The sequence below is a fragment of the Brevibacterium sp. 91QC2O2 genome, assembly GCF_024580695.1.
GTDB lineage: Bacteria > Actinomycetota > Actinomycetes > Actinomycetales > Brevibacteriaceae > Brevibacterium > Brevibacterium moorei.
This window is the reverse complement of the sequence record NZ_JANIJY010000011.1, coordinates 1-89,059: the sequence shown is the minus strand read 5'-3', so window position 1 is coordinate 89,059 and position 89,059 is coordinate 1. Positions and strand designations below refer to the sequence as shown.

Genomic DNA, 89,059 nt, shown 5'->3' with positions numbered 1-89,059 from the left:
CTCGTCCGGTCGGGACACTCGATGATTCCCTGGTGGGTGGACAGATCACGGCAAAGGCACACACTGTGGTGGCCAGTCAGTGCCTGGGTCACACCCTGGATGGAAACCATCCCTACAAGTATCAACGACAGTGCCTCGGGTTAGTGTTGTCTGGGACAAGCACGGGCCGCGCACCCAGCGGCCGGGATGGAGGAATCACCATGGTCGAACGGATATCGGGCACACCCGGGACCGTCGGTGCACCGCAGACTCCCGCCCTGGCGCCCACCGCAGCCCAGACGTCGCCGGACAATCCCTGGCCCCTGGCCCTGCTGAGCTCCAATATGAAGCGCTACATCGACAAGATGTCGGCGGTGTGGATCGAGGGACAGGTCATCGAGTTCAATCGGCGCGGCAAGGTCTCGTATCTGACCCTGCGCGATTTGAACGATGAGATGTCTCTGCCCGTCCAGGTCTTCAACAACGTCCTCGACAGGATGCCGACGCAGCCGCAGGAAGGCGCCCATGTCATCGTCAACGTCAAGGCGGACTTCTGGCTGCGTGCCGGACGCCTGTCGATGCGGGCCAATGACATCCGCGCCGTGGGATTGGGCGACCTGCTCGCACGCCTGGAACGCCTACGGGGACAACTGCGCAACGAGGGCCTGTTCGCGCCCGAGCACAAGCGCCGCCTGCCCTTCCTCCCCTCCCGCATCGGACTGATCACCGGACGGGATTCCGACGCCCAGAAAGACGTCGTGCGCAATGCCACGCTGCGCTGGCCGGCCGTGGAATTCGAGATCCGCAACGTGGCGGTACAGGGCAATGGCGCGGTGCCCCAGGTGATTGCGGCCATGCAGGAGCTCGACGCCGACGAGGCGGTGGACGTCATCGTCATCGCCCGTGGCGGTGGCAGTTTGGAGGACCTGCTGCCCTTCTCCAATGAGGCGATGATCCGTGCGGTGTACCAGGCCACCACGCCGGTGGTATCGGCTATCGGGCACGAGGCGGACAACCCGATCCTCGACGAGGTCGCCGATCTGCGCGCCTCGACGCCCACGGACGCCGCCAAGCGGATCGTGCCGGACTACAACGAGGAACAGCTGGGCATCCTGCAGATGCGGGCGAACCTCGACGGTGCACTGGCCAGGCTGCTCGACCGCGAGGCCCAGGGACTCGCATCGGTGCTGAGCCGTCCGGTGTTCGCCCAGCCCTCCAGGTTGATCGACGACCGTGCCGCTGACGTGCTCACCTGGCGCGACCGGTCCACGCGCGCCATGTCGGGCCTGGTGGACGGCGCCCGGCTGACGATCGACGGCCTGCGCACCCAGGTCCGATCCCTCTCCCCACTCAACACCCTGGCACGCGGCTATGCCGTGGTTCTGGACCCCAGCGGTGGTGCGGTGCGCGACGCGGCGCACGTCTCCCCGGGTGACGCCCTGTCGATCACCGTGGCCAGGGGCAAGATCTCCGCGGACGTCACGGCGACCAGCCTGCCGGACCCCACTGAACCACCCACCGCCCACTGACATCGTCGAACCAACGCGAAAGGCACTCATCATGAGCGAACCCTCACAGCAGACCACCCCGCAGCCCGTACCGCCCGTGGAAGACGTGGCTTCGTTGAGCTACGAACAGGCGCGCGAACAGCTGGTCAACACCGCTCAGCGATTGGAGGCGGGCAATCTGACCCTGGAGGAATCACTGTCCCTGTGGGAGCGGGGGGAGGCATTGGCCGACCGCTGCCAGGCATGGCTTGACGGCGCCAGGGACCGGCTGGAGAGCGCCCAGGCCGCTCGCCGCTCATCCATGGATTCGCCCGAATAACACCGGGACCGCAGCCGGCCCGGCGGCTACTTCTTCGTCTGTTCCACGGCCTGCTGGGCGAAATCGGTGAAGCTCGTCCAATCGGCGGTACCGAGGAACACCAGGGTGGACTTGGCGACGGTACCCGTGAGGATCTGCTTCTGATTCGGGGTCTCGTACCGGGTGAAGGTCACACCGCCGATCCTGTCCTCGCCGATGGGTGCCATGTTCTCCGCCTGTGACTTCACCCATCGCTCATCGCCCTTGGCCTGCCTGATCGACACCCACTGGTCATCGGGGCCCAGCATCGAGACGTACCAGGTATCCAGGGTGGGCGAACCCATCTGGCTGACCCCCGCATCATTGGCATGCCAGCCACTCGGAAGTTCGGGGACGAACAGCTTGAAGGGCAGTCCGCTGGACTGCTGGGCCGCCTGCCCGACGTCGACGGTGCGCTCACTGGCGGTGTCCGGTTTGGGCGCCATCATGACCGCGAACAGCACAACGATCATGCACGCTGCCAAGGCGATGACCATGTTCACCCAGTTGTAGGTCCGGCGGATCTCCCGCATTTCGGCCCTGGAACCGGGCTTGGGCTTCTTCTGCTGCTGTGTCGACACCCCTCTATTGTGCCAAGTTCCGCTGGGAACCTACAGCCGACGGCCGGTCATATGTGCCACTCCGGCGGGAAATGAATCATATGGAGGTGGCACAATTGGAATCATGAGCGAATCTCACGCACAGCACACCCCCACGGAGAAGGCCCACCACAACGGAGGTCGCGCAACGGAGGAACCCGTTGCCGTGACCGACGAATGGACCCAGCGCCTGCAGGTGTCCGAAGGCCAACCCGACCGCAACCTGGCACTCGAACTCGTCCGAGTGACCGAAGCCGCCGCCATCGCCGCCTCCCCCTGGGTGGGCCGTGGCAACAAGCTGGCCGCCGATGGCGCCGCCGTCGCCGCGATGCGCAACGTTATCTCCACCGTCCACATGAATGGCACTGTGGTCATCGGAGAGGGCGAAAAGGACGAGGCCCCCATGTTGTTCAACGGCGAGACCGTGGGCGACGGACAGGGTGCCAACTGCGACGTCGCAGTCGACCCGATCGACGGAACCACCCTGACTGCCAAGGGCATGCCCAACGCGGTGTCCGTTATGGCGGTCTCCGACGGCGGATCGATGTACGATCCGTCCGCCGTGTTCTACATGGACAAGCTGGTCGCAGGGCCCCAGGCGCGCGACTACGTCGATCTGCGCCTGCCGGTGGCCGAGAACATCCGGCGCGTCGCCAAGGCCAAGGGATCACCCGACGACATGTCCTCGGTCACCGTCGTGGTGCTGGACCGCCCGCGTCACGACACTCTGATCGAAGAGATCCGCGCTGCCGGGGCCCGGATCAAGCTCATCTCCGACGGCGATGTGGCCGGCGCCATCGCCGCCTGCCGCCCCAATACCGGTATCGACCTGCTGATGGGCACCGGCGGCACCCCCGAGGGCATCATCACCGCCTGTGCCGTCAAGGCCCTCGGCGGTGTGATCCAGGGACGTCTGCACCCCCAGTCCAAGGAGGAGCGCCAGGCCGCCATCGACGCCGGACTCGACGTCGACGCGGTCCTGACCACCGACGACCTGGTGACCGGCGACAACACCTACTTCGTCGCCACCGGCATCACAGACGGCGACCTGCTCGACGGCCTGCGCTACGAAGACGGCCGGGTGCTCACGCACTCGCTGGTGATGCGCTCGAAGTCGGGGACCGTGCGCAGCGTCTACGCCGAACACCGCCTGGACAAGACCCATTCCTACGTCGAAGCGGCCAGGGAAGCGGCACGCCGCGGCCTGGTCTGAGGAAACAGCCGTGTCGACCATCCCCCCTCTCAAGTCCGACCACAATACGCCGCGCAAGGTCCTGGAGCGCCTGCTCCAGGGCAATGAGCGCTTCGTCAACAACACCCCGGAGCACCCCAATCAGGACGCCGCCCGCAAGCACGCCCTGACCGGGGGGCAGCACCCCTTCGCGACCCTGTTCGGTTGCGCCGATTCACGGGTCGCGGCGGAGATGATCTTCGACGTGGGCCTGGGCGATATGTTCGTTGTGCGAACCGCCGGCCAGGTCACCGACGCGGTCACCCTGGGCAGCCTGGAATACGGCGCGGTCAGCGTGGGGACCCCGCTGTTGATCGTGCTCGGTCACGACTCCTGTGGAGCCGTGACCGCGGCGATCGAATCTTACGATTCAGGTACCACACCCGAGGGCTTCGTCGCAGACATCGTCGCCCGGCTCCTGCCCACCGTCGTCGAATCCCGCAAGGCCGGCCACCAGGACGTCAACTCGACCGTGGCGTTGAACACGATCAACACTGCCCGAATGCTCTACAGCCGGTCCCCCGTCCTGGCCCGCCAGGTCGACGCCGGCAAGCTCATCATCCTGGGCATGACGTACAGTCTCGACGACGGCCACGTGCACATCGTCGAACGCATCGGCGCTACGGCCCCCACGGACTGAACCCAGACCACCCTCGATCAGTAGTTTCCACCGACCACATCAAAAGGAGTAACACGTGAGCGAAGAGTACCGCATCGAACACGACACCATGGGTGAAGTGAAGGTCCCGATCAACGCCCTGTACCGTGCGCAGACCCAGCGCGCGGTGGAGAACTTCCCGATCTCCGGCAAGACCCTGGAGCGCCAGCACATCGCGGCGCTGGGCCAGGTCAAGAAGGCCGCCGCCCGTGCCAACGAAGAACTGGGCGTGCTCGACGCACAGCGGTCCAAGGCGATCCAGGACGCCGCCGACGTCGTCATCGCAGGCGATGTCGACGGCGACTTCCCCATCGACGTGTTCCAGACCGGTTCCGGCACCAGCTCGAATATGAACACCAACGAGGTCATCGCGACCCTGGCCAGCCGGGCCCTGGAATCCGCCGGCGTCGAGGTCCACCCGAACGACCACGTCAACGCCTCCCAGTCCTCCAACGACGTCTTCCCCACCTCCGTGCACGTGGCCGTCACCGGCGCCCTGGTGGGCGACCTGGTCCCCGCCTTCGAGCACCTGGCGACCTCGCTGGAGGCCAAGGCCGTGGAGTTCAAGGACATCGTCAAGTCCGGCCGCACGCACCTGATGGACGCCACCCCCGTCACCCTGGGCCAGGAATTCTCCGGTTATGCCGCGCAGGTCCGCTACGGCATCGAGCGGGTCCATGCCAGCCTGCCGCGCGTCGCCGAGGTCCCCCTGGGCGGCACCGCCACCGGCACCGGCATCAACACGCCCGCCGGCTTCTCGGCCCGCGTCATCGAGCTGCTGGGCGAACAGACCGGCCTGCCGATCACCGAGGCCCGCAACCACTTCGAAGCACAGGCCAACCGCGACGGTCTGGTCGAGGCCTCCGGCCAGCTGCGCAACATCGCCTACAGCCTGATGAAGATCTGCAACGACATCCGCTGGATGGGATCGGGCCCCAACACGGGCCTGGGCGAGCTGCACATTCCCGATCTGCAGCCCGGTTCCTCGATCATGCCCGGCAAGGTCAACCCGGTCATCTGCGAGGCCACGATCCAGGTCGCTGCACAGGTCATCGGCAACGACACCACTGTGGCATTGTCGAGCACGAACGGCGCCTTCGAACTCAACGTGGGCATCCCCGTGATGGCAGCGAACCTGCTCGAGTCGATCCGTCTGCTGGCCAACGCCGCGAGCGTGATGGCGGACAAGATGGTCGACGGGCTGATCGCCAATGAGGAGCGCGCCCGCTTCCTGGCAGAGGCCTCACCGTCGATCGTGACGCCATTGAACAAGGTCATCGGCTACGAGGCGGCGGCCAAGATCGCCAAGCACGCCGTGGCCAACAAGCTCACGGTCAAGGAGGCGACGATCGATCTGGGCTATGTCGCCAATGGGACCGTCACCGAGGCGCAGCTGGATCAGGCATTGGACGTGATGACGATGGTCGGCGACTACAACCGCTGATCGCCCACCGGCTCATCCGCTGACGAGACGCGGCCGCCGAGGTTCTTAGAACCTCGGCGGCCGTGTCGCGTCAGTATGCTCCCGGCAGCCGGGCTACTTCCCGTAGCGCCTGCCCCGGGAGGAGAAGTCGCGCACCGCGCGCAGGAAATCGGTCCGGCGGAAATCCGGCCAGTAGACCTCGCAGAAGTAGAACTCGGAGTACGCGCTCTGCCACATCATGAAACCCGACAGCCGCTGTTCCCCCGACGTCCTGATGATGAGGTCGGGATCCGGCTGGCCCTTGGTGTAGAGGTGTTCGGAAATCCTCTCGGGGGTCAGATCGTCGATCATCTGCTGCATGCTCAGGCCCGCCGCCTGCGATGAGCGCATCCAGGACTTCACCGCGTCGACGATCTCCTCACGCCCTCCGTAGCCCACTGCCACGTTCACGGTCAGCCGGGCCCTGCCGGTCGCAGGAGTGCGCTGCTGGGCGGCGGCCAGTTCGCGACGCAGGTCGTCGGGCAGCAGTCGCAGGTCACCGACCAGTTTGACGGCATAGGACTCCGTGTCGGCGATCTGATCGACCAGATTGGAGATGATCCGCTTGAGCGGACCCAGTTCCGACTCGTCCCTGGTCAGGTTCTCCTTGCTGAGCACATAGAGTGTGACGACGGAGATCCCCAGTTCCGAACACCATCCGAGGAACTCGATGATCTTATTGGCGCCCGCCTGATGTCCGTGCGCCGTCGTCGTGCCGAATTCCCGGGCCCAGCGGCGATTGCCGTCGGTGATCACCCCGACATGGTGAGGGATGGCATCGGTGCGGGCCAGCTGCCGAAGCACCTTGCGTTCGTACATCCGATACAGCCACGCGGGCCGGTACATATGAGTCCTCTCCATGCCGACCACACGGCCGACGATCCTGCACAAGCCTACCGAATGTCCCGCGGTACCCGTGACGGTACCGTGCTTTCGGATCGGGTATTCCCAGACTCCGCTGCTACGCTTGGTTCATGACAGGAATCCCCCAGGCACCGGCTCCCACCCCCGATCGGCACACGGGGCACGCCCGACTCGCCGAACCAGTCCCCGCCGCCGGACGCCGCCATCGCGCCCTCATGCACGAGGTGCGCAAGCTCATGGGTCAGGCCAAGCCCAGTTGGCGCGGATGGATCCATGCAGGGGCCTTTCCCGTGTCGGTGCTCGGCGGCCTGGCCCTGGTCATCCTCTCGCCCACGATCGCCTCCCGGCTGGCCGCCGCGGTGTTCGCGCTGACCGGCATGATGCTCTTCGGCACCTCGGCGGCCTACCACCGAGGGAAGTGGCGGATGCGCATCCGGCTGCTGCTGCGCCGGATGGACCATGCGAACATCTTCCTCATCATCGCCGGGACCTACACCCCGTTGGCCGTCCTGCTGTTGCCCCTGAAGAGCTGCATCATCCTGCTGTCCATCATGTGGGCGGGCGCGATCGCCGGGGTGGTCTTCCGACTCGTCTGGACGGCGGCCCCGCGCTGGCTGTTCGTGCCGGTCTACGTGGGCATCGGAGTCGCGGGCGTCGGCTATGTGCCCGCCATGTGGGCCGCACACACCGCGGTGGGCATCCTCATCGTCACAGGCGGCGCCCTCTACATCGCAGGCGCCGTGGTCTACGGGGTCAAGCACCCCGACCCCGTGCCCACGGTCTTCGGCTTCCACGAGGTCTTCCACACGTGCACGGTGCTGGGCTACGGCTGCCATCTGGCAGCGGTGCTGGTCGCGGCCGTGGCCGCCGACCTCCAGCTGCTCTAGCCGGCCGTTCTAGCCCCGGTTCCCGTCCTCCGGGTCCTCGGCCCCGGCTGCACCCTCGGTCTCGTCTCCGACCGTCCGCTCGTCGGCCGGCGGCAGATCGCTGCGGTTGGGCACGGCGTGCGGGCTGCGCAACGGGATCGAGTACTCGGTCTCCGCATCGTCGCGTGCCCGCACCCGGCGGACCCGGCGCATCGCATCGCGCATCAGGAAGATCGCGGCGATGACGATCAGGATCGTCACGACGAACCCGATGGTCCCCGGGGTGACTTTCGCCGCATCGGGATAGGACACGCCGCCCGTCGTGGGAGTCGGAGTGGCGGCGGCCAGCGCCAGATACAGATCGCTCACTGCAGACCCTCCGGTTCACGCCAGCCGTTGGCGTCGACGATCGCATCGAGCCGGTCCTCGGGGACCCGGTGTCCCGCATCGTCGGTGACGCCGGCGAACAGATCCGATTCCACATAGTCCCGGTGTTCCAGGGGACCGCGGCCCGTCGTGTCCACGACGAGTTCGAAGTCCTCGGTGGGCAGCACGCGCTTGGCGGCCCGTCTGGTCGCGGAGAAGAACCCGCCCTGCGGGTCGATCTGGGTCCGGTGCGCCAGCAGTGCCTGTTCGGCGGTGTCGACGAAGGGCCCGCAGGTGATGACCGTGGACAGCCAGGAATCCCGCTCCAGCCGGCCGGCCCAGTGTTCGAGGATCTCGGTGAAGGGCGATTCCAGACCGCGAGCGCGCACGGTCTCGTCCAGCAGGCGCCACTTCTTCGGTGACAGGTCCTGGTTGTAGTACACCTTCTGGACCTGCCAGGCCGCGCCGAGCTCCGGATGGTAGTCCGGCTGTGCCGCCGCCTCGACCGCCGCCATCGTCACAATGTGCGCCTTGATGTGATCGGGGTGCGGGTAGCCGCCCTGTTCGTCGTAGGTCGTCACAACCTGCGGCCGGAACTGCCGGATCAGGCCGACCAGGGGTCGGGCGGCTACATCGGTGGGCACCTTGTAGAAGCAACCATGCGGGGTCTGGGTTTCGAAGTCGCCTTCGGGCAGCCCCGAGTCGACGAAACCGATCCAGCGCTGCTCGGCGCCCAGGATCGCGGCCGCATTGGCCATTTCCTCGCGCCGCAGTCCGGCGATGTCCCGGATGGCCGCCGGTGACTGCGCTACAGCTGGGTTGAGGATGTCACCGGCCTCGCCGCCGGTGAAGGTGGCGATGAGCACCTGAGCGCCCAAGGAGGAGTACAGGGCGGTGGTACCGGCTCCCTTGGAGGATTCATCATCGGGATGGGCGTGCGCCGCCAGCAGGCGCAGTCCCTCATACGGCCGTTCGTCCAATCGGTTCACACTCACATCCAGGTCCGTGCAGGGGCGTAAAAGTTCCTCCCCTAGACTAGTACGCGAGTGCCGCGCGGGATACAGTAGCGTACCCTTTGCAGCTCTAGACATCGGTCCCAGCATTCGGAGAATACGACGAATTCCTCACTCGAGGCCAGGTACGGCCGCACCACGCACGCACAGGCGGCACCCACCGCTGCCACCGCCACCCGACGCCGCCGCATGGTCGTCATCACGGCCGTGCTGCTGGTGCTGTTGACCGCCGCGGTCGCCTGGCTCTCCTTCTGTCCCAAGGGCAGCCCCCAGACGGCGACGAACGTCGGGTACTCGGTCCCCGACGACTCCCGCACCGAGGTGACCATCGCCCTGGTCCCCGATGCGCATAGGACCACCAGATGCGGAGTACAGGCCAAGAGCGTCCAGGAAGCGGTGGTCGGTTACCGGGAGGTTGACATCGCGCCCGACCCACAGGCGGACAAAGCGAATCCCGTGCATGTCACCGCCCATCTGCGCACGACTCAGAAGGCCGTGCAGGGCATGTTGGACCGCTGCTGGTACGTGGTAGAATAAAAGTTCAATGTTTATCCCGGGTGACCCTGTTCACCCGGGATAAACCATTGCTGGGGGCCTGCACATTCGATCGGGCCCGACACTGTCCATCTACAAGGAGCGATCATGACCGAGCAGTCCGCTGAGACCACATGGCTGAGCCAGGCGGCATACGACCGTCTGTCCAAGGAGCTCGAAGAGTTGTCCGGCCCCGGTCGCCAGGCTGTCGCGGAACGCATTGAGGCCGCCCGCGACGAAGGCGACCTGAAGGAGAACGGCGGTTATCACGCAGCGCGTGACGAGCAGGGCCAGCTGGAGGCCCGCATCCGCCAGCTGGAGGTGCTGCTGCGCAACGCCGAAGTCGGCGAGGCCGATTCGGACACCAGCATCGTCACCCCGGGCAAGGTCGTCGTCGTGACCCTGGGCAAGAAGGACCGCCGGTTCGTTCTGGGCTCGCGTGAGCTGGCTGGCGGGGGCGAGGACGTCGAGGTCTTCTCCGAGAAGTCTCCGCTGGGCACAGCCGTCAACGGTGCCAAGGTCGGTTCTACGGTGTCTTATGAGGCACCCAATGGACGTACGATCGAGGTCACCATCAAGTCGGCCGAGGCCTTCTAAGCACAGAACGCCGAAGAGACGGGGCGGGCCGGGACACAAGTCCCGGCCCGCACCGTCTCTTCTGTGCAGTCTGCCCGCCTAACCGCGCGCCGCCCGCTTGGCTTCCTTCTTCCGCCGCTTCTCCTCCTTGGCGGCAGCGGCTTTCGCCTGGTTCTCCGCGATCGGATCACGACCGGCCAGCGACTGCACCACCGTGTTCCCGCACGCCACCAGGGGCACCGCGAACAGGGCACCCAGAATTCCGAACATGAAACCGCCGGCCGAGACCGCCAGGACGACGGCCAGCGGGTGCACGGAAACGGCCTTGCCCATCACGAAGGGCTGCAGGACATGGCCCTCGATCTGCTGCACCGCCAGGACAACGATGAGCATGATGACGGCCGAGACGATCCCCTTGGACACCAGGGCGACGACGACGGCGACGAAGCCGGTGACCACGGCACCGACGATCGGGATGAACGATCCCAGGAACACCAGCACCATGAGTGGGATGACCAATGGGATCTGCAGGCAGATCGCACCGATCCCGATACCCACGGAATCCACCGCCGCGACCAGGATCTGCACCCGCACGTACTGCACCAACGACCACCAGCCGGTCACCCCGGCCTTGTCCACGCGGTCCCTGGCCCGTGCAGGCAGCAGGCCGACCAGCCAGGGGAAGATCTTGTGTCCGTCATAGACGAAGAAGAACGTGGTGAACAAGGTCAATACCAGGCCCGTCATGAAGGTGCCGACGCTGCTGGCAGCGCCCAGGGCCCCACTGGCGATCTCCCCGCTCTGTGATTCGAGTACGCTCGTGACCTTCTCCAGGCCCATGTTGACGTATTCGGACAGGCGACCCGAATCCAAGCCCCAGGGATTCGAGCCCAGCCAGGTGGAAATCGCCTCGACGCCCTCTTTGACCTGATCCCACAGGCTGGAGAACCCCGCATAGATCTGCTGGCCCACCAGGGTCAACAGGCCCAGCACCACGACGATCATGCCGACGAACACAGTAGCGGCGGCCAGGCCACGCGGCCACCCGTGGCGCCCCAGCAAGGCCGCCATGGGCGTGAGCAGGGCCGACAACAGCAGGGCGATGAGCACCGGCATGACGATGATGTCGACCTTGGACAGCAGATACAGGGCGACGAAGGCCGCCGCCACGATGACCAGGCCCCGCCACGACCAGGCAGCGGCCAGGCGGACTCCGGAGGATACATAGGGACCCTCGCCCTTTGGCGAGGTCGACTCCGAGGAGAACTCAGTGTGCTGTTCACTCATGGACCCAGCATACGGAGATCGGCCTATCCGCGCACGCTAGACTTGAGATCCCGGTAAGGAGGAGCCCGAATGAAACGCAGCGCGCGCACGGCACTGGCGGTGGCCGCGGCCGGACCCATCGTCCTGGGTGCCGTCAGCGGACTGTTCTACCGGCAGTCCCAGCGACTGCGCCGGGCCCTGGCCGTCGATTCCGAACGCCTGGTGCCCGTCCTGCATGAACTCCACAGCGCGCACGGCCCCGCGCGCCCGATCACCGACGACGACGGCGACACACCTGCCCTCGCACTCCTCGGCGACACCTGGCTGGCCGGAAACGAAGCGGTCCGCCCCGGCCGACTCATCGCCAGTGGCCTGAGCCGGATGCTCGAATCACCTGTCCGCCTGTCCGATCAGGCCTCCCCCTCCGCCAGGGCCGAGGACGTGGCCGCACAGGTCGCGGATCTGCTGCGCCATCACGGTATGCGACGCTCCAAGACGGGTCCGTCGGCTCCCCGCTACGCCGTCGTGTCCATGGGTATGAACGATGTCATCCACCCGGTAACGGGGTCACTGAGTCTGCCGGTGCTCACCAGCGCGATCTCCCGGTTGCAGCGCGAGGGCGGCTACCGCATCATCGTCCTGACCTGCCCGGATCTGGGCGGACTACCGCAGGTCAAACGGCCCCTGCAGGGCGTGCTGCGCCGGTCCTCCCGCGTGCTCTCGGGTTCCCAATGGGTCACCACCGCGGCCGCCGGGGGCCTACCGGTGTCCATCCACCAAAGCCTCGCCGGCACCACCAGGGTCGGCCTGCTCAGCCATTCCGGCTTGGCCCCCAGCACCCTGGGCTTCCAGCAGATCGCGGCGACCGTGCTCAGCCGGATCGCCCACGACCGGGGTCTGGTCGTCGTCTCGACCCCGCCACAGTCCTGTGAAGGAGAAGAATGAACCGCGTCGTCCTCGCATCCTCGTCCCCGACCAGGCAGGCCATTCTGCGCGCCGCCGGCATCGCCCCTCTCATCCTCGTCCCGGATGTGGACGAGGACGCGGTGACTGCGGCCGAGTCCCCCGGCTCGGTCGCCGAACAAGTTCAGATCCTGGCCGATGCGAAGTCGGCGGCGGTCCTCGAGCGGCTCACTGCGGACCCCCGCCCCGTTTCCACCGCCCCCGGTGACGTCCTGGCCGTCATCGCGGCGGACTCCCTGCTCGAACTCGACGGGCGGCCGATCGGCAAGCCACACACCGCCCAACGTGCCAGAGAGGTGTGGCATGCCATGGCCGGCCGGACCGCCCACCTGCACACCGGCCATGTGCTCACCCGGCTCGAATCCGGGCCCATGGGTCTGCAGCGGATCGGCACACAGCGGGCGACCAGCACGACCACCGTGCACATCGGCCGGATCACCGATGCCGAGCTGGAGGCCTATATCGCCACCGGCGAGCCCCTGGAAGTCGCAGGGGCGCTGACGATCGACGGCTATGGCGGTGCGTTCGTCGACTCCCTCGAGGGTGATCACCTGGGTGTCCTCGGCTTGAGCCTGCCCACCCTGCGACGCATGTCGGCGGCTCTCGGCCTGGCCTGGACCAGCCTCTGGGACACGCCCGGGAGCTGAGTTCGGCGGGAAAGTTTTACGACCGACCTTTTGTCGGGTGGCGACAAGGCCTTGGACCGAGGAACTACATTGTGGTCGTTCCCACTCATCGGTTCAGGAGTTTTGATGGTCGACTTACAGGACTACTCGACGGACGTCATCCGACGCCCCTTCACCAGGGTGCTCATCGCCAACCGCGGCGAGATCGCACTGCGCGTGATTCGCGCCTGCCACGATCTGGGCCTCAAGGCGATCGCCCTCTACACCTCCGCCGACGCCGCCGCCGATTACGTCGAGCTGGCCGATGATGCCTGGTTGCTGCCCGGCACCACAGCCGCCGAAACCTACCTCGACATCCCCACCCTGGTCGATCTGGCCCAGCGCGCGGGCGCCGAGGCCGTCCATCCCGGCTACGGCTATCTCTCCGAAAGCCCCGACTTCGCCCAGGCCGTCATCGACGCCGACCTCGTGTGGGTCGGTCCGCCGCCGGCTGCCATCGCCCGCCTCGGCGACAAGTCCGGCGCCAGGGCCGTGGCCCAGCGGGTGGGAGCGCCCATCACACGGGGCTCCGACGGTCCCGTCGCATCGGCCGCCGAAGCGCTCTCCATCGCCGAGCGGATCGGTTATCCGGTCGCGGTCAAAGCCGTCTACGGCGGAGGTGGCAGAGGTTTCCGCACGGCGGCCTCGGCCGCCGAACTGCCCGAGGCGCTGGCCAGCGCAGCCCGCGAGGCCAAATCCGCCTTCGGGCGCTCCGAATGCCTCATCGAGCAGCAAATCGTCAAGCCCCGCCACGTCGAAACCCAGTGCATGGCCGATGGGACCGGCCGGGTGCTCGTCGCCTCGACCCGTGACTGCACCCTGCAGCGACGCAACCAGAAGGTGCTCGAGGAGGCCCCGGCCCCGCACCTGAGTTCCGAACAGCTGGACACGATCACGCGGGCCTCTCAGAGGATCCTCGCGGAGGTCGGATATGCGGGCGCCGCCACCTGCGAATTCCTCTTGGGCTCCGACGGCCGCCTGACCTTCATGGAGGCCAACGCCCGGATCCAGGTCGAGCACACCGTAACCGAGGAGGTCACCGGCGTCGACCTCGTGACCTGGCAGCTGCGAATCGCCGCCGGCCAGACCCTGCCGGAAACCTTCCCAACGCCCCGCGGACACGCGATCCAATTCCGCATCAACGCCGAGAACCCCGCCCAGAACTTCTTCCCGGCCACCGGCACCATCTCCCGCCTGCGCGAGCCTGCCGGGCCCGGGGTACGGATGGATTCCGGGGTGCGCCAGGGCACCGTCGTCGGCACCGACTTCGATCCCATGCTCGCCAAGCTCATCGTCACCGGGCCCGACCGGGCGACCGCCCTGGCCAGGGCCCGCCGGGCCCTGGCCGAGTACGCACTCGACGGGGTGGCCACGCTCCTGCCCCTGCACCGGGCTCTGCTCGAGGCGCCGGCCTTCACCACCGACTTCACGGTTGACACGAAATGGCTGGAGACCGACTTCATGCCCGGCTTCACCGCCGACAAGGTCGCACCGGGCACCGCGGCGCCGGCCGACGAGACTACCGACGTGGTCGTCGAGGTCGACGGGCACCGGCTGACCGTCAAGGTCCCCAGTGCTCTGCTGACATCTGTGTCCGGCACTACGGTTCCCGCCCGCCCCACCGGACTGGGTGGCTCCCGGCTGCGCCGACGCGGCTCGAACCGGACCGACGATGCGAGCGCCCTCACCGCTCCGATGCAGGGCACGATCGTCTCCGTCAACGTCACCGACGGCGATACCGTGTCCGCGGGAGACACCCTGGCGGTGATCGAGGCCATGAAGATGGAACAGCCGCTGAAGGCCACGCACGACGCCGTCGTGGCCAGCGTCGGAGTCTCCTCCGGAGACACCGTGAAAGCAGGCACCCCCATCGTCACCTTCGCCTGAGCAGAACACACAAAGCGGCCGGGGCCGGGGATGATCGTTCATCCCCGGCCCCGGCCGCGTTCTACGCCTTTGTTCTCCTGCTCAGCCGCGGTGGTGCAGTTTGCGCGCGGCCTCGGTCAGGGAACCCGACAGCGAGGGGTACACGGCGAACGAGGAGGCCAGCCGGTCGACGTTGATCCGGTTCTCCACCGCCAGGGTCAGGGGCATGATGAGCTCACTGGCCTTGGGACCCACCACGACGCCGCCGACGATCGTGCCTGATCCACGGTTCGCGTAGATCTTGACGAAGCCCTCGTCGATTCCCTGCATCTTCGCCCTGGCGTTCGTGGCAAGCGGCTGCATGACCACCTCGACCGAGTGCCCGTTGTCGCGCAGATCCGCCTGGGTGAACCCGACGGTCGCGATCTCCGGGGCGGTGAACACATTCGAGGTGACATTGCGCAGTTTCAACGGGGCCACGGCATCCCCGAGCGCGTGCCACATCGCAATGCGCCCCTGCATCGCGGCCACCGATGCCAGGGGGAATACCGGCGTACAGTCGCCGGCGGCGTAGATCCCCTGCCGCGAGGTCCGGGAAACCCCGTCGACGACCACATGGCCGGAGGGTTCGACACTCACACCTGCGCGCTCCAGACCCAGGTCCGCGGTATTGGGGATCGAACCGACCGCCATCAGGCAGTGAGAACCGCGCACCTTGCGCCCATCGGCCAATTCGACCAGGACCCCATCGCCGTCGCGCACGACGGACTGGGCCCGCGAACGGGAGAGCACGTGCATGCCGCGCCGGCGGAAGGCCTGTTCCAGGACCTCGGCCGCGTCCTCGTCCGTGCCGGGCAACACCCTGTCACGGCTGGACACCAGTGTGACCTCGGCGCCCAGGGCGTTGTAGGCGGAGGCGAATTCCGCACCCGTGACGCCGGAGCCGACCACGATGAGGTGTTCGGGCAGTTCGTCGAGGTCGTACAGCTGCTTCCACGTCAGGATCCGTTCGCCATCTGGCTTCGCGGAGTCCAGTTCGCGGGGGCTGGCCCCCACCGCCAACAGGATGGTGTCGGCCCGCAGGGTGTATTCCGTGCCGGTGTCCTCGACGACGCCCACCTCGTCACGACCGGTCAGGGTACCGGTGCCGTGGATGATCTTGACGCCCGCATTGATCAGCCCCTCCTGGATGTCGGCGGCCTGCGCTGCGGCCAGGTGTTTGATCCTGGCATTCATCACGGCGATGTCCGGGCGCACGTTCATGCTAGGACTGACCGGGGCGTCCGCCTCGGTGGGGCCCGAGGAGGTCAGTCCCAGGGTCGCGGATTCGCTGATCTCCACCATGCGCTCGGCGGTGGCGATGAGCGACTTCGAGGGAACCACATCCGTGAGCACCGCCGCACCGCCGGTCTGTCGCCGTTCGACGAGCATGACGTCGGCACCCAGCTGAGCGGCGACGAGCGCGGCCTCATAACCACCGGGCCCGCCACCGATGATGACAACACGATTCTGCGAAGGATCAAGAACGTTATTCACGAATCCATTGTCCTACAGGCGTGCGCATCGGCGCAGTTCAGGTGGTGATAATCTCGCCGTGCTCGCGATGCAGGACGCGGATCTTCTCGTAGTTCTTCGCATTGCCCAGAACCCTGGCGATGTCCTTCTCCCCCATGGCACGGCGGACCTTGGCGGGGACCCCTGCGACTAGCGACTCCGGCGGGATCACCGCGTCCTCGAGCACCACCGCGCCGGCTGCGATGAGGGATCGGGAACCGATGTGTGCCCTATTGAGCACCGTCGCGCTCATCCCGATCAGGACGTCGTCGTCGACCGTGCACCCGTGGACCAGGGCGCGGTGACCGATCGATACCCTGGCCCCGACCGTCACCGGCTTTCCGGGGTCCGAGTGCATGACCGTGTTGTCTTGGACATTCGAGCCCTCGCCGATACTGATCGTCGACCCTTCGGCCCGCAGCACGCACCCATAGTAGACAGCTGCTCCCGCCGCCAACCGGACGTCTCCGATCAGGGTGACTCCGGGAGCCACGAAGGCTTCGGGGTGAATCGTCGGGGCCACGCCGTCGATCGCTATCAGGGTCACATCGGCCAAGTCGCCCGGCCGTCTTTTCGCTCCATTGCTCATAGGGGATACATAAGCAGGGAATGACGTGGAGCACAAGCTTCGAAGTGGATGCGGAGTTTGTCAGAAAGTTCACACAGCCCACCTCTTGTGTGCGTCCGCGCACATGTGTGAACCTTAGGGGGTACGAGATCTGCGGATCATCCCGCAGGTCTCCTGTTTTTGTGGGCGCTAGGGCGCACACAGTCGTTTGATGAAAGGACACCATGGACTGGCGTCATCGTGCCGAATGCCTGAACGAGGACCCCGAACTGTTCTTCCCCATCGGGAACACGGGGCCGGCGCTTCTGCAGATCGAAGAGGCCAAGAGTGTCTGCCGCCGCTGCGAGGTCGCCGAGACCTGCCTGCAGTGGGCTCTGGAGACCGGCCAGGACGCCGGCGTCTGGGGTGGCCTGTCCGAGGACGAGCGCCGCGCCCTCAAGCGCCGCGCTGCGCGCGCCCGCCGCGCGGGCTGAGCGCACTCGGCTGGCTACCCGGCGTCTGAGCGCCGAATATATGACTGGGCCCCGTCCATCCGGACGGGGCCCAGTCATATGTTCGGCGGGACCGCTGCCGGCCCGCACGCTCAGACGCCGTCGCGCAGCGGCACCTCGATGACCGCCTCGGTCCCCCCGCCGGGGCCCGGCCGCCAGGTGATGTCCCCGGACAGATCGGTCTTGATCAGTGTCTTGACAATCTGCGTGCCCAGGCCGTTGCCGGGCCCCCCACCGGGAGGCAGCCCCACCCCGTCGTCGGAGACCGTGACGGTCAGCTGCTCACCGTGGCGCACCGGCCTGACCACGACCTCGCCGGTGATCGTGTCATCGGGTCCCAGCCCGTCCACCGGAAAGCCGTGTTCGACGGCATTGGCCACCAGTTCGTTGAGCGCCAGAGCCAGAGAGGTGGCATCGGCCGAGGAGATCGAACCGAACGATCCCTCCCTGCGCACGTGCACGCTCGCCTGTGCCGTAGCCAGTTCGGGAGCCATCTGCATGCCCTTGTCGATGATCTCGTCGAAGTCCACGGATGATTCGATGCCCTTGCTCAGCACATCGTGCACCGTGGCGATCATCTGCACCCGGCGCATCGCCTCACCCACCGCGGCCTTGGCCTCGGGGGACTTCAGGCGCCGTTCCTGCAGACGGAGCAGCGCGGAGACGGTCTGCAGGTTGTTCTTCACCCGATGGTGCATCTCGCGGATCATCGCATCGCGACTGAGCAGTTCGCGTTCCCGGCGCCTGACTTCGGAGACGTCGCGGACGAGCAGGATCGCCCCGGTGCGCACTCCGCCGCGTTTGAGTGGAATGGACCGCAGGGACACACTGATCCGGCCCTCTTCGATCTCCGCGCGCCACGGCGCCCGGCCCGTGAGCACCATCGGCAATGCCTCATCGACCTGGCGAACCTGGTCGATCAGCGAATCCACGACCTCGTTGAGGTAGCGACCCTCGATTTCACCGTCGTGGCCCAGCCGGTGCAGCACCGACATCCCGTTCGGCGAGGCATAGCGAACCCTGCCCTCGCGGTTGAGTACGAGCAGGCCATCGCCCACCCGGGGCTCCCCGCGACGCACCCCCGACGGCACATTCTGCTGGGGGAACTCGCCCTCGGCGATCATCGACAACAGCATCATCGCCGAGGACCGGTAGTTGCGTTCCAACCGTGAGGCGCCGATCCGGCGCCCCTCCTCTGTATGTCGGGTCAGCAGGGCGATCACCTGCCCTGCCCGCACCACCGGGATCGCCTCGGCACCGGCCAGGGCCGGTACCGTGTCGCCCGCAGCGACTATCGCCTTGGCGTCGACCGCCCGCTGCAGGAATCCACGTTCCTCCTCATTGGCCAGCGTGCCGACCTCGTCGTGCGGGTAGACCGTCGAGCCGGTGGTCGGCCGACAGTGGGCCACCACCCGGAACGCCCCGGCTCGATCGCCTTCCAACAGGGTGGGAACCCACAGCACCAAATCGGCGAATGAGAGATCGGCGATCAGCTGCCAGTCCCCCACCAGGAGGTGGAGCCATTCGACGTCCTCGGGGTCCGTCACCCCCTCCGCTGCCAGTTGATCGGTCAACAGGCTCATTCGCCGGCTCCACTGTTGAACCGGGTCGAGCGGACCAGCGAGCGCATCATCCGCAGCAGGACGGACAGCGGTGCCTGTCCGGCCTGTTCGAGGCCGAGCACTTCATCGGTGGTCGAGCGCACCGCGTCCAGGGCCGTCTGATTCTCCACCTGCCACTGGGCGATCCGCTCATCCGCCCGCTCCTCCGGGGTCGGGTTGGCCGATGTGGTGGTGCCCAGCACCACCAGGGCGATGGAGTGAACGGCCTGGTAGAAGTCATCGCGCAGCGCGCCGCGGGCCAGTGCCGACCAGCGGCTGGACCGGTCCAGCGCGCCGATGCTCACCAGCAGGTCCTGCCCGCGCAACAGGTCCGTCACACCGTAGTAGACCTCGGCCACGTCCCGCGCCTCCAGTCCCGTGCGCTCGGCGACGGTGGCGACATCCAGGAGGGCGAACTCGTCGAGCAGCGAGCCAGTGCGCCAGGCCAGGTCGGCTGGCACACCCGCGGCGATATAGGCCGCCGCCTGCTCTTCGACCGCCGCCCGGTCCGCACCGCGCAGCATCCCCTGCAGCTGGGGCCGCAGGCTGCGGACCACCGGCTGGAGACGCGCGATCTGGGCCGGCACGTCAATGGCCTCCGGAGAGAGGTTGAGCAACCAACGCGAGGCCCGGTCGAGCAGGCGCACGTATTCGTGCACGAGCTTGATCTGCACCTGGCTGGGAACGATATTGTCCAGGGCCGAGATCGTATCAAAGTGTTCGTCGAGGTCGAAGATCTCACTGACCGCTGCGAAGGTCCGCGCGATCTGCGGGATCTTGGCCCCCGTCTCCTCGATGATCCGGAAGATGTAGGTCAGGCCCGAGCGGTCGACCATCCGATTGACCAGGTGGGCCGTGGCGATCTCGCGGCGCAGCGGGTGTCCTGCCAGATCGGCCGCGTCGACGTCGAGGCCACTGGGGAAGTACGCTGCCAGGTCACCGGCCATGAACGACTCATCGGGCACCGTCGATTCCAGCAGGCTGGAGGCCGCGTGCATCTTCACATATGCCAGCAGTACCGCAAGCTCCGGCGAGACGTAACCGCCGCCGGATTCCCTGCGCCGGCTCATCGTCTTGGCGTCGGGGAGGAACTCCACTGCCGAGTCCAGGCCGGCGTGTTCCTCCAGGAACCGCTGCAATCGGATCAGCGCCCCGGTCATCGTGCGAGCCTCGTCGCGCCCTTCGCCCAACACCGCGTTCTGACTGTAGTTGTTCGCCAGCACCAGATCGGCGACTTCTCCGGTCTGGTCCAGCAACAGGGCCTCGCGCTGCTCCGGCCGGTACTTCCCGGCCCTGATCAGCCCGTCGATGAGCAGCTTGATGTTGACCTCGTGGTCGGAGGTATCGACACCCGCCGAGTTGTCCACGGCGTCGGTGTTGATCCGCACGCCGTGCAGTGCGGCCTCGATCCGGCCCAACTGGGTCGCCCCGAGATTGCCTCCCTCGCCCACCACGCGGGCCCGCAGCTGCGCTCCGGTGACCCGGATGTCCTCATTCGCCTTATCGCCGACCGCAGCATCGGATTCCCCCGTGGCCTTGATATAGGTCCCGATGCCACCGTTGTACAGCAGATCGACCGGCGCCTTGAGGATCCCGGAGATCAATTCCCCTGGGGTATAGCGGCCGGGGGCCAGGCCCAGGGCCGCGGCCGCCTCCGTACTCAACAGCACCGACTTGGCCGTGCGGGAGTAGACGCCACCGCCGGCCGACAGCAGGGACTTGTCGTAGTCCTGCCAGCTGGAGCGCGGCAGTTCGAACAACCGTTTGCGCTCGTCGAAGGCCGCCAGGGGCTCCGGGTCCGGATCGATGAAGATATCGCGATGGTCGAAGGCCGCGATCAGCCTGGTGTGCCGACTGCGCAGCATGCCGTTGCCGAACACATCGCCGCTCATATCGCCTATGCCCACCGCGGTGAAGTCCTCGCGGGATGTGTCCACGCCCAATTCGCGGAAGTGCCGCTCCACCGACTTCCACGCGCCGCGCGAGGTGATTCCCATGGCCTTGTGGTCGTAGCCGACCGAACCGCCCGAGGCGAAGGCGTCGCCCAGCCAGAAGCCGCGGGAGATCGCCAGTCCGTTGGCGATATCGCTGAAGCGCGCAGTGCCCTTGTCAGCGGCCACCACCAGATAGGTGTCGTCACCGTCATAGCGCACAACCGAGTCCGGGTGCTCCACGGTCTGCCCCGCCGGCCCCTGCACCAGGTTGTCAGTCAGGTCCAGCAGCGCCCCGATGAATTTCTCATAGGCGTGCTGCCCGGCCGCCGCCCAGGCGCTGCGGTCCACCGTCGGGTCCGGCAGGTATTTGGGCACGAAACCGCCCTTGGCACCGGTGGGCACGATCAGGGCGTTCTTGACCATCTGCGCCTTGACCAGGCCCAAGATCTCCGTGCGGAAATCGTCTGGCCGGTCCGACCAGCGCAGGCCGCCGCGTGCTACCTTGCCGAAGCGCAGATGCACGCCCTCGACCTCCGGCGAGTACACCCAGACCTCGATCGCCGGACGCGGCTTCGGCGCGAACGACAGCTCGGTCGGATGAAGTTTGAAGGCCAGTGTCTGTGGCAGGGTGTCGGGCCCGGCTGTGAAGGCATTGGTCCTGACCAGGGCGCGGATGAGCATGCGCATGGCCCTGACCAGGCGATCTGCGTCGAGCGTGGCGACCTGTGCCAGGCTCGCCTCGATGCGCTCTTCGGCCTCCGCCACCAGGCGCTCGCGCTCGGCGGAGTCGATCGCGGGATCGAACCGGCGGGTGAACAACGTGACGAGCAGGCCGGCCAGTTCCGGATGGGCGGTGAAAATGCCGGCCATGGTGCGTTCGCGCAGGGCCAGCCCGGCCTGGCGTAGATAGGCGCCCAGCGCCTGCAGTACCGTCAGTTCCGTCCAGCTCAGGCCCGCGATGATGAGGCTGTCGAGTGAACTCGTCTCCCGCAGCCCCCTCCACCCTGCGGCGAAGGCGCTCTCGATCCGAGCGAAGTCCTCGCGATCGACCGGTCGTGAGAACTCCAGGCCGAAGTCGTAGATGTAACGCTGAGTGCCGTCGGCCAGATCGATCCGATACGGCCTCTCGTCGAGGATCTGCGCGCCCAGATTCGACAGGTGCGGCACGATTGCCGACAGGCCGGCCGGGGCCAGACGGTACAGGGCAAGGCGCAGATGGTGCTCATCGGTACCCGGTTCCCGGTGCAGCATCACCCGCGGGGCCAGGTCCGTCACCAGGGTGTCGAACCGATCCACATCGGCCAGGGCCTGTTCCGGCGTCTGGTGCTCCCGGTAATCCGCAGGGAAGGCGTGTGCCCACAGCCTGGCACGCTCCGAGGCCGCTTGGGACAGCTTCTCGTCCGATGGCGCCAGCAGTTCCTCCAGGTCCTCGGACCAGGATCTCACGGCCGATTTGATGCGTTCGGCCACCACCTCCGGCGAGATGTCCGGCAGCATCTCATCGCGGCCGACCCGGGCGACGAAGTGCAGACGCGCCAGAATCGAGTCCGACAGCAGCACGTCGAAGTCGACGCTGTCCGCCCGGTACAGATCGCGCAGGACCGCCTCGACCCGCAGGCGCGAGGCCGTGTCATAGAGGTCGCGGGGGACGTAGACCAGGACGGAGACATAGCGTTCATAGGTATCGCGGCGAATGAAGACCGAGGACTCGCGCTTCTCCTGCAAGTCGATGACGGTCAAGACGATGTCGAGCACGTCCTGCGGTTCGGCTTGGAGCATATCGTCACGGGGGAACGATTCGAGGGCGCCCAGCAGTTCGGTCCCGGAATGGGAATCGCGCAGCAGCCCCGAGTGCTGCATGATCCAGGAGACCTTGGCGCGCAGCACCGGTACGTCCAGCACCGAGGCGTTGTACATGGGCGCGGTGTACAGGCCGACGAAACGACGCTCCCCGACGATCTCCCCTGCTTCGTCGAAGACCTTCACGCCCAGGTAGTCCATGAACCCGCGGCGAATGATCTGCGAACGGGAATTCGCCTTCGTCAGGACCAGCACGTGTGGGTCCCTGGCATGGGAGGAGACCGACTTCGACAGAGGCGAGACGGTGGTGTCGCGCAGGGCGCTGATGCCCAGTGCAGTGCCCTCGACGGGCTCCAGCCGGGTACTGCCCCCGGCTTCGACCAGGCGGTACTCGCGGTAGCCCATGAAGGCGAAGCGGCCGTCGATCCAGTCGAGGAAGTCGGCGGATTCGATGGCCTCGGCCGCCAGCTCGGGACGCGGGGCGCGCTCGCGCAGGTCAGCGGCCTGGGTATGGGCGCGCTCCGCCATCGCGGCCTCATCGGCCGCCGCTGCGCGGATCACCGCGATGATGTGCTCGAGCGCGCCGGCCAGCCCGTCGAAGGATTCCGGTGCGATTCTGTCGATGTCGATCAGCAGCCATGACTCGCGCCGCGGGATGCGGGCCTCTGGACTGTCCACCTCGGCCAGGGTCGGCAGGGCCTGCGTATCGGTGTGCAACAGACCCTTGCGGGCGACCGTGAATTGCTCGGGCGAAGCGGAGTCGCGCAGGGTGATGAGGGTGGGATGGTGCACCCGGCGGATCACATATCCGGTGGAGCTCAGCGCCGCGGTGACTGACGAGACGAGGTAGCGCACATCGGTGACCACGATCGCGATCCTGGTGTGGTTTCCCGTGTAGTCCGCATCGCCCGGTTCCGGATTGTGCAGTGACACAACCGGTGCGGTGCCGGTGAAACGCCGGGCCGTGCGCAGGTGATCCCAGGCGCAGCCGGCCATGGCCTTGGCGCCCAGGGCCTCGAATTCGTACCTGTCGATGCGGGGATAGTATTCGCGCAGGAAATCCTCCGGGGGTTCCTCCCCTGTGATCTCCTGCCATGCGGTCGCGAGCTGGGCCTGGTAGACCTCTGCCACTTCTTCTCCTCTATGGATCGGATTGTTCATCGTCGTTGATGTCCTCTCACTCTATCCCCGCGCAGGCCGCGGCGGGCCCCTGGGACGATGAGTCGATGAGCAGGGGGATCTCCGCGGCGTCATACCACAGCAGATCCGCGGACAACAACGTCTGAGCCGCCGTTTGAGCGTCCTGGCCGGCCACCGCGTCGATGGTCGCGGCCTCGTCCATATGGGCCGAGACGATCCGCGCGGATTCGATTCCGGGCAGGGCGTACGTCACGACGCCGGGATAGACACCCAGGGGCCGGTCCGCCGGCCGCACGCCCGCGTCCAGGGCGAGGATCACCCGCGGCTCTCCGGTGGTCAGTGCCGGATCCACGGCCTGGGCCGCCGCGACCTCGAAGGCGGTCCATTCCGCCTCCTCCCGCGCCTCGCCGCGCAGGCCGGTGTCCGCCGGCGCGAAGACCGTCACGGATGTGGTGGGCAGGGTTTCCCAGGCGGCTGCGAGGGCGCCGAGCGTGGTGGGAAGATAGCAGCGAATCGCTTCGGTCACGGGCATGCCCCCATTGTGTCAGAGGGATGTCACAAACGTGCTACGCGGCGCCGTCGGCCCCTGCCCTTTCGCACACCCCGCAGGCTGCGCCGCCGGGTGGCCGGGCGCGGCAGGCCGGGCATTTCGGTCAGCAGCGCGTCGATCGCCTCGACGAATGCGCTGTGCGGCGCCGCTTCGCCGATGCTGCGCCCGGCCAGCAGCGCCCGGTCCAGGTCCTCCCCCGCGGCAGGGAGGAAGCAGTATTGTCGAACACCGACGAACCGACTCAGGGTTGCGGATACGACGGACTGCGGATCGGGGCCGACGGCGGACTCCCTGACCTTGTTGACCACGATGGTCGCCCTGTCCGTCAGCTGTGCGAAGTCATCGGAGGTGACGAGATTGACCAGCCGGAGCAGCCCCAGCGGGTCGGCATTGCCGAGCACGAGGACGTGGTCGGCCGCGGCCAACACCGCCCGGGTGGCACCGTGGCGGTCGGAGTGCGGGTCGAACTCCTCCCCGTCGAGCCGGTCGGAGACGTCCACGACGGTCACCGCGGCGTGCGCGCGCAGTTCCTCGAGTACTTCTCCCAGCACGCCCGGTCCGACCTCCTGCCATCTGTCCGCCCGGCTCATCCCGGTGATCAGGCGCAGCCCGGGGGCCACACTGCTCAGCTGGGCGGAGACGGCCTCGGGAGCTGGTCGCCCGGAGCGCATCAACCGGCACAGTGCCGCGATCTGCGGAGCCTCGTCGAGCACCCCGAACAGGACCGCCTGGCTGGCCGCCACCGTGTCCGCATCGCACAGCACTGTCTCCCCGACCAAGGACAGGCGCTGCGCCAGAGCGGCGGCCACGGTCGACCGCCCCGGCGCCCCGGCAGTACCCCAGACCGCGATGATCGTACCCGTGCGCCGCGCCTCGGCCGGCTTTTGCGCCGGCCGCGGCGGAGCCACCACGCTGGCGGCGCTCGAACGGATCCGCGCCGCCAGGTCTGCGACGGGCAGGTCGAGCCCGGCCACCGGCAGGTCCCACCCCCGGAAATCGGCCTCCTGACCCATGGCCAGGATGTGCACCCCCGTGTGTTTGAGCCCGCGCACGACATCGGCGTCGAGACCGGGGAAATAACGTCCCAACAGCACGACTTGGCCCTCGCCGGCCGCTGCCAGGGCCAGGAGCTCGGCCTCATCTGCGGGACGAGCGATGACGGTCAGATCGGGCACCTCGCCCAGGCGTGCGACGACCCCCGCCTCGAACTCGGCATCGAGGGCGACGATGAGCCCGATCATGGCATCGCCTCTGTGGTGGCGGCCGGCACCGAGACCGCAGAGATCCGGTGGCCGGACGCCTGGGCGGCCAGGATCTGGGATAGTTTGTCCGTGGGCACGAAAACCTCCAGCCTGGCACCGGAGGCCTGCGCGAAGCCACCGGCCGAATGGTCTGCGTTGACCACGTCGATGCCGGAGAGAATCTCCTTCGGCTCGACCGTCTCCGCATCGGAATCGGCTGCCCAGATGTCCACTCTGCTGCCGGCCGTCACCGCCTGCGGCAGACTTTCGGACAGGTCGAGGCTCAACAGCCGGCCCTGCAACTGCTCCTGTGAGCCGAGCTGGCCCGCGGGAACCAGCTCGCCCGCTCCCACCGATCTCAGGACCGTGGAGCCGATGGGTGCGGCATCGTGCGCCGACAGATAGGCCCCGGCGTTGCCCGGCAGGCTGACCTCTGTAGCGGTCAGATCGCCTTCGGCGAGCACAGCGCCGGGGACCAGAACGTGTGCGGCGGCCCAGACCCGCGTCGTCTGCGCCGCCTGTCTGACGATGAACCAGGTGCCCAGCACGCTGGCCAGGACCAGGACCACGCCAATCAGCACACGGGGATCGCGGAGTCGGGGTCGAGAAAAACGGGGAGTTCCATGGGAAGCCACGATCTTTCCTTTCATCTTACTGTGGATAGTGGTTAAATGTAACAAACAGCGTTATTCGATAATGTCAGTCGGCAAAGGAACTTTCATTGCGAGTTGCGCGTATCCTAGTGAATGGAGGGGTCCCCCATGGTGGTTGAAACACGCTTCCTGCCGCTGACCGATGTCGCGGAGGTACTCAACGTCTCCGCCGCCCAGGCCAGGGCACTGGTCCGATCCGGAGAACTGCGGGCCATCAAAGTCGGCGGCCGCGGACAGTGGCGGGTGGAGAAGACGGAGCTCGAGGACTACATCCAGCGGATGTACCGGGAGACCCGCTCCGCAATCGAATCGGGGGCAGCGGACCTGTAGGCTCACAGCAGTTCCTGGACGAAATCAACTGCGGGCAGCGGGATCACCTGATGGTGATCCGCTGCCCGCAGTTGCATATAGTCCCCGCCCACCGCAGCGATCCTCCCCTCGACCACCAGTCCGCCGACCAGGGCGATGCGCACCGGAACACGGCGTCGGCTCAATTCCCGCAACGGTGAGGCAAGGGACAACGCACTCAACAGATCCGCCGGTACCCGACCCCGGACCGGCACCCGCAACAGCTGCACCGCGCGCAGCGCGACGAGCAGGCGTGCGGGCGTCTCCAGCGCCAGCCACCCCTCCCCCTGATCGACGAGTGAGCCTGTGAACACATGGCCCTGCACGGTGACTTCGATCCGGGTGCCCAGCAGTCCGGCCACTCGCTCGACCAGACCATGATCCGCATACGACTCGTGCATCAGGTCCGGCACCTGGGCCAGACGGTCGGAACGCTCTTCAGCGTCGATACGGGCCTCGAGATCCGCGAAAACGCGCTCGAAGCGGTTCAACTCGTCCATGTGTTCATCTTGCTATACCGAACGTGTGATGACAAGCACATGACTTCCAAAAAATCTATTGACACTGTTTGATGCTGTTTGCAATAGTTATGGCAATTGAAAACCCCTTGCTAGGAGTAGCCATGCGACGACTGCTGACATGCTCGATCGTTCTGCTTCCGCTCGTTCCACAGGCGATTCTGTTTAACCTTGCGCCCGGGCTGATAGACGAGTTGCGGTCCGGCGATATCGCCGCAGGCCTCGTGCTCGTCCTCTCCGGCCTGGGCTGCCTCTACGTCCTCACCATCCAGCTGGCCCTGTGCCTAGCCGGCCTGGCCCGGCTGACCGACGTCCTGCACCTGCCCGGTGCGCCGACGCTGCGCAGGGCCGCCTGCACCCTGAGTCCCAGAATCGCCCGCGTCGCCCTCGCCGGCGCGCTGGGGACGGGACTCGGTGCGGCAGCCCTGCCGGCTCAGGCCGCGATGCAGACGGAACCCGACTCGCCCGTGCCCAGTGCCGGCTCGCCCGGCTGGCCCACCTCCCGGACCGATCCGGGCTGGCCAACCACGGCGGCGCCACAACGGCCGGAGAACACCGCCACCGGCTCGTCGTCACCGCCGCGCGCAGAGTCGACTGCAGAGTCACCTATTCCGCCGCGGGACCGGCCGAAGAATGCTCAGGGCCCTCTCCCCGACGCGCCGCAGAGCTCCCCGGCCGCCCCGGAACGGACCTCCCAGCATGCAATCGTCACCGTCGTCCGCGGGGACAACCTCTGGTCGATAGCACGCGCGCAGCTGAGCGCCCAAGGAACCGAACACCCCACGACGGCTCGGCTAGCGAAGCAGGTCGATCACATCTACAGCCACAATAAGAGCCTTATCGGCTCCAACCCCAACCTCATCATGCCCGGTCTTCGATTGGAGATGCCATGACCATCCAGCTCGACGGAGTCCAGGACCTGCCCCGCCTGCGCGGCCCCCGGCCGGCACCGTCCCGCCGTCGCCCGGCTCCACCACCGGTGGCCCAGCCGGCGGAACCGCGTGCCCCGATCGACTCCGAACTCGTGGCCCGTACCGCCCGATCACTGGCGATCGCCGCCCTCGAGGTCTCCTGTGGACTACGCCGGCCTGCCACCATCGCCCGCTGGGTCGACCCCGAACTGTTCGCCCGACTGTGCCGGCAAGCGGCGCTGCGCGAACGCCTAGTGGGATCCGGTGGACCCGCCACCCGGGTCCTCGGAGCCGGAGTCCCCCGGATCTGTAGACTCTCACAGACCGTGGCCGAGGCCGCGCTGGTGGTCGCGACCTCCCGCCGTCATCGCGCACTCGCCCTACGGCTGGAGCTGATCGCCGACCGCTGGATCGCCACTGCCTTCTCCGGCCTGTGAGGACGCGGGTGCGCTACTTGCGCTTCTTGGCGGCCCGGCGTTCCGCCCTGTTCTGCGGAGCCTGCTGCGTCTCATCGTCTTCGGAGGACTCGACCGCATCACCATCGGGCCCCGAGAGCAGCAGCGGCTGCTGCTTGCGCTCGAGCTCGGCCGCACCCACCTCATAGGTGTCGTCACTGGGGTCGTCCAGATCCTCACCCGGGTCCACGGTCACCGTGACCTCCAGCTTGTTGGTCATCCGCACGACGTCCTCCTTGATGCCGTCCTGCATCGCGGTGAACATCTCGAAGCCCTCGCGCTGGTATTCGACCAGGGGGTCGCGCTGGGCCATGGCACGTAGACCGATGCCATTCTTCAGGTAGTCCATTTCGTAGAGGTGGTCCCGCCAGCGCTTGTCGATCACCGACAGCATGACACGGCGCTCCAGTTCGCGCATCGCTCCGTCGCCCAGGGCAGCCTCACGTTTGTCGTACGCCAGGTCGGCGTCCGACCCGATCTCCTTGACCAGCTTGTCCCGGCTCAGATTCGCCTTGGAACCGACATCGGCGATCAGGTCGTTTTCATCGATACTGGGATCGTAGAGATCCGACAGCGCGGTGAACAGTTCGTCGATCTGCCAGGACTCGGCCGGTCCGTGGGTCGCCGCGGTGATGTACGACTCGATGACCTCCGTACGGAAGGCCGCAACCTGGTCCTTCATATCCTCACCGTCGAGCACCTTGCGGCGTTCGGCGTAGATGAGTTCGCGCTGGCGGTTGAGCACGTCATCGTACTTCAGGACGTTCTTGCGCTGCTCGGCGTTGCGCTGTTCGATCTGGGACTGCGCTGAGAGGATGGCGCGGGAGACCATCTTCGATTCCAGGGGCACATCATCGGGAACATTGGCGGTCGCCAGGATGCGTTCGGCCGCGCCGGAACCGAACAGCCGCATCAGATCGTCGGTCAGCGACAGGTAGAACCGGGATTCGCCGGGGTCGCCCTGACGCCCGGAGCGGCCGCGCAGCTGATTGTCGATACGACGCGACTCATGGCGCTCGGTGCCCAGAACGTACAGGCCGCCCGCCGCACGGACGTCCTCGGCCTCGGTCTCGACGGTTGCCTCTGCAGCGGCCAGGACCTCCGGCCAGACCTCCTCGTAGCGCTCGGAATCCTCCTGCGGATCCAGGCCGCGCGACTGCATTTCGGCCACCGCGATGAATTCCGCGTTGCCTCCGAGCATGATGTCGGTACCACGGCCGGCCATGTTCGTCGCAACGGTCACCGCGCCCGCACGGCCGGCGAGTGCCACGATTGCGGCCTCGCGCGCATGGTTCTTCGCATTGAGAACCTCGTGCGCAATGCCCCGCTTGGCCAGCTGCTGGGATAGGTACTCGCTCTTCTCCACGCTGGTCGTACCCACCAGAACCGGCTGACCGGATTCGTGGCGTTCGGCGATGTCCTCGACGACCGCGTCGAATTTCGCCACTTCGTTCTTGTACACGAAATCCGCCTGGTCGATGCGCCGCATCGGCTTGTTCGTGGGGATCGGCACCACACCCAGCTTGTAGGTGGACATGAACTCGGCGGCCTCGGTCTCCGCCGTGCCGGTCATGCCGGAGAGCTTGCCGTAGAGGCGGAAGTAATTCTGCAGGGTAACGGTCGCCAGGGTCTGGTTCTCCGCCTGGACCTCGACGCCCTCCTTGGCCTCGATCGCCTGGTGCAGGCCCTCGTTGTACCGTCGGCCCTTGAGGATGCGGCCTGTGTGCTCATCGACGATGAGCACCTCTCCGTCGAGCACGACATAGTCCTTATCGCGCTTGAACAGCTCCTTGGCCCGGATCGCGTTGTTCAGGAAGCCGATCAGCGCGGTGTTCTCCGGATCGTACAGATTGGCGATGCCCAGGTAGTTCTCGACGCGTTCGATCCCCGGTTCCAGCACACCGACCGTGCGCTTCTTCTCGTCGACTTCGTAGTCGCGTTCGTCCTTGAGCCGCTTGACCACATTCGCGAACTCTCCGTACCAGCGGTTGGCATCGCCGTCTGCGGGACCCGAGATGATCAAGGGAGTCCTGGCCTCGTCGATGAGGATCGAGTCGACCTCGTCGACGATGGCGAAATTGTGCCCGCGCTGAACCATCTCCTCGGGCGACCAGGCCATATTGTCACGCAGGTAGTCGAAGCCGAATTCGTTGTTCGTGCCGTAGGTGATGTCCGCGGCGTACTGCTTGCGCCGCTGGTCCGGGCTCATCGAGGACAGGATGCAGCCGGTGGTCATGCCCAGGAAGCGGAAGACACGACCCATGATCTCCGACTGGTAGCCGGCCAGGAAGTCGTTGACCGTGACGATGTGCACGCCCTTGCCGGCCAGGGCGTTGAGATAGGCCGGGGCAGTGGCGACCAGGGTCTTGCCCTCACCGGTCTTCATCTCGGCGATATTGCCCAGGTGCAGGGCGGCCCCGCCCATCAGCTGAACGTCGAAGTGACGCATTCCAACAGTGCGCGCCGAGGCCTCGCGGACCGCGGCGAAGGCCTCCGGCAGCAACGAGTCCAGGGACTCCCCATCCGCGATCCTCTCGCGGAACCGATCGGTCTCCTCGCGCAGTTCCGCATCCGTCATGCCCTCGAATTCGTTTGACAGGGCGTTGATCGCATCGGCATAGTTGCGCAGCTTCTTCAGCGTGCGTCCTTCGCCCATGCGAAGCACCTTTTCGAGGATATTGGCCACGGTTCTCCTTGTTACATCACTCAGGTCTTCTGTCCATCCCGGCTCCGCCGGTTCTCCAAGGCACTACTCTAACGCGTCGCACCTGAGTGTTGCCTCACTCGCCCACCGCTTGGCCGCACACACGCAGGCGCCCCGCCTCCTGTTCAGGAGGCGGGGCGCCGTGGCGATTCCGATTTCCGGAACCCGGATCAGTCGGCTGCGACCAGCGATTCGTCGAGGGCGATCACACCATAACTCCAGCCGCGCCGCCGATAGACGACCGATGGCTTCTGCGTGTGCACGTCGATGAAGAGGTAGAAGTCGTGACCGACCATCTCCATTCGGTTGAGGGCCTCGTCGATCGCGATCGGGGCGGCGGGGAAGGTCTTCTCGCGCAGCACCACGGGCGATTGGCCCTCTGCCGGCACCCGGCCACCCGTCTGGTCGACGGTCGCCTCGTCGAGGCCGGTGTCGTCCCTCTGGTCGAGCAGGGGTTCTTTGACCTCCAGCCGGCTCAGTGCCTCCGCTGTGGATTCCGCCCTGTGCTTGCCCTGGCGCGAGACCTTCTGGCGGTCGCGGGCCCGGCGCAGGCGCTCGAGCAGTTTCGCCCAGGCCAGGTCGAGGGCTGCGTACTTATCGGAGGCGCAGGCCTCGGCGCGCAGCACCGGGCCCTTGGCAACGACGGTGATCTCGACACGTTCCGAGGTCTCCGGATGCTTCACATTGCCGTCGTGGGTGAGAACCACTTCGACCCGCAGAGCGCGCGGGGCGAGCTGTTCTACCTTGGATACCTTGTCCTCGACATGAGCCCGGAAACTGTCCGAGACGTTCAGGTGACGACCCTTGACCACGATGTCCATGCTGTTTCTCCTTTGATCCCTGAGGGATTGGCGACCCCGCCTTGGGCGGCATCGGGATGATCCGCGATCCGTTCCGTTCGGGGTGTCTCCATTACATACCAGCCGCGGTATCCCGGTGTGCGGCATCGCCGGTAATTGCCAAAACCGCAATGGAATCAACCTGGATTTGCACACGCCCGAGCGCGCGGGCCGCTTCGGCCAGGGTCGCTCCGGTCGTACAGATATCGTCGACGAGGACGACGACCGGCCGCAGCGCGACGAGCCGTCTGGCAGCGGCCGGATCGGCCACTGCGTGTGTGCCGCGGACATTCGCCCGCCGGCCCCTGCTGCCCTGGCCCACTTGATCGCGGTGGGCGCCTCTGACCCGCAGCAGCTCGCCCACCCGGGCGTCCAGCCCGTCCGCACCCAGCAGACGGCAGGCCGCCCCGGCCAAGGCCGCAACGTGGTTGCCCCCGCGTTCGCGCGCGCTCCTGGCACTTGCCGGGACCGGCACCAGCACCAGGCCGCGCGCCGGCTCGACGCCTGCTGACTCCGCCAGCGCCGCCACGATCGTGCGCGCCAGTACGAGGCCCAGCACGGGAAGGACATCGCGCCTGTCACGGGCCTTGTACGACACCAGGACCTCACGCAGCACTCCCGTGTATTCTCCCGCCCCACAGACACGCTGTGTCCCATAGCGGGGCAGGCTCCAGCGGGGCGGGCTATCCAGATGGCTCAGACACACCCCGCACAGGCTCACGGTCTCCGCCCCGCAGCCCGCACAGGTCGGCGGCAGGAGGAGTTCGGCCAATTCGCTCCACAGTCCCACCCGACCAGCATGATCGGCCCAGGACGCACCCACAAGCCCCTGGCCCGGCTGTGACCGGCGGTCACCCGGCTGTGGAGCGCCTGTGCAGCAGTCCCGCGGGCAGGCTCAGCCGGGGAACGCCGGCTCATAGGACTTGATGCCGACGAGCTTCTGCCAGGCGCCCCCCTGATAGCTGTACACGTCGCCGGCTCTGGTGCCGATGCGCATCGAGCGCAGGTCCGTGCCCGCACTGATCGAAGTGCCCTCGGACACCGAGCCACGTGCGGCGAACATTCCGGAGGACGACAGGGTGTAGGGCTGCAGATCCCCACCGGACTCCAGTGCGGCCAATGCCACAAGCGTGTCGGTACCGGCCCAGGACACATCGCGCAGGTCGGAGAACGACTCGCCCGCCGACAACGGCGCGTCCCCGGACAACTCCCGCGGAGCCTGATCCGAATCACGGACGATGCCGATATAGTCCAGGCGGCTGTCCGCCTTCGAGCCGGTCGATAGGACGACCAACCTGGACCCGTCCCGCGAGACCCGCACCGCCGTCACGGTCCGCTTGGACAGGAAACCGGCCTTGAGCGTCTTCATCTCCCCGTCGGGCCCGACCACCTTGAGCCGGCCCGTGTCCGACTCGGCCGTGTAGAGCCAACCGAATCGATCGAAGCTGGGGGCCGCCAGTGAGCTTCCCCTGACGACCACTGTGTCCTTCCGGCCCCCCACGGTCATCCGATGAAGTTCGCGCTCTCCCGCGGCCAGGTATGCGAAGACCCGGCCGGTGTAGTCCCTGGCCGGATTCCCAGCGCCCTTCTTCGGTGCGGGCAGAGGCAGAGACGAGGTCCGGTCCCCGCCCAGTTCCACCAACCGTCCGTCCTGCAGGACGACGGGCCTGCCGGGTACCTCGACCTCGGTGTTGGGCAGATTCGCGGTATCCACGTCCTCGGGCATCCCCGCACCCGTCACCGTCACATCGCGCACCGAGGGCATCGACTGCAATGACAGCGCCACGGTCTTGGCCAGGCGCTCGGCATCGCGCGCGCTCAACTGAGGGTCCCCGGACAGTTCGACCGCGGCGTCTCCGTCGGAGACGCTCAGGGATCCCACTCCCAGCTTGCCGCGCCCCGAGCCCACGGCGGGCACGACGGCGCCCTTGAGATAGTCGGCGGGACCCGCCAATAGATCGGCCACCAGTTCCCGGCCGGCCGAGCCACTGCGCAGGTACCAGCGGGTGTCGGGTACCGCATATTTGAAGTCGGGGGTGTAGTAATACAGGGAATGGGCCTGGAACATGCTGGAGAAGTTCGCCGGAGTCACCACGATGCCCGCCGGCATTTTGGAGATCCGCCATTCCCCATTGACCTGCCGCAGGGTGAACTTCACCGTGCGCTCCGAGTCGGCGGCGGCTTCCCGGTAGACCCGTGTCGAATCGATATGGGCCTGCACCGGCAGGGTCAGACTGACGGTCTGCGAATCGCTGGTCACCTCGGAGTTGATGGAGTCGAGGCTGTGGCCCGATTTGAGGACCCAGACGGACTCCAGGGGTTCCCAGGAAGCCGCCAGATCGTCGGTCAGGAAAGACCTGGCCACGGCGAAGTTCGAGGCCGAACCGGTGCCGGCGGCCAGGAATCCACGCACGATCTGGTCCTGGCTGGCCCCTGTCACGGGGCCGTCGGGATCGATTCTGACCTGACCCGGTTCGCTGGAATCAACGTCGATCTGCCCGATCGGACCCGAGCGCGGAATCGAAATACAACCCGTGAGCAGCAGGAGTAGGCACAGAGCGCCGGCAAGCGCTGCGGGCACCCGCGTGCGCCCTGCCCGGGTAGCACTCATGACCGGTCTCCTTCCGCCGCGGGCGGGGTGCCCGGGGCCTGATCGAGTTCGACGACGATGGGGATGCTGCCGGTCTGCACGCGCACCGACCCATCGCTGGTGGCAGGTCCCGCAACGAGTGCCGCACCGCTGATGAGGGCGTCGGCAGGGGGCAGCGGCAACGGCGAGGACACGATGTCCTCCCCCTGCCTACGGGGCACGGTCAACCGGAAGCAGGACCCCTCCCCGACTCTGCCCCAGGCCTGGAGCCAGCCGTTGTGCAGGTGCGCGTCCTCCAGTGAAATCGCCAGGCCCAGCCCGGAGCCGCCCAGGGTGCGTTTGCGCGATGGATCGGCGCGCCAGAACCGGTCGAACACGTGCTGGACCTGTTCGTCGTTGAGGCCCACGCCGTGGTCGCGGACGCTCACGGCCACCGCCTCCGCATTGGATCCGACATAGACCTCGATCGGATTGCCCTCCCCGTGTTCGATGGCGTTGACGACCAGGTTGCGCACGACCCGGGTGACACGGATCCGGTCGATCTGGGCCATCACCGGTTGGCTGGGCGCGCGCAGGCCCAGCTGCGAACCACTGCGCGCTGCCAGCACCCCTACCGATTCGACGACGCCGCGGACCACATCGGTCAGATCCGCCGAAGTCGTGTTCAGAGCGGCGGCGCCGGCATCGTAGCGCGAGATCTCCAACAGATCGGCCAGGAGGTCCTCGAAGCGGGCGACCTGGCTTTCGAGCAGCTCGGCCGAGCGTCGGGTCGCCTCGTCGAAGGTGTCGCGATCGTCGTAGATCATGTCCGCGGCGATCCGGATCGTGGTCAACGGGGTGCGCAGCTCATGAGAGACGTCGGAGACGAACTGCTGTTGCAGGGTCGTCAATTGTTCCATGCGCAGGATCTGGTCCTGCAGCGATTCGGCCATATCGTTGAAGCTCTGGGCCAGGGTAGAGATCTCATCATGGCCGATCACCGGCATACGCTGGTCGAGGTCGCCGTCGGCGATCCGGCGGGCCACATCCGCGCCCTGCCGTACCGGTGTGACGACCATCCGGGTGACGACCCAGGAGATGGCGCCGACCAGGACCACCAGGACCAGGGCCGCTACCAGCAGAGCGCGCTGGACGAACTCCAGGGTGTTCTGCTCGTCCTGCAGGTCGGCCACCACGTAGAGTTCGAACTGGCCGGCGGCGGGAATCATCACCTTCTGCGCGATGACCAGGCCGGGCGAGCGTTCGGCGCCTGGCAGCGCGATCGGCTGGTAGAGCTGCTGGCCGTCGGTCGAATCGTACACTCTGCTGCGGAAGTCCCCCGGCAGATCGGCCGTGCGCACCGGCTCCTCGCCATAGGGCGAGGTGGAGATCGATTCGACGCCGTCATCGCGCCTGCCCACGGGTTCCAGATTGATCGAGCGCAGTGCCATCGGCGAGCGCGAGACCATCGAGCGCAGCTGGGTGTTGAGACTGTCGAGCAACTGATCCGTATCGTCGATGCCCGACAGGGCCCCCAGTTCCTGACCGTAGCCGACGGTCTGCGCGGAGGCCGAGCTGAGCTTCGCCTCGTAGAGTCCGCGCGCGATCTGCTTGGACATGTACGTCCCAACGCCGAAGATCGCGATGATCGTCAACACGCTGGTCAACACGACGATGCGCAGCTGCAGGGATCTGGCGAACACCCCGGCGATGCGCTTATAGGAGCGGACCAGCCTTTGGCGCGTTTCGCGCAGACCACCCCGCCCGGCGCCACCGTCGTGGGCCCGGCTCACGCGGAATGACCGGCCTTGTAGCCCACACCGCGCACCGTGACGACGATATCCGGCTTCTCCGGATCACGTTCGATCTTGGCCCGCAGGCGCTGCACGTGGACGTTGACCAGGCGGGTGTCCGCCGCATGGCGGTAACCCCAAACCTCTTCGAGCAGTTGTTCACGGGAGAACACCTGCCAGGGCTTGCGCGCCAGGGCCACCAGCAGATCGAATTCCAGCGGGGTCAGCGAAACGGGCTTGCCCGCGCGCGTGACGTTGTGCCCCGGCACGTCGATCATCACGTCGGCGACGTGTAGGACCTCGGGCGCAGCCGGCTCGCTCATCCGCAGCCGGGCACGGACCCTGGCCACCAGTTCCTTGGGCTTGAAGGGTTTCGCGACGTAGTCGTCGGCGCCCGATTCGAGCCCTGCGACAACATCGACGGTATCCGATTTGGCAGTCAACATGATGATGGGGACACCGGATTCCGCCCTGATCTCCCGACACACCTCAAGCCCGTCCTTGCCCGGTAACATCAGGTCGAGCAGGATGAGGTCGGGCTGGTTCCTGTGAAAGGCATCGAGGGCGCCATCGCCCGAGGCCCAGAAAGAGGGTTCGAAACCCTCACTCTGCAACACGATGCCGATCATTTCCGCCAGGGCGGTGTCGTCGTCGATCACGAGAATCCGGTCATTCATACCCTTATTGTCCAACATCCCGCGCCCGCCGCGCACTCCGACCCGCCAGGGACCATGCGGGCCGGGGCCGCAATCAGGCCCGGATCAGCTCGAGGACCCGCTGTGTGAGGTCCTGTGTGCGTTCGACGCTGGGGGTCTCGCAGTTGAATCTGACCAGCGGCTCAGTGTTGGATTTGCGCACATTGATCCAGAAGTCCTCGCCCTGCAGCGTCACCCCGTCCATGCGGTCCAGGTCGCCGCGACCGAAGTCCCCGGCCGCGGCGGCCGCGGCGAAGTTGTCCAGAACGGCGTCGGGTTGTGCCACCCGGGAATTGTGCTCCCCGGAGAGTTCCGCCGGGGCGAATTCGGCGAGCAGTTCGCTCAGGGTCTTCTCCGTGCGTTCGAGCGCTGCGATGATGTGGGCGGCGGCCAACATCCCGGAGTCGGCACTGAAGAAGTCGCGGAAGTAGAAATGGGCCGAGTGTTCGCAGGCGAAGATGCCGTTCTCCCTGCGCATCGTCTGCTTGATGCCGGAGTGGCCCACCGGGGTACGGACCGCTCGACCGCCGGCGGCCTCGATGGCCCGCGCCACCGACCGGGAGGTCAGCAGATTGTGCAGCACCGCCGGGTGTTCCTCACCCAGGCCGCGGACGCGGGCGATCTCCCTGGTCGCCACCAGCGCTCCGATCGCCGAGGCCGAGGTCGCCCTGCCCGTCTCATCGATGAAGAAGCACCGATCGGCGTCCCCGTCGAAGGCCAGGCCGATGTCCGCTCGCCGTTCGACCACACCGCGCTGCGCCCAGGCCAGGTTCTCCGGTTCCAGCGGGTTGGCCGGATGGTTGGGGAAGGTGCCGTCGAGTTCCGTGAACAGCCCGATCACTTCGTGTTCGAGCTCGGGGAGCCCTGCTGCCGCGCCGAAGACCTCCGGCAGAAGTTTGCCGGCCATGCCGTTTCCACAGTCGGCCACGATCCGCAGCCGCCGGCCCGTGCCCAGACCCGTCAGGCCCCGGATCCGCTGCGCATAACCCGTGGCAAGGGCGGTGGCGGAGGAAGGATCGGGGTCCAGCGGACGTGGGTCCGCGGGGACCACTGCTGCGAATGCGGCGGCGGCGATTCGGTCGAGGCCCGAGGCCGCCGACATTCCGGCGGCGCCGGGTCCACAGAACTTCACCCCGTTGTAGTCCTGCGGATTGTGGCTGGCCGTCACCATCAGTCCGGGTACTTCCCAGGCCCCGGACGCGTAGTACAGCTGGTCGGTCGAACACATCCCGACGTATACCGGCCGGCTGCCGGCGGCCACGACACCGGCAGCCAGCAGACCGGCGTAGTTCGGGGAGTCGACTCGCATATCGCTGCCGATGACCACGGAGCCCGCCCCGTGCAGTTCGCGCATCACCTGCGCCGTGGCCATGCCCAGGGCCACCAGGAGATCCGCGTCGAGGTCGAGGCCGACCCGGCCGCGGATGTCATTGGCCTTCAGACTGCGCTCCAGACGCGCAGCGCGATCGCTCCGAATGCTCATTCGTCCCCTCCGATCAGACGCAGGCGGGGCCTACCAGTACGCGGCGGGACCGGTGGTTGGGGCCTGGGTGCCGCCGCCTCGCGCACGGCATCGGCGATGGCCAGCAGATCATCACGGCTGCGCTCGGGGACCTCGGCCCCGCCGTCGAGCCGGATCAGCTCCCAGCCGCGAGGGGCGGTGAGCCGATCGGCGTGGTACTGGCACAGATCATGGGCGCCCGGTTCCGCTCTGACCGATAGCGGGCCTATCACCACACAGGCGTCCGCGTGGACATAGGTCAGCGTGCGCGAGGCCGCGCGGGAACAATTGGTCTTCGAACAGGTTCTTACTCCGGGCACACCGGAAGTCTAGTACATCGCCTACAATCGGCCTGTGTCCCGATCCCATCCGCGCGACAGGCACGGCCGCGGCCTGCGCACCGAGCTCTTCGCGGCCCCCGTGCCCGCCAAACGCAGCCGCGCCGCGCATTTCGCACGGATGGCCGGCAGTCTGTTCGACGAACTGCGCGCACGCGCAGCCGGGCAGCTCGACCGCGTGGTGCTGGCCGTCGATTTCCTACCCGACCCCACCGCCGCCGAACCACGGCTGGCCGCGACCTTCAACGCCCGGGCCGAGGGCGGACACACGATCGTCATCTATCGTGCCCCGGCGCTGGCCGCCGCGGACCCGCTCGAACTCAGGGAGGCACTGTTGTTCGCCCTGGCGCAGGAGGCGGCCGGGCTGTGCTCCTTCTCAGCCGAGGAACTCCTGGGCCGTTGAGACCCGCGGCCGCTGAAGCCCGTCAGCGCAGGCTGTCGATCCCGCCCTGTTTCTTCAGCGCCCGACGTTCGCGCTCCGATAGACCGCCCCAGATTCCGAAGCGCTCGTCGTTCTCCAACGCGAACTCGAGGCACTCCATGCGGACCTCGCAGGAACCGCAGACCTTCTTGGCCTCGCGCGTCGAACCGCCCTTTTCCGGAAAGAACGCCTCGGGGTCGGTCTGGGCGCACAGCGCCAGCTCCTGCCACCCCGGCCCGCGCAGCTCTTCACTCAGCAGCCTTTGCAGAGGGTTGGGCACACTGACCACGGACGCATCGGGACCAGCCTGCAGCGGCACCAGTTCGACCGGGTCGATCTGCAGCGGGTCGGACCGGCGCGCAGGCTCGGTGACCGGATCCGCAGACCAGTCGCCTGCGATCCTGTCCTCGACGGTGGGCCCGGTGATCGATCCGAGCAGGTCGTAGTCGAGCTCGTGATTGCGCTGCACATTGTCCTCCGTGCTCACGTGCTTCCCCTTTCCCCAGGTGGCTCGTTGCGGGCACTCATGTATTCCCCTGCCTAGAATTACACGTGTGTCATTACCCATGAGTCAAGCTGCACTTTGCTATTTTATTCACCGACACGTGGGGTAATAGAACACACCTTTGATTCAAAACTCGGTGTGACCACAACATATTGTGTTCAACGAATGAGTCAGCACTATATATGCCATTTGCTGGGAGTTCCCAGACCATTTTAGGAATGCAGTGACATTCAAGCGAATAGGAGCGAGCATGACGGTCCCAACCGACTTTGCACAGCTGATCGGCCGCATCGCGGGCCACAGCGGACCCGCAGTGTCCTGGCACGGAGCCGACGGCGCCATGCTGGAACCCACCGGAGCGGTGATCGCCAACTGGGTGTACAAGGCCACCGGCCTACTCCGCGACTTCGGCTGTGGGCCCCGGGTGCCACTCCTCGTTGTCACGGACGGTACCTGGCACTGGCGCTCCCTGAGCTTCTCACTGGCCGCCTGGGCGATCGGCGCGCCGGTGATCTTCACCGGCCCGCTCGCGCAGCCCGCCGCCCTGGACGGTTATCCGGCCCACCTGGCACTGGCCGAGGAGGCCTGCGCGGACACACCGGCAACCGCCGCAGCAGACGAGGTGCTCGTCTACCCCACAGCGCCCCTGGCCCTCGACGTCGAGGTCCCCGATGGTTTCACCGACGCGGTCAGCGCCATGCGCGCCCACCCCGATACGGCCGTCCTGCCGCCGCTGCGCACCCTGTCCTGGGCGCCCGTCGGCGGCACCGTCCACGAGCTCACCCTGACCGGCGCCCGGACCGCACCGTTGGACCCGGAGGCTGACACCGGTGATGTCCTCGACGTTCCCGGCACCGACGCCGAACTGCTCGCCCTGCTCGGCCGGCTGGGGACCGGAGTGATCGGCCTGGGTTCGGCACGCACGGCACACTGACCGACATGTGCGGTCGACGCCGCATGACAGAATGGCGAACATGGACAAAGTTGTTTCAACACCCGCAGCAGCAGTGGCGGACGTCTTCGACGGGGCCAGCCTGGCCGTCGGCGGGTTCGGCGTAGTCGGCGTCCCGGAATACCTCATCCGCGCGATCCGGGACCAGGGCGCGCAGGACCTGACCGCCGTCTCCAATAACGCAGGGGTCGACGGACGGGGACTGGGCCTGCTGCTCGAAACCCACCAGATCAGCAAGATGATCGCCTCCTATGTGGGAGTCAACAAGGAGTTCGCGCGGCAGTACCTGGCCGGTGAACTCACCGTGGAACTCACCCCGCAGGGCACTCTGGCGGAGAAGCTGCGCGCCGCGGGCGCCGGGATCCCGGCGTTCTACACGATCACCGGCGCCGGCACCCAGGTGGCCACCGGCGGCATCCCACAGCGCTACGATTCCCACGGCGAGGTCGTCATCGCCTCCGCGCCGAAGGAGACGCACACGTTCTCCACCTTCGGTGCCGAACAGACCTATGTGCTCGAGGAGTCGCTGCCGGTTGACTTCGCGCTGGTCCGCGCGGCCAAGGGCGACCGGCACGGCAACCTGGTCTTCCACGCCTCTGCCAGGAACTTCAACCCGCCGGCGGCCCAGGCGGGCAGGATCACGATCGCCGAGGTCGAACAGCTGGTCGAACCGGGCATGATCGATCCCGATGATGTCGATCTGCCCGGCGTCTACGTCACCCGCGTGGTGCCCCTGACACCTGCACAGGTGGCCGATAAACCGATCGAGAACATGACGCTGACGAAGGACTGAGATGGCACTGACACGCACACAGATGGCCGCGCGCGCCGCACTGGAACTGGCCGACGGATCCTATGTCAACCTGGGCATCGGCCTGCCCACCCTGGTGCCGAATTACCTGCCGGAAGGCGTCGACGTCGTCCTGCAGAGCGAGAACGGGCTGCTGGGAGTGGGCCGGTACCCCCGCGCCGACGAGGTCGATCCCGACCTGATCAACGCGGGCAAGGAGATCGTCACGATGAACCCCGGCGGGTCCTATTTCGATTCGGCGACGAGCTTCGGCATGATCCGCGGCGGCAAGATCGACGTGGCCGTGCTGGGCGCCATGCAGGTCGCCGCCAATGGCGATATCGCCAATTGGATGATCCCAGGCAAGATGGTCAAGGGCATGGGCGGGGCGATGGACCTGGTCCACGGGGCCCGGCGCGTCATCGTCATCATGGAGCACGTGGCCAAGGACGGATCGCCGAAGCTCAAGTCCGCCTGCTCACTGCCGTTGACCGGGCAACGGGTGGTCTCGCGCATCATCACCGATCTGGGGGTCTTCGATGTGGACAGCACGGGCTTCACCCTTGTCGAGGCGGCCCCCGGCGTCACGGTCGACGAGATCCGTCGGGCGACCGAAGCGGATCTGACAGTGCCCACCGAACTCCCCCGAACCCCGCAGGGCGTCCTGACCGCCGCGGCCTGAGCCCCGGTCACCCTGCCCCGGGGAATGGCTCAGGCGCCGGAGGGGCCGGACGTGGCGATGAACAGCTCCCCCGACCCCGTCACCGTGACCGGGCCCTCGGCATGGCCGATGAACGCGGCCTGCCCCTGCAGCACGGGCAGTTCCTGCGCGGTGGCCCGGAGCTCCGCGGCGCCTTTGGTGCACAACACGATGGCAGGACCCGCGATCAGCTCCGTCCCGCCGGCGAACCGGTGCAGGGCGAAGTCCGCCACGGCCGGGCCGTCCACGCCGGCTGGCACCACCGGCGGCGGCCCGGGCCGATAGTCGACCAGTTCGCACAACAGCCGGGGATCGACGTGTTTGGAGGTCAGGCCGCCACGGACCACATTGTCCGAGGACGCCATGATCTCCACGGCCAATCCGTGTACATAGGCGTGTGGCACCCCCGCCTCCAGCGCCAGGGACTCTCCCGGAGCCAGTCGCAGATGGTTGAGCAGCAGGGCCAGGCACACGCCCACGTCTCCCGGATAATCCACGGCCAGGCGATCGGTGAGCGAGGCCGCATCCCGATTGCCGGCCACCTCGAGTAATTCGGGCAGCAGGGATCCCAGGGCCCCGAACTCGTCCTGACGGGAGAACAACAGCCGCAGCGCAGCGGCCAGCCCGGCCTCGGCCGTGGCACCGGAGTCGAGGGCCCCGGCCCATTCGCGCAGCAGGCCGGAGGCCTCCGGGCGCCCGAGTTCGGCCGCGGCACCGGCCGCACCGTGCAACACGGGGGCCGTCAGGGCCGGGTCCGCGAAGCCGCACAGGACCTCGAACTCGGAAAGCGCCGTGACCATTTCGGGTTTGTGCCACGGGTCCTTGAACGTCCGCCGTGGATCGTCCAGGTCGATCCCGGCGGCATTCTCCCGGTCGAACCCGGCGCGGGCGGTCGCGGCATCGGGATGGACCTGGATCGACAGGGCCCGGTTGGCCGCCAAGAGTTTGAGGAGGAACGGAAGTCGCGTGCCGAAGCGCTCCAGATGTGCCGAACCGAGCAGATCGTCACCTGCCAGGTCGAGCGCAACCGCCAGAGTGTCGGGGGCCGGGGAGGCGCTCGCGCCGACCGGTATCGGGCACCTGGTCGGTGCAAGGGGGTGGGTGCCCAGCCAGTACTCCGCAACGGGCTCGCCCGTCACCGGTCTGCCCAGCAGCTCCGGAATCGCCCGGACGTCACCCCACTCGTAGGTGCGAACGGCTCCCTGAAGGAGGTGCATGGATCCCCTTTGAAATCGCGGACGGCTTACTTCGTACAGCCTAACCCGCCGGCCCTGAACGCCGGGTGAACACCATGTCAAAAGCCTGCGGGGACCGGAGAACTCCAGATTGCGCGCGGGTGAATGCACAAGCGGGGCGCACCCGAATCGGTGCGCCCCGCAGGATCTGCTTACCGGCTCGCTCAGATGACCCGGATGACCACTCCGCCGGAGTTGAACATGAACTTCGAGGAGCGCTCACTGGTCCCGGTACGCCGTGAACCCGCGTCGATGAGCTTTCCCGGCTTGTCCGACACGATCGTGATGTGTCCCGGATGCCAGATCAGATCGCCCGGTTTCGCCTTAGAGCGCGGGATCACTTCCCCTGCTGCCTTCTGCTGACCCGAAGTCCGCGGCAGCTTGATCCCGTTCTTCTTATAGACGTACTGGACGAATCCCGAGCAGTCCCAGCCCTTGGTCGGAGAGGTTCCGCCCCAGACATAGGGCACTCCCACGTACTTCCTGGCGGTCTTGACGATCGCCGCGCGCTTCTCGGCCTCGCGCTGGGACGCGCTCTTCTTCGCCTTCTTCTTCGCGGGCTTCTTCCCCGGCTTCTTCGAGTTGTCTGCAGACCCTTCCCCGGTGCCTGCAGACGGCGCGGTGGAGACGGCGCCACCGGATATCGGTGGGGCGTTGCCGTCGGCCATCCCAGCGGAGAACTCGCTCACTCCGGCACCCTCGGCCCAGAACAGGGTCGCGCCCTGGAACCGCTGGGTGCAGGTTCCCCCGGCGCACTGCTCATCGCCCGCGGGATACCCCAGATGGCTCTTCTCGGATCCCTTCTTGGCCCAGTGAGCCTTGATCGCCCCTGATGTGGCGTGGGCACCGGTTGCCTTCGACCAGTGGATCGAGCCGGAGGCGAAGGTCTGGTACAGGCCCGCGGACAACTTCCCCTGATTGTTCGCGGGCAGTCCGATCCTCTTCCTGACCTCGGCATTCCAGGCCTTGGCGATCTCACCGGTGATGAGCTTGGCCCCACCCTTGGCGGTCCAGGTGATGAAGCCGGACTTGTACTGCTGGTAGCTTCCCCCTGCCAGCTTGGTCTCGCCTCCGACCTTCGCGCCCAGCGCTTTGGCATTGGCCTTGTACGCCTGCTGGATCGCCTCGCCCGAGGTGATCGGGTTGGTACTGGCCTGCTTGCCGCTCGATTGGATCGCGGCCACCGCTTTGCGGATCTGCGGAATCTTCGCGTAGAACGCATCACCGGGGCAGTCTGTGTCGCCGACATCGCGGTGGCCGACGATCCGGTTGATCCGCTTGCCGTTGACGGTGGTCTTGCCGATGGCCGGGACCCCGTCCTTCGACAGCTTCCAGGCGATTGTATTCTCAACGGCCACCTGGGCCGCCTTCGACGGCGCCTTCTTCATGTAGGTGCCGAGCACGGAGATGCCGAAGGTGCCCGTGTTGAAGTTCGACACATGGGCACCGATGATCGGACGGTCGACATTGCCGGCGCGGCCCTGCCACAGACGGCCGAACTTGTCGACCAGGACGTTGTAGCCGATATCGGCCCAGCCACGGCCCTTGACGTGGAAGGTGTAGATCCCGCGGATGATGCCGGGCACATCACCGGCGTCGTAGTTGTTCGAGCCCTCGGTGTGGTGGATTACCGCTGCCTTGACCGAGTCAGCATATGACGGGCCGCTGCGGCGGATGCTCTCATTGGCACCCCACGCCTTGCGGGAGGCGATGGAGGGCTTGGCGACCTTCTTCACCTTGGCCGCCACGTTCTGCACCCCGGCCGAGCCGCTGGCCTCACCCGCGGTGCCCTGGGCGACGGCAGCCGCCTGCTCTCCCAGTGAGGTGCCCGCCGGGAAACCCGTCGCCTGCACCGTTCCGGAGGAGTTCACCACTGCCGCGCCGGGAACCGACTGCTCATCCGGCCGGGTCGACTGTGTCTGCCCTTCGGCTGCTTGGGTGGTCGCGCTCTGGTTGATCACCGGAGTGTTGGCATTCACCGCCGCCTGGTCCGCCGCCGTCTTCTTCGGATCGATGATGACGAGCTTCGCGTCTGCCGGCGCGGAGGAGCCCAGGATGCGCATCTGCACAGCGGAGGCACCCGAGACGACAAAGGGATCGGTACCGGCCCGCTGATCGCCGTCTGCCCCCTGATCGTATGAGAGGCCGGTCCAGGCGCCCCAGCCACCGGAGGTCGACTGGGTTCGCACCTCGATATTGGAGGCGTTGGCGCCGGAGGCCACGACACCGACCACCGAGGACCGATCACGCGGAACGCTCAGTGACGCCGAGATGGCCGCGATCTTGATTCCGTCTTCGGTCTGCTGTTCGACATCACCGGAGATCGACGGGCTCGGGGCCGAGCTGGGCTCGGCGCTCGGCGTGGGCTTCGTCTCGGGGTTCTGAGTGCGCGGCGCCTGCGGCGTCTGCCGCGGAGCGGTGGAACCGGCATCGGACAGGCCCTCGCCCGGACCCTGCTCCGCGGGCCGCCCGGCGGCGCCTGAGTCCTGTGCGGATTCTTCTGCGGTGGAGTTCAAGGATGTCGATGCGGCTGCAAAGGCCTCGCCGGCCGCTTGCAGTGCCGTGTCCGAGGCGCCGAACTCCGCAGCGCTGAGCCGACGATTCTCCGTTGTCGAGCGCAGCGCACCTGGCATATTCGTCGTCGACTTCTTCGACACGGCGGCCGTGGCCGGCGAGGAGTTCCGAGCGCCCGGGGTCAGCAGACCCTTGTGGTCGACATCGGTCAAAGACAGTTCGTTGAAGCTCGGGCGAGCAGCACCCGCGGCATCGGCAACGGGCCCCAGCGCTATGCCGGAGACCACGAGAGCCGCAGCGCAAACGGCCGCAGTCGTCATTGCGATTTTCATTAGATTTAGCCTTATTCGAGGAAGACAGGGAAGAAATTTGGCCAGTCCGGAGATCACCGCCGGCTGCGATCATCCCCGACAATGTGAAATTGTTACATATTTTTCCGCGTGTCGCATTGCAATCTCTGTGCTCCCTGCTAGTTACACGGATGTAGTTCCCCGTCATTCCGCGGCCCGACCGGGCAGAAAAAAATCCCCGCGTCCACCTTCGATCGGGTGAAGGTGGACGCGGGGACACCCCGCGGGGCAGGTCGGGCGGGATCAGGGAACCGAGCAGATCTCCGAACCATCGGAGTCGGGGTCCTCGCCCCCGCCCGACTCTGCGCCGGAGGCCCGAGCAGACATCGCCTGCACCGAATCGAGGCCCAGCGCATCGGCATTGCCCTGTGCCTGCGCGCCCTTGTCGGAGGCCTTCTCGACGGCGGTGGAGACCATATCGTGGACCGTGGCGAAATCGGGATGCTTCGGCACGACCTTGGGCGGAGCCAGATTCAGCTTCGCCATCTTGTGCCCCTTGGCCTTGGTCGCCAGGTCCACGAACTCACCGACCTCGTTCTGCGGGATGTCGGTGGAAATGACCTCCGGAGCGGCGGCCGCCAGCTTGGTGAATCGCTGAGCGACGGTCATCGGATCCAGCTGTTTGAGCATGGCCTCCTGCACACAGCGCTGTCGGGTCATTCGCGCATAGTCCGAGGCGAACTCCCTGGACCGGGCATACCACAGGGCATGGTACCCGTCGAGTTCGATGTTCTTCCCCGGTTCGATCCACCCCAACGGCTTGTAGTGCTTGCCGGTGGCCTTGTTCGTCTTATTCGAGATCGGCACCCGGACGTTCGAGTCCAGCCGGATTCCGCCCATCGCGTCGACCAGCTTCTGGAAGCCCTTGAGATCGATCATCGCATAGTACTGGATATCCAGACCCGTCACACCCGAAAGCGCCTGTTCGGTGGCCTGCACACCCGCGGGGACCTTGTCGGTGTTCGGGAATTCGTCCTTGTGTTCTTCCCCCTCCTGGTACACCGCGTTGATCAGGCATTCGTCCCCGCAGTTGTAACCCTGCGGATAATGCGCATGCAGCGGTGAGGAGTCGGGGAACGGGACGTTCTGCATGTTCCTGGGCAGACCGATCACAACGGCGCGCCCGGACTTCACCTCGATGGAGACCACGGACAGGCTGTCAGGGCGCACGCCCGTGCGCTTCTTGCCCGCATCGGAACCCAGCAGGGCGATGTTGTAGCGGCCGTCAACGGGCTTCTTACCCGGACCCGAGGCGAAGATCCCCCCGAGCGCACTGCGGGTGGAGTTCAACGTGTTGACTCCCCAGGCGACTCCCCCGCCCACCAGCAGGACCAACACCAGGCTGACGGCCAGGAAGGTCGGCTTGGTACGCCGGCCCAGGCTGTCGATGCGGATCCGGCGCACGGAGTCGAGCATGCACAGCACCCAGTTCAGACCCGCCACCGCCAGCCACACCATCAAGACGATGAGCCCGAGCGCCGAGGACGCGAAGGACAGCACGGCCCGCTGTGAGACGAGCGCCACCACGATGAGCAGAACGATCAGCGCCCAGGAGAACAGCGAGATGAGCAGCGGAATCCTGGCCTTCCGTCGATCACCGATGATCGACTGCACCGAGCCGGGCAGGAGGGCACTGCAGATGAGCAACAACCAGCCGCGCCAATTCCGCATGCCGATGGGGGCATGGCGCGGATTGCGCAGTGGATCGACGTACACGAGTTCACGGCGTTTCTCGTTCACTGGCTGTCTTCTCATCTCCTGGCTCGAACCTGCCGCTTCAGGATATCGGCAAAGCCGCAAGGGCACTGGGAGCCGACTCCCAGTGCCCTTGCGCGTGTCGCCCCGCCGAACCTCTCAGCCCAGCAGCTTGCGCCCCATCACCAGGCGCTGGATCTGGTTCGTGCCCTCATAGATCTGCGTAATCTTCGCATCGCGCATCATCCGCTCCACCGGGTGGTCCTGCACATAGCCCGCCCCACCGAGCAGCTGCACCGCATCGGTTGTGATCTCCATCGCCACATCGGAGGCGAAGGCCTTGGCGGCGGCACCGTAGTAGCCCAGGTCAGCATCCTGGCGTTCGCTCTTGGCCGCGGCGACATAGGTCAGCTGCCGCGCTGCCTCGAGCTTCATGCCCATATCGGCGACCATGAACTGCACCGCCTCGAACGAGGAAATCGGCTTGCCGAACTGCTTGCGCTCCTTGACGTAGCCGATCGCGTAGTCGAGGGCGCCCTGGGCGATGCCGATGGCCTGGGCCGCGATCGTGATCCTGGTGTGGTCGAGGGTCTTCAGCGCCAGTTTGAGACCCTGGCCCTCGGCACCGATGATCCGGTCCGCGGGAATGTGGCAGTCCTCGAAGAACAGTTCGCGCGTCGGACTGCCCTTGATGCCCAGCTTGCGTTCCTTCTCGCCGAAGCTGAAGCCCTCATCGCCCTTCTCCACGAGAAAGGCGGTGATGTTGTTGCCGCGGCGGCCCTCGGGGTCCGTGACGGCCATGACCGTGTAGAACTCGGAGACTCCCGCGTTCGTGATCCACGTCTTGACGCCATTGAGCACCCAGCCGTCGCCCGAACGCTGTGCCCGGGTTTTCATGCTGGCGGTGTCCGACCCGGCCTCGCGTTCGGACAGACCGTAGGAGAAGCCCTCGCCGGCGGCCAGGCGCGGCAGGTACTTCGCCTTGATCTCATCGCCGCCGCCCAGGATCACCGGCATCGAACCCAGCTTGTTCACGGCGGGGATCAGCGAGGAGGATGCACATCCGCGGGCCACTTCCTCGATGACGATCGCGGTGGCCAGGGCGTCGGCGCCGACGCCGCCGTACTCCTCGCCCACGTGCGGAGCGTAGAAGTCCGTGGCCACGAGCGAATCGTGGGCCTCCTGCGGATAGCGGGCCTCGGCGTCGACGGCCGCCGCATGTGGGGCGATCGTCTCCTCGACGATTTCACGCACCGCCGCGCGGATCTCCTGGTGCTCCTCGCTGAGCTGATACAGATCGAACATATGAATCCTTTTCCTCGGGGGATGGTTTCCGCCCCTGGCTGATCCACGGGTCACGGCCGGACTGCCGTGGCCGAGATCACTGCGGGTCAGACCGTCCCAGTTTAGCCATGAGGGCCCTGCCCTTGGCCTCGGCACTGTCACGCAGGCCCGCCCGGTAGTCATCGAGCGCCCCACGGATCCGTTCGGCCTCTCCCCCGACCCCGGCGCCCAGGATGCGGGCGGCCAACAGACCGGCGTTCTTGGCTCCGCCGATCGACACGGTCGCCACCGGCACACCGCCGGGCATCTGTACGATCGACAGCAGGGAGTCCATCCCGTCGAGGTACTTCAGCGGCACCGGCACACCGATCACCGGCAGGGAGGTGACCGAGGCGAGCATCCCCGGCAGGTGCGCCGCACCTCCGGCCCCTGCGATGATGACCGACAGACCCCGTTCGGCAGCCGACGCTCCCCAGGCGATCATGTCCTGCGGCATCCGGTGCGCCGAGACGACCTCGGCGGAATAGGGCACGGCGAACTCGTCGAGCACCTCGGCGGCAGCGGCCATCGTGGGCCAGTCCGAGTCCGAGCCCATGACGATGCCGACGACTGGCGCGGCCCGCTTATCATCCATCGTGGTCATGCGAGGTCCTTCCGGTCCGGGTGGGGATTGGTGTCCACCCCTGCGATGAAGTCCGCCGCGTGGCGGGCTCTGGCCACCGCATCGGCGGCGGAATCGGAGCAGACGTTGACATGGCCCAGTTTGCGGCCCGGGCGCACCGACTTGCCGTACATGTGGACCTTGGCCGCAGGATCATGGGCCATCACGTGCAGATAGGCGTGGTACAGATCGTCGCGGTCAGCGCCGAGCACGTTCGCCATCGCACACGCGGGCGCGATCGGCGCCGGATCCCCCAGCGGCAGGTCCAGGACCGCGCGCAGATGCTGTTCGAACTGGCTGGTGACCGAACCGTCCTGCGTCCAGTGCCCGGTGTTGTGCGGGCGCATCGCCAATTCGTTGACGATGTAGCCCTCGGCCGTTTCGAACATCTCCATTGCCATCACCCCGGTGACGCCGAGGGCACCTGCCACCTTGAGCACATCGGCGGTGATCGTCGTGGCCAACTCGGCGGAGATCCCCGGTGCCGGCGCCACCGCCTCCTTGCAGATGCCGTCCTGCTGATAGGTGGCGACAACCGGCCACACCGCGGTCTGCCCCGAGGGCGAGCGGCCCACCATCACGGAGAGCTCACGGGTGAAGTCGACCTTCTGTTCGGCCAACAGCGTCCCGGCTTCGGCGAACCAGTCGGCGGCCTCGGCGGCCGCGTGGATCACGCGCACCCCGTGCCCGTCGTAGCCCCCGCGCGGGGTTTTCAGGATGAGCGGGAACCCGATCCGGGAGCCGAATTCCTCCAGGTCCGCGACCGAGGAGACCTCGGCCCAGGCCGGATTGGGCAGGCCGAGCTCGTCCATCTTGGCGCGCATCACGAGCTTGTCCTGCGCGTGGACCAGGGCGGCCGGCCCCGGGTGGACAGCATGCCCGGCGGCCGTCAGGGCCTCCAAATGCTCTGTGGGGACGTGTTCGTGGTCGAAGGTGATGACATCGACGGTGGAGGCGAAGGCCTCCAGCGTCGGGTAGTCGTGGTAGTCGCCCACCACCACCTGGGAGGACACCTGGGCTGCCGGGGCATCCGGCGCCTCCGAGAGAACATGGAATCCGACACCCAGGGCCTCTGCGGCTGGAGCCATCATCCGGGCCAGCTGGCCCCCGCCGATCACACCGATTCTTGGAAAAGTCACGACACCATTCTAAGGTCTCGGACCCGGCGGCTCATCCCACCGGAATATAGGGAATGGACAACTCACGCCGACTGACCGAACCGTGCTGGCCGATCAGCCGCAGTGCCGTCGGGGTGTCGTGGCCGGAGTCGACCAGGCCCAGACCCTCATCGGCCACCACGACGAGGTCGCCGATCCGGGCCCGCACCTCGTCGGCCGGCGGGGTCCCGGTGGGGCCGAACCATCCGCCGTCGATCGCCTCGTCCCGGCGCAGAACCGCCGCCCGGTCCCCCAACAGCTCGGAGAACGCCTGCGCCGCCGCGTCCTGCGCTCCCGGAACCGTGTGGATGTGACGGGCCCGGGGTTCGCCCGCGATGAATTCGACGCCGTCGAGCAGACCCGGCACGCCCGCCATGTCCACCCGCTGCTCCTCGGCCACGTCGACCATGCCGTGGTCGGCCACAATCGTCATGAGCACGTCTCCACCGCACACCCGGGACAGGCGGGAGAGCTCACGGTCGGCCTCCTCCAGCGCCGTCGTCCAGTCGAAGGAGTCATAGCCCTTGCCGTGCCCGGCCTTGTCGAGCGCGCCCCAGTACAGGTAGATCAGGCGCCGGCCCGGCTTGGCGGCCTCTGCACTGGCCTGTGCGACCCGCTCACCCAGGGTCTTCGAGCCGCGGAAGCGCCCTCCGCCCAGAGCGGAGCCGTTGAGTCCGCGCCCGGCGAACTTGGGCTCGCCCAGACTGACCACATCGATTCCCGCACCGGCCAGTTCCCCGAACAGGCTGCCGCCGCCCACCCAGGTGCGCGGATCGGGGCCGCGGTCCCAGGTCAGCTGGTTGAACACGACGCGCCTGACCGGGTCCAACAGGGTGTAGCCGAGCACCCCGTGGCCCACCGGCGGCAGACCGGTGCCCAGGCTGGTCAGGGAATTGGCCGTGGTCGAGGGGAAACCCGCGCTGATCTCGCGCATCCGCGGCAGCTGCCGGCGCAAGAATGCGGCGTGAGCGGCCCGTTCGCGCAACAGCACGGCGCCGAGCCCGTCTACCAGGACCACGATGACGACCCGCTTGCCGCGCTCGGGTTCCAGCGCCTCCGCGCGGGCGGCGCGTTCCGGGGCCAACACCGAGCCCGCGTCCAGTGACAGGGCCGCCGCCGGCAGCACATCGGCCAGTTGGGGCCCCGCATAGTCGGGTGGGGTGAGTCCCACCGGTGCCGGTGCCATGTTCAGGACCGCCGACTCAGCAGGCGGGCACGGTGGACCAGGCGCTTGAGCGTCAGTGCGAAGTGTTCGGCTCGGTCGACAGCCGCCTGCCCCTCCGCCTGAGCCGCCACCCGCAGGTTGACGTCATCGCCCACTTCGGATCCGGCGTAGCCATGATCGCCCTCACAAGCCGGATCGGCGCAGGTTTCGGGGTACACGTCGAGGCGACGGACATTGCCCCAGGCCAGATTCACCGAGACCTCGATGGGGCGCTGGCCGGGAGTATAGCGCGCGGGCTCATTGTAGACCCGGCCCAGTACCGCGCAGCTCACCCGTTCAAGGGCGATCTCCTCGGTATTGGTCAGGGCCTGCGCGGGCCGGCCCGCCTCCCCCTGATCGTCATCGACGTGCGCCAGGAGCAGCCGGGTCTCCGTCACCGCAAACACCGTGACGTGTCGGTGGATTGATTCCAGGTCGATGTGCGTGTCCATCTGCACGATGTGGGCCAGCACATCCTCCCCGTAGAGGACCTCTGCGATGAGGTCCTGGGTCAGCTGCGGATAGTACCCGGTGTTCTGCAGGTCGTGGATGAGCTCGGTAGGCACAGACATGCGGATATTCTTTCATGCCGGATGTGCGCACCGGACCCTCCGGGGCACCGACCCGTGCTTGGCAGTGGCATTCGGCATATGCTGAGCCCATGGACAGATACCCCGCGGACTGGGAAGCCGATGTCGTTCTCCGCGATGGGCAGACCGCCCATCTGCGGCCGATCGTGCCGGAGGACGCGCAGGCGGTGCAGGACATGCACGCCAGGCAGTCGGCCGAATCGATCTATCTGAGGTATTTCGCCCCGCTGGCGGTGATCCCCGAGGCGCAGTTGCAGCGCTTCGTCAACGTCGATTACCACGACCGGGTGGCCCTGGTCATCACGATCGGCGAAGAGATCATCGGGATCGGCCGCTTCGACCGGCTCGACGACTCCTCCGCCGAGGTTGCCTTCAACATCGCCGACGCCCATCAGGGCCGCGGACTGGGCTCCATCCTGTTGGAGCACCTGGCCGCGATCGGCCGTGAGGTGGGGATCACCCAGTTCACCGCCGAGGTGCTGCCCCAGAACCGTTCGATGCTGCAGGTCTTCGCCGCCGCCGGCTTCGAGGTCAGCAGGGAGTTCGAGGACGGTGTCGTGGCGGTGCGCTTCGAGATCGACCCGACGGAGAAGTCGATCCAGGTGCAGGAATCGCGGGAGCACCGTGCGGAGGCACTGAGCGTGCGCTCCGTGCTGCACCCGGCCTCGGTCGTCGTCATCGGGGCCTCGCGCAAGCGCACCAGCGCCGGCAACCTGCTGCTGCGCAACCTGGTCGCCGCCGGCTACCGGGGATCACTGCACGTGGTACACCATTCGGCCGCAGAGGTCGCCGGGATCCCCGCGGAGAAGTCACTGGCCGATATCGACGGCGATGTCGATCTGGCCGTTATCGCGGTCCCGGCCGAGGCTGTCAAGGGCGTCGTACTCGACTGTGCCGAACACGGGGTCAAGGCGGTCGCCGTGATCTCCTCCGGTTTCGCCGAGGAGGGCCCGGCCGGCGCCGAGCTCCAGCGCGAGGTCGTGGCGGTGGCCAGGTCCCATGGGATGCGGGTGATCGGCCCGAACTCGTTCGGCCTGATCAACAATTCGACCGAGATCTCCCTGAACGCGTCCCTTTCGCCGATCGTGCCCGAACCCGGATCGATTGGCCTGTTCAATCAGTCCGGTGCTCTGGCCACCGCGATGCTGCAGGCGGCCAAGGACCGGGGCCTGGGCATCTCCACCTTCGTCTCGGCCGGCAACCGGGCCGACCTCTCTGGCAATGACGTCCTGCAGTATTGGGAGGAGGATCCGGAGACCAAGACGATCGGCCTGTACCTGGAGTCGATCGGCAATCCCCGGAAGTTCTCCCGGATCGCCCGGCGCGTCACCCGCACCAAACCGGTCATCGTCATCAAATCCGATCTGACGGGGCGCGAACTGCCCCCCGGCCACCAGGTGCGGGTGTCGAGTCTTTCGCCCTCCGCCCTGGATCAGGTGCTGGCCCAGGCCGGTGTGCTGCGCGCGGCCAATATCGGTCAGCTGTTCGACCTGGCCCAGGTCTTTTCGAATCAGCCCCTGCCCGCGGGCAGACGGGTCGGAGTGATCGGCAATTCGGCCGCCCTGTCGACGCTGGTCGTCCAACAGGCCAGGGCCGAGGGGCTGCGCGTAGAGCGCCCGGCGGTCTCCCTGCATCCGGAGGTCACGGCAGGGGAATTCGAGGCCGAACTGCGCGCGCTCTACGCCGATGATGCGGTGGACTCGGTCGTCGTGAACCTGGTACCCAGCGCGGCCGGTCGGGAGAACACGATCGCGGAGACCCTGGCCGAGGTCGCCGCGAAGTCGGAGAAGACCACAGTGGCCGTGTTCATGGGCATTCAGGGGCTCAACCGGGAGCTGACCGCCTACACCCGGGGTACCACCGGCGGCCTCCAGGTCCACCGGATCCCCAGCTACTTGGGGCCGGAGAACGCGGTCTGGGCGTTGGCCAGGGCGACCGAGTACGCGGTTTGGCGCGGTTCGGACCACGGCACCTACCCGGAACTCGACGACGTCGACACGCGCGAGGCCCGCACCGTCATCGAAACGGCCCTGGCCCGCGCCACCGAGGACCGGGCCGAGGTCCGGCTGGAACCCGATGAAGTGGCCCGCCTGTTGGGCGCCTACCAGGTGCGGGTGCTGCCCCAGGTATCCACTGCATCCGTCGACGAGGCGCTGGCCGCCGCTGCGAAGCTGGGCTATCCCGTAGCGCTCAAACCCCTCCACCGTCAGCTGCGGCACCGGGTGGAACTGGGCGCGGTGAAGCTCGATGTTTCGGACCCGGACGAACTGCGGGAGGACTACCAGGCGATCATCGACATCATCGACGCGGTGTCTCCGGGCACCGACCACCGGATCGATGTGCAGACCATGGCCGAACCCGGCACCCCCTGCATCGTGCGCGCCGGCGAGGACCCCCTGTTGGGCCCGATGGTGTCCTTCGCCCTGGCCGGGGACGCCGCGGAACTGCTCGACGACGTGGCCCACCGGGTGGCACCGCTGACCGATGTGGACGCCGCACAGATGATCAGGGGATTGGGGTCCTCACCGCGCCTGTTCGGCTACAAGGGACTGCCCGTGGCCAATGTGTTCCCAGTGGAACTGGTGCTCATCCGGCTGTCGGCCCTGGTGGATCGGTTCCCGATGGTCCGGCGGATCACGCTGCGCCCGATCACCGTCACCACGGCCGAACCCACCATCCTCTCCGCCACCGTGACCTTGAGCGCGGATTCCGACCGGATGGATTCCCGGCGGCGCCGGATGAATCTCTGAGCCCCCGGCGCCGTCCGCCCGCCCCGTCTGTAGGCCGCCGAGGGGCGCGGGCGGACGACGTGTCCGTACCTGCCGGTAGAGTAGTAGCGTTGTTCGATTAAAGCTCAGGCAGGAGTCATCACCCATGGCAGCGCACCCCGACGGCAAGATCGTCGATATCGACGTCACCCAGGAAATGGAGACGTCCTTCCTCGAATACGCGTATTCGGTCATCTACTCACGTGCCCTGCCCGATGCCCGTGACGGGATGAAGCCCGTCCAACGCCGCATCGTCTACCAAATGGGCGAAATGGGGCTGCGGCCCGAACGGCCCTATGTGAAGTCCTCGCGCATCATCGGCGACGTCATGGGCAAGCTGCACCCACACGGCGATTCGGCGATCTACGATGCGCTGGTGCGCCTGAGCCAGGACTTCGTCATGCGCGTTCCCCTGGTCGACGGCCACGGCAACTTCGGCAGCCTGGACGACGGGCCGGCCGCCGCCCGCTACACGGAGGCGAAACTGACGGACGCGGCGATGACGATGATCGCCGGCCTCGACGAGGACGTCGTGGACTTCGTGCCCAACTACGACAACACCCTGACCCAACCGGACGTCCTGCCCAGTGCCTTCCCCAATCTGCTGGTCAACGGGGCATCCGGCATCGCAGTGGGGATGGCCACGAACATGGCCCCGCACAACCCCGGCGAGGTCATCGCCGCAGCCCAGCACCTCATCTCCCACCCGGACGCCGAGCTCGACGAGCTCATGCGCTTCGTGCCGGGGCCCGATCTACCCACCGGTGGGCGGATCATCGGCCTCGACGGGGTGCGGGAGGCCTATGAGTCCGGCCGCGGCACCTTCCGCACCAGGGCCACGGTGCGATTCGAAAACCTCACGGCCCGGCGCAAGGGCATCGTGGTGACCGAGCTGCCCTATCTGGTGGGCCCGGAGAAAATCATCGAGAAGGTCAAGGACCAGGTCAACGCCAAGCGCCTGACCGGGATCGCCTCGATCGACGACTTCTCCGACCGCAAGAACGGCCTGCGCCTGGTGATCGGTGTGAAGAACGGCTTCAATCCGGAGGCCGTGCTCGAAGAGCTCTATCGGCTGACCCCGATGGAGGACTCCTTCGGCATCAACAACGTCTGCCTGGTCGACGGCCATCCCCGGACCCTGGGACTCAAGGAACTGCTGCAGGTGTTCGTCGGCCACCGCATCGACGTGGTGAGGCGCCGCTGCGAATTCCAATTGCACAAGGCGCAGGACCGCCTGCACTTGGTCGAGGGTCTGCTGGTGGCCATCCTCGACATCGACGAGGTCGTGCAGCTGATCCGCGGATCAGACGATGCGGCGACCGCGCGGACCCGGCTGATGGACGTCTTCGACCTCTCGGAGATCCAGGCGACTTACATCCTCGACCTGCAGCTGCGCCGGCTGACCAAGTTCTCCCGAATCGAACTCGAGGCCGAACGCGATGAGTTGCGTGCCCGGATCGAATTCCTCAGCGGGGTGCTGGCCGATCCGCAGAAGCTGCGCCGGATGGTCTCCGATGAACTGGGCGAGACCGCGGCGGCCCTGGAATCCCCCCGCCGCACCGTATTGGTCGCAGGCGACCTCAAGCAGATCACCGCGGCCGGGCGGAAGAAGGGCAAGGCTGAGCTGACGATCCCCGATGTGCCCTGCTGGGTGCTGCTGAGCACCTCCGGCAGGATCGCGCGGACCACCACCTCGGGCCCACTGCCGCACACCGGCCGCCGGGCCTCACACGATGCCCTGGTCTCCCAGGTGCGGACCACCAGCCGCGGCACGCTGGGCGCCATCACCTCGACCGGCCGGTTGTTGCCGGTGGACGTGGTCTCGCTGCCCCAGCTGCCGGCTCAGGCCACGCGGGCGAATGTGGCCGGCGGGGTGCGGGCCGCGGAGTTCCTCACTCTCGAGGCCAAGGAGAAGCTCATCGGCATCGTCGACTTCAGCCGCGATTTCATCCTGGGCACGACCGGCGGGGTGGTCAAACGGGTGGCCGGACACGAACCCCCGTCGAACCGCCCCGACTGGGAGGTCATCGGGCTCAAGGGCCGCGACAGGGTGATCGGCTGCGGCCAGCTCGACGATGTGGGCGCCGGGCAGGCGGTCTTCATCACCTCAGCGGCCCAGCTGTTGACCTTCGGCGCCGATGTGCTGCGTGCCCAGGGCATCGGCGCCGGCGGGGTGGCCGGCATCAAGCTGGGCGCCGGCGCCAAGGTCGTGTCCTTCCAGCTGGTCGATCCACGCGCCGAAAACCGGGTTGTGACGATCGCGCAGGGCCCGGGCGCCGCGCAGCCCAGCGTGAAGGTCAGCGAGCTGGCCGAATTCCCCACCAAGGGCAGGGCGACTGCCGGGGTACGCGCCCAGCGCTTCCTCAAAGGGGAGACCGAACTCGTCCTGGGCTTCGCCGGGCCCGCCCCGCAGGGCGCCGCAGCCGCCGGCGGGGCCAGGGAACTGCCGGGCGAACTCGCCCGCCGGGACGCCTCGGGTACGCCCCTGGAGTCGAAGATCGATGCGATCGGCACGGTGCCAGGCGGAGCCGCGGATGGCGCCGCGTCGGCCGAGGCAGGTGTGACCGGAGACGGCCAGGGAACTCCATTGGGACAGGGCACTGTGCCGGAGGCGCCGACCGGTCCGCGGGCCACCGGGGGCATGGCGACCGCTCCCCTGGATCTGGGGCCGGACGATCCGGCCGATGCCCCGCAGACCCGCGATGACGATTCGGACGCCGTGGTCATCAGCCACGACGACGATTCCGACTCGTTGTTCTAAACCCGCCGCCTCAGATACCGCCGAGCTCCTCGCCTATCCCGTCGTCCAAGTCCAGGTCCAGGGCGCCGGCGGTGCCACGGGTCATCTCCACTACGCTCACCTCGCCCAGGCCCTGCAGGCTCAGCGCCCGGCGGGCACCGAAGGCGTAGGCGTCCGAGCGGGCGAGCACCTGTGCGGTGTCCCAGTCGGTGAGGACCGTACCTGGTTCGGTCACCGCGGTCAGCCGTGCGGCCAGATTGACCGTGGAGCCGAAGACATCGCCCATCCGGGACAGTACCTTGCCCCAGGCGAAGCCCAGCCGGGCCTTGGGCAGCAGGTCGTCCGCACGGATCCGCTCCATCAGCGTCATGGAGATCTGCGCGCCGGACATGGGCGTCTCCGCGGCGAAGAACACCTCATCGCCCACCGTCTTGATCACCCTGCCGCCGCCGGAGGCGACGACGTTGTAGGCCAGGTCCTGGAAGCGCTTGACCATGAATGCCAGTTGACGCGGCTCCAGCTGCTGTGACAACCGGGTATAGGAGACCATGTCGACGAAACCCACCACCCGGGCCAGGGGCATCGCCGAATCATACCAGCCCGTACGATTCTCCATTGCCAGGCCCTCTTCGACATTGACAGACAGACGGCCCAGCGAATTGGCCAGATTACGCCGCCAGGCGTAGTCGAGCAGGCTCTGCATGGGTTCGACCAGCCGATCAAACAGCTCCACGGCCTCGGCCCGGGCATCGTTCTCCGAGCGGCCCTTGGTGTCGCTGAGGTACTCGACCAGAGTCTCCATCTGCCATACCGTCAACCGGTCGGTGGTCTGGCCCACCGCGCGCAACAGGGCGACGGCGGTCTCCTCGTCGACGATCCCATCGGTGACCATCGTGGCCGTCCCCGCCAGTGCCGCAACGTCGTTGTGCGTATAGGCGGCCTGTCCATCCGGGATGCGCGGCAGGCCCAGGGCCCGCCAGAACTTCCGCAACATCTTCGTCGATACCCCGGCCGAGGCGGCCGCTTCCTTGCGCGTCAGTTCCCGCTTCCCGCCCAGCAGCCGGTCCTCGAGCCGGGATACGGCACCCGAGCCGGTGGCGGGGGGCTCCCCCGCGGCGGCCTCTGCCACCTCGTCGTCCATCCGCGCCCCATCGCTCACAGCAGGCCCCCTTTCGCATCCGCCCTGACATGGATCACATCGCCGGCACTGACCTCCCCGGTCCCCTCCGGGGTTTCCACCACCAGGTCACCGCCAGCGCCCAGACCGGTCGCCCGGCCCGTGAGGCTGCGCCCACCCGGCAATTCGACCCTGACCCCACGGCCCAGGGTGAGCATCGTATCGCGAACCCGGCGGCCCACGGCAAGATCGGACACACCCACCCGGCGCTCGGACAGCTCAGTGGCGTGGCCGAACAGCTCTCCCAGGCCCGAGCGCAGGCCGCCGAGCACATCGGCCAGGAGCTGTTCCCGATCGGTGTTGCCGCCGGCCAGGGCCAGCGAGGTGGCGGTGGGCACGGGCAGCTCCGCGGCCTCCAGCGACACATTGATTCCGATGCCGATGATCGCCACGCGCTCGTCTGCCACCTGTTCCATCCGGATCAGGATGCCGCAGATCTTCTTGCCGGCGACCAGCACGTCATTGGGCCATTTGACCCCGGCGTCCACGCCCGCGGCGCCGATCGCACCCGCCACGGCGGCTCCCGTGATCAGGGGCAGCCAGCCCAGTGCCGTCATGGGCAGGTCGGCGGGGATGCGCACGGGCACCGAAACGGTCAGCGCCTTGCGCGCCGGCACCGTCCACACCCGGTCCAGCCGCGCATGACCGGAAATCTGGTGGTCGGTGCCCCAGACGGAATAGTCGGGCCAGGCGCTCGGATCCGCCTGCAGAGCGGCGGCGAGTTCGTCATTGGTCGAACCGGATTCCGCCGGCCAGACGATCCTGGGCAGGTCGGCACCGCGAACGTGCGCGCGTTCAACGGCCCGATCCACGTTGAAATACGAGGAAGCAGGTACTGTGTGCACCACATCACCCTAATGGGTTTGGCTGCGGCATACAACGGCGGGGGTACGTGACTAGGGTGGAGGCCATGAGTTCAGAATCCTCACCGAAAACCACCGCGGCGAAACTCGCGGCGCTCATCGAGCGGCGCAGGCTGGCCCATGCGGGCAAGCAGACCGCCATCGACAAGCAGCATGCCAAGGGCAAGCAGACTGCCCGCGAACGCATCGATCAGCTGCTCGACGCGGGTTCCTTCCAGGAGATAGACGAATTCGTCCGCCACCACAACACCCAGTTCGGAATGGCGGCGAACCGGCCCGACGGTGACGGTGTGGTGTGTGGCCTGGGCACGATCGACGGGCGCACCGTGGCGGTGTTCGCCCACGATTTCACCGTCCTGGGCGGCTCCTTGGCCGAGGCCAACGGCCGCAAGATCGTCAAGGTCCAGAAACTGGCCCTCAAGCTGGGCTGCCCGATCATCGGTGTCAACGACTCCGGCGGCGCCAGGATCCAGGAGGGCGTGGGATCGATCGCCCTGTTCGCGGAGATCTTCCACTGGAACGTCCAGTCCTCCGGGGTGATCCCGCAGATCAGCCTGATCATGGGTCCCTCGGCCGGTGGAGCGGTCTACTCCCCCGCGCTGACCGACTTCACGATCATGGTCGACGGCACCAGTCACATGTACATCACCGGTCCCGATGTCATCAAGACCGTGACCGGCGAAGAGGTCGGCCATGAGGAGTTGGGCGGGGCCAGGACCCACAATTCGGTTTCGGGCAATGCCCACTATCTGGCCGCCGACGAGGCCGATGCACTGAACTATGTGCGCGATCTGCTCAGCTTCCTGCCGGGGAACAATATGGATCCGGCGCCCGCCACCGGGTATCCGGTCGACTTGGAGGCCTCCGATGAGGATCAGGCCCTGGACACCCTGGTGCCCGACTCCCCCGCCCAGCCCTACGACATCCTCGACGTCGTGCGCACGGTACTCGACGACGGCGAGTTCCTGGAGGCCTCCGAACTGTTCGCGCCGAATGTCGTCACGGGTCTGGGCCGGGTCGAGGGACAGACGGTGGGTGTCATCGCGAACCAACCGATGCAGCTGGCCGGTACCCTCGACATCGACGCCAGCGAGAAGGCGGCTCGGTTCGTCCGCTTCTGCGATGCCTTCAACATCCCGATCCTGACCTTCGTCGACGTGCCGGGCTTTCTACCGGGGACCGACCAGGAACTGGGTGGAATCATCCGGCGCGGGGCCAAACTCATCTACGCCTACGGTGAGGCCACCGTCCCGCTGATCACCCTGATCACGCGCAAGGCCTACGGCGGCGCGTACTGTGTGATGGGCTCCAAACAGCTGGGCGCCGACCTGAACCTGGCCTGGCCCACCGCGCAGATCGCCGTGATGGGCGCACAGGGTGCCGCCAACATTGTCTACCGCCGCAAGCTCAAGGATGCGCAGGACGCAGGCCTCGACGTCGAGGCGGTGCGCTCGGACCTGGTCGAGGAGTACGAGGACGCCCTGCTCAATCCCTATCTGGCGGCCGAGGAGGGCTACATCGACGCGGTGATCGCCCCGGCCGAGACCCGCGCCCGGATCGTCCGCGGACTGCGCGCACTGCGCAACAAGCATGTGGCCGCGCCCGAGCGCAAGCACGGGAACATTCCGCTGTGACCGCCGCACAGGACTCCAACACCGCATCCCTGGACCCGGCGCTCGAACGGCGCCTGGCCAAGCAGGCGGCCATCGCCGCCCTCGTCACCGTACGGCGCACGGTGGCGTTGCGCCAGGCACCGGCACCGGCCGCCACGCCGCGGGTGTTCGCAGCGCCTGCCAGGGGGATCCATGCCCCTGGCAGGCCGGCACGCGGTGGTTGGGCCCGCCGCTACTGAAGCACCGCGGCGGGGGTCCCGGTCCTCAGGCGCCGGGTCCCCCGCCCGCTGTGCCGGAACCTCGAGTACGACGACCGGGTCCACGGCCGTGGACCGCCGTGTACACGCCGAGCGCCAGGACGATCAGCACGGCCGCACAGACGTAGATGGCCCGGTCGCCGGCCCTACCCGAGACCCAGCCCAGGATGAGCGGGCCGATCCCGGTGCCCAAGTCGAGCATGAGGAAGAAGGTCGCCATCGCCACGCCGATCTGCGCGCGCCCGACCGCCTGCACGGCGATCGTCTGCATGATCGGCATAACCGAGCCGAACCCCACTCCCAGGGCGACTCCCGCCAGCACGATCTGCCAGGGCTCGTGCGCGAGCGCCAGGACCACCAGGCCCACCGCGAAGACCAGCAGCATCGGATAGGCCACCGCGTTGTCGCCGCGCGCATCCTGCATCCGGCCGACCGTCAGACGGGCTGCGAAGGTCGCGCAGGCATAGGCGAAGAAGAACCAGCCAGCTGCCTGCGCCATGCCGTGGGCCGTGACGAATGGCTGGAGGAATGTCAGCACCCCGGAATACGCCATTCCGGCCAAGAACATCACCAGGGCGATCGGCAGGGCGCCGGGGGCCACGATGCTGGCCGCGGACAGCCGCCACTTCCCCGCGATCTCCTCGGCACCGGGGGTGCGTTCGGGCACTCGCATGCACAGCAGCGCCAGCAGTCCACCCAGGGAGACCAGGGCCGAGGTGATGAACAACCAGTCATAGCCGGCAGCCGCGGTGATCGCCACGGCGCACAGCGGCCCGACCGCCGTGGCCAGGGATGTGGCCAGACCGAAGTAGCCGGTGCCCTCGCCCCGGCGGGAGTCGGGAATCAGACTCTGCGCGATCGTCATAAGCACTGTGTGGCCCAATCCGTAGCCGGCCCCATGGACCAGTCGGACCAGGATCAACAGCCACACCCCGCCCGCTGCGATGTAGAGCAGCGAAAGGACGATCGAGGACGCCAGGACGATCAGCAGCAGGCGCTTGCGCCCCATGAAGTCCATATACTTGCCGACGACGATCCGGCCGGCGACCGCCCCGACGATATAGGCGCTCGAGGCCAGACCCGCCACGGCCGCCCCGGCGTGGAAGCGCCCGGCCGCGTAGCCGGCCAGGGAGGTCATGAGCATGTAGAACAAAAGGCTGAGGAACAGGCTGACGACCAGCGAGAGATTGAAGTCCTTGGTCCACAGCCGCGCTCTATCCACCCGGGCAGTCTAATCAGCCGGGGCGGGGACCACCTGCCGTGTCCACCGGCTGAACCAGCGCACCGACTCCCCTACCCCAGCGGGGGCCGGTAGGCTTTCGACTATGACTGACGAAACTCGCACCCCGTCCCCCATCGACGCGATAGCCGAGGACTACTCGGCCCGGATGCTGGCGCTGTCGCCCGGCCTGCGCGTCTCCCTGGGCGTCGAGGGCGACCCCCATGCCCTCGACGATTATTCCCCGGCCGGAGCCGCCGCGGTGGACGAACTCAATGCCGCGACCCTGACCGCCCTGGACCGGGAACAGGCCGCGCACCGCGACGAGCTCGACGACGTCGACGCGGTGACGCTCGACGCGATGCGCGAACGCCTGGGCGTCGAACGCGAGCTCCACGCCCGCGGACTCGACGTGGGCGTGCTCAACAACATCGCCTCGCCCGCCCAGGACATTCGCGATCTGTTCGATCTGGTGCCCACCGAGACCGCCGCCGACTGGGCCGCCAGCGCCGGGAAACTCCGCTCGGTGGCCGGCGCCCTGGCCGGCTACGAGGAGTCCCTGCGAGTCGCCCTCGCAGCCGGCAGGGCGCCTGCCGTCCGCCAGGTGCGCGCGGTGATGGCCCAGGCCACCGAGGTGGCCCGCTCCGGCGGATCCTTCGACGCCTTCGTCTCCGGCGAGACCGTGCCAGAGGCCCTGCGCGGCGAGCTCGCCGATGCCGCGGCCCAGGCCAAGGGCGCCTATGCCGGTTTCAAGACCTTCCTGGAGACCGCGGTGCTGCCGCACGCGCGCACGCAGGATGCGGCGGGCCGGGAGGACTACGCCCTGTACAGCCGCGAGTTCCTGGGTGCGAGCGTGGACCTCGACGAGACCTACCAGTGGGGCCTGGAGCAGGTGGCCGAACTCGACGCCGAACAGCGCCGGGTCGCGCAGCTGCTCTACCCGGGCGAGGATCTGAGCGTGCGCGCGACACTCGAGCGCCTGGATGCGGATCCGGCGCGCAAGATCCACGGCCTCGACGCCCTGCGGACGTGGATGCAGGAGACCGCGGATCAGGCGATCGCGCAGCTCGACGGCACGCATTTCGACATCCCCGAGGACCTCAAGCGGATCGAGGCGATGGTCCTGCCCAATGGCACCGGCGGCATCTACTACACGGGTCCCACCGATGACTTCTCCAGGCCGGGGCGCATGTGGTGGTCGGTGCCCGCCGGAGTCGAGGAGTTCTCCACTTGGCAGGAGCTCACGACCGTCTACCACGAGGGCGTGCCGGGGCACCATCTGCAGTTGGGGACGGCTGTGCAGATGAAGGACCGCCTCAACATGTGGCGGCGCAATCTGTGCTGGGTCTCCGGCCACGGAGAGGGCTGGGCCCTGTACGCGGAGAAGTTCATGGCCGAACAGGGCTTCATGGAAGAGCCCGGGAACTATATGGGCACCTTGGATTCGCAGCGGTTGCGGGCGGCCAGGGTCGTCGTCGACCTGGGCGTCCACCTGGGCAAGAAGGCCCCTGCCGAATACGGCGGCGGGATCTGGGACGCCGAGAAGGCGTGGAAGTACCTCACCGACAATGTCGCGATGGAGCGGAACTTCCTGCGCTACGAACTCGACCGGTACCTGGGGTGGCCCGGCCAGGCGCCCAGCTATAAGATCGGGCAGCGCCTGTGGGAGTCCGCCCGCGACACGGCGCGGGCCAAGGCGCAGGCGGCCGGCCGGGAGTTCAGCCTCAAGGACTTCCACACCAGGGCCCTGGCGCTGGGCTCGGTCGGCCTGGACACTCTGACCCGGGCACTCGAGCGCGACTGAGACTTCCGGTGGCGGGAGCCGGGTGCGGATACGGCAGTGGCCGGGCAGAACACGGGGTTCTGCCCGGCCACTGCCGGTTCGACTGCGTGGGCCCTAGATATCGCCGAGGTCCCGGCGCAGCCCGGCGGCTAGTTCGCCTCCGGCGGCGCACCAGGCGTCCTGTGCCCCGCACTCCGGCAGACAGTCGCGCAACATCACCAGCAGCTGGTCGGGCAGTGCGCGCTGTCCGTAGTCGGGGACCGGACGGGCATCGGAGGTCAGCGCGCTCAGCTCGACCAGGACCGCGCGCACCAGGGGCCCGGCCGCCGTCATCTGCGCCGGCGTCAGCCCGGCCAGGCGGATGCGCAGGCGGCGGATCTCCTGTTCCAGGACCTCAGCCGCCGAATCGCTCGACACCACCGATCAGTCGTTGCCGCGCAGATAGGACAGCAGGCGCAGGATCTCGACGTAGAGCCACACCAGGGTGGTCATGAGCGAGAAGGCGCACAGCCAGGAGTACTTCTCCGGGATCCGGTTGACCACGCCCTGTTCGATCATCTGGAAGTCCGATACCAGGGTCATGGCCGCCAGCACTGTGGCGACCAGGCCGATGATGACGCCCAGGGGCATGTCGATGCCCATGATGCTGATCTGCACACTGCGGGCGTTCATCGCGCCGCCGGAGAAGATCGAGAAGAAGAAGTTGACGATCGAGAACACGGCATAACCGCCCACGGCGATCATCAGGAACTTCAGGAAGCCCCCGGACATCCGGACCTTGGCGAACTTGAACAGGCAGAACATGACGGCGAAGACACTCAGGGTGGCCAGCACCGCCTGCACCACGATGCCGCCGTAGAGGGACTCGAACAGCTTGGAGATGCCGCCGAGGAACATACCCTCGAACACCGCATAGCCCAGGATCAGACCCTTCGAGGGCTCCTTCTTGAAGGCGTTGACCAGGCCCAGGACCAGCCCGACGATGGCACCCACCAGCATCAGCTGGGGAATGAACCAGCCCACGGCCGCGCCGACGAGCAGGATGCCGAAGCAGGCCAGCGACTTCATGAAGACGTCATCGTAGGTCATCGCGCGTTCGGGCTGTGCCGGTGCCGCCTGATAGGCGGGCATCTGGAACTGCTGGTCGAGCTGCTGGGCACTGGGCGCGCCCGGCTGGTACGAGGCGGGGCCGGCCTGGTGGCCCTGCGGGATCATATGACGGGAGTCGGAGACTCCCTGGCGGACGGTCCGGTCCATAAGGGGGTTGCCCATGTGGTGCTCTCCTGTTGTGTGGTGCTTTGGTCCACAATTCTATGGGCGCAGCCTGGCAAAAGAATCAACACCCCCTGGTTATATAACCAGGGGGTGTTGATTCTTCAGCAGGCGGTGGGACTCAGCGTTCGATGTCCCCACGGATGAACGCCTCCACGGCGTTCTTGTTCGTGTCGTCGTCGCGCTGTTCGGGCGGCGACTTCATGAAGTAGGCGCTCGGCGAGATCAGCGCACCGCCGATCCCCCGGTCCAGACCGATCTTGGCCGCGCGCACCGCGTCGATGATGACGCCGGCGGAGTTCGGGGAATCCCAGACCTCCAGCTTGTACTCCAGCGACACCGGGGCATCGCCGAAGTTGCGGCCCTCGAGGCGGACGAATGCCCATTTGCGATCGTCGAGCCAGGCGACGTAGTCGCTGGGGCCGATGTGGACATTGCGGTCGGCCTGCTTGCCGGCGAAGTCGCTGTTGTGCAGGTTCGAGGTCACGGCCTGGGTCTTGGAGATCTTCTTCGACTCCAGGCGTTCGCGCTCCAACATGTTCTTGAAGTCCATGTTGCCGCCCACGTTGAGCTGATACGTCCGGTCCAAGGTCACGCCACGGTCCTCGAACAGCTTGGCCATCACCCGGTGGGTGATGGTCGCGCCGATCTGGCTCTTGATGTCGTCGCCGACGATCGGCACGCCGGCCGCTTTGAACTTCTCGTCCCATTCCTTGGTGCCGGCGATGAACACCGGCAGGGCGTTGACGAAGGCGACATGGGCGTCGATCGCGGCCTGGGCGTAGTGCTCCACGGCCTGCTGCGAGCCCACGGGCAAATAGCACACCAGCACGTCGACCTTGGCGTCGCGCAGCGCCTGCGCCACATCGACGGGTTCGGCGTCGGATTCGACGATGGTGTCGCGGTAGTAGCGGCCCAGACCGTCGAGGGTCGGACCGCGCATGACCTCCACACCCGTGGGCGGGACGTCGGCGATGTGGATCGTGTTGTTCTCGCTGGCGCCGATGGCCTCGGCGATGTCCACGCCGACCTTCTTACCATCGACGTCGAAGCCGGCGACGAACTGCAGATCGCCGACGTGGTAGTCACCGAACTGAACGTGCATCAGACCCGGGACCTGCGAGGTCGGGTCCGCGTCCTTGTAGTATTCGACGCCCTGGATGAGCGAGGATGCGCAATTGCCCAGACCGGCAATCGCCACGCGAATAGGATTGTGTGCCACTTGGCGGATTCTCCTTGTAATAGGCAAGACGGTTCAATAGTACTCAGTATCGCTCAGGACACGACAAGCGGTTCGAGCACCAGCTCGGGGTGCTCGCGCTGGACTCCCTGCAGACGCCAGCGGTCGGAGAACAGGGCCAGCAGTTCGCCGTCGGAACGCGAGAGCACCTCGACCGAGCGCTCACGCGCCAGGGTGGGCACAGCCTCGGGCGTCGTGCGACGGGCCAGCGAGAAGTTCAACCTCTCCATCTTCACCGGGGCATGGAACTCGTGGACCATCCGGTCCTCGGCCACCTCGAACTGCATGGGACCCACCGCGCCGAGCACCGGTGCCTGGTCCCCGCGCAGGTCCGAGCGCAGCACCTGCACGACGCCCTCGTGGTCGAGCTGTTCGATCCCACGGCGGAACTGCTTGTACTTCGAGGAGTCCTGCGCGCGGATGACCATGAAGTGCTCGGGGGCGAAGGTGGGGATCGGCGGGTACTCCACCCGGTCGTCCAGATATAGCGAATCCCCCACCCGCAGGGCCGAGGCGTTGACCAGGCCCACCACGTCACCGGGCCAGGCCTCGTCGATGACCTCGCGGTCGCGCCCGAAGACCTGCTGGGCGTACTTGGTGGCGAACGGCTTGCCGGAGGCGGCGTGGGTGACGACCATCCCACGCTCGAACACACCCGAGCACACCCGGATATAGGCCAGGCGGTCGCGGTGGTGCGAGTCCATGCCCGCCTGCACTTTGAACACGAACCCGGAGAACGCGGAGTCCACCGGGCGCACACCACCGGCGACGTCCGTGCGCGGCAGGGCTGCCGGTGCCAGGTCCACCAGCGTGTCAAGCAGCTTGTGCACACCGAAGTTGAGCACCGCGGAGGCGAACATCACAGGTGTCGTCTCGCCTGCCAGGAAGCGCTCCTGATCATGGTTCTGCTCTTCCAAGTCCAGCAGTTCGGATTCGTCCACGGCCGTCGTCCAGGCCTCGGACTCGAGTTCCAGGGCGGCGTCCGCGTCCATCGTCTGTTCTTCGGCGATGCGGGCGCCGGCGTCGTTGCGCGTGTACTTCGTATACGTTCCCGAGGTCCGGTCCAGCACCCCGCGGAAGTCCCCCGACTGCCCCACCGGCCAGGTCAGTGGCGTTGGCAGCATTCCGGTGCGCTCGAGGATCTCATCCATCAGCTCGAGGGCGTCGATGCCGGGCCTGTCCCACTTGTTGATGACCGTGATGATCGGCAGGTTGCGGTGCTTGCAGACTTCGAAGAGCTTCATCGTCTGCGTCTCCAGGCCCTTGGCCGCATCGACGAGCATAACGGTGCAGTCGACTGAGGAGAGCACCCGATAGGTGTCCTCGGAGAAGTCGGCGTGGCCGGGAGTGTCGATGAGGTTGATGACGCAGTCGCGGTATTCGAACTGCAGCGCGGCCGAGGAGATCGAGATGCCGCGGTCCTGTTCCATCTGCATCCAGTCGGACACGGTGGCCCGGCGGCCCGCCTTGCCGTGAGTGGCGCCTGCCTGGCCGATGACGCGGGCGTGCAGTGCCAGGGCCTCGGTCAACGTGGACTTACCGGCGTCGGGGTGCGAAATGACGGCGAAGGTGCGCCGGCGCGCGGCCTGGTCACGGATTTCCTTGGGGGTATGGGTCTGCGAGCTCACCGGACCATTCTACGTTGACTGTCCAGCCGGAACACATGCGTCCCCGCTAAGCTGTGGGGCCGTGACCGATCACCATTCGAACCGCACGCGTTCCACCCGCACCCGCGCTGCATACCGGCCGACTGACGAGCACGTCCGGATCGCCGCCGATCCCGAAGCCGGGCGCAGACGGCTGAACTGGATCCCGCCGCTCGTGGCCGCCGTCATCTCGATCCCGCTGCTGTGGCTGGCGATTCGCTTCTCCCTGCTGGCGACTTCGACAATGCGCGATATCGTGCTGCTCAACGACGCCCCCGGTACCGGTTTCACCATCGGCATGTACATCTACTCCGCCTGCGGCTGGCTGGCCCTGGCCGGCGTCCTGGCCTGCCTGTTCATCGCCCTGTTGCGCGGCACCCGGCGCTGGCGGATCTGGTGGTCCGCCGGGGCCCTGGCATTCGCGCTGGCCGTCCCGGCCAGTTGGCTGGCCCTGGGCTGGGTGTTCTGAGCACCTCCGCCGAGGCCGCGGCCGCCTTGGGCGCTCAGGCGGCCGGTCTCACAGCTTCGCCAGCGCCTTGGCGATCCGCTGTTCGCTCACGGTATGGGCCGTGCCCAGGTGCGGGGCGAACAGGGACACCCGCAGTTCCTCCACGTCCCACAGCACGTCCTGCCAGGGTTCGGGCAGCAGATTCGACCGCGTCCGGATATCGGCAGCGTGTTCGGCACCCAGGGTGTTGCGCGCCTTCTTCTCCACCTGCTCTGCAACCAGGGTGACTCGGTCCATCAGCTGCTTGTCACGGGCCGCCTGCTGTCCCAGGCGCTCGGCCCGGTGCGCCGCGGCCTGCAGGTAGACGGGCAGGCGGTCGAGCCTGTCAGCGGCCGTTTCCACGAACACGCCCGGATGGACCAGCCGGCTCAGCTGATTGCCGATATCGGACAGGTTCGCCAGGATCGCCAGCGATTGCGAACCACTGACCAGTTTCGCGGCCTCATCGTGCAGTGTGTAGATCCGCACTGCTTGGGCCAGGGAACGCTCGACGGCGGCGACGATGCCCTCGTTGACGGTCCGGATCAGGGTGTGGAACTGCTCGGCCGTTCGCACCGGCACCCCCACCAGCGGATCCTCGCTCCGGCTCGCCGTCGCCTGGCCTACCAGTCGGTACACCGCAGCGTACAGAGCGCCTGTCAGCGGATCGTTCGCCTTGTCCCGGTGCCCGCCGAGGAGCAGTTTGTCCTTATTGCTCAGCGTGCCGGACGCATAGTCCAGGGCATCGGACGAGCGCAGGGCGATGAGCCGGGCCAGCCCCCGCAGCTGATTGCGGTGTGCGTCGCCTGCGTGGGCGTAGGCGTGCAGGGACACGCTCGTGCCATCGTCGTGCAGTCCGGGCATGAGTACCCGCTTGCCCGCCTGTGCGCGCTCCGGGATGGTCCCGAAGACCCAGTCAACGGCATCGCGCACGGGCGTGAAGGCAATCGGCTGCGCGGTGGCCGCAGCGCCGGCAGCACGCTTGCCGCTTGTCACCGCACCCTGCCGACCGGACTTCGGTGCGGCATTGCCCGTGGGCGCGGCACCCGCGGTGTCCTGATTCGCGCGGCGCTCGTTCTCCTCGGCCAGCCGCGCGGAGAGCTCGACGACATCGGTGCCCCGTGCCACGGTCCGTTTGCGCTTGCCGCGCCCGGTGGTGAACTCGAAGCCCATCCGCAGGTGCGCGGGCACCCGGGCCAGGTCGAAATCGGCCGGGGCGACCGTGATCGGCACCAGATCGTGCAACTCGCCACCACCGGCGCGTGCGGTCAGTTCGGCGGCCAGCACCTCGGTCAGTTCTCCTTCGTAGGGCCGCAGACCGGGCAGGATCTGGGCGGCGACGTCCGGGGCGGGCACGAAGTAGCGGCGTTTGGCCTTGGGCAGTGAGCGGATCAGCGCCGTGACGAGTTCGGCGCGCAACCCCGGCACCTGCCAGGAGAACACGCGGGGATCGAAGGCGCCGGCTGCCGATGCCGGGATCTCAACGGTCACGCCGTCGGCATTCGTGCCGGGATCGTATGCGTAGTGCAGCCGGGCGGTGGCGCCCGGCAGTGCCCATTCCAGCGGATAGTCGGCGGCCACATCGCCGGTGGTCGCCTCCTGGGCCAGGAGCTGCTCGACCCGCAGGTCCAGCAGGTGCTTGTCCGGCTCCTTCTTCCACCAGGCGTCGAAGTGGGCGCCGGAGACCACGGTAGCCGGCAGCCGGGCGTCGTAGAACTCGAAGAGCACGTCGTCGGCCGCCAGCATCCGGCGGTCGCGCACCCGGCTGGCGAGCTCCTCTGCCTCGGCGATGATCCTGGCGTTGTGTCGCAGGAAGCCGTGGCGGGCGTTCCAGTCGCCGGCGATGAGCGCCTCGCGGATGAAGATCTCCCGGCTGTAGGCCGGATCGATCCGGCCGTAGCCCACCTGTTTATCGCTGATCAGGGTGAGCCCGTAGAGACTCATCCGGTCGAAGGCCATGACCGAGGCATTGCGCTTGGACCAGTGCGGTTCCAGGTACTGGTGCTTGATCAGGTCCCCGGCCACGGCCACGGCCCACTCGGGCTCGATCTGCGCGACCGTGCGTGCCCACAGGCGCGAGGTCTCCACAAGTTCCGCGGCCATCACCAGATCCGGATTGCGCTTGAACAGGGCGGATCCGGGGAAGATCGCGAATTTCGTCCCGCGCACCCCGTTGTAGTCGCGCCCGTCGACCTGCTTCTGCCCGATCATGGACAGAAGCCCCGTCAGCAGGGCCTGGTGCAGGGCGACCTCCTGTGGCCCATAGCTCGACTTGGCGCCCTTGTCAGCCCGCCCGACCGCGTCTGCTCCCGCCGGGCCGGGGGCCACTGCCGCCCCCGAAGACAGGCGCCGGGCGTCGGGCCGGTCGATGTGGATACCGGCATTGCCCAACAGCGAGCGCAGCTGATGGACGAAGTCCTGCCATTCGCGGATCCGCACGAAGTGGAGGAATTCGGCCTTGCACATCTTGCGGAACTTCGAGGTCGACAGTTCATGACTCTGCTCGGTGATGTAGTCCCACAGGGCCAGCCAGCTCAAGAAGTCGCTACGCGGGCGGGTGAACCGCGCGTGCAGGCCCTTCGCCTTCTCGCGTTCCTCCTGGGGGCGTTCGCGCGGATCCTGAATGGACAGGGCCGCGACGATGACGGCGGCCTCCGCCCCGCAACCGGCCTCGGCTCCGGCCAGCAGGATCCGGCCCATCCGCGGGTCGATCGGCAGGCGGGCCAGGGTGTGGCCCAGCTTGGTCAGCCGCAGTCGCGCGGTCCCGCCGGGGCCCTGGGCACCAGAGCCCAGCGCCGTGTGATCGCCGGTTTCCTCGCGCAGCGCACCCAGTTCGGTGAGCATGCCGATGCCCTCGCGCACCGCGCGGGAGTCCGGTTTGGTCAGGAACGGGAATCCCAGCACCTCAGCGGCAGAGGCCGCCAGGCCCAGGGAGCACATGGACAGCACGACGCTGGCCAGATTGGTCCGCAGGATCTCCGGATCCGTGAACTCGGGACGGGTCGCGAAGTCCTCTTCGGAGTACAGGCGGATGCAGATGCCGTCGCTGGTGCGCCCCGAACGGCCCTTGCGCTGGTTCGCGCTCGCCTGGCTGATCCGCTCGATCGGCAGGCGCTGGACCTTGGTGCGCGGGGAGTAACGGGAGATCCGGGCGGTGCCGGCGTCGATGACGTACTTGATACCGGGGACCGTCAGGGATGTCTCCGCCACGTTCGTCGCCAGGACCAGCCGGGGGTTGGAGTGCCGGGCGAAGACCCGCTGCTGGTCCGCGGTGGAGAGCCTGCCGAACAGCGGCACGACTTCCCACCGTGAGTCGATGCCGCGCAGCCGGGAGATGTGGGAGCCCAGTGCGTCGGCGGTATCGCGGATCTCCCGCTCACCGGACAGGAACACCAGGATGTCGCCGGGGGCCTCGCCGCGCAGTTCATCGAAGGCCGCGAGAACGCCCTCGGTCTGGTCGGCCGGCACATCGGCCAGCGGGTCGTGGTCCGGGTCGGCTTCCGGATCGTGTGCCGCGGCCTCGCGCGCGTCCTGCCCCACCGGGCGATAGCGGACCTCGACCGGGTAGGTCCGGCCCGACACGCTGATCACAGGCGCCGGTTCCCCGGCGGGCGTGGCGAAATGGGTTGCGAAGGACTCCGGGTCGATCGTCGCCGAGGTGATGATGAGTTTGAGGTCTGGACGTTTGGGCAGCAGCCGGGCCAGGAAACCCAGCAGGAAGTCGATGTTGAGGCTGCGCTCGTGTGCCTCGTCGATGATGATGACCTGGTAGTCGCGCAGGTACTTGTCGTGTTGGAGTTCGGCCAACAGGATGCCGTCGGTCATCACCTTGACGCGGGTGGCGTCGGTGACCTCCGCTGTGAAGCGGACCTGGTAGCCGATGCCCTTGCCCAGTTCCAGCTCGGTCTCCTCGGCCAGGCGGGCCGCCACCGCGCGCGCGGCGATGCGCCGGGGCTGAGTGTGGCCGATCAGCCCGTCGACGCCCAGTCCCAATTCCATACAGAGTTTGGGAATCTGCGTGGTCTTGCCCGAACCGGTCTCGCCTGCGATGACGACCACCTGGTTGTCCCTGATCGCGGCGAGGAGTTCATCGTGGGCGGCGCTCACCGGAAGTTGTGCCGGGTACTCCAGGCGTGGGTGCACAGCGGCCCTGGCGGCGGCCCGGCGCTCCCGCACCTCCTTCGACCGGTGCGCGCTGCGCTGTTCAAGGCGGCGCTCTTCGGGGCGGCCCCGGCCGTTCCCCCGGCGGGGCCGGTGGTGCTTGGTCTTGGGCTGCGCAGGGGGCTGGGGCGACTCGTCGTTCATATCCCCTCCAGTCTACCGGCGCGCTCCGCCACTCGGCTCGTCATCCGGCCGTAACACCTCGGTCGGTAGGGTTGTCTGGAAATCACACGAAGATCACATGCGATACGGCTGCGGCACGGGAGTGGAACGGAATTGATTGGAGCATTAGAGGGCTTCGGCGTCATCGCCGTGATGATCGCCGCCGGTTGGATCCTGGGACGGTCGGGAATCCTGGGCGACAGCGGGCAGAAGGTCTTGGCCTCCACCGTCTTCTACGTCGGCAATCCGGCCCTGCTCTACATGACCCTGGCCTCCACCCCGCTGGACATCGTGTTCAACCAGGCACTGCTGGCCACCGCCGGGTCCTCGATCATCCTGGCCATTGCGCTGTTCGTGTTCACCGTGTCCATCAGGAAGCGCGGGGTGGGCGAGGGCGTCGTCAGCGCCTGGGCCGTCAGCTACGTCAACATCGGCAATCTGGGCATCCCGATCGCCGCCTATGTGCTGGGCACCCTGCAGTACGTCGCCCCCGTCATGCTCTTCCAACTGGTCATCCTGGCGCCGGTGGGCATGGCGATTCTCGACGCGGCCAGGGCCAAACGGGTGGGGGCCACCGACCGCCGCTGGTGGACCCCGGTGCTGGCCGTCGCCCGCAATCCCATCCTGTGGGGCGCGGGTCTGGGCATCGTCGCCTCGGCCACCGGCTTCGCCCTGCCCCCGGTCCTCCACGATCCGATCGAGATGCTGGGCAACACCTCGGTGCCATTGACACTCATGGCCTTCGGCATTTCGCTCAAAGACGGGTGGTCACGACCGAAGCCGGGCACTCGCACCCAGCTGAGCGTGATGACGGCCGCCAAGCTGATCGTCCAACCGGTGTTGGCCTGGCTGATCGGCGGACCCCTGCTGGGCATCGAGGGCAGGGATCTCCTGGCCATCGTCGTCACCTCGGCCCTACCCACTGCCCAGAACGTCTACGTCTACGCCCTGCAGTACCGCCAATCGGAGACCCTGACCCGCGACATCGTGTTCATCACCACCGTGCTCAGCGTGCCCGTGATCATCGTCTGCGCGCTGCTCTTCGGCTGAGACGCTGCCTCGACCCGCACATCCCGAATCGTGCCACCAGGACGGCACGACTTCACTCCTGGCCGCGTGTCATTGCCGACATTGTGTCCCGCGAGCGGTGAGAATGGTCCCGTGGCTAGCAACGATTCCAAGAAATCCGACGACCTCGTGTCGCAGCGTATGAACTCGGGAGCTCATGACGAGCCCGAGTCGGCGCCCACCGGGGCCGCCGCCGACGCGCCCGCGAAGTCGGACTACTTCGACGACGAGGAGACGCAGGCCTTCCAGGCGTTCCCCGCCGAGCCCAAGCCGGCCAAGGCCGACATCCCCGCGGGTTTCAGCTCCGAGGAGTGGGGCCTGGTGTCCTCGCCGATCGATGCCGATGACGACCGGACCCAGGTGATCCCCACTCCGCAGATCAGACCGGCTATGGGCGTCAAACGGGGTGCCGCACGGACGGATGCGACCCCGGCACCCGCCGGCCCGACCACGGGTGGGATGGCCGTCGTCGCAGGCCCCGCCACCGGTGGGCTGCCCGTCCAAGCCGCGGGACGGGTCGCGGAACCGGCTGCCGAGGCCGCGGGCCGGCAGCCTGGCACGGTCAAGCGCCACTATGGCTTCTTCGACGTGGTGGCCAGCGCCTGGCTGACGATCGCCACGCCGCTGGTCCTCCTGGCGCTGGCCGTGCGCGCGGTGGCCAGCGGCACATTCCTCAAATTCGAGTACTTCTACCGGCCCGGCTTCCCTGCCGATGCCTATGGATTCTCCTCGGACGACCGGTTGCACTATGCCAGCTACACCGTGGACTATCTGACGAACGTGGACGGTGCCCGCTATCTGCGCGACATCGTGCTCGCCGGCGGTATGCAGGCGTTCAAGGACGAGGAGATCGCGCACATGGCCGACGTCAAAGCGCTCATCTCCCTGCTGTTCTTCCTGGGGATCGTCGGGGTCCTGGGCGGGATCATCGCCTGGCTGTACCTCTCCCGCAAGGGCGGCCCCGGCATGCGCATGGGCATCCGGTTCGGCTCGATCCTCACCCTGGCGATCGCCGTGCTGGTGGCGGTCGTCGCACTGACCGGCTTCGACCGTTTCTTCTCCGGTTTCCACCAGGTCTTCTTCTCCGCGGGAACCTGGCAGTTCTACATCGACGACACACTGATCAGATTGTTCCCGGAGACGTTCTGGGTCGACGGGGCGATCACCGCTGGCCTGATCCTGGTGCTGGGCTCGCTGGTTCTCCTGTGGTGCTCGCTGATCGGCTACAAGAAGCGCAGGGCCGACCGCCAGGAACTCAAGCAGCGCTAGCGGCCGCCGAACCCGCGTACACTCAGTCGCCTACCGACTCGATTCCGCGCATCACCAGTTTGGGATCGGGCGGGTAGACGATCGAGGTGTCCTTGCCCTCGTAGTCGAACTTGTTGAGGAAGTAGCGGATCGCATTGAGCCTGGCCCGCTTCTTGTCATTGGACTTGATGACGATCCACGGGGCGTCGTCGGTGTCCGTGCGCAGGAAGGTCTGTTCCTTCGCGTGGGTGTAATCGTCCCACCGGCCCAAGGACTCCAGGTCCATCGGAGAGAGCTTCCACTGCCGGGCCGGGTCGATCTGGCGGATGGCGAAGCGGGTGCGCTGCTCGTGTTCGGTCACGGAGAACCAGAACTTGGTGACGTGGATGCCGGAGTCGATGAGCATCTTCTCGAACACAGGGGCCTGCTGCATGAAGGACTCGTATTCCTCGTCCGTGCAGAAGCCCATGACGCGTTCGACATTGGCCCGGTTGTACCAGGACCTGTCGAACATGACGATCTCACCGCTGGTCGGCAGGTGCTTGATATAGCGCTGGAAGTACCACTGGCCGCTTTCCTCCTCCGTGGGCTTGTTCAAGGCGACCACGCGGGCCGCGCGCGGGTTGAGGTGTTCGGTGAAGCGCTTGATCGTGCCTCCCTTGCCCGCGGCGTCGCGGCCCTCGAAGACGATGACGTGGCGTTCGCCGGCGTCCTGTGCCGAGTACTGCAGCTTGAGCAGTTCGATCTGGAGCTTGTACTTCTCCAGCTCATAGGTCTCCCTGTCGAGGCGTTCCTCGTATGGATAGCCCTCGTGCCAGGTCTCCACCGCAGCACCGCCCGGATCGATGAGTTCGGGATCGGCGGTGTGCCCGTTCTTGACCGTGTAGCCCTCGGTCCGCAGCTTGTCGATGTATTCGCGTAGATTCTCACGTGGCGGAGTGAACACCGTGCACCTCTTTCTCTTATCCCCAGAATAGTAGGGACACAGGGTGAACGGCAGGTGGCCTATGGGTTCTGAGACGGTGCAGCGCGGCCGGTGAGACGCCGGCTGAGACCGGTGCCGGGCCTCGGACAGCGTTATCCGGGTCAGTCCTCCGGTGGCCGGGCACGGTGTCGCACCAGGACGAGGGCCGACAGTGCAACCACCACCGCGGCGCCGATGCACAGTGTGGCCACGGGCCACCGGACGTAGGCCGCGCCCACCGCCGCGAACCCGGCGATTCCGATCGTGGCGAAGATCAGAGCCCAGCAGGCCCCGCCGATGGCCAGGGCCGGCAGGTAGCGGGCCAGGGGCATCCGGGCAGCACCCGCGGCCAGGTTCGCCATTGTCTGGAAGCCGACGGTCAGGAAGCTGGCGGCGACCAGGGGTGCGCCCCACCTGCCCACCAGCGTTTCGGCGCGCCGGTACCTGTGCGAGGTGAAGACCCGTTGGATCCGGGGGAACCGGCCCGCGCCGGCCCTGGCCAGCCGGCCCAGCAGGTAGGTGGAGCCGGCGCGTACCAGGACGATGCCGAACAGGGCGGCCCAGGTCAGGACCAGGGGCGCTTCCCAGGTCAGTGGGTTCATCGTCTGGTCCGCATCGAGCGCCCGGCCTCCTGCTCCGGGCGGATGCTCGGCGGCCGGAGTCTCAGGACAGCTGGTTGGCCTCCACCCATTCCAGGTACTCCTCGTTCACGTCTCCGGTGATGTAGTCGCCGGTGAAGCAGCTGGTCTCCAGCCGGGTCAGATCCGAGCCGTCGATGATCCCGTCGACCATATCGTCCACGGTCTGATAGACGACCGCATCGGAGCCCAGGGCCTGAGAGATCTGTGGGATCGTGCGACCGGCGGCGATCAGCTCGGAACGGCTGGGCATGTTGATCCCATAGACGTGAGGATAGCGCACGGGCGGGGCGGCCGAGGTGAAGGTCACCTTGTTCGCACCCACCTGGCGGGTCATCTCCACGATCTCCGTGCTGGTGGTGCCGCGCACGATCGAATCATCGACGACCAACACGTTCTTGCCCTTGAATTCGCTGGCCAGGGCGTTGAGCTTCTGCCGGACGCTCTTCTTGCGCTGTTCCTGGCCGGGCATGATGAAGGTCCTGCCCACATAGCGGTTCTTGTAGTAGCCCTCGCGGTACTCCACCCCCAGTTTCTTGGCGACCTCCATCGCCGCGGGACGCGCGGAGTCCGGGATCGGCATGATGACGTCGATGTCACCGGCGGGAACCTCGCGGGCGATCTGATCGGCCAGCTTCTCCCCCAGGCGCAGGCGGGATTCGTAGACGTTGATGCCGTTCATCACGGAGTCCGGCCGGGCCAGGTAGACGTACTCGAAGGAGCACGGGATGAGCACAGGGGATTCGTGGGTCTGGCGCAACTCGAGTGAGCCGTCGACACCGATGAACACGGCCTCGCCAGGGGCGATGTCGCGGACGATCTCGTATCCGGTGGCGGTCAGGGCGACGGATTCGCTGGCGACCATCCATTCGGTCTGCCCGCCGCCGACGGCCTCGCGCCGGCCCAGCACCAGGGGGCGGATGCCGAAGGGATCGCGGAAGGCCAGCAGTCCATGGCCGGCGATCAGGGCGATGACGGCATAGGAGCCGCGCACCCGGCGGTGGGTGTTGGCCACGGCCTTGAACAGCTGGTCGTTGTCCAAACCTGCACCGGAGACCTGCTGCTGCAGTTCGGAGCCCAGCACGTTGAGCAGCATCTCGGTATCGCTGCCGGTGTTGACGTGGCGCATGTCCCGCGTCGCCAGTTCGACTTCCAACTCACGGGTGTTGGTCAGATTGCCGTTGTGCACCAGGACGATGCCGTAGGGCGCGTTGACGTAGAAGGGCTGGGCCTCGAGTTCATTGGCCGCTTCGCCCCGGGTGGCGTAGCGGACGTGGCCCAGGCCGACATTGCCCAGCAGCGAGCGCATGTCACGGGTGCGGAAGGCCTCTTTGACCTGCCCCTGTCCCTTGCGCATGTGCACATGGGGGCCGGACATCGTGGCAATGCCCGTCGAATCCTGTCCCCGGTGCTGGAGCAGACCCAGCGCATCGTAGACCTGCTGATTGACACTGGTAGTCGAAACGATGCCGACGATTCCGCACACGGAGAGCCCCACTTGCTGGACAACGGATTACCTATAAAGATTAGCTGGTGCGCAGGAATTTGTGGAACGAGGATTACACACCGGACCCGAACGCGGGGTTCGCCCGCTGGGTACTGGCCTTCGGGACCTTCGGAGTGCCCCAGGCCGCCGCGCCCATCGCCTTCTCACTGCTGGCCCTGTCGCTGACCGGATCGGCCGATCACGGCTCCTGGGTGGTGCTGGCGATGACGCTGGCGCAGATCGCCGGCGCCGTCCCGGTGGCCCGCGCCGGCCGCGGCCATCCCCTGGTGCGCTACACCCGCCTGCTGATGATCGTGCGCACCGGCGCCCTGCTGGCGGCGACCGTGCTGGCAGCGGCCGGGGCGCCGCTGTGGGCGATCGCCCTGGCCGCCGGCTGCGCCGGACTGGTCAATGGGGCCGCGCACGGCTGCCTGCGCGCGGTGCTCAACCATCTGGTCGGCCCCGGCCGGATCCCGCGGGCGCTGGGCTTGGGAGCGACGCTGAACGAGGTGACCTTCGCCTCCTCGCCGGTCATCGTCTCCGTGATCGGGGCCTACTCGCCGGTCGCCGCCATCGCCGCCATCGCGGTGCTCGGTACAGTTCCCCTGTTCCTCGTGCCCTCGGTCCAAGCGCCTCCGGCCACGGCGTCCACCGTGTCCTCCCGCACTCTGCTGCGGCCCGGAATCCTGCTGTGGCTGTTCTGCTGCCTGGCCACCTCGGCGTCGACCGCCGGGGTCGAGGTCGGTGCCGTGTCCCTGGCCCTGCGCTTCTCCCTGGCCCCGGCGGCCGGCGCGCTGTTCGCACTGGTGCTGTGTCTGGCCTCGGTCTCGGGCGGCCTGTGGGTCACCGCCCGCAACCGGCAGGCGCAGCCGCGGGCGGTGATCGCGTACCTGCTGGGCACCTCGGTCGGGGCCGTATTGGTGTGGGGTGGCTGGACCCTGGTCACAACCCTGGTCGGCGCCGTGCTCATCGGCTTCTTCATCCCGGTGCTGGGCACGCACTATTCGCTGGTGCTCGACCGTCTGGCCCCACCGCAGCTGCGCGCCGAGGCCTTCTCCCTGTTGCGCACCGCGAGCGCGGTGGGCGTCATCGCCACCTCCGGAGTGCTGGCGATCGCAGGCCTGGGCTGGGCCCTGGGCGTGTGCGCGGGCCTGGTCATGGTGTCCACGGTGCTGGTGGCTGTGTCCGGACGGCGACCGCCGAACACATCCGCCTGAGACACGATCTCAGACGTCGACGGCCACATCGCCGATGCCCTCGGTCGCCCTTGCCCACACGACGTATTGGTCCAGCGTCTCCTCGATCGCGGCCTTCGCATAGTGATCGGGGTGCCAGGCCGCCCACTCATCACAGTAGATGGGCTCGCCCCGATAGTGCAGGCCCAGCGAGACCAGTCCGTACTTGGGCGGGTCGATCCCCACCGTCACACCCTGGCCCGCCGCCGTCAGCGCCTGGGCGATATGGGTGCGGGACACGCTGCGCAGCCGGGGGAAGACGCAGTCCGTACCCGCGACCAGCAATTGGAAGGAGCGCCGCGCGCCGCTGCGCAGATCCGACATGAGGATCGGATAATCCTCCAGTTCCTCCAACTCGATACTGCCGCGCCCGGCATCCGGGTGCCCCGGCGGGACCTGCAGATTGAAGGGCAGTTTGAACAGCAACCGGGTCTCCAGGTCGATCGGCGGGACCAAGGGAGCCATCGCCAGATCGGCCGCGTGTTCGCGCACCGTTTCGTAGATGTCGATCGTGGGGACCTCGACGACGTCGAAGATGCGCTGGGAACTGTCGGCGATAAAGGGCAGCAGCAGGGTTTCGGCGACCATCGTGGGGCAGGCCACTCGCAGCTGGGTGGGACGGTTGCTGATGTCGGCCACCGAGCGCCACCACTGGGCGTTGCGGTCTACCATCCGCCTGGCCATCGGCAACAGTGTGCTGCCCGCCGGGGTGAGCGCCATTCCGGCCTTGGAGCGATCGAAGAGCTTGGCCCCGCACACCTTCTCCAGGGCCTGGACCTTCCGCGAAACCGAGGACTGGGTCATGAACAGGGCGCTAGCGGCATGGGTGGTCGAGCCGTACTGGGCAACGGCCAGAAAACACTCCACACTTGATATATCCATGCTTTGAGAGCATAGCATCACTCATATTTGAGCATTTTTACGCATAACCATGGCGGGCTTATCGTGAGGCGAACCACTTTTACGAACGAGAGGGAACCCCTTCGTGTCTCACGTCCCAACATCACCGGCCGCCCCGGCCACGAAGGCCCAGCGCGCCAATCAACGCAAGTCCACCCTGGGCGCCTTCGTCGGCACGGCGATCGAATGGTATGACTTCTACATCTTCGGCACCGCATCGGCACTGGTATTCGGCAAGCTGTTCTTCCCCGTCCTGTCGCCTGGTGTCGCACTCCTGGCATCCTTCGCCACCTTCTGGGTCGGGTTCCTGGCCCGGCCCATCGGCGGATTCATCTTCAGCCACTTCGGCGACAAGCTGGGGCGCAAGAACACCCTGCTGGTCACTCTGGTGATGATGGGCAGCGCCACCTTCCTCATCGGCTGCCTGCCGACCTATCAGAGCATCGGCGTCTGGGCGCCCGTCCTGCTGGTCGTCCTCCGCGCAATCCAGGGCCTGTCCGTTGGCGGCGAATGGGGCGGGGCCGTGGTGCTGGCCACCGAGAACTCCGCCGAGGGCAAGAAGGGCATGGCCGGCGCCTGGGTCCAGCAGGGTTCGCCCGCCGGCTCCATCATCGCCACCCTGGTCTTCCTGGCCGTCGGCTCCCTGCCCGACGCACAGTTCCTGTCCTGGGGCTGGCGCGTTCCCTTCCTCATCACCGTCGTCTTGCTCTTCGTCGCCTTCCTGATCCGCCGCAGTGTCGAGGAATCCGAACAGTTCAAGGAGGTCCAGGAGGCCGGCGAGGTCGCCAAGGTTCCGTTCCTCGAGGCCTTCCGAGTCGCCCCTCTGCTTATCGTCTTCGGTGTGTTGGGTTCCGCGCTGGGCATCGGGCTGGCATATTTCAACAACACCTTCCTGCTGTCGTGGACGACCGGCCTGCTCGATATGCCACGCACCCTGGTGCTCAACCTGATCCTGTTGTCGGCCATCGCGCAGTTCATCTGGCAGCCCATCGCCGCCCTCCTGGCGCCGAAGGTCGGCGGCACGCATATCGCGATGATCGCCGGTCTGGTCCTCAACATCGTGTTGGCGGTCCCGTTCTTCATGGCCATCCAGTCGGCCAACGGCGTGTTCCTGGGCCTCATGCTGGTGATCAACGTCATCGGCGGCACCGGCTACTACTCCCTGCTGGCCAGTGCCCTGGCCGAGGCCTTCCCACCCCGCATCCGCTACACGGGGGTGTCGGTGGCCTATCAGCTGTGCGCCACGATCTTCGGCGGATCCACCCCGGTGATCGGCCAATGGGTGCTCAACGCATCAGGCGGGAGCCCCTGGGCCGTCATGGCCTTCTACATCGCTCTGACCGCCGTTACCCTGATGGGCGTGATCGGCCTGCTCGTCCTGAGTCGTCAACCCATCCGTACGCAGAAAGGAAGCAAGGCATGAGAATCGATACGATCTTCCGGGGCAATTTCCACACAGGCGAGGCGTTCCCGACCCCGACCTCGGCCCGCCTGGAGGAGAATCGTGCGACCGCACTGGCCGTGGACCGCGGTCGAATCGTCGCTGTCTCCCGGAAAGACGACCTGTCCGATTTCGACGGGATCTCAGCACGGGAGACCGTCGAGATCGACGCTCCCCTGGTGGTTCCCGGCTTCCACGATGCCCACCACCACACGATGGGCACCGGCGAACAGCTGGGTGCGATCGACCTGCGCTATCCGGCTGTGACGAGCCTCGACGAGCTCTACGCCGCCGTCGAAGCCAGGGCCAAGGAATTGCCGGCCGGCCAGTGGGTGCGCGGCGCCGGCTACGATCAGAACCGCTTGGGCGCCCATCCGACGGCCGAGATACTCGATCGGGTGGGCCATGGCCACCCGGTGATCCTCGACCATGTCTCGCACCATATGATCACGGCGAACACCGCCGCATTCGAACGGGCGGGCTTCCCTGGTCGGCGGGACTACCCCGAGGTCGACGGCGGGGTCGTGCCACGCGACGCCGAGGGCCTGCCCCTTGGCCTGTTGCAGGAGAAGGCGACCGAACCGATCCAACTGGCCTCGGCGCAGGTGACCAAGGACGAGGCGATCGCCAACCTCAAGCGCGCCTCTGACCAGGCAGTGTCCTACGGGCTGACGAGCCTGACCGAGCCCGGGGTGATCCTGGGCGGGGCGATGGGGACCAATGCGCCCGTGCTGGACATCTACCAGGACGCAGTGGCCCAGGGAGCGCTGCGCCCGCGGATGACGGTCATGCCCTTCTATCAGGTACTCCACGGACTGGAAATCAACGCGGAGGGCATGCGCACCCTGGACCTGGGAATCAGGACCGGGTTCGGCGACGACCGGCTGCGGATCGGGCCGGTCAAGATGATCTCCGATGGCTCGCTCATCGGCAGGTCGGCGGCTGTCCACGAGTGCTATTGCGGGGAGCCGGAGAACCGTGGTGTGATGACGGTGCCGCCGGAGGCCATGCCCGATCTCATCGCATCGTTCCACCGGGCGGGCTGGGCCGTGGCCACGCACGCGATCGGCGACAGGGCGATCGACCATGCGCTCGATGCGATCGAACACGCCCAGCAGTCCTTCCCCCGCGAGGTCCGGCACCGGATCGAGCACTTCTCGATCGCAACGGATGAGCAGGTCACCCGCTGCGCTGCACTGGGCGTCATCCCGAACCCGCAGGGCGTGTTCATCTCCGAGTTCGGCGATGGCGTGGTCGATGCGATCGGCGCGGAGAGGGCGGCCGGCACCTACCGGATGCGTTCGCTGGTGGACGCCGGCATGGTGGTGCCCGGTTCGACCGACAGCCCGGTCTCCGATGCGAATCCGCTGAAGTCGATGCACGACCTGGTCAACCGGCGGACGTCCTCCGGGGCGCCCTTCAATCCCGCCGAGGCGGTGACCATCGGCGAGGCGCTGCACGCCTACACCTATGGTTCGGCCTATGCGATCAACCGCGAGGACGCCGTCGGCACTCTGGAGGCCGGCAAACTCGCCGATTTCGCCGTGTTGGATGCGGACCTGTTCGGCATCGAATCCGCGCGGATCGAAGACGTCACCGTCACGGCCACCGTGATCGGCGGAGATGTCGCGTACCGGGCCTGAGGATATGGGCTGAGGGTCTTCGAGCGCGCTGACGGCGGGTGGGGATGACGTTCCCCACCCGCCGTCGTCGCGTTCAGACAGGCGGCCGGGCGGCGGTCCGACACCACTTCTAGATGAGCGATCCCAACCACAGCCCCAGCCCCGCCAGGGCCGCCGAACCGATGAGGACGCCCAGGGCATTGGCCAGTCCGGCTCCCCATTTGCGTTCCTGGAGGAGGCGGACCGTCTCGAAGCTGGCGGTGGAGAAGGTGGTGTAGCCACCCAGGAAGCCGGTCCCAAGGACTTGCTGGAACTCGGGCGGGAGCACGTGCGCCAGGGTCAGTCCGGTCAGCAGGCCCAGGACCAGGGAGCCCGAGAGGTTGATGGTGATCGTGCCCCAGGGCAGGGTGCCATGGGTATGGGCTTTGACCAGCCCGTCGACTAAGAACCTGGCCGAGGCGCCCGCTCCCCCGGCCAGGGCCAGGGCCACGAAGATCAGCGGGCTCATACGGTCCTCCTGCCCCAGATCCGGTGCCGGTATCCGGCCAGGGCTATGCCTGCCCATGAGGCGGCGGCGCCCACCAGGATGGTCGCCAGGGCGTAGAAGATTCCCGCGGCAGTGAGACCCGGTTCGGCGGATCCGATCAGGGATGCGGAGTCGGTCGCCAGTGCACTGTAGGTGGTGAAGCCTCCCATGAAACCGGTCCCACCGAACAGGCGCACGCGCCTGCGCCAGCCCTCATCGGGGCCGAGCCGGTTCAGATCGTCGAGCAGAAAGCCCAGAACGAATGCGCCGAGCACATTGATGGCGAGGATCGTCCAGGGGATGCCGCCTGAGGCCGGCAGCGCTAGGCTCAGAGCCGCTCGGGCCGCGGTCCCCAGGGTGCCACCGGCGAAGACCAGGAGCAGATAGCGCGGGCGCAGATGGAGCGGCCGGGCGGGACTGCGCAGCTCCACCTGTAAATCATCGGGATCCGGGGCGTTCATGGATCCACCTACCTTTCGGGCATGGCAAAGCACGCCAATCGGGTAGGGACTGTTGTCGGGATTCCGAGGTTCGGGTACGGCGAGCCCCACCGCCGCGGCACGCGACGTGCCTGGTTCCAGGTTAGCACCGGATGTCTTCGAGAGCCGAGGTTAGACTCCTCCCATGGGTGCTTGGGGTATTGGCGCATTTGAAAACGATGGCGCATTGGATCTGGTAGGCGATATGCGCTCTGGTCATTTCAGTTTCGACGAGCTGGGTTGGGCTTTCGAAGACGAGGATTATCTGGAAGTCGACGGAGGGCAGATCGCCCTGGCCCTGGCTGGGTTGGCGGTCGCGGTGAAGCTGAGGCGACCGTCACCGGTCCCGGAGTTCGACCTGCAGGCCGTTGCGCCTCTGTTCACATCGGAATCAATCGGATTCATCCGGAATCAGGTCGAACGCACCCTCGCAGGTGCCGAGGGCTCCGAGCTCTTCGAGCTGTGGGAGGAAACGGACGAACTCGACGCATGGCTGCAGGCATCCAGGGCGACATTGGCGGAGTTGAACGAAATAGGCGGGATTTAGAAGGGCGGGGGCGGGTCCGCCAGTTCTTCACCCGGGGGTTCGGCCCGCTGGACCACCGATCGGACCACCGGATACTCCTTCCACGGTGTCCGGTCGTGGTGTGCGCTGAGGAGCCCTGTCTGATAGGCATTGATCGGATCATCCACCGGAGTGACCCTGACCCGCGACAAGCCCTCTGCGTCCCCGCAATGTCCCAGGTCCCACACGATCGCATCCTCGGCATCGCGCACGGGCACACTCGTCCCCCGCGTCTTCAACTCATGATGTCGTTTGCACATGACATGCAGATTCGTGAAGTCCGTGGCCCCACCGGCTTCGGGGTCGACGTGATCGAATGGCACCAAATGTTCGGGTTCGCACGAAGAGGCTTTCCTCGTGCAGCCCGGAAAGGTACACCATCCCCACCGCGCAGCCAGGGTCAGGCGCATCGCCTGCGACACCCGGTAACGCTTCGCCTGCGAGGGCAGTACCCGGCCGGTATCCGGATCCGTGAGCAGTCGGTAGACGATATCGGCATCCCCTGCGACCCGTCTGGCCACCTGCGCCGGTACTGGCATCCCGTCATCGGCGTGTCCGGGCAGGTCACCGATCCCGGCATATGTGGTCACCGGCACGGTCACGACCACAGATGCCTGCTCGGCCAGCCAGTGGGACGAGTCCGGACACTGCAATCGCACCCGAGCCGGGGTCACCTCACCGGTGCCGGGGTCTGCCAGAGCGACATCCACGAGGGTTTCCGGACGGACACCGGCGAGGACGTCGAAGGCCAGTTGCGCAATGGTGCGCTCGTCGACCAGCTCCGTGAGCTCGGGGACCGGGGCACCGGGCTCGAACCTGCCCGTACCCATCTCCTGCTGGATGTCGGTTGGCCCGGTGAACACTGCTGTGTTGTTCCGTCGGATTGCCCGCGCAGTGCCCACCACTCGCGCGTGCAGGGCCTCCAATTCCAGGGCGGGCCCGACCAGGCCCAGACACGCCGACCCATCCGGATTCTTCGCAAAGAACACATGCCGACCATCCACCACTCGCTCAGCCTGACGGCCGCTGTCATCGGCGGTGGCGTCGGCCTGAGTGAGCAGGGCGATGCACGCGTGCAGGGTCTTCCGGAACGCCTGCACCGACGCACTCGGGTCGACCAGGGCCATGCGTTCGTCGATGGCCAGCACCTGCCCGATCGTCAACGCGGCACATGCCCGCGCTACATCCTGCAAACGGGCGTAGTCCAGGCCGTATCCATGGACCATGGTGCGCAAGCGGGGCAGACCGATGACCATCGTCAACGCCTGGACCAGGCTCGACCGGGCCGCGCCCTCACCAACCCCGGTGAGCACCGCGATACGGGCGGGAACGGGGTCGGAGTCGACATCGACCAGGGACGCCACATTCCGGCCCGCGCACCGTCGGCGGAGTGCCTGGACAACGCGAGCTGCCACCGGATACCCCCGGAAACCGGTGGCCGGGCCGCTGGGGTCCTCACTGGTCGGCGCGTACGCCAGGCATGGCACCACTCCTGCAGACTCCACCGGATCAAACTCCACCCCTGTCCCAAGGCCACCAACCGCTTGCCCGGGCAAGCGGCCGGCTAAGGCCATGCCGGGCGCGGGAGCACTGCCGAAGGGAGCCTCGGCATAGACCAGCCCACCCTCCCGGCCGGCGGCCGCGGCGATCCGCCCCGCCCACCGGCTCTGCTGCCCCGGGGTCAGGGGCACGTGCACATCGTGGACGGGAGCCCCCACATCCAGGGACACCGCAAACAGATCGGCTTCGGTGACCCCGAACCGTGCCGGCAGGTCCGAGTCGAGGAAGGCCGAGAGACCGAGTAATGCAATCGCGTCGGCCTGCTCGCCGAGTACGTGGGAGGCATCCTGGTGGGCCTCGGACAGGTGCTGGTGTAAATCCCCGTAGAGACCGGCGGCGTAGGCGCCGGCGACCTCATCACCGATGACCTCTCCCGTGGCCACACGATGAGCATCGGCCCAGTCATCGAAGGCCTTGACCTCACGCACTCCGGGATCGTCGTACATCCGCGCGCGGGCCATCGTGGTCTTCGGCGAGACGGCAGGGGTGATGAACAGGGGGTGGGCGGTGGTCGATCCAACCCGCCAGGTCCCGGCGTGCCACACGTTCGTGTTGTCATGGTGCGGGTTCATGCCGGTCACCTCCCCGGAATGGGTATCTGGCGGAAACTCCTATGTTTCCCGTAGTCTCATTCTAGAACATGATTAGAACAGTGACTATGGTGTTCGCTGATATATCATCATTGTTGCATTATTGTGATCGAGATTGCCTACTCGAGTGCGAAGGTCCAGCCGGTGTAGTCAAGCCCCGGTAGCCGACCGTCCGTCGTGTGATTTCCAGGGTAGATGCAGGCACTGACGTTGATACTTGTAGGGATGGTTTCCATCCAGGGTGTGACCCAGGCACTGACTGGCCACCACAGTGTGTGCCTTTGCCGTGATCTGTCCACCCACCAGGGAATCATCGAGTGTCCCGACCGGACGAG

Annotated in this window: 76 protein-coding genes; 31 read left to right on the top strand and 45 right to left on the bottom strand. The window is 67.0% G+C overall.

Annotated elements, in window-relative coordinates; all coding sequences use genetic code 11:
• Nucleotides 1-200 precede the first annotated feature (200 nt).
• Together xseA and NQ036_RS09755 are read left to right on the top strand one after the other, a co-directional pair.
• Nucleotides 201-1,508 (top strand): exodeoxyribonuclease VII large subunit, encoded by a 1,308-nt coding sequence (xseA, locus tag NQ036_RS09760; protein WP_257058534.1) that lies wholly within the window; start codon nucleotides 201-203, stop codon nucleotides 1,506-1,508.
• A gap of 31 nt (nucleotides 1,509-1,539) precedes the next feature.
• Nucleotides 1,540-1,806: an exodeoxyribonuclease VII small subunit gene (locus NQ036_RS09755; protein ID WP_257048660.1), complete on the top strand. Its 267-nt coding sequence runs from the start codon at nucleotides 1,540-1,542 to the stop codon at nucleotides 1,804-1,806.
• A gap of 26 nt (nucleotides 1,807-1,832) precedes the next feature.
• Here NQ036_RS09755 and NQ036_RS09750 read toward each other — a convergent pair whose 3' ends face one another.
• Nucleotides 1,833-2,405: a DUF4245 domain-containing protein gene (locus NQ036_RS09750; protein WP_257058531.1), complete on the bottom strand. Its 573-nt coding sequence runs from the start codon at nucleotides 2,403-2,405 to the stop codon at nucleotides 1,833-1,835.
• Between the two features lie 103 nt (nucleotides 2,406-2,508).
• On the opposite strand from NQ036_RS09750, the gene glpX reads away from it, so the two are divergent.
• Genes glpX through NQ036_RS09735 form a run of 3 tightly spaced genes read left to right on the top strand, consistent with a single transcriptional unit; the run spans nucleotide 2,509 to nucleotide 5,756 of the window.
• Nucleotides 2,509-3,636, top strand: a complete 1,128-nt coding sequence (glpX, locus tag NQ036_RS09745) for a class II fructose-bisphosphatase (protein WP_257058530.1) — start codon at nucleotides 2,509-2,511, stop codon at nucleotides 3,634-3,636.
• A gap of 10 nt (nucleotides 3,637-3,646) precedes the next feature.
• Nucleotides 3,647-4,294, top strand: a complete 648-nt coding sequence (locus NQ036_RS09740) for a carbonic anhydrase (RefSeq protein WP_257058528.1) — start codon at nucleotides 3,647-3,649, stop codon at nucleotides 4,292-4,294.
• A 55-nt stretch (nucleotides 4,295-4,349) separates the two neighbouring features.
• Entirely contained in the window at nucleotides 4,350-5,756 is a 1,407-nt protein-coding gene (locus tag NQ036_RS09735; RefSeq protein WP_257048664.1) for a class II fumarate hydratase, read from the top strand.
• A 93-nt stretch (nucleotides 5,757-5,849) separates the two neighbouring features.
• On the opposite strand, the gene NQ036_RS09730 is transcribed toward NQ036_RS09735, so the two are convergent.
• Nucleotides 5,850-6,620, bottom strand: a complete 771-nt coding sequence (locus tag NQ036_RS09730) for an isoprenyl transferase (RefSeq protein ID WP_257048665.1) — start codon at nucleotides 6,618-6,620, stop codon at nucleotides 5,850-5,852.
• A 128-nt stretch (nucleotides 6,621-6,748) separates the two neighbouring features.
• On the opposite strand from NQ036_RS09730, the gene NQ036_RS09725 reads away from it, so the two are divergent.
• Nucleotides 6,749-7,525, top strand: a complete 777-nt coding sequence (locus NQ036_RS09725; protein ID WP_306440015.1) for a hemolysin III family protein — start codon at nucleotides 6,749-6,751, stop codon at nucleotides 7,523-7,525.
• A 9-nt stretch (nucleotides 7,526-7,534) separates the two neighbouring features.
• Here the strand turns inward: NQ036_RS09725 and NQ036_RS09720 are convergent, their stop codons facing one another.
• The gene (locus tag NQ036_RS09720) at nucleotides 7,535-7,873 is read right to left on the bottom strand and encodes a hypothetical protein (protein WP_257058526.1); all 339 of its coding nucleotides are present in this window, start codon (nucleotides 7,871-7,873) and stop codon (nucleotides 7,535-7,537) included.
• Nucleotides 7,870-8,859: a mycothiol conjugate amidase Mca gene (mca, locus tag NQ036_RS09715; RefSeq protein ID WP_373566585.1), complete on the bottom strand. Its 990-nt coding sequence runs from the start codon at nucleotides 8,857-8,859 to the stop codon at nucleotides 7,870-7,872. Before mca ends, NQ036_RS09720 begins: the two co-directional genes overlap by 4 nt.
• A 213-nt stretch (nucleotides 8,860-9,072) precedes the next feature.
• On the opposite strand from mca, the gene NQ036_RS09710 reads away from it, so the two are divergent.
• Nucleotides 9,073-9,420, top strand: coding sequence for a DUF4307 domain-containing protein (locus tag NQ036_RS09710; RefSeq protein ID WP_257058523.1), 348 nt, complete (start codon nucleotides 9,073-9,075; stop codon nucleotides 9,418-9,420).
• A 105-nt stretch (nucleotides 9,421-9,525) separates the two neighbouring features.
• Nucleotides 9,526-10,014, top strand: a complete 489-nt coding sequence (gene greA / locus NQ036_RS09705) for a transcription elongation factor GreA (RefSeq protein WP_257058520.1) — start codon at nucleotides 9,526-9,528, stop codon at nucleotides 10,012-10,014.
• 78 nt (nucleotides 10,015-10,092) lie between these two features.
• On the opposite strand, the gene NQ036_RS09700 is transcribed toward greA, so the two are convergent.
• Entirely contained in the window at nucleotides 10,093-11,280 is a 1,188-nt protein-coding gene (locus NQ036_RS09700) for an AI-2E family transporter (RefSeq protein ID WP_257058518.1), read from the bottom strand.
• Nucleotides 11,281-11,349: 69 nt separating this feature from the next.
• Here NQ036_RS09700 and NQ036_RS09695 point away from each other — a divergent pair, with 69 nt between their 5' ends.
• The 3 genes from NQ036_RS09695 (at nucleotide 11,350) to NQ036_RS09685 (ending at nucleotide 14,774) form a co-directional block, all read left to right on the top strand.
• Nucleotides 11,350-12,204, top strand: a complete 855-nt coding sequence (locus NQ036_RS09695; protein ID WP_257058516.1) for an SGNH/GDSL hydrolase family protein — start codon at nucleotides 11,350-11,352, stop codon at nucleotides 12,202-12,204.
• Complete coding sequence (locus tag NQ036_RS09690) at nucleotides 12,201-12,869, top strand: nucleoside triphosphate pyrophosphatase (RefSeq protein WP_257048674.1); 669 nt, start codon at nucleotides 12,201-12,203, stop codon at nucleotides 12,867-12,869. Before NQ036_RS09695 ends, NQ036_RS09690 begins: the two co-directional genes overlap by 4 nt.
• A gap of 105 nt (nucleotides 12,870-12,974) precedes the next feature.
• Nucleotides 12,975-14,774 carry a biotin carboxylase N-terminal domain-containing protein gene (locus NQ036_RS09685; protein WP_257048675.1) on the top strand — a complete coding sequence of 600 codons (1,800 nt, stop codon included), beginning with the start codon at nucleotides 12,975-12,977 and terminating at the stop codon, nucleotides 14,772-14,774.
• A gap of 81 nt (nucleotides 14,775-14,855) precedes the next feature.
• Here the strand turns inward: NQ036_RS09685 and NQ036_RS09680 are convergent, their stop codons facing one another.
• Entirely contained in the window at nucleotides 14,856-16,289 is a 1,434-nt protein-coding gene (locus NQ036_RS09680; protein ID WP_257058514.1) for an NAD(P)H-quinone dehydrogenase, read from the bottom strand.
• Nucleotides 16,290-16,326: 37 nt separating this feature from the next.
• Nucleotides 16,327-16,896, bottom strand: coding sequence for a gamma carbonic anhydrase family protein (locus tag NQ036_RS09675; RefSeq protein ID WP_257048677.1), 570 nt, complete (start codon nucleotides 16,894-16,896; stop codon nucleotides 16,327-16,329).
• A gap of 203 nt (nucleotides 16,897-17,099) precedes the next feature.
• On the opposite strand from NQ036_RS09675, the gene NQ036_RS09670 reads away from it, so the two are divergent.
• Nucleotides 17,100-17,348: a WhiB family transcriptional regulator gene (locus NQ036_RS09670; protein WP_257048678.1), complete on the top strand. Its 249-nt coding sequence runs from the start codon at nucleotides 17,100-17,102 to the stop codon at nucleotides 17,346-17,348.
• Between the two features lie 110 nt (nucleotides 17,349-17,458).
• Here NQ036_RS09670 and NQ036_RS09665 read toward each other — a convergent pair whose 3' ends face one another.
• From NQ036_RS09665 to NQ036_RS09645, 5 genes are read right to left on the bottom strand one after another with little or no spacing between them, the layout of a single operon-like run.
• On the bottom strand, nucleotides 17,459-18,949 hold the full coding sequence (locus NQ036_RS09665; protein ID WP_257048679.1) for a sensor histidine kinase: 1,491 nt from the start codon (nucleotides 18,947-18,949) through the stop codon (nucleotides 17,459-17,461).
• Nucleotides 18,946-23,832: an NAD-glutamate dehydrogenase gene (locus NQ036_RS09660; RefSeq protein ID WP_257048680.1), complete on the bottom strand. Its 4,887-nt coding sequence runs from the start codon at nucleotides 23,830-23,832 to the stop codon at nucleotides 18,946-18,948. The genes NQ036_RS09665 and NQ036_RS09660 overlap by 4 nt, the downstream gene beginning before the upstream one ends.
• A gap of 46 nt (nucleotides 23,833-23,878) precedes the next feature.
• Nucleotides 23,879-24,373, bottom strand: a complete 495-nt coding sequence (locus NQ036_RS09655; protein ID WP_257048681.1) for a hypothetical protein — start codon at nucleotides 24,371-24,373, stop codon at nucleotides 23,879-23,881.
• Nucleotides 24,374-24,396: 23 nt separating this feature from the next.
• A complete protein-coding gene (locus NQ036_RS09650; protein ID WP_257048682.1) occupies nucleotides 24,397-25,632 on the bottom strand; it encodes a hypothetical protein in 1,236 nt (411 codons plus the stop codon).
• Nucleotides 25,629-26,213: an SAF domain-containing protein gene (locus NQ036_RS09645; RefSeq protein WP_257048684.1), complete on the bottom strand. Its 585-nt coding sequence runs from the start codon at nucleotides 26,211-26,213 to the stop codon at nucleotides 25,629-25,631. The genes NQ036_RS09650 and NQ036_RS09645 overlap by 4 nt, the downstream gene beginning before the upstream one ends.
• A 180-nt stretch (nucleotides 26,214-26,393) precedes the next feature.
• On the opposite strand from NQ036_RS09645, the gene NQ036_RS09640 reads away from it, so the two are divergent.
• Complete coding sequence (locus NQ036_RS09640) at nucleotides 26,394-26,615, top strand: helix-turn-helix domain-containing protein (protein WP_257048685.1); 222 nt, start codon at nucleotides 26,394-26,396, stop codon at nucleotides 26,613-26,615.
• Nucleotides 26,616-26,617: 2 nt separating this feature from the next.
• On the opposite strand, the gene NQ036_RS09635 is transcribed toward NQ036_RS09640, so the two are convergent.
• Complete coding sequence (locus tag NQ036_RS09635) at nucleotides 26,618-27,133, bottom strand: hypothetical protein (RefSeq protein WP_257048686.1); 516 nt, start codon at nucleotides 27,131-27,133, stop codon at nucleotides 26,618-26,620.
• A gap of 122 nt (nucleotides 27,134-27,255) precedes the next feature.
• On the opposite strand from NQ036_RS09635, the gene NQ036_RS09630 reads away from it, so the two are divergent.
• Both NQ036_RS09630 and NQ036_RS09625 read left to right on the top strand, forming a co-directional pair.
• Nucleotides 27,256-28,044, top strand: coding sequence for a LysM peptidoglycan-binding domain-containing protein (locus tag NQ036_RS09630; RefSeq protein WP_257048687.1), 789 nt, complete (start codon nucleotides 27,256-27,258; stop codon nucleotides 28,042-28,044).
• The gene (locus NQ036_RS09625; RefSeq protein WP_257048688.1) at nucleotides 28,041-28,499 is read left to right on the top strand and encodes an Rv3235 family protein; all 459 of its coding nucleotides are present in this window, start codon (nucleotides 28,041-28,043) and stop codon (nucleotides 28,497-28,499) included. The genes NQ036_RS09630 and NQ036_RS09625 overlap by 4 nt, the downstream gene beginning before the upstream one ends.
• A gap of 13 nt (nucleotides 28,500-28,512) precedes the next feature.
• Here NQ036_RS09625 and secA read toward each other — a convergent pair whose 3' ends face one another.
• From secA to NQ036_RS09585, 8 genes are all read right to left on the bottom strand, one after another.
• Nucleotides 28,513-31,203: a preprotein translocase subunit SecA gene (gene secA, locus NQ036_RS09620; RefSeq protein WP_257048689.1), complete on the bottom strand. Its 2,691-nt coding sequence runs from the start codon at nucleotides 31,201-31,203 to the stop codon at nucleotides 28,513-28,515.
• Nucleotides 31,204-31,391: 188 nt separating this feature from the next.
• Complete coding sequence (hpf, locus tag NQ036_RS09615) at nucleotides 31,392-32,042, bottom strand: ribosome hibernation-promoting factor, HPF/YfiA family (RefSeq protein ID WP_257048690.1); 651 nt, start codon at nucleotides 32,040-32,042, stop codon at nucleotides 31,392-31,394.
• A 91-nt stretch (nucleotides 32,043-32,133) separates the two neighbouring features.
• A complete protein-coding gene (locus NQ036_RS09610; protein WP_257058511.1) occupies nucleotides 32,134-32,850 on the bottom strand; it encodes a ComF family protein in 717 nt (238 codons plus the stop codon).
• Nucleotides 32,851-32,955: 105 nt separating this feature from the next.
• Complete coding sequence (locus NQ036_RS09605) at nucleotides 32,956-34,671, bottom strand: LpqB family beta-propeller domain-containing protein (protein WP_257048692.1); 1,716 nt, start codon at nucleotides 34,669-34,671, stop codon at nucleotides 32,956-32,958.
• Complete coding sequence (gene mtrB / locus NQ036_RS09600; protein ID WP_257048693.1) at nucleotides 34,668-36,422, bottom strand: MtrAB system histidine kinase MtrB; 1,755 nt, start codon at nucleotides 36,420-36,422, stop codon at nucleotides 34,668-34,670. Before mtrB ends, NQ036_RS09605 begins: the two co-directional genes overlap by 4 nt.
• The gene (mtrA, locus tag NQ036_RS09595; protein WP_257048695.1) at nucleotides 36,419-37,099 is read right to left on the bottom strand and encodes an MtrAB system response regulator MtrA; all 681 of its coding nucleotides are present in this window, start codon (nucleotides 37,097-37,099) and stop codon (nucleotides 36,419-36,421) included. Before mtrA ends, mtrB begins: the two co-directional genes overlap by 4 nt.
• A gap of 73 nt (nucleotides 37,100-37,172) precedes the next feature.
• Nucleotides 37,173-38,600: a phosphomannomutase/phosphoglucomutase gene (gene manB, locus NQ036_RS09590; protein ID WP_257048696.1), complete on the bottom strand. Its 1,428-nt coding sequence runs from the start codon at nucleotides 38,598-38,600 to the stop codon at nucleotides 37,173-37,175.
• Nucleotides 38,597-38,938 carry a DUF3499 domain-containing protein gene (locus NQ036_RS09585; RefSeq protein WP_257048697.1) on the bottom strand — a complete coding sequence of 114 codons (342 nt, stop codon included), beginning with the start codon at nucleotides 38,936-38,938 and terminating at the stop codon, nucleotides 38,597-38,599. The genes manB and NQ036_RS09585 overlap by 4 nt, the downstream gene beginning before the upstream one ends.
• Nucleotides 38,939-38,972: 34 nt before the next feature.
• Here NQ036_RS09585 and NQ036_RS09580 point away from each other — a divergent pair, with 34 nt between their 5' ends.
• Nucleotides 38,973-39,359, top strand: a complete 387-nt coding sequence (locus NQ036_RS09580; RefSeq protein WP_257048699.1) for a hypothetical protein — start codon at nucleotides 38,973-38,975, stop codon at nucleotides 39,357-39,359.
• Between the two features lie 22 nt (nucleotides 39,360-39,381).
• Here the strand turns inward: NQ036_RS09580 and NQ036_RS09575 are convergent, their stop codons facing one another.
• Complete coding sequence (locus tag NQ036_RS09575) at nucleotides 39,382-39,864, bottom strand: WhiB family transcriptional regulator (RefSeq protein ID WP_373456763.1); 483 nt, start codon at nucleotides 39,862-39,864, stop codon at nucleotides 39,382-39,384.
• A gap of 268 nt (nucleotides 39,865-40,132) precedes the next feature.
• On the opposite strand from NQ036_RS09575, the gene NQ036_RS09570 reads away from it, so the two are divergent.
• Genes NQ036_RS09570 through NQ036_RS09560 form a run of 3 tightly spaced genes read left to right on the top strand, consistent with a single transcriptional unit; the run spans nucleotide 40,133 to nucleotide 42,306 of the window.
• Complete coding sequence (locus NQ036_RS09570) at nucleotides 40,133-40,816, top strand: hypothetical protein (RefSeq protein ID WP_257048701.1); 684 nt, start codon at nucleotides 40,133-40,135, stop codon at nucleotides 40,814-40,816.
• A gap of 40 nt (nucleotides 40,817-40,856) precedes the next feature.
• A complete protein-coding gene (locus tag NQ036_RS09565) occupies nucleotides 40,857-41,627 on the top strand; it encodes a CoA transferase subunit A (RefSeq protein WP_257048702.1) in 771 nt (256 codons plus the stop codon).
• Between the two features lies 1 nt (nucleotide 41,628).
• On the top strand, nucleotides 41,629-42,306 hold the full coding sequence (locus NQ036_RS09560) for a CoA transferase subunit B (RefSeq protein ID WP_257048703.1): 678 nt from the start codon (nucleotides 41,629-41,631) through the stop codon (nucleotides 42,304-42,306).
• Nucleotides 42,307-42,335: 29 nt separating this feature from the next.
• On the opposite strand, the gene manA is transcribed toward NQ036_RS09560, so the two are convergent.
• The 8 genes from manA to NQ036_RS09520 form a co-directional block, all read right to left on the bottom strand.
• The gene (manA, locus tag NQ036_RS09555) at nucleotides 42,336-43,541 is read right to left on the bottom strand and encodes a mannose-6-phosphate isomerase, class I (RefSeq protein WP_257048704.1); all 1,206 of its coding nucleotides are present in this window, start codon (nucleotides 43,539-43,541) and stop codon (nucleotides 42,336-42,338) included.
• A 182-nt stretch (nucleotides 43,542-43,723) separates the two neighbouring features.
• Nucleotides 43,724-46,405: an NlpC/P60 family protein gene (locus tag NQ036_RS09550; protein ID WP_257048705.1), complete on the bottom strand. Its 2,682-nt coding sequence runs from the start codon at nucleotides 46,403-46,405 to the stop codon at nucleotides 43,724-43,726.
• Between the two features lie 261 nt (nucleotides 46,406-46,666).
• Nucleotides 46,667-48,163 (bottom strand): LCP family protein, encoded by a 1,497-nt coding sequence (locus tag NQ036_RS09545; protein ID WP_257048706.1) that lies wholly within the window; start codon nucleotides 48,161-48,163, stop codon nucleotides 46,667-46,669.
• A gap of 114 nt (nucleotides 48,164-48,277) precedes the next feature.
• A complete protein-coding gene (locus NQ036_RS09540; protein ID WP_257048707.1) occupies nucleotides 48,278-49,423 on the bottom strand; it encodes an acyl-CoA dehydrogenase family protein in 1,146 nt (381 codons plus the stop codon).
• A 76-nt stretch (nucleotides 49,424-49,499) separates the two neighbouring features.
• Nucleotides 49,500-50,045 carry a 5-(carboxyamino)imidazole ribonucleotide mutase gene (gene purE, locus NQ036_RS09535; RefSeq protein ID WP_257048708.1) on the bottom strand — a complete coding sequence of 182 codons (546 nt, stop codon included), beginning with the start codon at nucleotides 50,043-50,045 and terminating at the stop codon, nucleotides 49,500-49,502.
• Complete coding sequence (locus NQ036_RS09530) at nucleotides 50,042-51,202, bottom strand: 5-(carboxyamino)imidazole ribonucleotide synthase (protein WP_257048710.1); 1,161 nt, start codon at nucleotides 51,200-51,202, stop codon at nucleotides 50,042-50,044. The genes purE and NQ036_RS09530 overlap by 4 nt, the downstream gene beginning before the upstream one ends.
• 31 nt (nucleotides 51,203-51,233) lie before the next feature.
• Nucleotides 51,234-52,406: an alkaline phosphatase family protein gene (locus NQ036_RS09525; RefSeq protein ID WP_257058508.1), complete on the bottom strand. Its 1,173-nt coding sequence runs from the start codon at nucleotides 52,404-52,406 to the stop codon at nucleotides 51,234-51,236.
• A gap of 2 nt (nucleotides 52,407-52,408) precedes the next feature.
• Entirely contained in the window at nucleotides 52,409-52,996 is a 588-nt protein-coding gene (locus NQ036_RS09520; RefSeq protein ID WP_257048713.1) for a DUF5998 family protein, read from the bottom strand.
• 89 nt (nucleotides 52,997-53,085) lie between these two features.
• Between NQ036_RS09520 and NQ036_RS09515 the strand changes: the two genes are divergently transcribed.
• A complete protein-coding gene (locus NQ036_RS09515; protein WP_257048714.1) occupies nucleotides 53,086-55,764 on the top strand; it encodes a GNAT family N-acetyltransferase in 2,679 nt (892 codons plus the stop codon).
• Nucleotides 55,765-55,888: 124 nt separating this feature from the next.
• Nucleotides 55,889-58,543: a DNA topoisomerase (ATP-hydrolyzing) subunit A gene (locus NQ036_RS09510; protein ID WP_257048715.1), complete on the top strand. Its 2,655-nt coding sequence runs from the start codon at nucleotides 55,889-55,891 to the stop codon at nucleotides 58,541-58,543.
• A 10-nt stretch (nucleotides 58,544-58,553) separates the two neighbouring features.
• Here NQ036_RS09510 and NQ036_RS09505 read toward each other — a convergent pair whose 3' ends face one another.
• Both NQ036_RS09505 and NQ036_RS09500 read right to left on the bottom strand, forming a co-directional pair.
• A complete protein-coding gene (locus tag NQ036_RS09505) occupies nucleotides 58,554-59,681 on the bottom strand; it encodes an adenylate/guanylate cyclase domain-containing protein (RefSeq protein ID WP_257048717.1) in 1,128 nt (375 codons plus the stop codon).
• Nucleotides 59,678-60,544 (bottom strand): biotin--[acetyl-CoA-carboxylase] ligase, encoded by an 867-nt coding sequence (locus tag NQ036_RS09500; RefSeq protein ID WP_257058506.1) that lies wholly within the window; start codon nucleotides 60,542-60,544, stop codon nucleotides 59,678-59,680. Before NQ036_RS09500 ends, NQ036_RS09505 begins: the two co-directional genes overlap by 4 nt.
• Before the next feature lie 65 nt (nucleotides 60,545-60,609).
• Here NQ036_RS09500 and NQ036_RS09495 point away from each other — a divergent pair, with 65 nt between their 5' ends.
• On the top strand, nucleotides 60,610-62,196 hold the full coding sequence (locus NQ036_RS09495; protein ID WP_257058504.1) for an acyl-CoA carboxylase subunit beta: 1,587 nt from the start codon (nucleotides 60,610-60,612) through the stop codon (nucleotides 62,194-62,196).
• The gene (locus tag NQ036_RS09490) at nucleotides 62,193-62,414 is read left to right on the top strand and encodes a hypothetical protein (protein ID WP_257058503.1); all 222 of its coding nucleotides are present in this window, start codon (nucleotides 62,193-62,195) and stop codon (nucleotides 62,412-62,414) included. The genes NQ036_RS09495 and NQ036_RS09490 overlap by 4 nt, the downstream gene beginning before the upstream one ends.
• A gap of 25 nt (nucleotides 62,415-62,439) precedes the next feature.
• On the opposite strand, the gene NQ036_RS09485 is transcribed toward NQ036_RS09490, so the two are convergent.
• Nucleotides 62,440-63,654, bottom strand: a complete 1,215-nt coding sequence (locus NQ036_RS09485) for an MFS transporter (RefSeq protein WP_257048722.1) — start codon at nucleotides 63,652-63,654, stop codon at nucleotides 62,440-62,442.
• Between the two features lie 103 nt (nucleotides 63,655-63,757).
• On the opposite strand from NQ036_RS09485, the gene NQ036_RS09480 reads away from it, so the two are divergent.
• Nucleotides 63,758-65,455: a DUF885 domain-containing protein gene (locus tag NQ036_RS09480; protein WP_257048723.1), complete on the top strand. Its 1,698-nt coding sequence runs from the start codon at nucleotides 63,758-63,760 to the stop codon at nucleotides 65,453-65,455.
• Nucleotides 65,456-65,548: 93 nt separating this feature from the next.
• On the opposite strand, the gene NQ036_RS09475 is transcribed toward NQ036_RS09480, so the two are convergent.
• The 4 genes from NQ036_RS09475 to NQ036_RS09460 form a co-directional block, all read right to left on the bottom strand.
• Nucleotides 65,549-65,851 (bottom strand): hypothetical protein, encoded by a 303-nt coding sequence (locus NQ036_RS09475; protein WP_257048724.1) that lies wholly within the window; start codon nucleotides 65,849-65,851, stop codon nucleotides 65,549-65,551.
• Nucleotides 65,852-65,857: 6 nt separating this feature from the next.
• Nucleotides 65,858-66,706 (bottom strand): Bax inhibitor-1/YccA family protein, encoded by an 849-nt coding sequence (locus NQ036_RS09470; RefSeq protein ID WP_257048725.1) that lies wholly within the window; start codon nucleotides 66,704-66,706, stop codon nucleotides 65,858-65,860.
• Between the two features lie 121 nt (nucleotides 66,707-66,827).
• Nucleotides 66,828-67,928, bottom strand: a complete 1,101-nt coding sequence (locus NQ036_RS09465) for an inositol-3-phosphate synthase (protein WP_257048727.1) — start codon at nucleotides 67,926-67,928, stop codon at nucleotides 66,828-66,830.
• 53 nt (nucleotides 67,929-67,981) lie between these two features.
• Nucleotides 67,982-69,574, bottom strand: a complete 1,593-nt coding sequence (locus NQ036_RS09460) for a peptide chain release factor 3 (RefSeq protein ID WP_257058502.1) — start codon at nucleotides 69,572-69,574, stop codon at nucleotides 67,982-67,984.
• A gap of 61 nt (nucleotides 69,575-69,635) precedes the next feature.
• Here NQ036_RS09460 and NQ036_RS09455 point away from each other — a divergent pair, with 61 nt between their 5' ends.
• Nucleotides 69,636-70,061: a hypothetical protein gene (locus tag NQ036_RS09455; protein ID WP_257058501.1), complete on the top strand. Its 426-nt coding sequence runs from the start codon at nucleotides 69,636-69,638 to the stop codon at nucleotides 70,059-70,061.
• Between the two features lie 48 nt (nucleotides 70,062-70,109).
• On the opposite strand, the gene hrpA is transcribed toward NQ036_RS09455, so the two are convergent.
• On the bottom strand, nucleotides 70,110-74,384 hold the full coding sequence (hrpA, locus tag NQ036_RS09450; RefSeq protein WP_257058499.1) for an ATP-dependent RNA helicase HrpA: 4,275 nt from the start codon (nucleotides 74,382-74,384) through the stop codon (nucleotides 70,110-70,112).
• 132 nt (nucleotides 74,385-74,516) lie between these two features.
• Here hrpA and NQ036_RS09445 point away from each other — a divergent pair, with 132 nt between their 5' ends.
• The gene (locus NQ036_RS09445) at nucleotides 74,517-75,452 is read left to right on the top strand and encodes an AEC family transporter (RefSeq protein WP_257058498.1); all 936 of its coding nucleotides are present in this window, start codon (nucleotides 74,517-74,519) and stop codon (nucleotides 75,450-75,452) included.
• 111 nt (nucleotides 75,453-75,563) lie between these two features.
• A complete protein-coding gene (locus NQ036_RS09440) occupies nucleotides 75,564-76,739 on the top strand; it encodes a TIGR01906 family membrane protein (protein WP_257058496.1) in 1,176 nt (391 codons plus the stop codon).
• Between the two features lie 22 nt (nucleotides 76,740-76,761).
• On the opposite strand, the gene ppk2 is transcribed toward NQ036_RS09440, so the two are convergent.
• The 3 genes from ppk2 to purF all read right to left on the bottom strand — a co-directional run bounded on the left by ppk2 (nucleotide 76,762) and on the right by purF (nucleotide 79,806).
• Nucleotides 76,762-77,664 carry a polyphosphate kinase 2 gene (gene ppk2 / locus NQ036_RS09435; RefSeq protein WP_257048736.1) on the bottom strand — a complete coding sequence of 301 codons (903 nt, stop codon included), beginning with the start codon at nucleotides 77,662-77,664 and terminating at the stop codon, nucleotides 76,762-76,764.
• Nucleotides 77,665-77,804: 140 nt separating this feature from the next.
• Nucleotides 77,805-78,284: a DedA family protein gene (locus tag NQ036_RS09430; RefSeq protein WP_257058493.1), complete on the bottom strand. Its 480-nt coding sequence runs from the start codon at nucleotides 78,282-78,284 to the stop codon at nucleotides 77,805-77,807.
• 61 nt (nucleotides 78,285-78,345) lie between these two features.
• Entirely contained in the window at nucleotides 78,346-79,806 is a 1,461-nt protein-coding gene (gene purF, locus NQ036_RS09425; protein ID WP_257048738.1) for an amidophosphoribosyltransferase, read from the bottom strand.
• 47 nt (nucleotides 79,807-79,853) lie between these two features.
• Between purF and NQ036_RS09420 the strand changes: the two genes are divergently transcribed.
• On the top strand, nucleotides 79,854-81,023 hold the full coding sequence (locus NQ036_RS09420; protein ID WP_257058490.1) for an MFS transporter: 1,170 nt from the start codon (nucleotides 79,854-79,856) through the stop codon (nucleotides 81,021-81,023).
• Nucleotides 81,024-81,032: 9 nt separating this feature from the next.
• Here NQ036_RS09420 and NQ036_RS09415 read toward each other — a convergent pair whose 3' ends face one another.
• Nucleotides 81,033-81,923, bottom strand: a complete 891-nt coding sequence (locus NQ036_RS09415) for a LysR family transcriptional regulator (RefSeq protein WP_257048741.1) — start codon at nucleotides 81,921-81,923, stop codon at nucleotides 81,033-81,035.
• Nucleotides 81,924-82,026: 103 nt separating this feature from the next.
• Between NQ036_RS09415 and NQ036_RS09410 the strand changes: the two genes are divergently transcribed.
• Both NQ036_RS09410 and NQ036_RS09405 read left to right on the top strand, forming a co-directional pair.
• Nucleotides 82,027-83,364, top strand: coding sequence for an MFS transporter (locus tag NQ036_RS09410; protein ID WP_257048742.1), 1,338 nt, complete (start codon nucleotides 82,027-82,029; stop codon nucleotides 83,362-83,364).
• Nucleotides 83,361-85,025: an amidohydrolase gene (locus tag NQ036_RS09405; protein WP_257048743.1), complete on the top strand. Its 1,665-nt coding sequence runs from the start codon at nucleotides 83,361-83,363 to the stop codon at nucleotides 85,023-85,025. Before NQ036_RS09410 ends, NQ036_RS09405 begins: the two co-directional genes overlap by 4 nt.
• A gap of 109 nt (nucleotides 85,026-85,134) precedes the next feature.
• On the opposite strand, the gene crcB is transcribed toward NQ036_RS09405, so the two are convergent.
• Entirely contained in the window at nucleotides 85,135-85,512 is a 378-nt protein-coding gene (crcB, locus tag NQ036_RS09400; RefSeq protein ID WP_257048745.1) for a fluoride efflux transporter CrcB, read from the bottom strand.
• Nucleotides 85,509-85,991 carry a CrcB family protein gene (locus tag NQ036_RS09395; RefSeq protein ID WP_257048746.1) on the bottom strand — a complete coding sequence of 161 codons (483 nt, stop codon included), beginning with the start codon at nucleotides 85,989-85,991 and terminating at the stop codon, nucleotides 85,509-85,511. The genes crcB and NQ036_RS09395 overlap by 4 nt, the downstream gene beginning before the upstream one ends.
• A gap of 163 nt (nucleotides 85,992-86,154) precedes the next feature.
• Here NQ036_RS09395 and NQ036_RS09390 point away from each other — a divergent pair, with 163 nt between their 5' ends.
• Nucleotides 86,155-86,556 carry a DUF4259 domain-containing protein gene (locus NQ036_RS09390; protein WP_257048748.1) on the top strand — a complete coding sequence of 134 codons (402 nt, stop codon included), beginning with the start codon at nucleotides 86,155-86,157 and terminating at the stop codon, nucleotides 86,554-86,556.
• On the opposite strand, the gene NQ036_RS09385 is transcribed toward NQ036_RS09390, so the two are convergent.
• Nucleotides 86,553-88,706, bottom strand: a complete 2,154-nt coding sequence (locus NQ036_RS09385) for an HNH endonuclease signature motif containing protein (RefSeq protein WP_257048750.1) — start codon at nucleotides 88,704-88,706, stop codon at nucleotides 86,553-86,555. The genes NQ036_RS09390 and NQ036_RS09385 overlap by 4 nt on opposite strands.
• Nucleotides 88,707-89,059 lie beyond the last annotated feature (353 nt).

What these genes read in the sequence shown, in the direction of transcription:
- NQ036_RS09690 (WP_257048674.1), top strand. Translation starts at nt 12,201, where the DNA reads ATGAACCGCGTCGTCCTCGCATCCTCGTCCCCGACCAGGCAGGCCATT.
- manA (WP_257048704.1), bottom strand. Translation starts at nt 43,541, where the DNA reads ATGCACCTCCTTCAGGGAGCCGTTCGCACCTACGAGTGGGGTGACGTC.
- NQ036_RS09470 (WP_257048725.1), bottom strand. Translation starts at nt 66,706, where the DNA reads ATGGGCAACCCCCTTATGGACCGGACCGTCCGCCAGGGAGTCTCCGAC.
- greA (WP_257058520.1), top strand. Translation starts at nt 9,526, where the DNA reads ATGACCGAGCAGTCCGCTGAGACCACATGGCTGAGCCAGGCGGCATAC.
- NQ036_RS09415 (WP_257048741.1), bottom strand. Translation starts at nt 81,923, where the DNA reads ATGGATATATCAAGTGTGGAGTGTTTTCTGGCCGTTGCCCAGTACGGC.
- NQ036_RS09685 (WP_257048675.1), top strand. Translation starts at nt 12,975, where the DNA reads ATGGTCGACTTACAGGACTACTCGACGGACGTCATCCGACGCCCCTTC.
- NQ036_RS09630 (WP_257048687.1), top strand. Translation starts at nt 27,256, where the DNA reads ATGCGACGACTGCTGACATGCTCGATCGTTCTGCTTCCGCTCGTTCCA.
- NQ036_RS09395 (WP_257048746.1), bottom strand. Translation starts at nt 85,991, where the DNA reads ATGAACGCCCCGGATCCCGATGATTTACAGGTGGAGCTGCGCAGTCCC.
- NQ036_RS09560 (WP_257048703.1), top strand. Translation starts at nt 41,629, where the DNA reads ATGGCACTGACACGCACACAGATGGCCGCGCGCGCCGCACTGGAACTG.
- xseA (WP_257058534.1), top strand. Translation starts at nt 201, where the DNA reads ATGGTCGAACGGATATCGGGCACACCCGGGACCGTCGGTGCACCGCAG.
- manB (WP_257048696.1), bottom strand. Translation starts at nt 38,600, where the DNA reads ATGAGCATTCGGAGCGATCGCGCTGCGCGTCTGGAGCGCAGTCTGAAG.
- NQ036_RS09695 (WP_257058516.1), top strand. Translation starts at nt 11,350, where the DNA reads ATGAAACGCAGCGCGCGCACGGCACTGGCGGTGGCCGCGGCCGGACCC.
- NQ036_RS09515 (WP_257048714.1), top strand. Translation starts at nt 53,086, where the DNA reads ATGGACAGATACCCCGCGGACTGGGAAGCCGATGTCGTTCTCCGCGAT.
- mtrA (WP_257048695.1), bottom strand. Translation starts at nt 37,099, where the DNA reads ATGAATGACCGGATTCTCGTGATCGACGACGACACCGCCCTGGCGGAA.
- purE (WP_257048708.1), bottom strand. Translation starts at nt 50,045, where the DNA reads ATGACCACGATGGATGATAAGCGGGCCGCGCCAGTCGTCGGCATCGTC.
- NQ036_RS09520 (WP_257048713.1), bottom strand. Translation starts at nt 52,996, where the DNA reads ATGTCTGTGCCTACCGAGCTCATCCACGACCTGCAGAACACCGGGTAC.
- NQ036_RS09635 (WP_257048686.1), bottom strand. Translation starts at nt 27,133, where the DNA reads ATGGACGAGTTGAACCGCTTCGAGCGCGTTTTCGCGGATCTCGAGGCC.
- NQ036_RS09525 (WP_257058508.1), bottom strand. Translation starts at nt 52,406, where the DNA reads ATGGCACCGGCACCGGTGGGACTCACCCCACCCGACTATGCGGGGCCC.
- NQ036_RS09540 (WP_257048707.1), bottom strand. Translation starts at nt 49,423, where the DNA reads ATGTTCGATCTGTATCAGCTCAGCGAGGAGCACCAGGAGATCCGCGCG.
- NQ036_RS09730 (WP_257048665.1), bottom strand. Translation starts at nt 6,620, where the DNA reads ATGTACCGGCCCGCGTGGCTGTATCGGATGTACGAACGCAAGGTGCTT.
- NQ036_RS09725 (WP_306440015.1), top strand. Translation starts at nt 6,749, where the DNA reads ATGACAGGAATCCCCCAGGCACCGGCTCCCACCCCCGATCGGCACACG.
- NQ036_RS09570 (WP_257048701.1), top strand. Translation starts at nt 40,133, where the DNA reads ATGACGGTCCCAACCGACTTTGCACAGCTGATCGGCCGCATCGCGGGC.
- NQ036_RS09565 (WP_257048702.1), top strand. Translation starts at nt 40,857, where the DNA reads ATGGACAAAGTTGTTTCAACACCCGCAGCAGCAGTGGCGGACGTCTTC.
- NQ036_RS09755 (WP_257048660.1), top strand. Translation starts at nt 1,540, where the DNA reads ATGAGCGAACCCTCACAGCAGACCACCCCGCAGCCCGTACCGCCCGTG.
- NQ036_RS09405 (WP_257048743.1), top strand. Translation starts at nt 83,361, where the DNA reads ATGAGAATCGATACGATCTTCCGGGGCAATTTCCACACAGGCGAGGCG.
- NQ036_RS09675 (WP_257048677.1), bottom strand. Translation starts at nt 16,896, where the DNA reads ATGAGCAATGGAGCGAAAAGACGGCCGGGCGACTTGGCCGATGTGACC.
- NQ036_RS09550 (WP_257048705.1), bottom strand. Translation starts at nt 46,405, where the DNA reads ATGAAAATCGCAATGACGACTGCGGCCGTTTGCGCTGCGGCTCTCGTG.
- NQ036_RS09390 (WP_257048748.1), top strand. Translation starts at nt 86,155, where the DNA reads ATGGGTGCTTGGGGTATTGGCGCATTTGAAAACGATGGCGCATTGGAT.
- hrpA (WP_257058499.1), bottom strand. Translation starts at nt 74,384, where the DNA reads ATGAACGACGAGTCGCCCCAGCCCCCTGCGCAGCCCAAGACCAAGCAC.
- NQ036_RS09605 (WP_257048692.1), bottom strand. Translation starts at nt 34,671, where the DNA reads ATGAGTGCTACCCGGGCAGGGCGCACGCGGGTGCCCGCAGCGCTTGCC.
- NQ036_RS09665 (WP_257048679.1), bottom strand. Translation starts at nt 18,949, where the DNA reads ATGAGCCTGTTGACCGATCAACTGGCAGCGGAGGGGGTGACGGACCCC.
- NQ036_RS09510 (WP_257048715.1), top strand. Translation starts at nt 55,889, where the DNA reads ATGGCAGCGCACCCCGACGGCAAGATCGTCGATATCGACGTCACCCAG.
- NQ036_RS09650 (WP_257048682.1), bottom strand. Translation starts at nt 25,632, where the DNA reads ATGATCGGGCTCATCGTCGCCCTCGATGCCGAGTTCGAGGCGGGGGTC.
- NQ036_RS09480 (WP_257048723.1), top strand. Translation starts at nt 63,758, where the DNA reads ATGACTGACGAAACTCGCACCCCGTCCCCCATCGACGCGATAGCCGAG.
- NQ036_RS09655 (WP_257048681.1), bottom strand. Translation starts at nt 24,373, where the DNA reads ATGCCCGTGACCGAAGCGATTCGCTGCTATCTTCCCACCACGCTCGGC.
- NQ036_RS09710 (WP_257058523.1), top strand. Translation starts at nt 9,073, where the DNA reads ATGGTCGTCATCACGGCCGTGCTGCTGGTGCTGTTGACCGCCGCGGTC.
- crcB (WP_257048745.1), bottom strand. Translation starts at nt 85,512, where the DNA reads ATGAGCCCGCTGATCTTCGTGGCCCTGGCCCTGGCCGGGGGAGCGGGC.
- NQ036_RS09495 (WP_257058504.1), top strand. Translation starts at nt 60,610, where the DNA reads ATGAGTTCAGAATCCTCACCGAAAACCACCGCGGCGAAACTCGCGGCG.
- glpX (WP_257058530.1), top strand. Translation starts at nt 2,509, where the DNA reads ATGAGCGAATCTCACGCACAGCACACCCCCACGGAGAAGGCCCACCAC.
- NQ036_RS09640 (WP_257048685.1), top strand. Translation starts at nt 26,394, where the DNA reads ATGGTGGTTGAAACACGCTTCCTGCCGCTGACCGATGTCGCGGAGGTA.
- NQ036_RS09700 (WP_257058518.1), bottom strand. Translation starts at nt 11,280, where the DNA reads ATGAGTGAACAGCACACTGAGTTCTCCTCGGAGTCGACCTCGCCAAAG.
- NQ036_RS09385 (WP_257048750.1), bottom strand. Translation starts at nt 88,706, where the DNA reads ATGAACCCGCACCATGACAACACGAACGTGTGGCACGCCGGGACCTGG.
- hpf (WP_257048690.1), bottom strand. Translation starts at nt 32,042, where the DNA reads ATGGACATCGTGGTCAAGGGTCGTCACCTGAACGTCTCGGACAGTTTC.
- NQ036_RS09430 (WP_257058493.1), bottom strand. Translation starts at nt 78,284, where the DNA reads ATGAACCCACTGACCTGGGAAGCGCCCCTGGTCCTGACCTGGGCCGCC.
- NQ036_RS09625 (WP_257048688.1), top strand. Translation starts at nt 28,041, where the DNA reads ATGACCATCCAGCTCGACGGAGTCCAGGACCTGCCCCGCCTGCGCGGC.
- NQ036_RS09670 (WP_257048678.1), top strand. Translation starts at nt 17,100, where the DNA reads ATGGACTGGCGTCATCGTGCCGAATGCCTGAACGAGGACCCCGAACTG.